This is a genomic window from Streptomyces sp. NBC_01537, assembly GCF_045040445.1.
In the GTDB taxonomy this organism is placed as follows: Bacteria; Actinomycetota; Actinomycetes; order Streptomycetales; family Streptomycetaceae; genus Actinacidiphila.
The window spans coordinates 225475-335174 of record NZ_CP109392.1 but is presented as its reverse complement, the minus strand read 5'-3'; the positions used below and the strand labels follow the sequence as shown (position 1 = coordinate 335174).

Below are 109700 nucleotides of genomic sequence, written 5' to 3'. Positions count from 1 at the left end.
CAATGAAGTGCCGCCGGCCCGGTCCGTGATGCGGGCCGGGCCGGTGGCGGGGCGGGGTGATGGGCCCGTCAGGTCTTCTTGCGGAAGCGGGCTTCCGGCTACGGGGGAGAGGCAGAGAGTCTTCCCCTTCCCCAAGGCCGCACTGCGTTGATCTACTCGAGCCTTGATCGCCCCAGGCGCGGAGCGCTGTCGTGCGGGAAACGGCCGCCCGTAGCGCGCAGATCGGTGATGGGTATTCGGTCTCTCGGATCGCGAAGTCCCTGATGGGCCTGGGGTAGTGGCTGTATCCCGTGGTGTTGTGAGGTATGGGGATGGGGGCGGGCTGACTGCTGCAGGACGGTCGGCGCCGGGAGACGGTACGGGCGGCCGAGCTGTTCGAGCACCGACCGATGCAGTCGCCGCCACCGGCCTGCCTTCGTCCAGGCGGTGAACCCGCGGCGCGTGCGCGGTGGCCGGCGAGACACCGAACGTCGGCGGCAGATGCCGCCACGCACGCACGCTGGTCAGCACATACACCACGGCGGTGAACACCGCCCGCTCGTCCACCGGCGCCGTACCACCACCCTGGCGGCGCGGCCTAAAGCGACGGCAGCAACGGCGCGACCAGATCCCATAACCCGTCAGGAACCGGCCGTCGACGTTCATGTTGCAGGGTTGAGCAGCTTCCAGTGCCCCTCGGAGACGACCTCGACGCCGCCGTCGGTCACCTTGATGGCGGTCTGAGCGTCGATGGCGTACGCCGGACCCTTTGTCCTGGCGGCCCACCGTTCCGCTTCGGCCATGGTGTTCTCCGGCCAATCCGGGCTGTCGAGGTGCGGGAAGATGGAGAAATCGACGACTCCCAGCGTGCTGTCGTCACCGGTGGGCGGCTTCCAGCCGACGAAGTCCTCCCCGATGCGGGGCGTCAGCACCATGCTCCCGGCACTGAGCCCTACGTAGACCGTGTCGCACAGCGACGGGAAGAGGTCGGCCAGTCCGGACTCCCGCATCCAGTGGCACAGGTACAGCGCGTCGCCGCCGCTCACCAGCAGGGCGTCTGCCTCTCGGACCCAGGAGCCCCAGCGTTCCTTGTCGATGCTGGGCAGTGCGGTGAGCTCCAGCACGCCCACCGACTTCCACCCCAACTCGGTCATGGGACTAGGGGACCGTCCGCTGATGAAACGCCATGGGCCGACCGGATCCCCGTACTGGCCCCGTACCCTGCGGTGGGGATGCAGAGGGCGCTGGCCTCGGCGATCGGTTTGCCCAGGAGATCGACCAGCGCCGCCAGCACGCTTGCGTTCCTGACACCGGAGTCGGTAAGGAGAAGCCTCATCACGCCCCCGCACTGATCGCATTATGAAAATAATTGAGCGACGTTAACACTACCGATTGACGTGGGAGACCCGGTGCGCCGGTCGGGTGCTGCGCGACGTGATGTTCGGCGACCGGCACTGCTTCCGTGAGCTGCTGGCCGGATCGCAGGAGGGGATCGCCTCCAATATCCCCGCCGACCGGCTGCGGCGGCTGGTCGCCAAACGGGCTGCTGTGGCGGAAGGATGACGAGCACCACCTGCTCGAGTAGTACCTCGGCATCCCCCGGCCGCTGGGGACACCGTCGGTCTTCACCCGAATTGCAGGCGGCATACGAGGCCGCGGTCGAGTGCGGCATCAACCGTTTCAAGAGACACAGGGCCGTCGCCACGAGGTAGGACAAACTTGCCGTCCGCTACGAGGCCACCGTTCGGATCGCGGTCATCAACGAGTGACTGTGACCGGGATTTCGGGAGCCCGACACTGACCTGCGTACTTGCCGTGCTCGAGGCGGCCGAATGCGGGACCTCTCGGCCGGCCGGGCGGTAGAGTCCGCACGTGCGTTGATCTTCCGGGCGGCGGCCAAGTGCCTCCGCATACGGTGCGGGCGACCCCGACGAGTTTGGGGCCGCCCGGCTGGCATACCTGTCATCACAACACCGGAGATCACGCAATGACTGCTCAGCAGCCCATCGCCTACGACGCGTTTGTCGAACTCGCCGCCGCTGATCCAGCTGTCGTCGGCCTTGTCCTCAAGGGTTCCCGAGCCCACGAGGGCATGACCACCGAGCACTCCGACCACGACCTGTACGTCGTCCTCGCCGATGGCGCAACGACGGCCCTCACCCGGTTTGCGGGGCAGCGCACCGCAGAACTCGACCTCGTCGTCCTCTCCCTCGACGAGTTCCGTGCCGCCGGAATGCCCGGCTTCGAGCGATACGCCCTCGCCCACGCCCGGATCGTGCTCGACATGCTCGACGGAGGCATCGGCCAGATCCTGGCCGGCAAGGCACGGCTCGACGCCGATGAAGCCTTCCGGGAGGCGGGCGAGTGGCTCGATGCCTACGCCAACTCCCTCTACCGGTCGGTCAAGAACGACCGCGACGGACATGCGCTCGCGGCCCGACTCGACGCCGCCGACAGCATCCGGTTTCTGCTGGAGTTGCTCTTCGCTCTCGACCGTCGCCCCCGCCCCTACAACAAGTACCTGGAATGGGAGCTTGCCCGATTCCCGCTGCCCTGCTGGGACTCCGGCATGTTGCTCGACGTTGCGGACCGCATCTCAGGAGTGGGCGACGTGTCCACACAACGTCGTCTCTTCGCCCAGGTCGAGGCAGTGGCCCGCCGGGCCGGGCACGGTGCGGTGCTGGACGCATGGGGTGAGGACTTGGACCTGATGCGACCGCAGTAGGAGCGCACCGCGGCAGTACTCGCCTGAGCCTGGCCGTGGACGTGTTCGTCATCGGAGCTGACGGTGAGATGTGCGTGATGGATGTTCCCGCCGGGTGCTCAGACCTGGCAGGCTTCGAGAGCTGGCGAACCTCGGTGTGGGGCTCGGAGAGCGTGCGCGCGCTGGGGGCCCGGTTCTTCCCGACCCTGGCCCGCGGCGACCTCAGCCAGTGCCCTGGTGAGTGGTGCGGGGGCGCAGCGCCGAGGCCGAGCGCGAGGGCTGGCTTGGTGAGATCGAAGGACTCCAGGTCAGCCTCGCCGGTGCCGAGGACAAGCTCGCCCAGCTGGACGCCGGGCAAGCACGTACCCGCAGGGCCGTCGACGTCGGCATGCCCGCCTCTCCTCGCACCACCGGCCGCAGCAACGCTGTTGCTAAGCCCTGATGTGCTGGGGGAGGGTACGGAGCTGATGTCAGGGAAGGTGGGGCGGCAACTGCCCGGCCATGGTCTTGACGCAACCGCACGTGGCACACGCAGGCTAGCGGTTCGTGCTGGAGGGCTCGCCGAGAGCTGCGCGCACCCAATCGTGAGCAGTACCGGGATCGAGGGCGGCGAGAAACTCGGTGAGTGAGCCGTCCCAGCTACGCCTTGCACGGTCGGCGACTGCCGCGACGACCGTCTGCCGCGTGTCCGGGTCCTTACAACGAACCAGCGCGATAGCCGCGTGCGGGCCGGCCTCCGCGAGGATCTCGTGGGCCCGGTGCGCATCCGACCCGACGTGCCTTTGACGCACTTCAACGACGTGGGCCTCGCCCTTTGCCCCTTTCCATATCGAGAGCAGTCCCATGAGCCCGACCGTCCAGGCGAGGGAGACAGAGATCAGGGCGTACACGAAGCCATTGGCCGTCAGCACGCGGGACTGTGTCAGCTTCAGTGACCCGTCGGTGGTGCCGGTGATCACGACAGCAGTCGTCCCGTCCTTGCGGGCCTTCCTGCGAAAACCCCGCCCGAGCGACGCCACCATGTGTTCGGCGCGACGGTAGCCATCGAAGCTGGCGATGACGACCGATTCCTGCCCGGATTCCGAGACCTGACAACCGGGCACGACCAGGCCTGCCCGGGTGCGGCCTATTGCTCCATACCAGCTCATATCTGGCGCTGGTGCAGCTGTAAAGTGCAGCAACAGCGTCGAACAGCATTGACCCCATTGAACCCGTCTGGGTCTTTGACCTGCATGGATGGTCTTCGTGAACCGCCGGGCATCCCCGCTCCTGGCCTGTTCCGCGCGGACGACACCGGCGCAGGCCGGCCATCTTGTCGAACGCACCGAAGGAGTCGCCGCGTGACCAGCCACGACGCCGACAGGCAGTCCGCCCCGGACGAGCACCGGCGATTCGCCCACTATCTGCAAGACCTGGCCGTCGTGCGCGACGAGGACGAAGCCGACCTGGTGGCCACCGTCCTGCGCGACCCGGACGCGACAATGGCGCAATCCGCGGTGGTCCGCCATGTGGACGACCGGGCAGCACAACTGCTTCCGCTTTCCGGCGGGCAATTCGAAGTCTGGGCCCGCGCCATGGCCACGGAGACAGGCCATCTGGACTTCCTCACCCGCCGCCTGCACGAATGGAACCTGCTGAGATCGATCACCATGGATAAACCGTGGGCGGCCAAGGAGGTCACCACCGCATCCGACTGGTTCCAGCGCAAAGCCGCCGAGACCGTGACCTCATCCGCCGTCCTCACTCTGCTCGCGGCTGCTGGAAGAACACGCCGCATCCGCGCTGCCGCCGGCCATCGGCTGCATCGGTGAGATCAACGGCTCGCCTGGCTTGATCCACAGGTTTGACGGACTGGTCCCGACCCCTCTCAGTCCTCCGCTGCTGTGCTCGGGGCAAGGAGCATGTGCGCACCGATCCGTACGGCGTCCCAGTCAGTACCCGGGTCGCGGTCCCGTGCACGCTGCAGCCAGGTCGCGCGGTCCCGGTGCTCACGGCGCAACTGCTCTACGTCCAACTCGACACCGGGTACTGGATCCGACGACTCTTCCAGCTCGCTGATGCGCTGGTCCATAGCGGCGAACAGCGCCCGGTCGAGTTCGATCACCGCCGCGAGGAACTCGTTCGTCGCCATGGTCACCTGACCCGACTGCGGACCGGCGAACTCGATCACGCCCTCCGGGTCCGCCTGATGCTCCCACGTGACGTTCACGGTGTCGTCCTCACCGATGACGGTGCGCCAGAAGCGGACGTGCGGGGCGATTCTCAGGTAACTGGTGTAAAGGTAGCCCGCGCTGTGCCAGGTCATTACGGCCTCGGCCTCTGGCGCATCCAGCCAGACCCAGTCCGGCGAGGTGTCGGCCGCAAGATCCACCAAGTCCTGTGGCACCGGTTCCATCGCGTCCGACACGAGCGCGATCATGTCCTCCCACAGGCGGACGACGTAGTAGTCCACATACGGGTGTGGTTGCCTACCGTCACTGTCGCTCCGTAGTTCCTGGACAGTGCGCTCCGAGTAGCGCAGCACTTCATGGCCGTCGAGGTCGATGCAGTACCAGCCGTCTGTCAGCGCGAACCAGTGCAATACAGGATGCCCGGCACCCCACGGTATGACCTTCTCCAACGGAGTCAGTCCGAAGCGGAAACGAATCGCTGGGTCAGTGTGGATCACTGATCCAGTGTCGCAGTTCGATCACCCGACCGTGATCCCAGGCGAAGTCCAGGGTGATGATCAGCAGTGCGGCGCGGGCGATTCTGACTGGCGTCGGTCCCGGGACTCCCACAGCCGGGTGAACTCTTCGTTTGCGTCGAGGAGCTCGGCTACCAGCTCGGCCACCTCCGGATCGACGGCGGCGCGCGGGCCTGACGTGAATCATGGTGGTCAGCCCGCCACGGGAGCGGCCGAGACCCTCGCCTGCCGCACCGCCTTCTCCAGCATGAGCCGCAGACTCAGGAGACGCGCCCTAGGGCCTGTCCGGGCGATCATGAACGGCCCCTCCGCCGCCTGGCACGGCACCTCGCCGCGTTGCCGAAACGCCCACAGGAAACCACCCTGCGGGCATTCCGGCGCCTTGCGATGCACCGCACCAGACGACGCCTGGACCGCCCATGATCGCCCGGACAGGCCCTAGTGGAGGCGCAGTCCATCGAGGAGGAGTTCGACCACGCGACGGGCGTCGTACCGGGGGTCCTTGTCCGCGCCGATGCAGAGGTTGCCGACGCCACGCATCAGTTCGAGGGCCCCGATGTCGGAGCGGATCTCGCCTGCCCTGGCGGAGGCGTCGAGCAGTTCGGCGCAGACGGGCATGAGGCGGTCGATGAAATAGGCGTGCAGGGTCGCGAAGGTGGCGTCGTCGGACTGCAGAGCCTCGGCGAGGCCGTGCTTGGTGACCAAGAAGTCGACGAAGAGATCGATCCACCGCGCCAGGGCGACGTGCGGTGAGTCGCTGTTCGCCAGCAAGGCCGGGCCCGCTTCGACGCATGCCTCGACCTGGTGCCGGTAGACGGCGACGATGAGATCGGCCCGCGTCGGGAAGTGGCGGTAGATCGTGCCGACGCCGACACCTGCTTTGGCGGCGATGTCGCGCACGGGCGCATCGACACCGGAAGCGATGAACGCCGCAGCGGCCGCTTCCAGCAGTGTCTGCTCGTTGCGCCGGGCGTCGGCCCGCTTCCGGGGAGCTGACGATTCTGATCCGCTGCCGATGCCGGCCACTGTGCCATTTCCTCCGTCATTCATCTTGCTAAACGGAACGCGGTTCCGTATCGTCGGTAACGGAACACGGATCCGCTTGTTCATAGTGCCAGAACTGGCGTCCTGGGACCAGGCCATGCCTCGCCGCTCACGTTACTTCTCAAGGAGAACCCGATGCGCCACGCCGATGGAGTCGCCGGCACGCCCATTCCTGTCATCTCGGTACGCCCGGTGGTGTTGCCCGCCCCGGGCCGCGGCGAGGACCTGCAGGTACGGGTGTCGGCCCCGGTGACCGGCGACGAACTGCCCGTCGTCGTCTTCTCGCACGGCTTCGGCGAGTCGATGGACGGCTACGCCCCGCTGGTCGACTGCTGGGCGGCCCGCGGTTTCGTGGTCGTTCAGCCCACCCACCTCGACTCGCGGACGCTGAACGTCACGCCCGACGATCCCCGTTACCCGGAGATATGGCGCTTCCGGGTCGAGGACCTGACGCGCATCGTCGACCAGCTGGACCTCATCGAAGCCGCCGTTCCCGGCCTCGCGGGGCGCCTCGACCGTAGCCGCATCGCCGCGGCCGGGCACTCCTGGGGTGGCCAGACGGCGAGCATGCTGCTGGGCGCGCGGGTCCTCGATGCCGAGGGCGTCCCGGGCGCGGACTTGTCCGACCCGCGGATCAAGGCCGGTGTGCTGTTTGCCGTGCCGGGCACGGGCGGCGCCGACCTGACGCCGTTCGCCGCCGAGCATTTCTCCTTCATGAGCCCGGGCTTCGCGGAGATGACGACGCCGGCCCTGGTGGTCGCGGGGGACAAGGACCAGTCCGCCCTGAGCGTCCGGGGGCCGGAGTGGTTCACGGATGCGTACTTCCTGAGCCCGGGGACCAAGAGCCTGCTGTCCCTGTTCGGGGCAGAGCACTCGCTGGGCGGGATCTCCGGATACACCAGCACGGAGACGACGGACGAGAGCCCCGAACGGGTCGCCCTGATCCAGCGGCTCACGTGGGCCTTCCTCCGCAGTGCGCTCCATCCCGCGGACACCGGCTGGTCGGCGGCGAGCGCCGGGCTGGCTGCGAGCACCGATCCGCTGGGCCGTATCGAATCCAAGTGACGCTCGGGAAGAAGCACGCTGCCCGCCCTTCAGGGGCGGTCTGCCGACCTCCGGCCACCAGAAAGGACCCACGGGCCCCATGCCAAGCTTCGGAATCATGACCGCCCCCATGCAGGTTGGCTACCACGACATCCTGCGGGTGTGGCAGGAAGCGGACGCCATTCCCGAGATCGAGCACGTGTGGCTGTTCGACCACCTCATGCCGATCGGCGGCGACCCGGACGGACCGGCCCACGAAGGCTGGACGCTGCTCTCGGCCCTCGCCGCCCAGACCCGAGGGCTGCGTGTCGGCCTGCTCGTGACCAGCAACCGCTTCCGGCCGCCCGCGATGCTGGCCAAGATCGCCGCGACCGTCGACGTCGTCTCCGGCGGGCGGCTCGACTTCGGTATAGGCGCAGGCTCACGTCCCGACCACCCGCTGGCCCGGCGCGAGTACGAGGCACACGGCCTGCCCTTCCACGACTTCGCCCACTCGGTGGGGAGCCTCGCCGAGGCGTGCACCGTCATCCGGCGGCTGTGGACCGAGACCGAGCCGTTCGACTTCGACGGCACCTACGTCCAGCTCACCAGGGCGTTCTGCAACCCCAAGCCGGTCCAGCGCCCCTGCCCGCCGATCCTGATCGGCGGACGCTCGTCTGTGACGCTGCGTGTGGTTGCCGAGCACGCCGACTTGTGGAACATCCCCGGCGGAGACATCGACGACGCCGTCCGCCGCAGCGCGCTGCTGGACCGGTACTGCGCCGAGATCGGTCGCGACCCCGCCTCGATCACCCGCTCGATACACCTGCCGGTCTCCTACGACCGGCCCCAGAACACCCGGGACGCGATCGGCAAGGCAGTCGCCGCCGGCTTCCAGCACATCGTCCTCGGGCTGTCGGAGCCCTACCCCGCCAACGTCGCGCGGTGGGTCGCAGACGAGCTCGTCACCGTGTCGGTCTAGGGCGCTCGCTGGAAGTTCCGGAGTGGCGCGAGGCCGTCGAACACGATGGCGAGCGTGGCAATGAGCAGGGCGTACACCTCGGGCAGTTCGACGTCATTCCGGACGGCGCCGGCGCGCTGGGCATGCCGAAGCAGAGCACCACGGCTCGACGCAGCCCGTCCGATGCACGAGCGGCGTCGCCCGCCCCGGCCGTGTTCCCGGCCGTCGTATACCAAAGCGACACCGCTCATGCGGGTGACCTGGGCACATTGGGCACCGTCATGACTTTGCCTGGCACGGTGATGCATGCCGCCCGTGCTCGTTGACACGGCAACGGCCGGACGTCTCCGCGCGCGGGCACGTCCGGGATCCACGACGAGAGTAGGTGCGCATGAACGTCAGTGCCCACATGGAGGCCGTCTACGCCGAGGTCTGCCGGCGCAATCCCGGCGAGGCGGAGTTCCACCAGGCGGTGGGAGAGGTGCTGCACACGCTGGTGCCGGCACTGCAGGCACATCCGGAGTACGCCGAGGCGTGCATCGCCGAGCGTGTGTGCGAGCCGGAGCGGCAGGTCATCTTCCGGGTGCCGTGGGTGGACGACGAGGGCCGGGTGCGCGTCAACCGGGGCTTCCGGGTGGAATTCAGCAGTGCGCTCGGCCCGTACAAGGGGGGCCTGCGGTTCCACCCGAGCGTCAATCTGGGCATCGTGAAGTTCCTCGGCTTCGAGCAGATCTTCAAGAACGCACTGACGGGCCAGGCCATCGGCGGCGGCAAGGGCGGCGCCGACTTCGACCCCAAGGGGCGCTCGCAGGGCGAGGTGATGCGGTTCTGCCAGTCCTTCATGACCGAGCTCCACCGCCACCTGGGCGAGCACACCGACGTACCGGCCGGCGACATCGGCGTCGGGGGCCGGGAGATCGGATACCTCTTCGGTCAGTACAAGAGGATCACCAACCGTTTCGAGGCGGGCGTGCTGACGGGCAAGGGCATCGGCTGGGGCGGCTCGCACGTCCGCACCGAGGCCACCGGCTACGGAGCCGTGTACTTCGCCGACCAGATGCTGGGCACCCGCGGCCAGGGCTTCGACGGCCGCAAGGTGGTGGTCTCCGGCTCCGGCAACGTCGCCGTCTACGCGATCGAGAAGGTCCACGCCCTCGGCGGCACGGTGGTCGCCTGCTCGGACTCGACCGGGTACGTCGTCGACGACAGCGGCATCGACCTGGAACTGCTGAAGACCGTCAAGGAGGTCCGCCGGGCACGGCTGTCGGCGTACGCCGAGGCCAGGCCCTCGGCACGGTACAGCGAACGGGGCTCGGTGTACGACGTGCCCTGCGACATCGCCCTGCCCTGCGCCACGCAGAACGAACTCGGCGGCCAGGAAGCCGGCACGCTGGTCAAGAACGGCGTCCTGGCCGTCGCCGAGGGCGCGAACATGCCCTGCACCCCGGAGGCCGTCGAGATCTTCCGCGAGGCCGGCGTCCTGTTCGGCCCGGGCAAGGCCGCCAACGCCGGCGGGGTCGCCACCTCCGCGCTGGAGATGCAGCAGAACGCCTCTCGCGCCAGGTGGACCTTCGAAGAGACCGAGGACCGCCTCGCCGCGGTCATGCGGGACGTCCATGCCCGGTGCCGCGCCACCGCCGAGACCTACGGCGGTACTCCGGACGACTACGTCCTGGGAGCCAACATCACCGGCTTCCTGCGCGTGGCGGAAGCGATGGAGGCACAGGGCGTCGTCTGAGCGGCGGGCGGGCCCACTGCCGTGGAGTGAGGCCGCCGGTGCGCGTCGCCGCGCACCGGCGGTCCCTGGCCCGGGTCGGCGTCGGGGCAGGTGAGGCCGGGCAGGCCGGTCCGTGGTCAGATGGAAGTCGGGACCGACCCCACAGGCCGAGGAGACCGACATGGCTCATCCGTTCCACGGTCTGCCGGGGGTGTCCGGCGGGCGGATCCGGAGGGCCGGAACATGAGCAGCGGCGCCTGGACCGGTGTGGCGGTGGCGGGTGTCGTTGCCGCGTACGCCCTGGGCTCGCGTCGGCTGTCCACGACGCCGCTGTCGTCCGGGATCGTGTTCGTCGGCTCCGGGATCCTCCTCGGGCCGGCCGTGCTCGACACCGTCGACCTGGAGCACGACGCCGGGCCGATCACCGCGCTTCTCGAAGCCACCCTGACGCTTGTCCTGTTCACCGATGCCATGACGGTCCGCAGACGGGACCTGCGGACCGGCGGCTTTCTGCCCGGCCGTCTACTGGGCATCGGACTGCTGCTGAGCATCGGGGCGGGCTGGCTGCTCGCCTGGCCCCTGCTGCCGGGGCTGACGCTCTGGGAGCTCGCGCTCGTCGGCGCCATCCTCGCCCCCACCGACGCCGCGCTCGGGAAGTCGGCCATCTCCGATCCCCGGGTCCCGGCGCTGGTACGTCATGGGCTGAATGTCGAAAGCGGCCTGAACGACGGCATGGTCCTGCCGTTCTTCGTCCTGTTCCTGGCAGCCATCCCGGGGACGCACTATGCGGACGAGGGCGCGGCGGGTGTCTTCTGGCGCGCACTCCTGCTGAGCACCGCGCTGGGTCTGCTGGTCGGTGGGCTCGGGGGCCGGCTGCTGCAGTGGTCCCGGGCCAGGGGATGGGTGACGGGTGAGTGGTGGCAGGTCTACCCGCTGGCCCTCGCGGCGGCTTCGTACGAACTCGCCGTCGTGACGGACGGCAGTGGCTTCATCGCCGCCTGGGTCGCCGGATTCGCCTTCGGGTTCGCTCTGCGCCGTTACCGTGCCGGCGGCGAGAAGGAGAGCCCGGATCGCACGGCCGACTTCACCGAGAACCTGGGAGGACTCCTGGCGTCCGTCAGCCTTCTGGTCTTCGGGGCGGTGCTGCTAGGCCCCGCGCTGGAGCACCTGAGCTGGCGGATCATCCTGTACGCGGTGCTCAGCCTCACCGTCGTCAGGATGCTGCCGGTGGCCCTCGCGCTCGCCGGGAGCAGGCTGCGACCGCCCACGGTGGCGTACATCGGGTGGTTCGGGCCGCGCGGTCTCGCGTCCGTCGTTCTGGCACTGCTCGTGGTGGAGGAACACGTCCAGGGGGTGGAACTGCTGGGCAGGGTGGTCGCGGTCACCGTCGGGCTCAGCGTCCTGCTGCACGGCGTCTCGGCCGTGTCCCTCGCCGGGCGGTACGGCCGCTGGCACGAGCGGGCCGCTGCCACCTCCCGTGACCTGCGCGAAGGTACGTCCGTACCCGAGAGGTGAGTCCGCGCCACGCGTACGGACCCGGCCCGCTCCCAGGAGGCGGGAGGCCTCCTGGGAGCGGGCGGACCGGACGCTCAGGAAATGGCTGCCCAGGCCAAGGGCTCCAGCTCGTCGAACTTGGTGCGCAGGACGGTGTGGGCGGCACCGTCCGAGGAGGCGATGGCCAGGATGATCTCAAGGACGTGCAGTGCGTGGCGGGCGGTCAGCCGTGGGCTCGTTCCATGGCGCACGGCGTCCGCCATGTCCGCGATGCCACGGGCGAAGTCCATGTCGTGCCCGTTGTAACGCTCGTAGCGGAAGGGGTAGTCCGCCGGGCGGGCCAGGGGGAGTGGGCGTGGTTCGGTCAGGTACTGGGGCGAGGCGGCGGTCATGGTGACCCGCTTGCGGAGGTCGACCTGCGCGCCGTAGTCCCAGCACTCCGAGACGGACAGCACTCCGTCGTCGCCCACGATCTGCAGTGAATGGTCGTGGGGAGCGATCGTGCTGCAGGTGAGCCGGGCGACGACACCGCAGTGGAAACGGATGCAGGCGCACGTGAAGTCCGTGGCGAACCCGGAGGAGGGCCCGGTCCCCGGGAGCTTGTCGGGCTGGATCAGGCGGCCGTACGACATGACTTCGGAGGCCGGGCCGAAGAAGGCCGTGAGCCAGGTCAGGTAGTAGCCGGCATGCTCCAGGGTGGGGCCGACCCGGAACTCGTCCTCGGAGGGCCAGGGCGCTCCGGATGCGCTGGCCCAGGCCCGGTGGTTCATCTGGTGGACCGCCCCGTCGTCGAGTTCGGCGTAGACGAGGCGCGGTTGCCCGATGGCGTCCTGCCGGAGGGCCTGCCAGAGGGTCTGCGCGGTTTCGCTCAGCAGGGAGCAGGGGGCGGAGGACAGGGTGAGGTTCCGGCGTTCGGCGAGTTCGACCAGTTCGGTGGCCTGCCGCAGGTCCTCGGCGAAGGGTTTCTCGGAGTAGACGTGCTTTCCCGCCTCCAGGCAGCGGCGGGAGATTTCGTAGTGACTGCGCGGGTTCGTCAGATTGACGGCGATGGTCACCGTGTCGTCCGCGAGAAGCTCGTCGAGGGTTGCGTACGTCCGGACGCCGTAGTGGGCCGAGAACCGCTCGGACCGGTCGCTGTCGCAGTCGTGGACACCGCGCAGGGACAGGTGCGGGTGGTTGGGGAGCGTTGCCATGTAGAAGTCGGCGACATAACCGCAGCCGATGAAGGCGATTCCGGTCGTTTCGGAGGCGAGATCGTCCATGCGTGCGCTACCTGTTCTGTGTGCCCGAGGGATGCGAGAGATGCGAGGGTGCGCCGTGGGCGGTCTTCTCCCACGTGTACGGGGCGCGGATGAGCTGGAGGAGCCCGCGCCACCCGGCGTAGGCGTGCAGCAGCCAGTACAGGGGCACCAGGGCAGCCGTCCACCACGAGATACGGCGCCGGTAGGCCGCAAGGAGCATGGCCGATGCCATGATCGCGGCGCTGGTCCACATGGCGGCTGACGCGAGGCCGGCGGTGCGCGCGGTGAGCCCGTCCACGTGGATGCCCGTCGTGCCGGCCAGCGCCAGCAGGAAGGCACAGGGCCAGAACATGAAGATGACGGGTGTGCCGAGGACGATGCCGAGCAGCGACACCATGCCGGCCACGCCGAACTGCCGGACCGCGGCGAGGGGCCGTCGGGTGTACACCAGCGCGGTGAGCAGATAGCCCTTCAGCCAGCGGGTGCGCTGCATGGTCCAGGCCCAGGGCTGTGAGGGGCACTCCTCCCAGGTCGTGGAGTCGGCTATCTCGACCCGGTGTCCGGTCGATGCCAGCCGCAGGCCGAGGTCGGCGTCCTCGGTGACGTTCCAGGCGTCCCAGCCGCCCACCCGACGCAGGATGGCGGTACGCAGGTGGTTGCTCGTACCGCCGAGCGGGATCGGCAGCTTCAGCCGCGCCATGCCGGGCAGCATCAGGTCGAACCAGAACGCGTACTCCAGGCTGAACAGGCGGGTCAGCGGATTGCGGGCCTCGTTGTAGTAGTTGAGCTTCGCCTGGACGCAGGCGAGCCGGTCGCCGCCGGCTGCGAACTGCCGCGCGACCTTGCGTAACTGGTCGCGCTCCGGCCGGTCCTCGGCGTCGAAGATCACCAGGAGTTCGCCCCGGGCCAGCATGAGCCCGAGGTTGCAGGACCGCGGTTTGGTCTGCGGCAGCCCGGGAGCCAGCGGGACGATGCGGATGAAGTCCGGGGGGTTCACCGCTCGTACGGCCCGGGCGGTCGCTTCGTCGCGCCGCTCCACCAGGACGAGGACTTCGAGCTTGTCCTTGGGGTAGTCCAGGTCCGCGAGCCAGCGGACGGTGTCCCCGATGACGGCTTCCTCCTGGTAGGCCGGGACCAGGATCGTGTAGGTGGGGAGTTCGTGGTCGGCCGGTTCGGGTGTCTGCGCGGCCTGCGGCGTCCTCTTGGAGGGCACCACGGCGAGGAACACCTTGAAGAGCAGGCCGAGGCAGAAGAGGAAGGAGACGGCGGTCATGACCAGGTTGAGGTCTCCCGCCAGGAGCGTGCCGGCGACCGCGAGGACGATGGCGTACGCCGCGCTCTTCTGCCACGTCCGGATGCCGGTGCGGGCGGCGAATGCGGGGGAGCGCCGGGTGAAGGCGTTGGCCATGTCGTCGGCGACCTCGTCCAGCCGCATGTCGAGGACGAGTTCCTGGATCTCGCGCCGGGCGGCCCGCAGGAACAGCAGTTCCTCACCCGGGAACCACTTCCTGGGAGCGGACGGGGCGATGGCTCCGTCCGGGGAACCGTCCGCGGTGGCGATCAGGACTCCGTCGGCGGTGCGGCGGATCGGAATCCAGTCCCCGGTGAGCATTTCCTCGGCCGGGATGTGGAGGGAACATGTGGGGTCGACGCCGTTGTCGCCCAGAGCGGTGGGATGACCGGAAGCTGGGCCGGCCACGATGGGCTTCATGAGTGCTGCCTCATCCGTTTCTGGGTAGGTTCCAGGGCCCGGAGGCCCGGGCGTCACACGGATTTCTGGTACGTGCGGAAGCACCGCAGGGACAGCAGGACCGCCAGCGCGGCGAGGGCCGCGAGACCGCCGCAGCGGGTGAGGACGGTCCACCGGTCGGGGGCGTCGCCGAGGGCCGTACGCCCCGCCGTCAGGGCCCAGTTGACCGGGTTGAACACCGCGATGTCGCACATCCAGCGCGGCATCAGGTTCCATGACATGAACGCCGACGACAGGAAGGTGAGCGGCAGCAGGAGGAAGGTGTTGAGCGCGATGATGGTCTCGCGCCGCCGGACCAGCAGCCCGAAGGTGTTGGACAGGGCGCTGAAGATCACACCGAGCAGCACCGCCGCCGTGATCAGGACAGCCAGCCCCGCGGCCCCTCCCGGGTACTGGGCACCGCCTGCCCGGCCCAGCGCCACGATGATGAGTGACTGGACGACGGTGCTGAGCGCGTACTCCACGACCGCGCAGTTCATGATGGCGCTGCGGCTGACCGGTGTGATCAGGAAGCGGTTGAAGGTCCCGCGTTCGATCTCCTCCAGCGCTCCCATGCCCGCCCAGGAGTTGAACGACAGGGCGTTCATCACCACGATGCCCGGCACGAGGTAGTCCAGATACGAGGAGGCCCCGAACCCCGGCAGCTCGACGATCTTCTTGAACAGGCTCCCGAACAGGAAGAGCCAGATGACCGGCTGGACCAGCGTGATGACGAGATATCCGGGCTGGTGGACCACCACCTTCAGCCGGCGGTGCGTCATCCACACCGTGTCCATGAGCAGGCCGTTCACCGCGCGGCCCCCACGGTCTCGAGGCCGCCGGCGGGTTCGGTGAGGAGGGACCGGCGGCCCACGTGGCGCAGGTACACGTCGTCCATCGAGGGCCGGGCGATGGTGACGGCGGCGACCTCCAGTCCGGCCCGGCCGAGGGCGGCCAGTGCCGGCGGAACGGCGGCCGCCCCCTCGTCGGCGCGGGCGCTCAGCCGCCGGCCGTCGACCGAGATCTCCCTCAGGCCCGGCAGGGTCGCGAGCGCGTGGCGCGCGAGCTGTTCCTCCCCGGCGTCGGGCGTGGACCGCAGTTCGATGCGTACGGCGTCACCGCGCAGCTCGCCCTTCAGCTCCTCCGGCGTGCCCGTGACGACGATCCGCCCCTGGTCGACGATGGCCAGCCGGTGGGCGAGCCGGTCGATCTCCTCCAGGTGGTGGGTGGTCAGCAGGATGGTCAGCGCGTGATCGCTGACGAGCCGTTCGATCTCGTCCCACATCGCGGCCCGCGACTCGGGATCCAGCCCGGTCGTCGGCTCGTCGAGGAACAGCACCTGGGGGGTGTGCACCATGCTGAGCGCGACGTCCAGCCGGCGCTGCATACCGCCCGAGTAGGTGCGCACCTCCCGTCCGGCGGCGCGTACGAGATCGAATCTGCCGAGCAGCGCCTCCACCCTGTCGCGCAGCGCGGCACCGCGCAGCCCGTAGAGCCGCCCCTGCAGGATGAGGTTGTCGCGTCCGGTCGTCATCGGGTCCGCGCCGGAACGCTGGGAGACCACGCCGATGGCACGGCGTACGCGGTCGGGATGGCGCAGTGCGTCATGGCCCGCGACCCGCACCGAACCGGAGTCCGGACGGGCCAGGGTGGTCAGGATCTTGATGGTGGTCGACTTGCCCGCGCCGTTGGGCCCGAGGAGCCCGAACACCGTGCCGTGCTCGACGCCGAACGACAGGCCGTCGAGCGCGCGGACACCTCCGGGATAGGTCTTGCGGACATTGTCCGCCTCGATGGCGCGGACCGGCTGTGCTGGGGATGTCATGAACCGCCTCCGTGGGATGGCCGTTACGTAAGTCCGTCACACACGGGCGGTTGCACGGCGCGTGACCGGCATTGGTTCAGACCACTGCGGAGTCGGTTGCACGCGGGAGGCGTGCTCTTCGTCACATCAAGACCCATGCTTGACGCGCCTTTTTGCGGCCAAGCCTCCCGGGGTCTTCGACTGAGAATGCTGTACTCGTTAAATGACAATGTCATTGACAGTTACGAAAACGTCACTCTAGAGTGCCACGGCGAACGGGGGTTGCCTCTTGACGAAAGGTGCACTACGTGATCACGCAATTCGTCAGAACGGCCCGCTGCCTCGTCAAAACGTCGTTAACGGCGGCGTTGGCACTCCTGATCAGCACCTCGACCGCAGAGGTCGCGCATGCCGACGCCGTACCGCGCTCGAACTCATCCGCGGCCAGCCCGACGGTCACCGGACCGGTCACGGGCGGCACCGGTGCGGTCCAACTCCAGGGAACGGCTTTCGATCTGAGCCGGCTCGGCTACGAACAGTCCGAGTACTTCCTGTCCGGGACCGCCGACAGCTACCAGCCGGTCAGCCCCCTGACCGCCGACGGCAAGTGGACAGTGGAGCCGGCGAGCACCGCCGCGTACACCACGCGAATCGTCGTGAACAGGCCGGAGGATCCCAGGCGCTTCAACGGGACCGTGGTGGTCGAATGGCTCAACGTGTCCGGCGGGACGGACGCGGCGGTGGCCTGGGTCCAGACCCACAACGAACTGATCCGTGAGGGCTACGCCTGGGTCGGCGTCTCCGCCCAGGCGGTCGGCGCCAACGCGACAAAGGCGGCGGACCCGGAGCGCTACGCCGCCCTGTCGCACCCCGGAGACAGCTATTCGTATGACATCTTCTCGCAGGCCGGGCAGGCGGTACGCGATTCGGCGCCCACCGTCCTCGGCGGCTTGCGGCCGCGCACCGTACTGGGCTTCGGCGAGTCGCAGTCGGCGTTCCGGCTCACCACGTACGCCGATGCCGTCCAGCCCATCGTGAACGTGTACGACGGCATCCTCCTGGAGAGCCGGGCAGGCTTCTCGGCGGCGCTGTCCCAGGCCCCCCAGGCCGATGTCCCGGTCCCGGACGGCCTCCTGGTGCGCACCGATCTGCGGATACCGGTGCTCACCTTCGAGACCGAGACCGACCTGCTGACGCTCGGCTACCTGGCGGCCCGTCAGCCGGACTCAGAGCACTTCCGCCTCTGGGAGGTCGCGGGAACCGCCCACGGTGACACCTACATCACCCCGGTCGGCCCCAAGGACACGGGTGACGGGCAAGGGGACATCCAGGCGTTCGACACCCTGCTCCACCCGCCCACCACCCCCAATCCCGACTATCCCGTTTTCACGTGCTCCACGCCGATCAACGCCGGCCAGGCGCACTATGTCCTGGAAGCCGCCGTCCACGCGCTGAACCGCTGGGCGACCACGGGAGTGGCGCCGGCGCCCGCGCCGAGGCTCGAGGTCACCTCGGACTCGCCCCCGTCGTTCGTCCTCGACGCCAACGGCAACGTCAAGGGCGGCATCCGCACCCCCTCCGTCGACGCCCCGGTGGCGACCCTGTCGGGCCTCGGCCAGGAAGGCTCCCAGTTCTGCTTCCTGTTCGGCACCACCGTGCCCTTCGACGCCGTGAAACTGGCAGCCCTGTATCCCACCCACCCGCAGTTCCTCTCCCGGTGGGCCACGGCCACCGCACGCGCCACGGCAGCCGGACACATCCGGCCCGCCGACGCCGCTGCCCTCATCGCCGCAGCCGCCGCCTCCACCGTCGGCGGCTGACGCCCGCCAACCGGCGCTCGCCCGGCCCATCCGTCGCGTACGACGATGGGCCGGGACCGGGAGGGCCTCTCGCCGATGAGCGTCCCCGGCCGCTGACGTTGGAAGGCACTCCCGCTCCGCCGTCCGGCACCAGGTGCCGGCAACAGCCGGCCAAGCCGCCAGTGCTGTGACCGTGAGGGCTGCCGGGTACAGGCGTAGTTCGGGCTGCTCGTGTCATGGCGCAATCCGGGGCCGGCCGGACCGTCAGCACCCGCGTGGGGCAGGCGGGCAGAAGAGCTGCTGTACGTACGGGCACTCGAAACGATGCCCCGGCGCGGAAGTGACCGGCACGTGCAGCGAGAATCCACAGACCACGACGACAACGACGACGAGGAAGAACCGTGAACAGACCGGCCCCGCGCTGCTCCACGGTCCTGTATGCGATATCCGTGCCCTGCGCCGTCATAGGCGCCCTGCTGTGGGTGCGCGGCCAGACCAGCGCGCCCCCCAGGACCTACGGGTCCTTCCTGGAGGCCCACAGCTACACCCCGTCGGCTTGGCGGGTGTGGTCCCCGGCAGTGCCCGAAGAACGTCTTGGCCTGTACCTCATCGCGGCCGGGCTGGTGCTGGCTGTGGTGGCGCGCCTGTTCTCTGTCCGGCGCGGCTGAGCAGCGCCAGGACCCAGGACGACGAGCACGGGGCCCTTTTGGGCTCACCTCGGCGATACCCGCTGTACGGCCGCGACGCCATCGTGATCGAGTTCGCCTGCTCCGACTGCGGCTCCTGCCTGTCCAGGGGTCAGTGCTGCCGGCTGCGGCGCGTGCCATCCCGGCAGTGACAGTCACTGCGGACGGTGATGAACGCGGCGGCACTAGCTCTGGTTGACGGCATGCTCTTTGAGGAAGGCGCCTGCGTAGGCGGCAGCCTCTTCCTTCGTATCGCAGGGGAGGGAGCCGTCGGCTTCGGTGCGCGCTCCGTCGGCTGCCTGCCCGGTCCACCGCCAGCCGCCCGATGACGGCTCCCAGAACAATGCGGCAGTCCCGCCGAACAGCTGGACGATGCTCGGCTCCAACTCCGCCCCTGCCGACCTGTTGATCGCGTCGGGCCACTTCTTGCGGGCGCCCTGCCGGGTGATCCCCCAAGCGGCTCCCATCTGCTCGTAGCTCGCACCGTAGGAGCCGGCGGTCCGTGCGGCTTGCGCTGTCAACCGCCCGACCGCCGTGTCCACGACCTTCCAGGCGGCGAGGATCGACAGAGCCACCTCGGTGGGATCCGCATTCCACATGCGGTTCTCGGGGAGCCCGGTCACCCGGGCGCGCATCGCCGAGGCGAGAGGGGTCAGGGCGTCGTACAGGTTCTTGTCGAGGTCGGTCAGTTCCGCGTTGATGGCTTCAGCGTCCGTCACGACGACAACTATAGTTACCCAACTGCGGTGTTGACAACAAAAGTTGCCGAGTGGCATATGCTAATGATGCCTGGCGGTGCGAACTCCTGTGTCCGGCCTGCTGGCAGACGGATCATCAGGGCCCGGATGTCCCGCTCGGCGGCCGCGATGGAGGTCATGGTCGGCAGGCGGCAGGGAATGTCGCTGCACGGGGCGCACGTCGCCGGTCCTACGCGGCCGCGTCCTGGCCGCATGACATCGCGGGCCGTTGACGAGATGTGGATCACATGCCGGAAGCGGATGTCACACTCCGGGCGCCCGGATCGCTCTCAGTCCGGAACGCATCCGCGACGGGAGGCCCTGCGATGTCCGACACCCCGCCAGATCCGGTGGCGAACACTGCGACACAGGTGTTCAACGACCACCGTGAGCTGCTGTTCTCCATCGTCTACAACATGCTCGGCGGCGTCGCCGACACCGAGGACGTGGTGCAGGAGACCTGGCTGTCGTGGACGGCCAGAATCCAGGCACCGAGTGCGGAGCCGATCGACAACCCGCGCGCCTACCTGGTGCGGATCGCGGTGAACCGGGCCCTCGCTCACCAGGCCGCCATCAGCCGCCGCCGTGTGACCTACGTCGGGCCGTGGCTGCCCGAACCGCTCGTCAGCCCCCTCACCGTCACTCCCGTCCCGGACGATGCCGCTGATGCGGCAGTGCGCGCCGAGACGGTGTCGATGGCGCTGCTGGTGGTCCTGGAAACCCTCACCCCACTGGAACGCGGGGTGTTCGTCCTGCACGAGGTGTTCGGCTACGCCCACACCGAGATCGCGGAGATCCTCGGCCGCAGTCCCTCGGCGATTCGCCAGCTCGCCCATCGCGCCCGCGAGCACGTCCACGCCCGACGCCCCCGCTACGAGCCCGCCCCGCACGTACGGCAGCAGGTGACCGAACGGTTCCTGGCCGCCGCGCTCGGCGGTGACCTGGACGCCCTCCTGCAGATCCTGGCACCGGAGGTGACCCTGTGGAGTGACGGCGGAGGCAAGGCCCATACAGCGGGGGGACTGCGGCCGCTCCACGGCCGGGACAAGGTCGCCCGCCTGTTCGCCGCTCTCGCTCCCCGCTCTGGCAAGGGCCTCGACGTCGTCTACCGACGCGTCAACGGCGACCCGTCGGCGCTGCTGTTCGCCGGCGACACCCCCTACGCCGTCCTCGTCCTGGACCTCACTGCGGACGGCAAGCAGGTGTGCGGGATCTACACCGTCGCCAATCCCGACAAGCTCTCTCACGTCAACTGAAGACCGAGGAATCCCCATGCTGCGGAAAATGGTGTCCTTGCCCAGTGGCAGAGTGGCGAAATGGGTCGTCCTCGCCCTTTGGACGGCCCTGCTGGTCCCGGCCCTCATGCTGGCCGGCAAGCTCGGCGACGTCGAGCAGAACGACAATTCGGCCTGGCTGCCCAGTAACGCGGAGTCGACCAGGATCGTCGACCGGGCTGAGAAATTCCAGCTTGCCGATACCCTGCCCGCGATCGTGATCTACGACCGGCCCGAGGGCGTCACCCCTGCCGACCTGGCCAAGGCCCGAGCCGACGCCGAAGCCTTTGCGGGCATCGAATACGTCGCCGGGCAGCCACAGGGCCCATTGAAGTCCCAGGACGGCAAGGCCATCCAGACCGTGGTCCAGGTTCACAAGGACAAGAAGGGCTGGGAAGGGATCGGCAGGGTCGTCGACGCGATGACCGAGGTCGGGGAACAGAACGCCAACGGCCTCGGGTTCCACGTCACCGGGCCGGCCGGCTACGCATCGGACTCGATCAAGGCCTTCAGCGGAGGAGGCGGCCTGACGGCGATCACCGCCTCGGTGGTGGTCGTCATCCTGCTGCTCACCTACCGCAGCCCGTTGCTGCCACTACTGCCGTTGCTGACCGTGGGCGGCGCCCTGGTCGCGTCGGAAGCGGTGATCTACCTGCTGGCGAGGAACGCCGGACTCACCGTCAACAAGCAGACCAGCTTCATCCTGACCGTGCTGGTGTTCGGCGCAGCCACCGACTACGCGCTCCTGCTCACCTCACGGTACCGAGAGGAGTTGCGGCGGCACGAGGACCGGCACGAGGCGATGGCGGAGGCCCTGCACCGCTCCAGTCCCGCGATCATCGCCAGCGCCGCGACCGTCGCGGTCAGCCTGATGCTGCTGATGCTGGCGACCCTCAACTCCACCCAAGGGCTCGGGCCGGCCTGCGCCGTCGGCATCCTCGTGGGGCTGCTCGCCATGGTCACCCTGATGCCGGCCCTGCTGGTCATCTGCGGCCGCTGGATCTTCTGGCCGGTGCCGCCGTCGTACGGATCCTACGGACCGGCCGGGGCGGCCAGGGCGGGCATCTGGACCCGGGTCGGCACCGCCGTCTCCGGCCGGCCGCGGATCGTGTGGATCGGCGCCGCGCTCGCCCTCGGCGTCATGGCGACCGGGGTGCTCGGGCTCAAGGCCGACGGGCTCTCCAACAAGGACCAGTTCACCCACAAGCCGCAGATGGCCGTCGGCGAGGAGATCCAGTCCAGGCACTTCCCGGCCGGGTCGGGCGACCCCGTCTACGTCGTGGCCAGCGCCGCCTCGGCGGAGCAGGTGAAGACCGCACTGTCCGGCGTCCCAGGACTCGTTGACGTCTCAACGCCGATGGTCAAGGACGGTGAGGCCATCATGCTCGGGGAGCTCAAGGACGATCCCAGCAGCACGGCCGCGATGCGCACCGTCGAGCAGGCCAGAACCGCGGTCCACAAGGTCGAGGGTGCGGATGCCCAGGTCGGCGGCAACACGGCGATCATTCTCGACACGCAGGAAGCGGCCGCCCGCGACTCCAAGGTGATCATCCCCATCGTGCTGGTCATGGTGTTCCTCGTCCTCGCGCTGCTGCTGCGGGCGATCGTCGCACCACTGCTGCTCATGGCGACGGTCGTGCTGTCGTTCGGAGCGGCCCTCGGCGTGAGCGGTCTGATGTTCAACCACGTGTTCCACTTCGCCGGAGCCGAAGCCTCCTTCCCGCTCCTGACGTTCGTGTTCCTGGTCGCCCTGGGCATCGACTACAACATCTTCCTGGTCACCCGGGTGCGCGAGGAGGCCCTGCTGCACGGCACCCGGCGCGGCGCGCTGACGGGCCTGTCAGCCACCGGGGCTGTGATCACCTCAGCCGGTCTGGTCCTGGCCGGTACCTTCGCGGCGATGGCCTCGCTGCCGCTGGTGTTCGCGGCCGAGCTCGGGTTCGCGGTGGCGTTCGGCGTGCTGCTGGACACCACGATCGTCCGCTCGGTGCTGGTCACCGCGCTGACCCTGGACGTGGGTCGATGGATGTGGTGGCCCGGCAAACTGTTCAGGCATCACGACGACGCCCACCCGCCGACGGGCACGTCCGACCCCGAACCCGCTCTCGCGGGCCCGGGCCAGGGCGAGGCGGCGTGACCGACCGGCTCACCAGCACATGATCGAGGCGTCTCCGGAACCCCACGCGGAATACAGCCGCGTACGGACCACATAGCGGCGGCCCTTCTGCAGCTTGACCTCCAGGCGGCCGTTGCGGTCCTCGCCGCTGTCGTCCTCACCGGCCAGGTAGCGCAGTTCGCCGCCGATGTCCTCGAAGAGGACGAGTACGACATCGGTCTGTCCGAAGGTGCCGAGCGTGTACTTGCGTGTCTCGGGCGGCTTGATCTCGAAGTCCGCCTGCCCGCCCGAAGCGAGGTCCAGGGGGGCCGAGGCGAACGGTGCCAGTTCGGGAATCTCGGCCTTCAGTGGCGGGTACCACGTGAGGACGAGTTCCCTGTCCACCTCGGAGAGCTTCAGCGGTGAGGGGATTCCGGAACGGAATTTCACCGGCTCCTTTATGAGACCTCCGGGGAATCCATACTCCATGATGGATTCCGGATCCCAGGACGAGCCCGTCACCTCACTGACCGAAAGCTTGCGCAACACATTGTGGAATGTGACGGCGCGGGGCCAGTTGTTGGGCGGGCCGCCGAGTTCGGAGTAGACCTTTTCCTCGTCCCAGACGATTCCCGCGAACGGATTCTGGTGCTCGTGGGCGAAACCGAGCGAGTGCCCGATCTCATGCCTGGCCGTGGCCTTTCCGTGCGGGCTGGTCAGATCCCAGCCGAAGTTCATCGTGGGCTCGCGGCTGCTGATCGTGAGGACGTCCGTACCGACGTACGACCACGAACCGTCGTCCCGGAACGAGATACGGATCTCCGCGTCCCCGGCGTCGTGGACCTCGCGGAACTCCAGCCCGATCCCTACATCCTTCCAGTCCTGGAAAGCCTGGTGAACCTCGTCCAGCTGGTTCTTTCCGGGACCTTCCCCTCCGTCGTCGAAGAAGCAGTACCGCAGCATCGTGCCGTTCACCCACTTGGAACGGACGATCTGTATCGCCCTCGCCCGCTGCGGACCGAGGTCCGGGCGGAGTACGGGCTGACTCTGCGGCGGCTGCGCACAGTACTGAGGAATTCCCTCGGGCGTTCCCATCTCACTTCCTTTCGCCGTGAATCGTCATGGTGACGGTTCGGCTTACGGGATCTCCAGCTCGAAAATGACCGGACAGCGGTCGGAGGCCTTGGGCTTGTCCTGGCCGACACCCGGGAAACGCGGACCCTTGTAGCGGACGTAGTCAAACGCAGAACGCTCATGGGATCCGCCCAGGGGGCAGAGGAGAAGGGTTCTGGCAGGTGCTCCCGCAGGGCGGCGCCGTCCACTCCGGCCGGGCAAACCGAATCCCGGGGCACATGGCCCGCGCATACAGCACGCGCATATCAGCAGTCTCTCCGGGGCGGGAACACCCCGCAACCTCAGGCCGACGGCGGCTGAGGCGCAGTTGACGTGCCTGGTTCTGAACGAGCTCTACGTTCATTCACCCGTTCGGCTCAGCCCCGCGGGTGACGGACGATCGCTGGCCGTAGCGTCACGGACAGGAGTGGAAGCCGAGAGGAGACCTCGCCATGGCCACAGGTCTGTCCATCCACATAGGGCTCAACGCAGTAGATCCCGAACGCTACAACGGCTGGGACGGCACGCTGCTCGCCTGCGAGAACGACGCCCGCGACATGGCCCAGCTCGCAGGGAAGGCGAACTTCACCGTGACGGAGCCGATCCTCACCCAGGACGCGACCGTCGAGAACGTCACCTCCACCCTGAGGGACGCGGCGGGGAGGCTGAAGAAGGGCGACATCCTGCTCCTGAGCTACTCCGGGCACGGAGGGCAGGTGGACGACCTCAACGGACCCGACGACGAGCCGGACCGGCTGGACGAGACCTGGGTGCTGTGGGACCGGCAGTTCGTCGATGACGAACTGTTCGCCCTGCTGGGCACCTTCGCCGCCGGGGTGCGTGTCCTGGCGCTGTCCGACAGCTGTCACAGCGGATCGGTCGTCCGCGCGGCGCCCGAACTGCTGAGCCCCCGCGCGCTGCGTGAGCAGTTCGGCACCGAGGACCCGGAGAAGATCGAGAAGCGGATCAGGGTGATGCCGCTGAGCACGCAGGCAGAGGTCAACAAGCGGGACGCCGCACTCTACGAGGGGATCCAGAAGGAGACCCAGGCCAAGGACTCAGGGCAGATCCCGGCGTCGATCCTGCTGCTGTCCGGCTGCCAGGACAACCAGACCTCGGCGGACGGGCTGCGCAACGGCCTGTTCACCGCGAACCTGCTGCAGACCTGGGACGAGTGGCAGAAGAGCGGGACCCACGGCGGATACCGGGCCTTCCACCGGCAGATCCTGAAGCGGATGCCGATGAACCAGAATCCCGACCTGTTCCGTACAGGGCATCTCGACGGCGGATTCCTCAAGCAGCGTCCGTTCACCGTCTAGACCGCTCCGGCCCGCCCCGGACCTCTCATGGCGAGGAGGCCAGCGATGTCCCCCATGGACCCGATGCAACGGGATCACACAGAGCACCAGGACTTCCCCTGGACGATCAACGTGGCCGACCACCCGCCACGTACGGAGTCCGCGCAGTACAAGGCGAGCCGGAAGCTGATGCGTACGCTCGTCGCCACGACCGACGGCGAGTGGCCGTTCGTCCCCGGTCCCGGCTCGGCCGGGTACGAGGACCATCACGGCGGAGGGGTCTGGGTCAGCGACCACGACGGATGGCTGTGCGTGCTGCTGCCGCTCGGCATCGAGTGGTCGGCGCAGTTCTGCGCGGCCCCGGAGAAGGTGGACCGCATCCGCCGGTGCGCGGCTCGGGTGGTCAGCGCCTTCCCGGACACGCTGCCCGGTTACGCCGCCCTCGGGTACGACGACGGCGAGCGCCTGCTGGGCACACCGATCCGGACGGCCGGCCAGGTCGCCGAGTGGACGGACTCCATCTTCAACGCCTCGGTGCCGTTGCCGCGCGGCCCGCACTCCGGGGTGCTGCCGAATGCGGCCGGGTACCACCACTACCCCAAGCCGATAGTGGACATCGACCACTTCCGCCGCGACGACTTCGAACTGTTCGTCACCGATGAGCGGGGTCTGCCGGTCGTCGTCGTCCCGCTGGCCCCCCGCGGCTCGGGCGACGGCCGGGTCCGCGTGCTGGCCGCCCATGCCGCCTCGTCCTACGCGGAGCGCCTGGTCAGCCCGATGGCACGGGCCCCCGAGCAGGAGTGGGACGGGGCAGTCCTGCAGCCCGACGACCCTCTGGCGCGGGAGGCGTTCCGACACCAGCAGGACTGAGCCGGCGATTGATTCAGAGCCGGGGGTGACCTCTGGCCGTACTGGCCCTGCGCAGCCCCGTCGAGAGCGACAGCAGCCGCATGGGGATCGTCGAACTGGCCGCCGCCAACAACGGCAGCGAGGAGATGCAGCCGAACTCTGTGATGCTTGCCCTTGCCCTTGCCCTTGCCCTTGCCCGCGTCCGTACCAGCCAGAGGGCGCGCGCCGGCGCCTCCGTCGTCGATGGTGGGTGGATGTCCCAGCAGAGGACCTCGCCGACGAGCTTGCACAGCGATGCACTTCGCTCCGGCCTCCCGACCCTACGAATGACCGGGACGCGACCCGTGCAGATGTACGCGATATGTTCGGTACTTAGTACGCAACATGTTCGTTACGCTGTGGGGCAGGAGGTGCTCATGTCCGAGTTGTTCGACGCGGTCGACGCCCTGATCGCCGGGCAGTCGCCACTGCCCCCGCCCGCGGAACGGGTCCGGCTGCGCAAGGCTCACGGACTGTCCCAGGAGCAGGTGGCCGCCGCGCTGGAGGTGCGCCGGCCGACCGTCGTGTCATGGGAGAGCGGCAGGACCGAACCGCGGCCGCCGCAGCGTGAGGCGTATGCCCGGCTGCTGGACAAGCTCGCGGAGCTCTATCCCGCCAACCCCGCGGCGCCCGGCCAGGACACGCCGGTGCCCGAGGTGCCCGACGCGCGCGAGGCCGCGCCCGTCGAAGCGGGTCCTGCGCTCACCGTCATGGCCACCGAGGCTGCGGCCATGACTGCCGACATGACTGCCGAACAGAACACCCCGCCCCGCCCGGCCTCCGGGCCGTCGACGACGTCGATGTCGCGGCGTCCGGCGGTGAAGAAGGCCACGGCGAAGCCCGCCCCGGCCGCCGTCGCCGCCGACCCGCGCTTCGCCCACGGGCCGCTCGCGGTCGTCGACGTCGAGGACGGGAAGGTCTTCGCGTACTGCGTCGGCGGCCTGGTCCTCGATGTCTCCGCCAGGTCCGTCCCGGCCCTGGTCGACTGGACGCTGTCGGAGGCCAGGCTCGGGCAGCCGAAGCTGAGCGGGCCGGGCAAGGACGCCGACCCGCTGATCGTGCTCACCGAGGCCGCGTGCGAGCGCTACGGCCTGCCGCTCCGCCTCACCGAGGAGGAGCGCCTGTCCGGGCGGCTGCCGGAGGGCCACAAGGTCATCAAGCAGCTCGCGCGGGCCGACTGGCAGCTGACGAAGCGTGGGTTCGGGCCGTGGGCGCGGATCTACCGCCCGGCGCAGGGCGGGCAGCGCATATGCGTGCAGCTGTGCATCCCGGGCTGGGACGCCCTCGACACCCGCCACTGGGACCAGGCCGGGCAGCTTCCGCCGGCGGAACTCGCCCGCCTGCTGGGCACCTACGCGACGCGGGTGATGACGCCGCGCGGCTCCACGGCCGTGACCGGTCTGGAGCTGATGACCGCCCTGCACCCGCCCACGCGCGCCAGCGAGCCGGACGCGGGCGGCAAGCGGCACAGCGAGCACAACCCCGGCTCGCTGGGCAAGGACCCGGTCGACTGCGCGCCGTGCGAGGCCCCCGACGGGCACCCGCTGCTCGCCGATCTGCCGCGCTTCCACCGGCGCACCCAGGCCGAGGTGCTGATGGAGGAGGCGTACGACTGGTCGCGCCCGATCACCGATGACGAATGCCTCAAGCGCTACCTGGTGGGCATCGACGTGAACATGGCCTTCGCCGCCGGAGCGAACGGCACGATCGTCGGCCTCGGTGCGCCGACCCGGGTCGGGAACCCGGTCTTCGAACCGAAGCTGCCCGGCTCCTGGCTGGTCGACCTCTCCCACGTCGACCTGTCCCGCGTGCGGGTCGGCAAGGAGTGGCAGCGACTCGAAGGGGATCTGCTGCCCAGCCCGTTCACGCGCAAGGGCGAGCGGCCCGAGGGGCCGGCCTGGTACGCCACGCCGACCGTGGCGTACGCGGTCGAACTGGGTTACGACGTCGCCCCGGTGGAGGCATGGGTGCGGTACGAGAACGGCCGGTTCCTGGACGGCTGGTACAACCGGCTGCGCGACGCGTACGTGGCGACGATGGCCGACCTGGGCGTCACCGCCGACCTGTCGCCGCAGGACTTCCTGGCCGCGATGGCCGAGCACAAGCAGGCCGACCCGCAGCTGGCGATCGTGCTGTCCGCGGTGAAGGCCACGGTCAAAGGCGGCATCGGCAAGCTGCGCGAACGCCCCCGCGGCGAAGGCTGGAAGCCCGGCGAGCCGTGGCGGGCCCTGGCCCGCCCGACCTGGCGCCCCGACATCCGCGCCGCCGTCATCTCCAGAACCCGCGTCAACATGCACCGCAAGATGGTCAAGCACGCGGCCGCCACCGGCCAGTACCCGGTCGCGGTCCTGTCCGACTGCGCCGTGTACCCGTCCGACGGACCCAGCCCGCTGGACTTCCTGCCCTACACCGACGGCAAGCCCCTGCCGGGCGGCTTCCGGCTCGGCGTCTCGCCGGGGATGGTCAAGCACGAGGGCACCCAGACCACCCTGTGGGCCGAGGGCGTGCGGGAGCAGTACGGCCAGGAGCTCAACCTGGCCCGCTACATCAAGGACGGCAGCATCACCACCGAGGACGACGGGGAGTAGACCGCGATGAGCATGTTCGGGGACGGCCTGGACAAGGCGGTACAGAAGGCGTTCACCCGCCCCATCCCGAAATCGGCCGGCGCCCAGATGCGGTACCTGGTCAAGCAGCTCAAGGGCACCAAAGCGGTCGCCCAGATGCTGCGGATCTCCCAGCGCACCGTCGAGCGGTACGTGAAGGACCAGATCAAGAAGCCCCGCCGGGACCTCGCCGCCCGCATGGAGACCGAGGTCAAGAAGCGGTGGCAGCCGCACATCAGGGACAAGGCCAAGAAGACGGCGGCCACCACCGGCGGCATCGTCATCGACACCCGCGCCCGCCTCGGCTACACCGCCCCGATCGGCACCACCGACCAGGACCGGATCCGCCACCTCACCGTGGCCCTCCCGCCGCAGTACGCCGCCCGCCTCTTCGACGCCCACGAGCAGGGAGCCGCCGACCAGCAGCTCCAGCAGATCGCCGCCGAAGCGCTCAAGGAGGTGTACTTCCAGGACGGCGGTCGCCGCGCCGGAAGCCTGGAGGAGGTCCGCTTCACCGACGTGCAGCACATCGACTTCGACCTGTAGCACCCCGAACAGCCGTGAGGGCCCGAACCATCGTGGGAGTGATTCCCAATCGCACGGCTGCCGCCACAGCCTCCTGCGCCGTGGTGGCCTGTGCGATGAGGCCACTTCCCGTGAAGCCTTCGCTGACCGTGGACCGGTCGACGTCATGCGCGAGCAGGCACGGCCCGACGATGGACAGGCCCGGGCGGGTAGTGGTCGAGAAGCGGAGCGCCCAGTGGCTGGTGAACGGGTAAAGCCCCCGCAGCGCCGGCTCGCCATATGCCGCCTCGACCAGCGCACGATAGGCATACCCGGGCCGCTCCTGTGCGCTCGCCCCCGTGCGCAGGCCCTGCCACTCGCCAAACCCCGTCGTGCCACGCCCGCGCGACTGTGGCGACCTGCGCCAGATCCTCGGGGTCGCACTCAATCAGTGGCATGCCCTGGAACCACTCCTCACCACGGATCGACCACCGCCGCTTGATCGCCCACGATCTGACGAGCAGAGCTGTGCGGTGCGGCAGCGTGCTCTCGACATCGGCATAGCGCAATGGATCAGAGGTCGAGGCCGTAACGCCGGGCCGTCCCGACTCCTGGCCCGGGTCCCAGCAGCAGGACATGCGCGCACACCTGTGGGGGTGCGATCGCCTCACGTGGTCCGAACAATCGTGTGCGGGGCCACCGGAGCCAGCGAGTTCACGCTGGCTGTGACGTTGTTCAGCGGCCCCGGGGGAGTGGTTTGAGCCGGGACCACCTGGCGATGAGGATCTCCGAATTCTCCACCGCTGCTCGGTTGATCCCCCAGACTTGCTCGTGTTTCCCAACGGAGAAGGGACGGCAAGCATGGCGAACAGCGCACTTCTGGTGATGGACGTCCAACGGGACGTAGTGGCCATCGCCGACGACGGTTCCGGATATCTGCCGCGCTTGCGCGGGGCGATCGACGGTGCCCGGGCTGCCGGCATCGCCGTGATCTACGTGGTGATGGGGTTACGGCCGGGCGATCCGGAAGTCAGCCCTCGCAACAGGGTGATGACAAACGTCGTGCGGGCCGGCCTGTTCACCGAGGGGGCCCCTGGCACCGCGATTCATGACGAGGTCGCGCCTCTGGAGGGCGACGTGGTGGTCACCAAGAGGCGGGGGAGCGCGTTCTCGGGCAGCGACCTCGACTTGGTACTCAGGGCTCGCGATATCGACAGTCTTGTTCTCACCGGCATCGCCACCAGCGCTGTGGTGCTGTCCACCCTGTGGCACGCCATCGACCTGGACTTCGGCCTCACCGTCCTGGCGGATGCCTGCCTTGACACCGACCCCGAGGTGCACCGGATGCTCACCGAAAAGCTGTTCCCGCAGTGGGCAGATGTCGTCGCCGTCGAAGACTGGCTCAAAGCCATCGCACCGCAATAAGGGGAGACATCGGGACCCCGCGCGCGGGCATCCAGGCTGTCCACCCGCGGCACCTTTCCTGGAACGTGACGTGACCACGCCGAGGTCTTGGTTGACCTCAGCAACCGCGCCGGATGGGCATGTCGCTGTGGGCACTTCAACGCGCCCACAACGTCACGTGGAGGACGGTCCGCGGGCTCTGGACGGGCAGCGGCCGCAGCCGCGGAGCAAGCAGCGGCGTGGTGTCTGTGTTCAGCGGGAGGACAGGACAGCGACTTCCTGGCCGAAGCCGACCACCAGTCGGCTGTCAGGTGCGATCGCGACTGCGTCGGCCCACCCCGGGAACGCCAATTCCTCGCCGATCTGCCGACGGGTGGCCACATCCCACACGAGCAGTCTGCCCAGTGCGCCGGTGACCGCGAGAGGTCGGCCATCGATCACGGCGGCCGCCACCAGGCGCACCGCTCCGTGGTGGCGGGCCAGCGGATCGCCTACCTGCTAGCCGGCAGTCAGGTCCCATACCCGGACCGTCCCGTCTCCGCCGCCTGTGACGGCGTGGGCGCGGCCTTCGATGACGACCGTCGTCACCGCCCACACCCGCCCGCCGTGGCCCGTCATAGGCTCGCCGACCGGTCGGCCGGTGATGAGGTCCCACACCCGGACCCTTCCGTACTGGCCGCCGGTGACCGCGTGGGGGGACCCGTCAATGACAAGCGTGGCCATACGACTTGTCTTGCGTCCCTGGCCGGTCACGGGCTCGCCCACCTGCTGTCCGGTGGCGAGGTTCCGCACTCGTACGGTTCCGTCCCGGCCGCCGACAGCAACGTGGAGCCGACCGTCGATCACCACGGTCGTCAGCGCAGTCACCCAGCCGTCGTGCCCGGCCAGGGGGTCGCCGACCATCTGACGGCTGGTCAGGTCCCATACCCGTAGCCGCCCGTCACGACCGCTGGTGACCGCGTGGGCGCGGCCGTCGATCACGGCCGTCGTTACGGCTGTCACCCAGCCCCGGTGGCCGGTCAGGGGCTCGCCGACCTGATCGCCGGTGGCCAGGTCCCACAGCCGTACCGTCCCGGCCCGGCCGCCCGTTACGGCGCAGGGACGACCCTCGACCACTGCCGTCGCCATCGCACACACCTAGTCGGGTTCACCGCTGCGGTGCGTGCCAAGTTCCGAGCCGGTGGCCCACTGCACGCCCCACTGGGCAGTGGGCTCGCCCGTCACCGAGGCCGCGGTGATACGCGCCGCCAATTCGCTGTCCCCGTAACGCGCCGCGTTCACCGCCAGCAGTTGCCGCCGTACCCCCGCGTTCCGGTCCCAGTGCCGACGAAACGTTGCCCGGTACACCGCCGCCGCTCGTCGCGCTGCCGGGCTCGATGCCTCACCCAGCAGCATCAGCACCTTTTCCGGATCCACGGTCACCAAGAACCGCGGATCGGTCAGCCGCTCGTCCGCACTGGTGCGCAACGGTTCTCGGGCCCTTGAACCGCCTTCACGCACATCGTCACTCATGATGGGCACTGTAGACACCCACCCGCCCCTCCCGCACACGCGTTGTGATGCCCGCGGCCGCGCCAGGCAGCGGGTACCGCGGGCCGAGGGGTGGGCCGGGGGAGCTATTCGAACCGCGAGGTGTCGCCCGCCCCTCGGCGTACGATCTCCGCCTCACCGCTGGAGAAGTCGATGACCGTCGTGGGCTCCGTACCGCAGTCGCCGGAGTCGACCACGGCGTCGAGGACATGGTCGAGCCGTTCCTTGATCTCCCAGCCCTGTGTCATGGGCTCCTTCTCGTCGGGCAGGATCAGCGTGCTGGACAGCAGCGGCTCACCGAGTTCGGCGAGCAGCGCCTGCGCGACGACGTGGTCGGGGATGCGTACTCCGACGGTCCGTTTCTTCGGATGCAGCAGTTTGCGCGGCACTTCCCGCGTCGCGGGGAGAATGAATGTGTAGCTGCCCGGTGTCGATGCCTTCACGGCACGGAACACGTCGTTGTCGATGTGCACGAACTGGCCGAGCTGCGCGAAGTTCTGGCACACGAGGGTGAAGTGGTGACGGTCGTCGAGGTGGCGGATCGACCGGATCCGGTCCATGCCGTCAGGGTTGCCCAACTGGCACCCCAGGGCGAAACAGGAATCCGTCGGATATGCGACGAGTCCACCAGAGCGGACGCTGTCGGCCACCTGGCCGATCGTCCGCGGCTGGGGGTTGTCGGGATGCACGTCGAAGTACCTTGCCATTCGCCGAGCTTAAGCGGTCGCACAGGGGAACCGGAGCAGGCCGCCGGGACGCGCCCGGTTGACGAACCGCCACCGGGGCCGTTTCCTCCTCGCTCCCTGAAGTCACCTCTGTCGCCGTACACCCTCTGGGCGACATCGGGAGTCTCGTTTACGAGGAATTCGTCTTACCGGGGGGTTGCGCGACATGGTCTCGAAACTGACCGCACTGGGGCTGGCAGCCGTCGCCACACTGGCGGCGTCGGCCTGGGCCGCCGCGGCCGAGACACCGCGCGCCGCGGCGGCTGCGCCGACCGCGCCCCAGGCCGACTTCGACCACGACGGCAAGGCCGACATCGCCATCGGCGCCGCCGGCGCGACGGTCGGGGGCGGGGCGGGAGCCGGATACGTCTCCATCGTCTACGGCGACGGCGCGACCGCCACGTTCAGCCAGAACACCGCCGGTGTCCCGGGCGCGGCCGAGGCCAACGACCACTTCGGCGGAACGGTGGTGCCCGTCGACCTGGACGGCGACTCGTACACCGACCTGGTCGTCGGGTCGCCCGGGGAGCACATCGGCCAGGTGCAGGCCGGAATGCTCATCGTGCTGTGGGGCGGGCCGGACGGGCTCGGCAAGGCCACCGCCGTCGACACCGGCGCGAAGTCCGGCGGGTCCGTGGGCTCGGTGGTCACGGCCGGTGACTTCGACGGCGACGGCCGGCCCGGCCTCGCTCTGTCGGGCCCCTGGGCTGTGCGCTTCCTCAACGGCATCGGCCGGGACGGCAAGCCCGCCAAGGACTCCCTGATGCCGGTATTCGACGACGAGGGAGCGGTGAACGTCCGCGACCTGTCCTCCGGAGACGTCAACGGGGACGGGATCACCGACCTGGTCCTGACCGTCACCGACCAGGAAGAGTCGGACTCCTGGCGCAGCGCCCTGTACGTGGGCGGCAAAGCCGGGCTCACCCGGGTGGGCAGTCTCATCGGCGCGAACGGCAAGCGTCTCAACGGGCAGCACACCGCCATCGGCGACGTGAACCACGACGGCTATGGCGACATCGTCGTCGGCCACGGAGAGTTCTCGGACAGCGACTGGAGCCGCCCGGAGGTCAAGGGCGGCGGCGTCGGCGTCGCCTATGGCGGCCCGCAGGGCCTCAGCAGCACTCTCACCCCGGTCTGGATCAACCAGGACTCCGCCGGTGTGCCCGGCGTCTCCGAGCAGGCTGACGGCATGGGAACCGGTCTGGCGGTGGCGGACACCGACGGCGACGGATACGCGGACGTGCTGGCGGGCGTGCCGGGGGAGGACTTCGACGGCCTCACCGACGCGGGCGCCGTCCTGCTGCTCAAGGGCGGCCCCAAGGGCCTGACCGGCAGCGGGGCCAAGGTGTTCAGCCAGAACTCCGCGGGTGTGCCGGGCGTGGCGGAGAAGGGTGACGCCCTCGGCGAGAGCACCGCCCTGGGCGGCCGGCTGGTCGTCGGTGCCCCGGCCGAGAACGCCGGTGACGGCTCGGCCTGGGCCCTCAACCTCTCGGGAAACTCAGCCGCGTACAGTCCCGGCTCGTTCGGCGCCCCGGCCACCAAGGCCGGATTCGGCGGTGCGGTGGCCGGTGGCTGAAGGGGCGGCACCGCGCAGGCGGCGCCGGGCGACAACCCGGGTGCGCTCCGTTCACTGACCCGCGCAGCGCCTTGGTGGCGATGCTTCCCCCGGCGGACGCGGCGGGCCGGGGATGCATGTGAGGTACCGGAATCCGGGACCTCGGGGCAGCTGGGAACGGGGCCGTACGCGGCCCTCAGCGCGCCCCGGCCGCACTCTGGCATCGCTTCGCGCCCCCTGGGCCGACCGTCTCCGGGCAGGCGTTCACCCGCCCGTCCGTGCCCTCGGTAAACCGGCTCTGACCTGGTGTTTTCCGGGAATCAGTCTAGGCTGGGGAGGTCTGCTGGACACCATCGGAGGGGGACTTCGTGAGTGAGGAAGCCATCGGCTACGACGCCAGCCACATCCAGGTGCTGGAGGGGTGGGAAGCCATTCGGAAGCGGCCCGGGATGTACGTCGGCTCGACCGGCGAACGCGGCCTGCACCAGCTGGTGTTCGAGGTCGCCGGCCGGGCGGTGAACGAGGTCCTGGCCGGCCGCGCCGGCTCCGTCGACGTCGCCTTCACGCCCGACGGCGGCATGCGCGTCGCCGACGACGGCCCGGGCGTCCCTGTCGAGGCCGCCGCCGGGGACACCGGCAGTCCCGGCCTCGAAGCCCTGCTGACCCGCACGTACGCTGGGGCCGGGCCTGGCGGCCGCCACGACGCGGCCATGAGCCTCTTCGGCATGGGACCCTGCGTCACCAACGCCCTCTCGAGCCGCCTGACGGCCGAGGTGCGGCGCGATGGGGTGCGCTGGGTCCAGGAGTACGCCCGCGGCGTCGCGCTCACCCCACCCACCGCCGCGGGGCCGGCGACCGGAAGCGGGACCACCATCGCCTTCTGGCCCGACGCCGAAATCTTCGGGACGGTGCAGTGCTCGTTCGCCGTGCTGGCGGAGCGCTTCAGGGAACTGGCTTTCCTGAACCAGGGCCTGAGCATCTCTCTGACCGACGAACGCACCCTGGGCGGGTCCCGGCCGGTGCGGTTCCGGTCCCCGGGCGGGCCGCAGGACTTCGTCGCCTTCCTCGACGCGCGGGCCGGGGCCCCCGTCCACCCGGACGTCATCGGCTTCGAGCAGGAGGACCCGCGGATGGCAGGCACGGTGGAGGTGGCCCTGCGGTGGTGCGGCTCCCGCGAGGAGCGGGTCCGGAGCTTCGCCAACAGCGTGCTCACCCCCGACGGCGGCACGCACGCGTCGGGCTTCCGCGACGGGGTGGCTGCCGCGGTCACCGAGTACGCGCGGGAGCGGCGGCTGCTGACGGCCTCCGACCCCGACCTCGGCTCCGACCTGATTGGCGAGGGCCTGACGGCGGTCGTGTCGGTGAAGCTGGACCGTCCCGAGTTCCTCGGCGCCACGCACGGCCTGCTGGGCGGCGACGCAGTGCGCGCCTGCGTCGGGGAGGCCGTCCGGGAACACCTCGGCACGTGGCTGGAGAGGCACCCGGAGCAGGCCGCGGCCGTCGTCGGCCGGATCGTCCGGAGCGCCCGCCGGGCCTGAGCAGCAGCGGACCGCCAGCCCCCCTCGTGGGCATCCAAGCCGTGCGCATGTGACTACCGGGGGAGTCGGTCAGCGACGGACAGCCTGTGCCGCTCATCGAGAGGGTGAGGCCGGCGATCTTGCTCAGTGTGCCGCCGGCATGGAGCCGGAGATCCGAGCCCGGTCGGCATTGGGTGTAGCGGGTTACACCCCTGGTTGGGGAGAGCACTCTCTCGTGGCGGCCGGGCGATTTCGGGATCGTTGATCTCGCAAGGTCAACGGCTCCCCCCGGGGAGGTCCACCGCTCTCCCCGAAAGGCAACCCCCATGAAGGCGCTGCTGTCCTCCCGGCCCGTCCTGTGGTTCCTGTTCCTGTTCAACCTCACTGTCGCCCTGGCCGCCCCCCTCATCGACGACAGCGCGCAGGGCATCGCGACCAGCCTAGGTATGGCGGTTGTCTCGGTCGGCGCCGGCCTCGGCCTCCTCAAGGGCCGCAAGTAGCGCGCCTGACCGCATCGCCCTTCAGGTCCGCACACCGACCCGAAACTCGGCGACCGACAGGCCGCACCCCTTCTTCGGTTTCTTCGACTCGCAGGAGCGTCTCCCATGCCTGACACCAGCGTTGCAGCGGCCAAGCAAGCCCGTACCGGTCAGCCGGCATCCGCCGCCGGCCTGACACGGCGGACCCCGCGCACCACCGCACCGGTCATGCCCCTCTGGCAGGGCCTGGCCCTGCTCTTCGCCCCGGCGAAAGGCAACGCATGACCGTGACCTCCACAAGACCCGGGCTTTCGCCGCGGCGGGTCGTGGGCGGGTCAACCGAAGCTCGCCCCGGAGGCGCAGACCGAGTGTTCGTAGCCATCAGGCCCGCACCAGGTGCGTCGGCGCGCGCCTGGGAGGTTGCTCGGCGTTGAAGGCAGTCCAGCGTCACCGGTGTCATGGCCGACCGGTACACCAGAGACCCCGGCAGGTCCGACGCGGTCACCGCCGACCAAGTGAGGATGATCGTCCGCTGCACCACCGTGGCCTTTGCCGTCGGGTCGGGCGGCGGCGTGGTGTCCAGCACTGTGCGGCGGCGGATGCCGGGGCGGCGGCCACTGCCTCGCATGCGCCGGCCAGGGCGTCCTGCCGCCGGTCGGCAGGACGCCCTGGCCGGCGACGAGGGCGAAGACAACGGGCCGTCAGCGTGCGGCAGGCCTTCGTGATTGCGCATCGCGCGGCCGCCCCGGACCTCGTTGTCCGGTGACGCTGTCATCGGTAAGGGCGGCCTCCTTCGGACGGCCAGTGCATTGCCAGGTGGGTGTGATGACCGGCGGGCCCGAACCGGCAGCGTGCAGGCCGGATTCAGTCGGCGCGAGCAGCGGCGGGGCCGGTGAGGTGGGCGTCTCGGACGCGGTGCAGCCATGCTTCGGCGGCCGCCTCGTCGGGTGCGTCGGGCAATGGGCTCTTCGTGGTGTTGAAGGCGTGCTCGTAGTGGGCGAGAAGTGACGATGCGGCGGTCGGGTCTTCGGTGATCTCCTCGCCGAACCGGTGGTAGGCGTCGGGGTCCTCGACGCGGATGGGGAGGTTGCCGGTGGCGTAGAGCTCGTAGCCCTGGGTGCACAGACGGCGCAGGTGGCGGGCGTGCTTGGCGGTGCGTTTGCGGGTGTCGGCGGAGAAGGATCCGTCGCCTCGGTCGGTCAGGCGCCGGAACTGGCTGGTCGCGTAGCCGAGGTAGGCGTCGCGGACTCGGTGGGAGCTGAGCAGGCGGGAGCGGATGTCGATGAGTTCGTCGCCGAGGGGCGTGCGGGTTTCATAGAGCTCGTCGGGGAGCCAGACGAGTTCCATGGCGGTCGGGTTGCTGCCGAGCGCGAGGCGCAGCCACTTCGCGGCCTCGTGCATCGTGCGGTCCGGTGCTTTGGAGACGCGGGACTCCGCGGGCCGGTGGAGGCCGTGGAAGGCGCGGGTCGGTGCTGCGAACAGCCCGAGGCGGTCGATGTCGGACCCGGGCCGGGCCAGGCCGTACGCCGTCGAGCCGACGATCCCGGACAGCAGGACCGTCTCGCCGGCCTGGACTCCGCAGTCGTGTTGATCGGACATGGGGCACCCCGCTGCCAGGCGGGACGGCGAACTGGATGCGTGGCGAGGCGTCCCACCGCGCGGCCCCGCCCACACCGGGAATGTGCACTATCGGGCGCTCCCGGGGCGAATGGTTTTGGCCCAGGAAGAACTCTCGACGAAGCGGACGGACCATCCCGCCGGGCAGCCACCGCACAGGCGGTCCGGACCGACGAGGTCAAGTGCGACCCGGGCTGCAGGGCCCCAGCCCCTACCCTGCCGGCCGCGCCCTGGCTGACTCCGGTCCTCGATCTCGTTGCCCTGACGTGGAATCCGCCCCATCACCCGATGCGTACTGCCACCGCCTTGGGGACGGACGCACGTCGCCGGCGGCGGGGTGACAGGGCGGGCCGTGGACGCCGCGGAGACGAGCCTGAGACAGGCCGCGAGCCGCCCTTGAGGCGCGGGCCCGGACGCGCCACGCTCACCGGGCCTCCAAAGTCTTCTGCGGAGCATCCCGCTGGACCGCCCGGCCGTCATCACCCACAGAAACGAATCCCCGACCGCCGACCGGAGAGGGCTGTCCCGCTGGCCGCACACCGTGTCCTGCGGTTGGGCCATGAGGCGATGCGGGGACGGAGAAGAAGACCGACCCTGTCTTCAGTCGTAATCATGGTGGCGGGCGGGCGGCCAGGTTGCATACGGTCCTCCCTATACCTGAGCTGCAGCTGCTTCGTCCGGACCATGCCCCGGGGATCCTCGCCTTCGAGCGGGAGACTCGGGCCTACTTCGCAGCGTCAATCCCGGATCGTGGCGAGGACTACTTCGCCCGGTTCGACGAGCGGCACTGTGGCCTGCTGGCCGAGCAGGAGGCGGGGGTCTGCTATTTCCACGTGCTGGTCGGCGCTGCGGGCGAGGTGCTGGGGCGGATCAACCTGGTGGACGTGGCGGATGGCGCTGCCGAGCTCGGGTATCGGATCGCAGAGCGAGCCGCAGGTCAGGGGCTGGCCACCTCGGCCGTGCGGGAGATGTGCGGCGGGACGAGAACGGCTTCCTCGCGCCAACGACGGCAGGCGAAGCGCCGTGGTCTCCATGTCCGAGGCACGGGGCGACACCGTGGAGCACATCCTGGACCAGGAGAACGCGGCCAGCGCCCTGATCGACCACGCATTATGCGCCGGGGGCCCCAGTACGGGGTGAGCGGAGGCGTCGTCGCGGTGGTCGGTGAGCTCGGCGAAGGGCGTGAGTGCGAGCCTGCTGCCTGACGCCGATCCCGAGGAAGCGTCGCGCGCGGGGACGAGCTGTTCGAGTTGGTGGACGCGTCGCTTTGGGTCGACGCGCCGGTGATAGTGCCGGTGAATCTGACGCTGGTGGCCGAGCGCCGGCGCGGGCACGGCGCGATGTGCGACGCGCTCAACCGCGGGAACATCGACGTGCCCCGGCTGCAGCAGTCGCTGGCGGGCCTGCCCGTGCCGTGGGCCGCCGACGGGGCGCCTGGTCCTCGCGGTCGACACCAGCCACTGGCTCCGCCCCGGAGCCCCGGGGCGACTCGCCCGGCCGGCGAAGAGCAGGCCGAGGGTTTCTCGCATGGGAACTCGCGACGCGTGCCACAAAGTCGTGCGCCATGGGTCGGGCGTGTTGCCGCCCGGTCTGCGTTCCCCCGTCGATTGGTCAAGACCTCTTTAATCCTCCCGGGCACCTCTGGTGACGACACCGGACGGGTGGGTTCACTGCGCTGCATGGAACATCTGACGACCCTCGGCCGACTGCGCCGGATGGCTCTGGCCCTGGCCGCTGCGGCCGCCTCGCTCGGCCTGACCCTGGGCGCGGTCTCGCCCGCCGGGGCCGTGGCGGTGCCGGCCGAGTTCGGTACCGACTATCACGACCCGCTCACCGCTGCCCCGGCCATCGCCACGCCGCACACCAGGTCCTGTTCGGTCACGGTCGCCGAGGCTGAGTTCAAGGACTTCACCCCCTACACCGGCACCTACACCCCGCCGACGGGCTGCGGCACCCCGGGCCGCTGGTCGAAGGTCGTGCTGCGCATGGACGGCAGCGTGGCCGGGCGGCAGTACGACCGACTGGGGTACCTCGACATCGGCGGGGTCCAGGTCTTCCGCACGTCGACGCCGGAACCGTCGCAGGACGGCATCGACTGGTCCGTCGAGAAGGACGTGACACGGTACGAGAAGACGCTGAGCGGCGAGCAGTCCGTCGACATGCTCATCGGCAACGTTGTCAACGACACCTACACCGGTGTCCTCGACGTCAAGGTCACGCTCACCTTCTACGCCCCCGAGCCGGGCCGCACCCCGTCGGCCACTTCGTCCACGTCGGCCCCCGACCAGGTCATCCCGCTCAGCGACGCCGACAGCGTGACAACCGGCGCCTCGCTGACCACGCCCCGCAACTCCGAGCGGATCCTCGCCGAGGTGTACGCGACCGGATCGGGCGGCGGCTGCGAGGAGTTCTGGTACTCGGCGGTCACCCCGTCGGCGTCGTACTCCTGCCAGGGCGGGGACGACGGCCCGTACCGCGAGGTCGAGGTCAGCATCGACGGGAAGGTGGCCGGGATCGCCTCGCCCTACCCGAACGTGTGGACCGGCGGCTGGTCGCCGTACCTGTGGTCGGTGCTCCCGTCGCCGACCACTTTCGACGTACGACCGCTGGAGTTCGACCTGACCCCCTTTGCCGGCGAGCTGAACGACGGCAAGGCGCACACGGTCGACGTGTCGGTGCTCGGGGTTCCGAGCGGACAGACCGGGTGGAGTGCGCCGACCAACATCCTGGTGTGGCAGGACGCCCACAAGTCGGTGGTGACGGGGGCGGTGACCTCGTACAGGACGTCCGCGCCGCAGGTGACCAACACGTACGCGGACGGCTCCCTGCGCAGCCTCGTGACGGAGGGCGCGCACAGCCTGAAGGTCTCCGGCTACCTTGACACCTCCCACGGCCGGGTCACCACCACGGTCGACCGGTCCCTGACCACGGCGATCACCCACCACTGGACCCCGGACGAGAACACCGACAACCAGACCGGCCGCTGGACCGACGCCCAGAAGGTCACCGTCAACGGCCGCACCTCCCGCACCGACCGCACGTACACCCTGGACGGCCGCGCGACGATCGACACGGACAACCGGCTCCGCGTGATCATGGCTGTCGACGACCACACCCGCACGGACGGAGTCCTGCGCGACGACAAGTACGCCGGTGACGCAACGTTCACGCTTGGCGTGGCCCGTGAGGACCGGCACGCCGTGGCGACAACGAGCGAGCGGTACCGGCTCCGGGAGGCCGGGGTGTGCTACGACCACACGCTCGCGACGCAACAGGGTGTCCTGACGAAGGACGTACGACGCTGTTGAAGGTGGGGAACGGAACGCACCTGTGGGCGTGATGCGCCGCCGCCGTCAATAAGACGGCGGCGGCGCATCACCGTTCGGGCTCCGGCACGAGCCGTACGGCTGCAGCCTGCGACCTCGTGACCCGGCGACGCGGGCGATGGGAACCGCGACGCGTGGGGCCCGCCGACAGGAGCAGGGCGGCAGGGATGCGCAGTCCAGTGCCCGAGACAGCCCCCGGTGGCCAGGCCCGCCACCACCTCACCACGACGAAAGGTCGGAATCGAGCAGGCGGTGGCGGTGACCATGACGCCCTTTTCCTTGGCGAAGAACGGAGCACGACCGGGTTGACCCGTTTTCGTCACTACTTCGCTACACTTAGTAATCGATGGATGCCGGAAGCAGGGGGAGATGGTGAGTTCTGCCCTGAATGCGGTGATAGCCGTCCGTGTACGTGAGGGGTACCCATGCACCACCGCACCATCCGCCGGGCCATGACGGCAACGGCCCTGGTTCCGGCCGCCGCCGTGCTCATCGGCTGCACTGCGACCGCCACCGACGTTTCCGGCGCCCCGGCCGCTCCCGCCGCCACCACAGACGCACACCGCGCCGCCGCGGTGCACCCCTGCACCGCGGCCGTGCTGAAGGTTTCGCCGGCCCACCAGGCCGCCCACCGTCCCGCGGGCACCGGCACCGGGGCGGCGATCGTGGCCTTCACCAACACCGGCAGGGCCGCCTGCACTCTGAAGGGATTCCCCACCGTCGCCGGAGCGGGCAACGGCTCCCCTCAGCTCAACGTCCCGCTGAAGGTACGGCACAGCGGCACCGCCTCCACGGTCCGGCTGGCGCACGGCGGCCGGGCCTGGATCAAGCTCACCTTCGTGCAGGTCCAGGGCGAGGGCGACGGATACTGCGTCTCCGGTTCGGCACCAGTGGTGTACCCCACCCTGGTGATCGGGCTGCCTGGGGCAGGAAAGCACCAGACTGCGCTGGACGATGGGGAGTTCGCCGAGTGCGACGACGTGGTTACCGTCACCGCCCTGACCGCCAGGAAGCCCATCTGACCGCCGCGCGACGGCCCGGGAGATGCTGTGCGCGGAGGGGGCGAGCTGCACCAGCATGGCGCTTGCCCCGCCGACGCCGACGCCGGTCAGGAAGGCGTTGAGTTGCTGTTCGTCTCGCCAGCCGCCGTCCAGTCGCAAGTCCAGTCTGAGCTGTTCGAGGGCTTCGGGATGGGAGGCCAGTTCGTTGTGGCCGACTTCGCCGATGAACGCCGCAGAGTCCTGACAGTGGGTCATGCCACGTCATCGAGGCCGTCGCCGGACAGGAAGGATGCCTCGAATCTGTCGGCGGCGCTGCCATCGGCGATGCACCAGCGGCACACCCGTCCCCGGACATCCTGCGCTGTGCAGAAGGTGGCGGGTTCACAGCTGCCAGGCACATGGGGACCGTGATGTTCCGCGCGCTCGGCATCCGCGACTTCCGGCTGTAGCCACCGGACAGTTGCTCTCGGGGATCGGTGACTGGTTGCGGCCGATGGCAACGCCCTGCTTTGTGCTGAGGCTGACCGGTTCCACGCTGGCCACCGGCCTGTCGCTGCCGGCCGGGACGGTTCCCCCGCTGCTGATCGGGCAGATCGCCGGTGCGCTCGCGGACCGTCGGGACCGGTGGCGCACGATGATCGCCACGGCCTGGCGCGTATGGCGGCGGTCGGTCTCATGCTGCTGGTTCACCACCCGGGCCAGGTGGGACTGATCTACATCGCGCTGGTCGTGGAGTCCTGCTTCAGCCAGTTGTTCGGCCCGGCCGCCGACGCCCTGATCCCTGCGGTGGCCGGGCGCGGCCCGCAGCTCGCGGCGGCGAACTCGCTGGACGCCTTGGTCACCGGCCTTGTCAGGCTCGTCGGCGGCCCGCTCGGCGGCGCCCTGTACGCGCTGTTCGGCTTCGCCACCGTCGTCTGCCTCGACGCGGTCAGCTACGCCGCGTCGGCCGTGCTCGTGACGCTGGTGCGTTACCGACCCGATCCGATCGGCGCCACTGCCCCGCCTTCCCCTGGCCACCCGAACTGCTTCAGGCCCGGGTCGACTACTTCGGCGGGTTCGCCGAGCTGGAGGCGCTGGAGCGCATCAAAGCTCCCGTGGGTCCGGTCCGACCTCCCAAGCCGTCCCGGACTTGCAGGGCTTCGGCGTGCCGCCGCCTGCGGGGTCAGGGCAGGCGTACGACCTCGCCGGTGGCGGCGCTGGTGCGCGCGGCGTCCAGTACGGTCGCCGTGGTCACGGCGTCCCAGGGGTCTACGGGCAGCGGACGGGTGCCACGGAGCGCGGCGGCGAAGGCCGGGTAGAAGAGGTCCCACTCGCCGCGGGCGGACGGTGCGGGCTCGGCGAGGTCGCCGCGCAGCACCTGGCCCCAGCGCTGCTCGGGCTCGATGCCCCAGCGCTCGCCCTCCGAGGCCGGGGAGGCACCCGCGATCAGCAGGGCTTCCTGGCCGTCCACGCCGTCGACCACGTACGTCCCAGTGGTCCCGGTGGCGCGGAAGCGCGGGCCGGGTGCGCCCTGCCGCCAACTGCCGGACAGGTGCGACCGGGCGCCGCTGCGGTGGGTCAGCGCGACGAAGACGTCCTCGTCGAGCCCGTCTTCGAACCTCTCGCCGCCGTCGCGGCTCCGCATCTCCGCATACACCCGCTCGACCGGCCCGGACAGTACGAGTGCCTGGTCGACCAGATGACTGCCGAAGTCGAGCAGGGTGCCGCCGCCCGCGGCCGGCGGGCCGGGCTCGGGCTGGAACCGCTCGAAACGCGACTCGAAGCGGGTCAGGGTACCGAGCGCGCCCTCCGCCACGAGCCGGCGCAGAGTGAGGAAGTCGGAGTCCCAGCGGCGGTTCTGATAGACCGTCAGCGGAATCCCCAACCGCTCCGCCAGCTCCGTCGTCTCCCGCGCCGAAGCGGCGTCGAGCGCGAAAGGCTTGTCGCAGACCACCGCAAGGCCCAGTCTCAGCGCCTCCTGGACCAGCGGGATGTGTGTGGCCGCCGGGGTGGAGATCGCGACCGCCTCGGCTCCGGCCCGGGCCAGTTCATCCAACGAGTCGTACACTGGCCGGCTGAGCTCGCCGGCGATCTGCTTGCGGCGCTCGGGGGAGGTGGTGACCACTCCGAGGAACTCGCAGTCCGGGGTGGAGGCGAGCAGCGGCGCGTGGAAGTACCTGCCGCCGAAGCCGTAGCCGGCCAGTCCGATCCGTACGGGCGCGTCCGTCATGTGTGGTCCTTGCCGTCGTTCTCGTGAAGCCGGTCCCAGCAAAGCTTCGGCAGACCTTGGAGTCCGCGATGGTGTTGTTGTAACTGCAGGAGTCGACCTTAGCGCCGCCGACCTTGCGCAGGGTGGCGCCGGATCCGGCGAGTGCCCAGCCCGCCAGCCTGTGTACGGATGAGTGTGCGGCAGGATGGACAGGGAGTCTCTTGGCCCGGGCGACCGGCATCATTTGAGTGTCAGTGGCGCCGGTTATGTTGCTGAGCATGACAAGTTGGATCGACTGCGGCGTCATGGCGTGGATGGAAGAAGACCGGTACGGGGAAGACGAAACCGTCCTGGTCTACTTCAAGGAGGCCGGCTTGGCCGCCATGGCCGAAGGACTGTCCGCGCAGCACCGGCCGCCGTTCGCCTACGGCAACGACACTGCACCCGGCGAGTGGGGCGTGATCGTGCACCACATGTTCAATCCTTCCCGCGACGACTACGACGACGTCGACTACCGCGAGCTGTGCCCCCAGGGCGCTGAGCTGATGGTGTTCGTTCCCAACCCATGCATCGCCAAGGCCCACGGACCCAAGGCGTACCACTACAAGGACGGCCAGATATCGTCCTGCATCGACTATGAGGATCCCGACTGCGTCGGGGAATACTGGCCCAACAAGATGGCCCCCCTCATCACGGCGGCCGGACTGGACCATAAGAACGGGACCTACGAGGAGCAGCTGACCCAGCTGATCTGTGACCACCTGGGGCTGCCCGCGCTGGACCGCGACACCATCACGGTGGACCGCGACCTGATGGCCTCCTACTGCTAGACCGCACGGACTCGGCGACGCACCCGCCGGACCTGCCCAACCCCGCTCTCCTGACAATGGCAACCGAGGCGGTCGGCTCGATGCAGGGCGGCTCTGGAATCGACCAGCCGAACGCGCTGGAGCACCCGGTCAACAGGCCACGGGAGGCGGGGATGATGCGCCGATCCGCGTCCGCGTCGCGCGGTCGTCCCCTCGCATCCGTGTTCCCTTTGACCCCTCATTGCTCACCACCTGACTTACGTTACTATGCGCGCGTCTCGTATTAAGTGTGCACATGACAGGGGACCCACAGTGGCGAGCAAGGAAGAACTCAAGAAGGCGATCCACGCGGCTTTCGACGCGGCGGTTCCGGGTGGCGCCGACTACGTCAAGGTCTATGCCTCGGACATGAAGCAGAAGAACTTCATCGTCTACCGCAGCACCACCGTCTACAACTACGCCGTGGGCTTCAAAGCGGGCAGCACCGAGCTGGTCATACTTCCGGTCGACGAGAACAAGGGCACGATCACCGCGGGCACGCCCGTCACCATCACGGACGCCAACCGGGGCTCGGTCAAGAAGCGAGACCTCCAAGGCCGGTTCCAGATCTCGACCACCGACGGCCAGAAGTTCCGCCTCCTCGTCATCCCTTCCATTCCCAAGATCGCCGCTGGCTTCTACCAGCTCCCGGTCGATCAGAAGGACGAGTACGAGGCGTTCCAGGCCGTCAAGAGCCTGATCTGCGGCTAGTGCTCGAGCTGACCGGCGGCTCGCGAAGACTCGTGACAGCGCGGGTGCCGTTGCGGCTGTTTCCGCCGTTTCTGCCCGCCGGGTCGTTCCGGTCATAGCCGAGGTGGTCGGTGATCTCGCCTTCCAGGGCGGACTGCAGCAGCAGCCGTTTGGTCAGCTGCTGCAGTCCGTCCTCGCCTGTCAGCTGGCAGGGGCCGGCCTCGATATCGATGTCCTCCGCGCCGGACTGACCCTCAGCTGCAACTCCGGCGTCAACGAGGTCCGCGTGAGAGACGTGAAACTGATCAAGCGTCAGATGGGTGGCCGGGCCCGCGTCCCCCTCCTGCGCAAACGCGTCGTCCACAGCCAGCCGCCCTTTGTGCTCCGAGCAGCGTCGGATAACGGCCCATGGAGCTCGGTCTCCCATGCCTCGAACGGCGGATCCACGGTGTAGGAGGGGGCGCAGGAGCGGCGAATCCACTGGGCCGCGCGGTACTGCGCATCGCTGTCGTTCGTCGTCCGGCAGGAGTCGTCGACCTGCAGGACATTCGCGAAGACAGCGAAGACCATCTCCAGATCGGATCCGGACTCAAGCAGATGCGTGCGGTAGTCGATCCCTTCCAGCGGCTCCACGTCCAGGGTGCCGTTGCCGAGGTAGAACGCGAAAAGCCGCAGGGCCGCTCGTACATCGGTCGAAAGATGCGCCACGCCCTCCATCGTCCTCCAAGTCGGCGGGTCGCCGCCGAGGTGAACGCAGCAGTGCCCCCGGATCGCCGGTGGCGGTGGCGGCCCGTCAGGTGCGGCCTGGTGCCGGCTCCGGCTCGCAGAGAAGCGCTGCCGCTCGGCGGGGGAGCAGTAGCGGGGTCGCGAGCAGGAGGACGCCGGCCAGGCCGATGGCGGTACGCGGGCCGAGCAGGCTGCCCAGTACGCCCCACAGGGCCGTCAGGAGGGCGGTCGAGGCCTTGGTCGTCACCGCCCAGGCGGACAGTGTGCGGGCGGCCCGGTCGGTTGCGGTGCGCTGGAGGCGGTAGGTGGCGTGGACGGGGTTGAAGACCCCGCAGCAGAAGATGAGCCCGAGCTCGACGCCCATCACCAGCAGCAGCCCTCCGGTGCCCGGCCCCAGGAAGGCCAGGCCGACGGGCCAGAGCGCGCGCAGCGTCCCGGCCACGACCAGGACCTGGTGCGGCCCGAACCGGGTGACGAGCGGTCGGGCCAGCCGCGAACCGAGCAGCCCGCCGATCGAGGGCGCGGCGAAGGCGAGGCCGTACTGCCACGGTGCGAACCCGAGTCGGCCGAGCATCAGGACGGCCAGCAGCGGCTGGGCGGCCATCACCAGGCCGTTGAACAAGACGGTGTTGAAGAACAGCGGACGCAGTGTCGCGTCGGCGAGGATGTACCGCCAGCCGTCGAGCAGGTCCCCGGCCCGCATGCGTGCGGCCTCCCGGTGCTCGGGCCGCTGCTCGTGCCCGCCCGTCGCGCGGATGCCCAGGGCCGAGAGCAGGTAGCTGACCGCGTCGGCCACCACCGTCGCCACCGGACCGAGGAGCCCGATCGCCGCGCCGCCCAGCGGCGGTCCGATGATCGTGGTCGTCCAGGCTGTGGACTCGAACCGGGAGTTGGCGACGAGCAGGTCCTCGGCCGGCAGCAGCGTCTTCAGGTACGCGCCGGAGGCGGCGCGGAAGGTGATGTCGGCCGCCGCGACGACGACCGAGACCAGCAGTAGCTGAAGGAAGGTGAGCACGCCGAGCGCGAACGCGGCGGGGATCGTCAGCAGCGCCGCGAACCGCACCAGGTCCATCGTGATCAGAACCGGCCGCTTGCGGCGGAACTCCACCCACGGGCCCAGCGGCACCGCCACGGCCGCGCCCACCGCAGCCCCCACGGAGGAGAGCGAGGCGACCTCGGCCGGTCCGGCGTGCAGCACTTGGATGGCGATCAGCGGGAACGCGCCGAAGGCGAGCCATGTGCCGAGCGCGCTGGTCCCGTACGCCGCCCAGAGCCACCCGAACTGCCGCCCCAGCCGATGTCCCAGCCGATGTCCCAGCCGATGTCCCAGCCGATGTCCCAGCCGATGTCCGAGCAGATGTCCCAGCCGGTGCCCGCTCCTCATGCCCGATGTCCCTGTCCGCTCAGCCGCACAACCGATCCGCGATCGGAAGCATCAAAGCGAGCACCGCACCCGGAGATCAAACAACCGCAGGGCCGCCCAGCCACAACCAACGGTTGTGCCCGTAGGGTGTGGGCGTGGACCTCGACACCGTCCGGACCTTCGTCGCCGCCGCCGACGCGGGGCAGTTCCAAGAGGCCGCCGCCGAGCTGGCGGTCACCCAGCAGGCCGTCTCCAAGCGCATCGCCGCGCTGGAGCGCAGCCTCGGCGTGCGGCTGTTCACCCGCACCGCGCGCGGTGCCGAACTCACCATCGACGGGCAGGCGTTCCTGCCCCACGCGCGCGAGCTGCTGCGCGTTGCCGAGCGCGCGGTCGTGTCCGTGCGCACCGGCCGCCGTCCGCTGCGCGTCGACGTGATCGCCTCGCGCGGCGCGGCGTCGGGCCTGATGCGCGGCTTCCACCGCGCGCACCCCGGGATCGAGCTCGACGTGGTGTGGCTGTTCGACATCGAGACGGCCGTCGCCGCCATCCGGTCCGGTGCGATCGACGCGTCCTTCCGCGCCGTCGCCGTGCCCGGCCGGCCCCTTCCCGAGGACATCGAGTCCGTCCGGGTGCTCGACGAGCCGCTCCAGCTCCTCACCGGCCCCGCCCACGCGCTGGCGGGCGCCCGGTCGGTGACCGTCGCTCAGCTCGCCGGGCACCGGATCTGGATGCCCGGCATCGTCCCCGGTACCGAGTGGGCCGCCTACTACGACGACCTCGTCGCCGAGTTCGGCCTCACCATCGAGGCGACCGGCCCCAACTTCGGCTCCGACGCGCTCCTGGACACCGTCGCCGACACCCCGGCCCTGGCCACCTTCATGGGCGGGCAGACCCGCCTGGTCTGGCCCGCCGGCCATGGTCTGCGCCGCATCCCGGTGACCGATCCGACGCCCGTCTACCCGCACTCGCTCCTGTGGCACCGCGACAACCCCCACCCGGCCCTGGCCACCCTCCGCGCCCACCTCGCCGCCACGGCGGCCGGTCACGGCGCCGCCGGGACCTGGGTGCCGGGCTGGGTGACTGCGCGCTGAACGCCGCCGCGTCTGTGATCACCGTGGCCGGATCGACGGACCCTGGCCCGGGGGCAGGCGAGGGCCACCGGGGGATCGTTCGAGGCACCGCCCACGGCGAAGGCGGGTAGCTCCGTGCACCGCACCTGTTGCATCCGCTGCAGTGCTCGGGACCGCTCCTGAGCTGGGGAAACTCCAATCGCCCGCGCGCAGTGGGACGACGGTGGGCCCACGGTCGGCGGCGGGGGAGCGGTTGAGGGCGCCCTGCACGCGCAGCCAGTAGCGGCGGACTGCGGGGGCCGTTTGGTCTGGGCGGCTGGTATGCGGTGACGCTGATGGAGAGGTGGCTCAGCCCGCTATCACCTGGCCGAGTGTGAAGATGCCTGTGACGGGCAGCTGCTTGTGTTCGGTGCTGCGGAAGTGCCGGACTGCGGACAGGACGAGCCCGCCGGGAGCGCCGGGGAAGAGCCAGAGCGTGCCGTGTCCGTCGTCCTGGTACGGCGCACCGGCGGTCAGGTCGGCGTGGCCGTCGCCGCTGGTGTCGGCGAGGAGGAGTCCGGCGCCGTAGAAATCCTGCGATCCCTGCTGCGCCGGGGTGCCGCGCGCTGCGCCGGTGAGCTCCTGCACCCCGCGGGTGGAGGTGCCCGCGGCGGTGCCGTGGAACACCGCGATCATGCCGGTGCCGCCGTCCTGCGGGGCGCCGACCGCGACCTCGGCACGGCCGTCGCCGTCGACGTCGCCGACCGCGACCGCGGCGCCGAACATTTCGTCGCCGAGACCCTGCCCGGGTACGCCTGGGGTGAGTTCGCTGACCCGGGTGATGTCTGCGCGGAAGCCGTGGCGGCCGCCGTACCGGACGGTGATCCGGCCGCTGCCGTTCGGGCCGGCGGCGTCGTCGCCGAGGACCAGATCGGCGCGGCCGTCCCCGTCGATGTCCCCGGTGGCGGGCTGGTAGCCGTCCTGGAACCGGGCGATGCGGTCCATACGCCCGGCGGTGTTCTCGCCGACGACCCAGGTGCCGGGGACCGATTCGTCGTCCGCGTGGTAGACGCGGTAGCCGCCGATCACGAGTTCGGCGCGGCGGTCGCCGACCAGGTCGGCGGCGGCGAGGTTGCTGCCGGCCAGATAGTCGTGGGGGTCGGCCTGGAGGTCGCGGGTGCGGACCGGGCCGGTCGTTCCGCCGCGGTGGAACGGGCCGTGGACGACGGTGAGGGTGCTGTGGCCCGTGTCCGGTAGGGGGGAGCTGCTGCCCAGGGCGGCGAGGTCGGCGGACCCGTCGCCGTCGAAGTCGGCGACGGCGAACGCCGAGGCGATCTTTGCGTCCAGTGCCTTCAGCGCCGTGCCGCCGGACAGTCCCTTCGGGCCGCCCCACAGCACTACCGGGCGCCCATAGGCCTGCTCCCACCCCATCGCGGAGACGACCAGATCGGTGTACCCGTCGCGGTCCAGGTCCCCCGGCGCCAGCGCCTCACCGAAGGCGTCAACCTCCCGTACCTCGCCCGGCACCCCGGCCGACGCCCTGGTCACCGTCTGCGGCCGGGCACGGTCCAGGCCCTGCGCGGATCCGTAGAGCACGATCACTGCGCCGGCCTGGTCCTTGCCCCGCACGGCTCCGGCGGAAGCGCCGAGCGCGATGTCGCCGTAGCCGTCGCCGTTGAAGTCGGCGGTCGGGTGGCCGACCGGCTGAGCCGGGGCGGAACTGGCGGTGCCGGTCTCCTTCGGTGCCGTCGCGGATGCGGCCGGTGCCGCCGGGGCCGAGCAGGCCGCAAGCCCCATCAGCGCGGCCGCCGCCATCACCCCTGCTCGTGCTGTCATCACATCGCACCGCCCTCTCCCTGTGTAAGACGCCTGCCACGGCCGGAGGTTGCACCGTTCGGGCCGCTGCTGCGCTGCTCCGCCACTGCACCGTGAAGGCCGCCACCCTCCCGTGCTGGGACGGTGGAGGTGCCGGAGGCGCAGTCGTACGCGGCCTTTGTGACGGCGTCGTCGGAGCCGGCGGGTCTTGCCGGCCAGGCTGGTGATCCGTTGGTCCTGGGCATCCGCGGTGGCGTTGAAGGCGATGAGGGGCTTGCCGGGCCTCATGGTGGTGACGCCCGGCGTCTCTCCGTTGCCGGATGATCGCCAGGACAGGCCCTAGGTGGCGAGCTGAGCATTGCGGCTGGTGAGCGAGTTGGTCTCTGTTTGGCGACGGGTTCCTGCGGATGTCGATGCAGAGCGGTGCATAGGATCGCCGGTGTGGTACTGCGACCTGTTCTGGTGAACATAAAGGCTCTTGATGACTCGGCGGTCGGCCGGTTCTGGGCGGAGGCGCTCGGCTGGCGTGTTTCCAGCGCGGAACCCGGCGCGACCGCTGCTCAGCCCGTCGGCTTCGATTGGCTGGACCCGGTCGGCGTATGCGTCGACGTCATTGCCGTTCCGGAACCCAAGACGGCGACAAAGAACCGTGTGCACCTCGATCTCGCCACCACCTCTGCGGCCCATCAGGCGGAGTTGGTCGCGCGCCTTGAGGCTCTCGGTGCGACGCCCGCCCACGTGGGGCAGGGCGACGTGCCGTGGACGGTTCTGGCCGACCCGGAGGGCAACGAGTTCTGTGTGCTGGAGCCTCGGGAGATCTACCGGGATACCGGGCCGATCGCCCGGGTGGTGGTCGACTGCGCGGATCCGCGGGCCATGGCCCGGTTCTGGGGCGAGGCGGTGGACTGGACCCTGCACGAGGTGACCGACGATCATGCGATGTGGCGCTCCGCCAAGGGTGTCGGCCCGTATCTGGAGTTCCTCCGCACGCCCGGCGTGAAGACCGTGCCGGACCGCGTCCATCTTGACCTGGTGCCGGACCCCGGTGACGACAAAGCAGCGGAGGTGGCCCGGCTGCGGGCTCTGGGCGCCACCGATCTCGACGTCGGCCAGGGCGACGTCCCGTGGACGTGCCTGTCCGACCCGGAGGGCCACGAGTTCTGCGTCCTCGCCCGGTCCTGACGCGGAGCGTGGTGTCTCGGTCGATTCGGGCGGCGAGAGCTCAGGCTGGAGACGGGATGGGTGGCCGGGTGCGGCGGTTCGGTCGATTCCGGGGGCTTGGCGGTGACGGCGGCGGCACAATGGCGACCGGCCGGCATGGCGTACGGCGGCCGCGAGCGCCCGGCGCCGTCCGACGCGCTGGGTCCCCGGGAGAGGAACGCGTGAGCGAGAACCGAGAAGCCGATGCATCGCAACGAGTCGATTCGGGGACGGCGCACAATGCCCGTGTCTGGAACTACTGGCAGGGTGGCAAGGACTTCTACGAAGTGGACCGGCAAGTGGGTGATCACGTCGCGGGCATGATCCCGGTGATCCGTGACATCGCCCGCGCCGACCGGGAGTTCGTGGGTCGAGCGGTGCGCTTCCTGGCAGGCGAGCGCGGGATACGTCAGTTCCTCGACATCGGCGCCGGTCTGCCGGCCGTGGAGAACACCCATGAGATCGCTCAGCGGATCGCGCCTGAGTCGCGGGTCGTGTACGTCGACAATGACCCTCTGGTGCTCGCTCACGCACGCGCGTTGCTGACCAGTGCCCCTGAAGGTGCCACCGACTACATCGACGCCGACGTCCACGACCCGGACACCATCCTGCGCATCGCCGGCCGGACGCTCGACTTCACCGAGCCGGTCGCTCTGATGCTGCTCGGCATCCTCAACTTCGTCCTCGACGGTGGTGAGGCGCAGGCCATCGCGCGCCGGCTCGTGGCGGCGCTTCCCTGCGGGAGCTTCCTGGTCCTGACCCATCCCACCACGCAGCCCGAGCTCGGTGGCGATCTCCAGCTCGAGGCGATGGCATTCTGGAACAACAACGCCAAGCCGCCGGTCACCGCGCGTAGCAGCGAGGAGATCGCCCGGTACTTCGACGGGCTCACGTTCCTGGAGCCGGGGCTCGTTCCGTGCTCGCAGTGGCGTGCCGGGCCCGGGGAAGAGCCCGCGGTCGTACCGCAGCTCGGCGCCGTGGCGCAGAAGTCCTGACGTCGCCGCAGGACGTCGCGGTGAGACTGGGCGGCGCGCTGCGACAGGCCGGTGGAACGCCGCGACGAGACCACTGATGGCGCGAGAGCGGGGGACACCTGGGCGGATTCCGGAGGTCGTCGCAACACGTGATCATTGACATGTGGTGGTGAGGAGTTCAGACAGCCGCTCGGCTGGGGTTTCCCAGCCGAGCGGCTGGCGTCTGCGGCTGTTGAGTTCGGCGCCGAGGTGGCCGCGGGTGTGGCCGACGGAGGTCTGTGCCCTTGGGACGTACTGACGTACCGCCACAGCAGTCCGCTTGTATTGTCCTTCGATCCGCGCCGCCAGGGGCTGGCCGGGTCGCAGAATTGGAAGGGATGTCCGTGGCGAGGGATCGCGCCGCGCCAAGAGCCAGGAAGAGCACCGAGGACAGGGAGCCGGCAAGAAGAGCATGCTGATTCCCAAAGCTCCGAAGGCTCCCCTGGGGCCAATCGATCACGGTCAACCCCGCAAGGACGACCACAAGCCCGCCACTGACGACGGCCCACGACGATGTCGGCGACATCCGCCTTCGCATGGCCCCCGCCCCCCTGGCCGAGATCACCATCCGAACACCACACGGCACAGCACGCTACGCGCACTCGGACTACGGGTTCCCCAACGCCAAAGCCCCGTGTCAGCGGTCACGCACTTCGGCTCTGGCGAAGATCTTGTGACGAACGGGGTGCTCGAAAAGGGGTGGACGCCCCCGGGATACTGGTTGCCATGGCCGTCACCCAGCAGCTTGCCCGAGTCTCTGCGGAGTATCTCGCCGCCTGCCGGACACGCGCCGAGGAGTCATTTGATGGTGATCACCAGTGGGACCCGCCGACGGCTGACTGCCTTGACCTCGACTGGGTCCCAGCCATGTTGGAACGTGCGTGCGAGATCGCCGGAGTCGGAGAATTGCACCTCGCCGCGCTCAGGCAGGCCACCGACGGCGGTGTGGCGATGGATGTCGGTTTCCTCAACGCTCACCCTCATGCCATCGGGCCCTTCGGGCGTGCACCGGCCGCCCTTGAACCGTTGGCAGTCAGGCGAGTCTCCGGTCTGCTCGGGGAGATCGACCTCCAGGCCGTTCTGGCGGTGCTGCCATTCGACGTCCGTGAGGCAGGAGCGTTGATCGGCCACGGAGCCGAAGGCCTCGTCGACGGGCCCAGAACGTATCTGATGGACCATTTCGATGCTCTTCGCGAGTTCTATGCAGGAGCCTCGAAGCGGGGCCTTGCTGTCCTCTCATGGTGGGACTGACTTCCCGAGGTGGGCTGTTGGTCGATTGCCTGTCTGTCCGACGGGCACGGGCAGCGCGGGCAGGTCGTCGGCGTGGACGCGGTCCATGCGCGACGGCGTCGAGGTGTGGGAGGCGGCCCTGATCTCTTTGAGTTCTGCCGCGTCGGTGTCGGCGAGGTCCCGGGGGTCGTCATGATCCAGCGCACGATTCGGCGGGGCTTCGGTGCCGGCCGCGGTTCGGGAGGAGGTGCCGGCGGCTGCCTCGGCCTGGGGCTATGAGGTTTCTTGAAGGGGCGGAAGTAACGGCGGACGCACTGGATGTCGCCGCTGAAGCCCTGCTCGCGCAGTTCGCCGTGGAGTTGGGGAATGTCGTGGCAGCCCTCGTTCCACCGTCGGTGCAGGTAGGGCTTGTCGGCGTCCAGAATCGATTTCCGGTTGACCGCCTTGACCAGGAGTTCGTTGAGGCTCTGGGCGCGGGGCGAAGCGCCGTACGGTCGAGTGGTCGAGCCGCCGTTCGCGGCGGATCGCGGCCAGCGACATCCCCGCGGACAGGCTCTGCTGGATCGCCAAGGCGAACGCGGCCCGGATGCAGGCATGGTGGGCGCTAACCGTTTTCTCCACGGCCTCGGCGAGGTTGCGCCAGAGATGCCGGCCGTCCGCGTCGAAGCTTCCCAACGGAAGTTATCAGCCCAGCTCGACACCGTTCGGTCAACTGCCGAACAAGTCAGAGCGGACACCCGTGTCCGCTCTCGGGCATGGTGAAAAGGCGTGAGCCTTCAGGCCACAGGATCGTTAGCCTGCGTCGCATGAACCTCGATGATCTTCCTACGGCGGAGTTCGCGTTCCCCGGGCCGCTGCGGGACCAACTGGTCGCCGCGATCCTGTCCGGCGCCAAGACCACTACCTCCGGGCTGGTGCTGGAATACGAGCGAGAGAACGAGCCGTTGCCCAAAGTCGGCCGGCAGTCGGCCGTGGTCGACTCCGACGGGCGGCGGATCGCGGTGATCGAACTGACCGAGGTCCGGGTGATCCGACTTGCCGACGTCGACCTGCAGCATGCCCTCGACGAGGGCGAAGGCGACAAGTCGGTGGCCGAGTGGCGGGCTGGACACGAAAGGTTCTGGCACAGCGCGGAGGTGCGCGAGGAACTGGGCGACCCCGATTTCACCGTCGACGACGACACCCAGGTGCTAGCGCAGCGCTTCCGGCTGGTGCACACGGCCTAACGAGCTCCAACAATCATCGGAACCACTGAGAACGATCATCCTCATAGCGTCTCAGTGGAAGTGATCAGCCCAGCTCATCACAGTTCGACCGACCATCGAACAAGTCAGAACGGACAGCCGTGCACGGCGACGCCGCCCACGCGCTCATCCGGTCCGCGATCGACGCCCTGGGGGAGTGAACCTGCGCAACCATCCGCAACTTCGTTGAGTGCCGCACCGCGCTGTCCGTAGCGTCGAAGTCACCGACGCCACCACCAGCCGGAGGAGGCGGGACCTCATGCCCGCACATACGAACACCACCACTTCCCACCCCGAGCCGGTGGGCGCCCACGGCCTCCAGCCTGGTGTCGGCGGGGGTCTTGCCGGTCTTCTTCCCGCCGGTCACGTACAGGTCGACGATGGTGTCGTCGACAGTGCCAGCTTGGTGTCGCGGACCGTTGCACGTCGGCGCTGAGGATGCCCGGGCAGTCGTTGCTGTCCTTGGCGACAGGCATTGGGCATGACTGCGAGTCGCATTTACGCGTGGTGAAGGGCCTGCGGATCTCGGGGCGGGGCCGGACGGGTGAAGCCGTCGGTGGGAGGCAACCGGCAGGCCGCCGGGGGCTGTCCTGCACGGCAAGTCCGGTCGACATCGTCCGAGATCCGAGAGGTAAACCTGATGAGCCTTCTCTACACTCCGCAGCAGTCGGTCAGCGGTGACTATTTCCTTGCCCCGCCGGCCGCCGCCCCGAGCGCGGCCTGTGCTCTGTCCGCCACCGACGCGCGCTGGGTCGAGCTCCATGCCGCGCTCATTTCGGCGGGCGTGCCCCCGCAGCCGGGGGACGGCTCCGCGGTGCACACCATGGCGCGCCGGCTCGACGACGCCACGGTCAGCGCGGTCGTCGCCTGGATCGACAGTGCGGCCAGCCTGGCTCAACCTCACTGAGCCGGGCACGTTTCCTGCGTCATCATCTGCTGCCTGCCAAAGATGTCCGTGCCGCCGACCTACGTCGAACGTCTTGTGTCGCAGGTCCGGCAGCGGCAGCTATACGAGAACCGGGCCTCTGGGCTGTCCCGTAAAAGATCTCCAGTAGGCGTGCCCGGTTCTGGCGTACGCGCCCGTCGTGCACTTTGCTCGTGGCCGTGCTGCCTTAGGCTCGCCGCGGGAAGTCAGGATGATGGGCGTGTGGCGAGGCGAGGTCGAATATGTCGTCGCATGGCCAGTGGTCGCCGTCGAACTGGCAGCTATGGCGGTTGTCCCACGGTAGTTCCGGGTCGCCCACGGCCGGACTGACGACGTGACGGGCCAGAATGCGTCGCTTGGCCAACCGCCTCAAGCGCGTCCGCGGCGGTGAGTTGCGGATACCGCCCTGCTCCTCGCCCCGGCGTCGCGCTCCACCTGTGCGAGGTGCGCCGCGGCACCAGCTGACGGGCGCAGCCCGGCGGGCTACGAACCCGTCGGCAAAAGCGGCCCCTCTACTGCGCCTCCTCCGCCGCCTTACGACGTTCGGCCTGGGACTTCGGGCACATCTCAGACCGAGGAATACCGCCGGACTGCCCACGGCCGGGGGCGCCTTAGTGGACGCGGTGCTGACCGGCGGGGGCGGGCGGCCCCTGCCGGTCAGCGGGGTCGGCGGGGTCAGACGGTGGCGCAGGTGGACCCGCTGAGGGTGAACGCGGCCGGGGCGGTGTTGGTGCTGCCCTTGGCGCCGATGAAACCGACGACGACCGAGCCGCCGGCGGTGATGGTGGAGGTGTAGGAGGCGGGGGCGACGCTCACCGTGCCGCCGGTCTGGGTGGGGGTCCCGCCCCACATGTTGGAGACGGTCTGGCCGTCGGCGAAGGTGAAGCCCAAGGTCCAGCCGCTGATGGTGGTGGTGCCGGTGTTGTGGATGGTGATCTCGCCCTGGAAACCGCCCGGCCACTCGTTGACGACGCGGTAGCCGACGGAGCAGTTCAGGCTGGGCGTGGTGTCCTCACCGGTGGTGACGCTCACCGTCGCCGAGCGGGACGAGCGGTTCCCGGCCGCGTCGCGGGCGTAGACGGCGAAGCTGTACGCGGTGCTGGCGGTGAGGCCGGTCACGGTGGCGGTGTTGGTGACGGAGGCGGCGACCGTGGTCTCGGTGCCGCCGCTGACGCGGACGATGTCGTAGGCGGTGACACCGACGTTGTCGGTGGCGGCGGTCCAGGTCAGGGTGACGGAGGTGGCCGCCACGGCGGAGGCGGTCGGGGTGCCGGGGGTGGTCGGGGCCTGGGTGTCGCCCGAACCGCCGCTGTAGACGGTGGCTTCCCGGGAGGTCTGGGCGATGCCGTTGACGCCGTTGAAGATGCGCTGGCCCCAGGAGCTGAGCTGGTTGGGGTCGAAGCCGATCGCCAGGTCGAGGATCGGGTCGGTGTTGCCGCTCCAGGACCAGGCCAGATAGCCGAGTCTGAGCTGTACTGCCGTGGCCATCATGGTGTCCTCGTCAGGGTCGCCCCACTGGTCGGCGGGCCCTCCGAACTCGCCGATGAGGATGGGCAGTCCGGCGTCGACGAAGGCGTTCAGGTAGTCGGTGATCTCCTGGGCGGTGTCGAAGACGCTGTACATGTGGATCGAGAAGATCAGGTTGCCGGTGGTGTCGGCGTCGTAGACGGCCTGGGCGTTGGCGCGCATGACGCCTTGCCAGTCCTGGCCCCAGTTGGGCGCGTCCACCATGATGGTGTGCTCGAACCCGGTGTCGCGCAGCTTCTTGACGGCGGCGATCGTGGGCGCGGTCCAGCCGGCGGGGTCGGTGTTGCCCCAGGGTTCGTTGCCGATGTTGATGATGACGTAGTTCTCCTGGCCGGCCAGTACGTCCTTGAGGCTGATCCAGTAGTCGGCCGCCTCGTCGAGTGTGCCGGCCGCCGCGTCCTCGCCGTAACCGGTGGTGTCGTGCACCTCCAGTACGCAGATCAGCCGGTTGGCCTTGCACTGGGAGATGACGCCGGTCACTTCCGCGGCGCTGTTCCTGGTCCAGCGGTGGCCGTCGGCGAGGACGACGCGGACGCTGTTGGCGCCCAGTGCCTTGATGTCGGCCAGCGACTGGGTCTGGCCCGGGTACCAGGTATAGGCGTGGTTGACGCCGCGCATGACGAAGTCGTTGCCGTTGCCTTCGAGCAGGCGGCCGTCGCTGATGTGGAGGCCTGCGGCGAGGGTGTCGGCCGGCTGGGCCTGCGCTTGGGTCCGGGCCTGGGCGGTGGTCGGGCAGAGGGCCCCGAGAACGACCAGCCCGAGAAGGGCCGCCAGTGCGGTCAGCAGCGTAGTGACGGGGCTCTTTCGTGTCGTGCTTCTTGTTGTTCTCACTGCGACTCCAGAGAGTGAACCAAGAAACCTGAGGTGTCGGAAGAAGCTTGGGAGCGCTCCCATCAAGTCACCATGTCAAGGACGCGTCAAGACATTGCGCGTGCTCCGTCGACCGCGGGTGACCGGCCTGGGGGCCGGGTCTGCGAGGCGGGACCCCGCGCGGAGCGCTGCGGGAGGCGCGTGTCTGACCGGCTCCGTCGCGCGTACGACGCCGTGCGGCAGAGACATACGTGGGCGGTTTCGTGCTGTTCTACCACCTGGCCGGACCGGGCGCGGTCGTGCCCACGTACACCACCAACCAGCAGTTCGAGAGGCGAAGGACGTGGCACCGGCGCCCCCTGGCGTACCGCCGGCACCCATGCCGTCGTCAGTCCAGCGGCTGACCGGCCGGGGCCGCCCTGCGCGGCCGGTGGCAGTCACGTACGGCGTCGTCGTCACCGTCGACCTGCACAAGAAAGCCGATCCGCGGGGTGAGTTCGTCGACACCTACCACCTGAGGACGCTGTCGCAGAGCCCGCACGACGTCTACGTCTCCGACACGCAGTTCTACCCCGTGCCCGAGGTGCGAACCCGCCCCTACCCGGGCCTGGGCGACCTGGCGTTCCTCACCGGCGGCGTCAACCACCAGACCTTCGGTGTCCTGTACGGCGGGGCCGCGCTGTCCCTGTCCCTCTACGCCGTCGACGTCTGGGGCGGCCTGGGCGAGATACCCAAGGACGCCGACGGAACGCCGAGTTCCCCCCCGGTCGTGGACAGCACCGCCCTGATCCTGGTGATGGCGAGGACGCTGGGCCACCTGATGAGGGTGATGCAAACGGCTCCGCGTCATCCGGCGGTTCAGTAGCCTGGACGGGTGATCACGGAACCGTCGGAGCCATCGGCCCAACTCGGGCTACTCGACCTCTCGGTCGACCTCTCCGTCCCGCAGGTGTACTCAGGTACTGACTTCACTGTCTACTTGCACGTCAAGAACCCTTTTGCAGTGCCCGTCTGGATCGATGCGGTGGAACTGAGCCTGCCGACCCAACTGTTCTGGCGGGTGCCCGAGTCACCAGAGGACGGGGACTCTGGAGCCCAGTCCGCGGAAGAAGCGGATGCCTTGCGGGAAGCGATCAGGCAGAGGCGGGCCCGCAAGAATGCGCTACTGCGCGATTTGGAAGGCCTCGAACTCACCAATCATGCCGCGCGGGAGCGTATCGACGAGGAAGTCCAGCAACTGGACGACGAGAACGAGATTGACCTGGGGCGGCTGCATGGAGGCACGGGGCGACTCCACCTCGATGCCCACGGCGAATCGATAGTCAACCTCCACGGCAGCGTCCGGCAACTACACATCGATGCCCGTGGCTCCTCGATCGTCAACGTGTACGACCCTGTCGCGCACGATCGCGAGCGGGTCCCGCTGACGGGCTCGCTGCCGGCCGGCGCGGCACTGGAACCCGGCTGCACCGATGTCCGGACCATCCGCCTCGGCACCAGTCGCAGCCCGTTCTTCATCCCTGCCAGCTACCGCTTGCAGATCACCGTCATCTATGGGCTGACACCGGCTCTCCGCTCAGTCGGCCCGGACGCGCAGCCGAACGGGCAGGGCGACGCCTCTGCCCGGCGGCGGGTCTTCTCCAACACCACCTCCCTCACAGTGCCTCTCAAAGCGGCCCTGTGGAACGTGATGTCCGGGGGCGCGCTCGGCGGTGCGGTGGGAAGCGCGGGCCGCTCACTCCAGGACGCCCACAGCCTGAGCACCCTGTTCCACCAGCATCTCGGGACGGCCATCGGTTCACTCGTGCTCGCCGTCATCCTCAGCAGCGCCGCGATCGTCTTCGCGGCGCGGAAGTCCGAGGCGCAGTCCTTCATCACCGTGGAGGACTTCTGGGGTGGAGTCCTCATCGGCTTCCTGATCGGCTACTCGGGAACGGCTGCGTTCACAGAGCTCACCGGTGTGAGCAGCTAGGACTTGTCCGGGCGATCATGCCGCGGACAAGGCCTACAGCAACGGCCCGTACCGCCGGTACCTGCGCAGCCGGGCATCCGGCGCACCATCCCGGAGAAGGCCGACAGCCAGGCCGCCCGCCGGCGCAAGGGCTCACGTGGCGGGCGGCCTCCGGGCTTCGACGAGGAGCGGCACGAGAAGCGCAACAAGCTGAAGCAGGCCCGGGCCGTGGTCACTCGCTACGACAAACGCCGCTATGTCTACCTCGGCACCGCTACCGTCGCAGCCCTGATCATCTGGCTCCGCACATGATGGGTCTGGGCAAGTCCTAGGCGACGCCTTCGGCTGCCAGGACAACACGGGTCCGTTCGAGGTCGACGGCGACTATCCGCACCGATGTGTCCTGGCCCTCGCGGAGACTTTTCGCAAGGTCCGCGACCGGCTCGGTGAGCGGAACGAGCCCTTCGACGCAGTCGGCGATGCGCACGAAGAATCCGATCGGCGCGATCTTCGTGACACGTCGGTTGACAACTTGACCGACACGCTCCACGAACCGAGGGAGCAGGTCCTCGTGCTCAACCCACTCGCGGAGCACGATGCCCACCTGGTGATTGTGCTCGGCATGCCAGACCACCTCGCCGGTAATGAGCTGTCCCACGGTCGGCAGTTCCATACACCTGGGCATCCTGTCGACTCTGGCCAGGCCAACGGCTTCAGGGTGGCCGTCAATGGAGAGGAAGACGCCGAAGGGCTGTCTACCGATGACCTCACCGGCAATCGAGGTACCGACAGGCAGAGAGCGAACCGTCTCAGGCCAGGCCGCGGTGGCACCGGCTGCTTGGCACCTGCCGTTTTCGTAAGAAGCCGTTGTCTTTCCGAGCGTGATCGCTGCGTTTCTGCTGGTCAGGTATGGGATTGATGCTTCGGAGGCAGGGATGACGTGTCGTGTCGTCTCTGCGGTGGAGGTGCCGGGTGCCGTCGGTGATGGGGCTGTTGGAGGAGCGGGAGCGCGCTGCTCGGCAGCGGGTGGAGGCTCTTCAGGTCGAGCTGCGGGAGGCGGAGACCGTCTGGGAGCGGTTCGTGATCGCCCGTGAGACGGTCGGAGAGGTCCTGGCGGAGCCGCACGGGCGCGTGGATGTGCCGGTGACCTTGCCCGATGGGCCCGCGGTGCCGGTGGCGGGTGCGGTGCCCGGTTCGGTGGTGCCGGTGTGGCGCGATGGGCTCGACAATGCAGTGCTGGCGCCGGACTACCGGCGGATCATGGAGATCGTGACCGGCCACGGGCTGTCCGGTGCTGGGGCGATGGAGTGCCGGCAGCTCGCCGCCGGGCTGGGTCTGGAGCCGGTGCCCGCGAAGGTGGAGGGCGTGCGGTCGAAGGCGAAGCGTCTGGCCGCGCGGGGCTGGCTGGCCGAGCGCAGTCCCGGGATGTTCAGTGCCACCGGGCGAGCCGGCGGCTCATGACCATGCTCATCGACCACCGGATCATCGCTTCGGCGCTGTCGGTGCGGGCCTCGTAGTCGCGGGCCAGGCGGCGTGAGCGCATCAGCCACGCGAACGTGCGCTCCACCAGCCACCTCTTCGGCAGGACGACGAAGCCCGTGGTGTCGTCACTGCGTTTGACCACCGTCAGCGCGATCCGCAGGGCGTCGCGGGCGAGGTCGACCAGACGTCCGGCGTAGCCGCCGTCGGCCCACACCAGCGTGATGCGCCAGTGCCGTTCGCGCAGCCGGGCCAGCAGCGTCTGTCCCGCGTCCCGGTCGGTGACCGAGGCCGCGGTGACCATCACCGTCAGCAGCAGCCCAAGAGTGTCCACCACGATGTGGCGCTTGCGGCCGTTGACCTTTTTGCCGCCGTCGAAGCCCCGTGTGGAGGCCGGCACCGATGCGGCTCCTTTCACCGACTGGGTGTCGATGATGCCCGCCGTCGGCTCCCGGTCGCGGCCGGCGGCCTCGCGGACCCGGTCGCGCAGCCGGTCGTGGAACTCGGCGACCAGGCCCTTGTTCCGCCAGCGTCGGAAGAAGGCGTAGACGCGGTCCCAGGCGGGGAAGTCCGCGGGCATCGCCCGCCAGGTGATGCTGCCCGCGACCAGGTAGCGCACCGCGTCCAGCATCTGCCGGTGGCAGTAGCCCTCCGGCTGCCCGCCCCGGCCCTCCAGCCAGCCCGGAACCGGCATTGCGTCGCGCACGACCGCCCACTCCGCGTCGCTCATGTCGGACGGATACCTCGGTCGCCTGTGCGGCCGGTCCCCGGCGTTCCCGAACCGGTGAGCGAGGCAATCACACGTAAGGGCAGGCGAAATGGACGACACCGACACTGGCACGGAAGACTGCAGCGCCAGGGGCCTCCTGTTGCTCGGTTGGATTCGACACCCACGAGATGTTCGGGAGGCCCCACTTTCATTCTCAGCCAGCCAGAAGATCACCCGACCGAGTCGACGACCTCGAACTCACGCTCACGAAGATCGATAGAGCAACGGCTGCTTACTTCGGAGTGGCCGGCGGCGTTCGCCGCCGAGGCGATAGGCAGGCGGATGCCGCTCGTGATGCTGTCGAGCGTCAACTCCGCGCTGGCGGCGCATCCGCAGTTTGAGAGAAGCGTCGAGACGCTGCGCGGGGCGTGCTGTACGGGGAAGGCGAGTTCGTGCCGAAGGCGCCGAAGGAAAGCGATCGGGCGGCGTACCCGTGGGAGGTGGCACTGGGGGCGGTGGAGCAGGCCTGGGTGGTGGAGTCGGGCTATAGTGCAGGCGTTTTGGGGACAGTCGGTAAGGCCGTGCCCCGACCGCATCGCCGAGGAGGCCGTCCGATGGGACCCGTCACGCTGATCACCGGGGGCTCGACCGGCATTGGTGCCGCCACCGCCCGAGCCCTGCTCAAGGAGGGTCACCGGGTGGCTGTCACCGGACGGGACGCGGACAAGCTGGCCGCCTTCGCCGCCACGGCCGGAGCGGGCGAGCGGCTGCTGACGATCACCGGGGACACCAGCGACGAGCACGACGTCGCCGCCGCCGTGCGCCGCGTGGTGGACACCTGGGGCCGGCTGGACAACGTCATTGCCAACGCCGGGTTCTCGCTGCCCGGGAATCTGGAGAGCCACGCCCCCGAGGACATGCGGGCCATGGTCCTCACCAACGTCCTGGGCCCGGTGCTGCTGGTGCGGGAGACCCTGCCGCAGCTCAGGGAGTCCAAGGGCCGGATCGTGCTGATGGGTTCGGTCGCGGGAGTGCGCCACACGCCCGGCAACCTGTACTCGGTCACCAAATGGGCCGTGCACGCGCTGGCCGAGAACACACGGCTGCTGGTCGGCCAGGACGGGGTCGGCGTGACCGTCGTCGCTCCCGGCGTGGTGGACACCCCGTTCTGGGACGAGCGCGGCGGCAGCCCCGAGACGGCGCTGACCGCCGAGCAGATCGCGAACACGATCGTCTTCGCCCTCAACCAGCCTGCGGGCGTGGACATCAACCACATCACCATGCGGCCGACCGGGCAGCTCGGCTGAGCAGGCTGTTAGAAGCGTCCCAACCTGGCACCCGAGTTGTGCGGGAGGCCCCACTTCCATGCCCAGCCGACCAGAGGATCACCCGACCGAGTCGTCAGACTCGAACTCACGATCACCAAGCTCGATTGAACAACGGCTACTAAGGCCAGGAGTACTCGCTGATGCGCTGATCATGGCACGCGACAGCTGCTCCTGGACGTGTTCCGAGGTGATGATCATGATCGGCCGGACAGCTCCTAGGGCCTGTCCTGGCGATCATCCGCCAGGGCGCCTCGATGGTACTTTGACCGGAATCGTGGGAGGGGCGGGCGAGTGAGTGGACAGTGACCTGCGGCGTGCTGCTGTCGTGGCGCTGGCCGAACTCGGGCGAAGCCGTGACTGGCGTGACCGGGCGGATGCCGGTCACGGCCTGGCAGGGTTCGCCGAGATGCAGGAGGCCCTCGAGCCGCTGCTGGCGCTTGTGCTCGATGCAGGTGACACGTTCGTCACCCGGCGGACTGCTGAGGGTTTGCTTCGGCGAAAGGACAGGGTCGGACTGACGATCGTCGCCTCCGCACTGGCAGTCGCCGACTCGAATCACGGGGATTGGATCCACACCGCAATCGTCGATGTGTTCAGCATGTTTTCCGACGACCTGGACGAGGCGCTACGGCTTTGCGAGGAGATATCGCGGGACGCCGACGATCGTGTTGCCCTGGGGGCCCGTCAGCTGCACGAGATCCTGGCAGAGATCGATCCCGTTCTTCGCCCCGCATAGCGCGGAACCGATCGCTGTTGTGAAGGCGCAGGTGCACGACGACAGGAGCAGCGAGGAGCTCGCGGCCGTCTGGGGGCGGCGGTCAGGACTTCCGCACGTACTCTGACGGTTCTGCGTCCGCGTTCATGCTGAACAGCAGCAGATGGCCGTCGCGGGCGGCAGTGAAGAAGAACGAGTCGGGCTGGCGGCAGCCCTTGCCAGACTCCGCGGTGTATGTCGCCGGACTGAGCGCCAGCACCGGGTACACAGCGCCGATGACGAAGGTGCTGTCGCAGTACTGCTCCGTGCCGTCATCCATGGCCGCCGTGACCGACATCCGCACCAGGCGGCCACCGACCGGGCCCTGGGTGATCCGGACCAACTCCTTCTCCCGATAGGCCTTGTTGGCCGGCACCCAGGTGCCGACGTACTCGTCCGGCACCGCGTCCCGTCCGCCGGCCGACCGGTAGAAGTCGGCCGTCAGGCCGCCGGACTTCCACACCAGCACGTCCTGCGACCGCACCTTGAGGGTCTGCTGGGAGAGCGGCGTGCAGCGTCCCTGCGGCACCCCCGCGGTCACCTGGCCCGTGCCGACGACCAGTGTGTCGGCATCGGCGGAGACCAGCTTGCTGCGCCCTGTGCACTGCAGATCGCCGTCGGTGTCGATGTACGCGGCGACCTTGTCGCCCGGCCCGCCCGGTGAGATTTCCAGCCGCAGTACCCGTTTCGGCAGCTCGGAATTGCCCTCGAGTACGCCTTCCCAGGCGCCGACGAACTCGTCCGGGATGCCCGGATCGGCGCTCGGCGACGCCGATTCCGAGGCCGACGCGGTCGCCGAGGGTGCGCCGCCCGCCGCGGGGTCCTTCTCACCGCCGTCACGCAGCGCCAGCGCCGTACCGGTGGCCACCGCGGCGAGCGCCACCACTGCGGCGAGGACTGGCCGCCACCGCCGCTTGGACCGCGTCGGCGCCGGCGAGCCCTGCGGCGGTGTCTCCGCGGTGAGCATCCGGGCGGCGAGCCGGCCGAGTTCAGCCAGCAGCTCTGCGGGCAGCCAAGGGCCGTCCGTGTCGGTGCCGGTGTGGACGGCGAGCTGCTCGGCTGTGGGCCGCCGCTGCGGGTCCTTGGCGAGGCAGGCGGTAACCAGACCGGTCAGCGTCTGCGGCACCCCGGTGAGGTCCGGCTCCTCCTCGGCGATACGGAACATCACCGTGTGCAGCCCCAGCTCGGCGGAGCCGAACGGCAGCCGCCCCGTCGCCGCATACACCAGCACGCAGCCGAGGCTGAACATGTCCGCGGCAGGCGTCACCCGCTGTCCGCGCACCTGTTCCGGCGACATGAAACCGGGCGAGCCGAGCACGACCCCGGTGGAGGTACGCAGGCTGCCCGCCACGGTGTCGAGCGCCCGCGCGATGCCGAAATCGATAATGCGCGGGCCGTCGACGGTCAGCAGGATGTTCGCCGGTTTGAGGTCGCGGTGCACCAGGCCCGCGCCGTGGATGGCGCACAGCGCACGGGCGAGCCGCCCGGCCAGGGAATGCAGTGTCGCCTCGGGCAGCGGCCCGTAGCCCGACTCGACGACCTCGTGCAGTGAAGGTCCAGGCACGTACTCGGTGGCCACCCAGGGCACCGCGGCCTCGGTGTCGGCCCCCAGCACCGGCGCCGTCCACTCACCGCCCACCCGGTGCAGCGCGGCGACCTCCTGGCGGAACCTGGCCCGGAACTCAGGCACTTCGGCCAGCGCCGCCTTGACCACCTTCACCGCCGCGGCCCGCCCACCCGCGGAACGTCCCAGGAAGACCTGGCCCATAGCGCCGGCACCTAGCCTGCCGATCAGCGTGAAGTCCCCCATCCGCCGCGGATCCCCCGGCTCCAGGACGTGCATCCGTGCCCCGCTCTCCCCGTGTGCGTCAGCTCGCTCTGCGCTTCGGCGACATTACCGGGTCGAACAGAAGCCGGCCCGCGGTGGCTGCGCCGCCCCAGGACCGACCCCGTACGGAACCACACCGGCGAACTCCCAGGTGAGCGACCCAGCTCGAGACGCCGTTCGAGGCCGGAAGATGAAGAACAAGCCAAGAGGCAGTGCCTGGCCCGGGGACCGCGAACGACGCGACCGCAGCAACAGCCTCGCCCCCAGCTCACCGATCAGCACCTAGCGGCCTTCGCAACCAACCCCACGCCCACCACGCGAGCGCCAACGAAGCACCGCCAGCCTGCCCAAACACCTGAAGGATCGCGTCCCGGAGGTTCATTCCTCGTCCGGCCAGCCACCCAGGGCAACCGCCAAGCGATCACATAGGGACGAGCCCGCCATCTCCACAGCCAAGCGGTAGGCCAATGGCCCAACCCGCCATCCCGAGTCATGATCGAAGGGCGGCCGCTGCCCCGAGGAGTTGTGCGCGAGCTTCGCCACAAGTTCCGCAAGCCGGAAGAACAGTTCCTCCTCCGAGGTGAGGGGCTTGTCCTCCTCCAGGCTCCGCCGGCGGAGCCGGTCGAAGACCAACCGTGCCTGCGGCCACTGGTCCGGCTGCTCGGCGAGCGCCAAGACCGCCTCGATCTCCGGCGGCCGCCCCATGGTCAGTGCGGCAGCCCCGACCACACGTCCCGCCCACTCCACCGGGTCCGGCTGACGTTCACACAGCGATCGTCCCCAGGCTGAGCTACGGCTCACGCTTGCACTCATCGTGCGATCTTGCCGATACCGCGGACTGGGAACAAGCGGTGCCGAATAGCGGTGCCGCGGGGGTGTCTCTTTGATCAGTTGGTTCTCGGGTTGATCGGCTTCCCTCTGAGGGATGACGGTGGCGCACATGGAAGCCTGTCGGCATGGATACGTTCACGGCCCGGCTGGAGGGCGCATGGGAGTGGTGGTCCGCCGCCATCGAGGAAGCGCAGGAGGGGCGCTGGGTGCGTGATGCGGTGGAACGGCAGGTGATTGCGGACATCGGGGCTGCTACCAACGCCCTGCATGGCGGCCGACTGGCGCCGTTCACCGAGGACTCGTGGCATGTACGTATCGGGCGGATCGCCAACTGGGCCGGAGTGCTCCGGCTGGCCGCTCGGGCAGGCGAGTGGGAACTCCAGCCCGTCGTCGGGCACAGCCCGACGCACCCTGCGGGCATGGCCGAACTGCTGTCCGGGATCTATGCGATCGGCGAGCAGGGCGAGATATGGATGACACAGCTCCGAGAGCGCAGATGGCCACCAGAGAATGAGATCGCCCAGGCAGAGAGTTTCCTGACCGGGCCAGGGTCCATCGAGGATCTTGAGCAGTTCTTCTGCGACTGATTGCCGGCTCTCCTTGGGTCGGCGTCGCGTCGTTCGACGGCGTTGCGCTGCAGGTATGCCTCGGCATCGAAACCTGGCGGGCGACCTCCGGCGCGGCCGCGAAGCCGGCGGTGTTCGATCTGGTCGGCTGGCTGCGGGATGACGGCCCGAATGCCTCGGCGGCGGAGATGCTGACGGATCGCGCGGGAGGAGTAGGCGCGGTCCGCGAGGACGGCCTCAAGTCGGGTTACCCGCCTGGCTCGCGGTGACGTGGAGGGCAAGGGGCCGTGCCCTGCTGTCACCGACCAGGTTCACCTTCGTGCTCAGGCCGCCGCGGGAGCGGCCGAGTGCATGATCGTCGGGTTCGTACCGACCGGGTGCCCCCTTTTCCTGGCTCCGGCGGCGTGCTGGTGAGCCCGGCAGACGGTGGAGTCCACCGACACGGTCCAGCCCGCGTCGTCACCAGCGTCGGCTGCGGCTCGACCGCAGCGAGGATCCTTTCCCACGTGCCATCGACGGCCCACCTGGTCGGACGTTTGTGGGCGGTCTTGAAGGAGTCCAGCACTTCGTGGCGAACCGGATCGGCCGGCATCAACGGCTCGAGCCGGTCCCACATCGGGGTCGACCGGGCGCCGGCCCTGCCGCGGCACGGCACCGTCGGCGAGGCCTCTGTCGAAGCGGACCAGGTCGTGGACGATGGACCCGCTGGCGTCGGCACCGTGCCCGCACCGGTTCCCCGGCCGTACGTGCAGCCGAGGGTCGCGGCCGTGGCTACCGGCGCCGGCTTCCGTGCCGGGGCCGTCCGGGCCCGCGTAGGTGACGACAGCGAAGCTGCGCGCAACCATGCCAGAACTCGGTGCCGAGCACTCCCGAGCCCGAGCCCGAGTCCGAGCCCCGGCGTGTCACCGTGTCCGTGCAGCGCGGATTCGACGCTGGGCCAGCGAGCGCGGAGGAACAGGATGAGGCCGAGGACTTGGCCATAGCCGCTCCCGGAGCAACTGCCCCGCGGCCAGCTGGGGCGCCCCTCACGTCCGTCGACCGGTACTTCCGGGCCTGGGCGGAGTGCGTCCGGTCGTTCGGCACCGATCCCAACGGCGACCAGCTGTCGGAGTTCCTCACGCAGTGCGGCTTCACCGGACGTGGGGGAGGGGCCGTCAGCCCGCGACGCTGCGCCGGTACCTGCCGGAATTCCGCGTCTACGCCGCCTGGCAGCACATCCTCGAAGAGCAGGGCCAGGCAGCGGCAGCCGAGGAACTCGCCATGGTGCTCGCCGAACGCGGCAACATCGGCCCCGCGTACGCCGTGGCCAAGCTCTACCTGCTCCTGGACGACTTCCCACGCCGCCGCGAAGCGCTTGCCGGCGACTGGGCCGACAGCACACCCGGCATCGTCGCCTCACACAGCGGCCCATCCGAGGCGTCAGGCCCTACCTGACGAGGCGAAACAGCCAAGGTGATATCACTGCGATACCAGAGCAGCTACCCTCTAAATCACGGCCCGTGAATTCACCGGAGGACCTATGAGCGCGCAGCCCGCCGAAGCCGGCCAGCCAGCACGCCCCGAGCCGACCATCCGCATGGTCCGCGCTGCCCTTCCGGAAGCACACCGCGATGCGTTCCAGGCCGAGATCGAACGCACCCCCCTGCACCTCATCGGCAGGACACTCGCGGCCTGGGACCTGCGCGCCCGTGCCCTCGCCAACCCCGCCATGATCGCGATGGCCCGGCGTATCGGTGACGAACACGCCGGACGTGCCGCACAGCCTTCGACGCTGTCCGATGACGAGGTTCGGGCCTTCGCCCCTTCCCTGCGCCCGTAGTCTGATCGGATGCCCCACCAGATCGACTTTGCTGCTGAAGGCGTCGCCGACGTCTACCGGCAGCTCCAGCCCTGGGTGCAACGCTCCCTCGAAGAAACGCTCATCGTTGCCGCGGCGGACCCCCAGGCGCTGCCCTGCCTTCCCGAGGAATCCGAGTACGCCCGGATCCTCGACTTCGCTGACGGCCGCGGACTGGCCCTCCTCGACATCGACGAAGACGACAAGCGGATCACCGTGCGGATGATCCAGCCGCCCCGGTAGCCAGACGTACGGAACGGGCTCCTTGCGCGCAGACGAGATAGGCCGGGCGCCCACCCGGGACCTGTTCCAGCAGGCCGCGACCCGCACGGCGGAGACTGATCAGGTGGTCGTACTCGCCGTCGCGCATGTTGCCGGTGTAACCGTAGGACTTGGCGTTGGCGGCCTTCTCCTTGCCGGTGACGTACGACGACGGCCGGATCCCGGAGGTATAGCCGCCTGTGCGACAGATCGTGGAGCCGATGGTCGCCAGGGTGACCTTCGGATTGAGCGCCCCGGGCGTACACACCGGATCCGGCAGCGGTTCCTTGTGCTCGCACCGGCAGTGGTACGCCCCAGGCGCCGGCTGCGCCTGCACGGTGTAGTGCGATTGGGGGCCGGCACCGACCGGCATGGCATGCACTGAAGCGGTGGCGGAAGCCGTCGTCAGCCCGAGCAGCGGCAGCAGGAGAACGACGGGGCGTGTCCGGCGGCACGGGGCAGCATCGGAATTCTCCGTACTTACGGTGATGAGGTGGGTACATGCTGCGCCGCCCGGTACCGCACCCGTCCATCACCCGGATGGTCGGCGATGGATGGCAGGCACGGAGGGGGCCAACCTAGGGTTGCGTCGAGTGTTCGATTCATCGCACACCGTAACCTTCTCATGGAGGTCAACCATGAACTCGCTTCGTACCCTCGCTCTCGCGGCCGCTCCCACCGCTCTGCTGATCGGCCTGGCGGGGCCCGCATCGGCCGCACACGCCCCCGCGCCGAAGGCGTCTGCCGCGTGCAAGGCGCCGGCTGCTGACGCAGTGCTCACGGCGAAGCAGGGGATCGAGCTGTACAAGGGATGTAAGTCCGTGAAGGCCCCCCGCAAGACGTGGCACTGGATGGGCAATTACGGGTCGGTATACGACGTCGTACGTGTCGCGAACAGCAGGAATGTCGGCGCCGGCGGCCTCGTCACGCAGGCGAACGCCAGCGGCGGCGGCCTCATCCCGACGTTCATGTACTACTAGGCCAAGGCGACTTGGCGGTCCTGACGACCAGCTGAGCCTGCGAGCCAGGACCGTGCGGAGGGCGGGGCGCGAGCCCCGCCCTCCGCGCATCGAACCCGACTGCTCGGTAACCTCCCATGGGTGTTCACCTCGAACATCGCCGTCGCATACCGAGAGTTGACCCACCGCGCCTGCCGCGCCCCCAGATCAGTGCGCCGCACTCACCGGCTCCGCCGCCCGTGACACCGAGGACCGGTGGTCCGGCGTGGACCTTTTCCTGGGCGTCGCCTACAGAGTCGCCCTCGCCGACTGGCCCGCGTACCTCTATGCCGAACTGGGCCCTGGGCGCGCTTCACCACTTCGACCTGCGGGCGGGCCCGGCGACGTCCCTGGCCTTCCTCCTCGCGGATCTGCTAGCCCCTAATCTTGTGGGGCGAACTGCCGACCTCGTCCCATGGGACCCTGCCACACAGCTGGCTGGGCAGAGACGGTGCCCGCCGGACGGGAACGGAAGTCGCGGCCGGCGCTGCGAAGGTGCAGCCAGGGAATGCCTGGCGTTATTACCTGCGGGGTGTGGCGGTGGGCGACGGCCGTCGTCCGGCCCGCAAGCCGCTCAGGGCCGCCCAGGAGGAATGGGGCGGGCCCTGCCCGCGCTCGGGCTCGCCGCCGGTGCGGTGGTGACGGAGCGGCAGGCGGAGTTGCTGTTCGGTGAGGGCCGGCACTCGGACGCGGACCGTATCGAGCGCGAGCTCCTGGACGACGGCGCCGCCCCGGACACGGCACGGCTCGCCACCGTCCTCGGGCTGTCGATCGAAGAGATCGAGAAGCGGAGGCAGGTCGCGCTGCTCGCCCTCGACTTCGTGTTCAGGCCGCATGCGTCCCTGATCGTCAGGCCCTCCCGCCAGTGCGGCACCACCGCCCCGGCCACCGGGACCTTCACCACGTCCGGAACCAGCACGGGCTGCGGCGGCACCTCGGTCTCCGCCTCCGGCGCCGCCAGGGCTTCCGCCAGCTCCGCCAAAGCCACGACCCGCCGATCCAGCACAACCTCGGCATCCCGCAGCTCGCCCAGAACCCGTGGACCGACCGCGTCCCCGCTCTGAGGCTTCAGGGGCGCTGCGCCTGGAGGGCCGCGTCGGCGGGGCTGGACGCGACGGCGCAGGTCTTGGTGGATCCCTCGGCGCGCCAGGTGCCGGAGCCCCCCAGGGAGCCCGTCACGGTCACGCTCACCAGTCCGATGCCCGGGTCCTCGACCTGGCGGGCATGGGCAACCGTGCAGATCAGTTGCTGGAGACCGGCGCCCTTCAGCGGCCGTGAACCGGGGTAGAACACGACCGACACCTTGGCGCCTTCGACCCCGACCTTCGGGTCGGCCTTCATCGGCGGTATCAGGGTGCTCAGGCCCTCTTTCCGCTCCACGGGGTCCGGGCCCTTGAGCAGGAGCGCCATGGCCGTGCTGAGGTCGAACCGCTTTGCGCTGGTACGGGGGACCGGGACCAGCGCGCCGTCCCTGACGAAGTAGACCAGGGCGGGCGACTGGGCACCGGTGGCGGGTTCCCCCGACTCCACCACACCGGTGGAGGGGATGCCGCAGCCGGAGAGCAGCAGCGCGGCGGGGACCAGCAGCGCGGTCCTGAGACGGCCCGGGGCCTGTCCGGGGGCGTGCCTCATGGCCGGCTCTCCTTCGGCGGTTCGGGCTGTGACCCGCCGGGCTGTGACCCGCCGGGCTGCGCCCCGTCCGGCTGGAGCGGAAGTTCGACGGTGAAGACGGCGCCGCCGTGCGGGTTGTTGGCCACGCGGACGGTGCCGCCGTGCAGTTGGACGTTCTCCGCGGTGATGGCGAGTCCGAGGCCGCTGCCCGCGGTGCGGGTGCGGGCGGTGTCCGACTTGTAGAACCGCTCGAAAACATGCGGCAGGACGCTCTCCGGGATGCCGGGCCCGCTGTCCTGCACCTCGATGACCGCCCACCATTGCGCGTCCGGGTCCTGCCATGCGTACAGCTGGAGCCGTACCGGGAAACCGCCGTGGCGGATGGCGTTGCCGACCAGATTGGCCACGACCACGTCGAGGCGGCGCGGGTCGACCTGGCAGCGCAGTTCGCCGGGGCCCGGCAGATGGGTCTCCACCTTCTCCAGCCAGGCGCGGGCGGTGAGCGTGCGGCGGATCGATTCGGCGAGGTCGATCTCGTCCAGGTGCAGGACGACGGCGCCCGCGTCGAAGCGGGAGATCTCCATCAGGTCGTCCACCAGGCGGGCCAGCTTGACGGTCTCCTCGCTGATGAGCCGTACGGCGGTGGCGGTGTCCGGGTCGAGGTGGGCCGCGTCCTCGTCGAGGATGTCGGTGACCGCCGACATCGCGGCCAGCGGGGTGCGCAGCTCATGCGACACGTCGGCGGCGAAGCGGCGGGCACGCGCCTCCATGCGGCGCAGCTCGGCCACGGACTCCTCCAGGGCCGCCGCGGTCTCGTTGAAGGTGTGCGACAGGTCGGCGAGTTCGTCGGAGCCGTTGACGGCCAGCCGGGTGTCGAGGTGGCCCTCGGCGATGCTGCGGGTGGCGCGGCGCAGTTCGCGTACCGGCCGGAGCACTCCGCGGGCGGCCAGCAGGGCGAGCAGTACGGCCAGGACCAGCGCGGGCACGGTGGCCCGTTCGACGGCCGGGACCAGGGCTTGGACGTACGCCGCCTCGCTGGTCTGAGGAACCGTCAGAAATACGGCCAGGCCGGACAGTTCGGAGGTGCGGTCCTGTGAGGTGCCGTAGGTGACCGGCAGTCCGACGACCAGCGAGGGACGGCCCTGGGTGGTCACCCGCTGGAAGACGGTGGCCGGACGGTCGTGTACCGCCTTGCGCATGGCGGGCGTCAGCTCGGGGAACGGGTCCACCGTCCGGGAGGTGGAGGTCAGGCGGCCGTAGGTGGCCAGCACCCGCCAGTCGCCCGATGGTTCGGAGCGGGCGACACGGAAGGCGAACCCGTCGAGGGCGTCCTGGGTCAGCGGAAAGGTGAGCGTGGCGGAGAGGGTGTTGACGTGATCGCGGAACTGCCCGATCACGTTGTCCTGGCTCTGCTGGAGCACCCCGGTGCGCGCCTCCCGGAAGGTCAGCGCGCCGGTGGTGAGGGCTGCGACGGCGGCGACCAGCGAGAAGGCGATCACCAGCCGGCCCCGCAGGCCGCGCAGCGGCGGGGGCGCCTTCACCGGGGCTTGAACTGGTAGCCGAAACCGCGCACGGTCTGGATGTAGCGCGGCTGCCCCGGGGGTTCGCCCATCTTGGTGCGCAGCCGCTTGACGCAGGCGTCCACCAGCCGTGAGTCGCCGTGGTAGCTGTGTTCCCAGACCGCTTCGAGCAGTTGCTGCCGGCTGAACACCTGGCCGGGGGAGGCGGACAGGGTGAGCAGCAGCCGGAGTTCGGACGGGGCGAGCGCGACCGGCACGCCCTGCCGGGAGACGGTCAGTCCTGCCCGGTCGATGGCCAGTTCGCCATGGTTCTCGACCTTCGGCGCGGCGCCGTCGGCGGGTGTGGAGCCGACGCGCCGCAGGACGGCCCGGATGCGGGCTTCGAGCACCCGGGCCTGCACGGGTTTGACAACGTAGTCGTCGGCTCCCGCTTCCAGGCCGACCACGATGTCGATGTCGTCGCCGCGGGCGGTCGCCATGATGATCGGCACCTGGTTCTCGGCCGCGCGTATCCGGCAGCACACCTCAAGGCCCGACATGCCGGGCAGCATCAGATCGAGCACCACGACGTCCGGCCGGAACGACCGCAGCTGTTCGAGCCCGTCCTCGCCGGTCCCCGCGGAGGCGACGTCGTGTCCCTGGCGGCGCAGGGCGAGCTGGACGCCTTCGCGGACTGCAGGGTCGTCTTCGATGAGCAGGACACGTGGCATGTGCTCAGTATCCGTACGACGCTGGGCCGGTCGGAGCCTGTTACCGGATGATCACATACTCGCGGGCCGACCGGCTGTTGCCGTTTCATCACACTCAGGGCCAGCTCCGGTCACACCCCCGGCCCAGGCTCATCCCCATGACCGAACGCAGTGCGACAGCGTCGGTCTCCCGGTCCCGTCGCCGCCGAGGAATGGCATGAGCATGACTAAGAATATTCGTATATCCGTGGCCACGGCCCTGGCGGTCGGCCTGCTGCCGGTACTTGCCGCCTGCGGCGGTTCGAGCGGCAAGTCCGGCTCGGACGCCTCCACTTCCGCGACGACCGGCGGTGCGAACGCGGCGAACAGCAGCACGAAGAACGCCGACGGGGCGGTGCAGCTCAACATCCCGGACGGCACGAACGACGAGACCAAGAAGCTGTACATCATGGAGAACGGCATCGCGGCCTGCATGAAGAAGCAGGGCTTCAGCTACACGCCGCACGTGGGGACGGGTACCCCCGACGCAGTAAACGCGCTCGACGGGGCGGACTACGCCCTGGCGAAGAAGTACCGGCAGAAGTACGGATTCGGCACCTACGCGGCCGCCGTCTACCCCAGCGACCCGGAGGCCCCCGGCGGCAGCGCAGGCGGAAGGATGCGAGGAAAAACGCTCACCCCCACCGACGACGACGAGAAGGGGTTCACCGCCGCCCAGCTGAAGGCATACGACCTCGCGCTGAACGGCCCCCCGGCCAAGACCAAGGCCGAGGAGAAGGAAGGCGGCTGCACCGCCGTGGGAAGGGCCGCGGCGTACGGACCCGCGTTGAGCCAGGAGGCCGAGAAGAAGGCGTGGAACGCCAGGGTCCAGACGAACAAGGACAACGGGCTGGTGCTCAACGGAGACGTCCAACTGGTGCAGCTCGCCCAGTCGTACGCCAACTGCCTGCGCGCCGGAGGCATTCAGGTCACCAGCACCCAGCCGACCGGCATGGTCGACATGGTGCGGCTCGACCTCTCCGAGAAGCTGCCGGAGCAGCACAACTGGACCAAGGAGGCCGCGCTGCCGCTGCTCACCAAGGACATCCAGATCTCCCTGAAGGACCTGGAGTGCGGCAAGAAGTTCCGCGCCGCGTACTTCCCCAAGCTCAAGGCCCACCCGTACTGGGGCGACAGCGCATGAGCCGACTCAGCAGCCGAAAGCAACTGGGCGCCCTGGTCGGGGTCGTGGTCCTGGTCGGTGCGGGTGGCTGGTTCGCCGGCACACAGGTGCACTCCCCAGCCGATGCCGCCGCCGCACACACCGCGCCCAAGGCCGGTCCTGTGACGGTCGGCGTCGAGCGGCAGTCGCTGACGGCGACGGTGGTGGCGACGGGCTCGGTGGAGTTCGGCTCCCCGAAGCCGCTGTCACTGGCCGGTTCCGTCGGCACCGGTACGGCGGCGGGCGCGGCCGGCGAGGGCGTCGAGCAGCGCGTCACCAAGGCGCCGGTCGCCGGAACCAAGATCAAGGAGGGCGACGTACTGATGGCGGTCAACGGCCGCCCGGTACTTGCCCTCCAGGGTGCCGTACCGATGTACCGCGCCATGATCCCCGGCGAGACCGGAGACGATGTGAAGCAGCTCCAGAAGGCCTTGCGACGCCTCGGTTTCGACCCCGGAGGGACCACCGGCACCTTCGGCAAGGGCACCGCGACGGCCGTCACCAACTGGTACACCCACAAGGGCTACCAGGCCCAGCAGCCCAGTTCGGACGAGCAGCAGCAACTGGGTCAGCTGCAGCAGGCGGTCTCCTCCGCCCAGCAGTCGCTGCTCACCACGACCGCCGAGACGTCCACGTCCGCGGGCGGCGACACCGGCGGATCGCAGACGGGCGGCGCGAGCAGCTCCGCCACGCCGAACCCGCAGTCCAGCACCGACGCGCAGGTCCACCAGCTCCAGCTCGAATCCGCGAAGAAGTCCCTGAACATGGCGAACGCCGCGCTGGCCACCTTCCAGTCCTCGTACGGTACGAAGGTCCCTGCGGGCGAGGTCGTCTTCTTCCCGAAGCTGCCCGTGCGGCTGGACAAGGTGAGCGTCAAGACCGGCGACGTCCCGACCGGCCAGATCGGCACCGTCACCAGCTCCGAACTGGTCGTACAGGCCGTCGTACCCGGCACCGACGCCCAACTGCTGCGTACCGGCATGGCCGTCGAGGTGACGACGTCGGACAACAAGAAGGCGGACGGCAAGGTCGACGCGATCGGCGCCGACGCCGCGGCGCCCGCCGCGACGGGCACCGGCGGCGAGTCCACCGGGGGGTCGTCCGAAAGCACGGGCGGCTCGGAAAGCGACGCCTCCGCCAACGATGCCCCGGGCACCTCCGACACCTCGGCCCCGGTCCAGCTGCGGATCTCCATACCCGACTCCAGCCAGCTGGCCGGTGAGGCGGATGGGTCGGTGAAGGTGACGATCAAGGTGGGTGCGTCGGACGGCAAGGTCCTGACCGTGCCGGTCGCCGCGGTCCGTACCTCCGCCGACGGCCAGGCCCGGGTCCGCGTCCAGCGCGACGGCAAACTCACCGACATACACGTCAAGGTCGGCCTCTCGGCGGCCGGACTGGTCGAGGTGAAGCCGACCGACGGCACTGCCAGCCTCAAGCGGGGCGATCAGGTGGTGGTCGGCCAGTGACCGCCACCGCCACCACCGTCTCCGGGCCGACCGCCCCGGAGGACGGCAGCGCCCCCGACGCCGTCATCGAACTCGCCGACGTCCGGCGGACCTTCGACTCCGAGCCACCGGTGCACGCGCTGCGCAGCGTCAACCTCACCGTCCGCCGCGGCGAACACCTCTCCATCGTCGGACCGTCAGGCTCCGGGAAGTCGACGCTCCTGAACACCCTGGGCCTGCTCGACCGGCCCACCACCGGCACCTACCGGCTCGACGGCACCGAGACCACCGAACTCGCCGACCTGGAACGTACGGCTCTGCGCGGCAGTCGTATCGGTTTCGTCTTCCAGTCCTTCCACCTGCTGCCCTACCGGACGGTGGACGAGAACGTCATGCTCGCCGAGACCTACCGCAAGCCGCGCACCGGCCGCGGGCGCAGCACCCGCCAGGCCCGCGCCCGCGAGTGCCTGGAACGCGTCGGGCTCGGGCACCGCACCGGCTTCCGCCCCGACCGGCTCTCCGGGGGCGAGCGCCAACGCGTCGCCATCGCCCGGGCGTTGATGAGCAACCCGGCACTGCTGCTGTGCGACGAACCCACCGGCAACCTCGACAGCGAGAACACCCTGTCCGTTCTGGAGCTCTTCGATGACCTCTGCAACGACGGCATGACCCTCGTCCTCATCACCCACGACGAGACGGTCAGCGCCCGCGCCGGCCACCGTGTCCGCATCACCGACGGCCGCCTCACCCAGGAGGCGGCCGGGTGAGGACCGCACGCAGGACACGCATCGAACGCCCCTGGATGGACCCCAGGGACCTGTGGACCGAGGCCCTCGCAGGCGTCATGGCCCGCCCGGTACGGTCCGCACTCACCACCCTCGGCACCATCCTGGGCATCACCACACTCGTCATCACCATCGGGATCTCCACCACCGCGGGCAACCAGATCGTGGGCCGTTTCGACGCCCTCACCGCCACCTCGGTCACGGTGGTCGTGCCTCCATCGGAACCCGGCTCGAACGACCCCGCGCTCGTGCCCTGGACAGGGACCGACGCGGTCCGGCGGCTCGCCGGAGTGGAATCGGCAGCCGCCCTCGCCGACTCCACCACCACCAACAGCATCCAGGTTCGTGCCAACGACATCGTCTCGCCCACGGACGCCTCCGCCCAGACCCTCGCCATCGTCGCCGCCTCGGCCGCACTGCCCACCGCCGTACACGGGACCATGACCACAGGACGCTTCTACGACACCGGCAACATCGCACGCCGCGACCAGGTCGCCGTCCTCGGCGACCAAGCGGCCCGCCTCCTCGGCATCAGCCACATCGAAGACGCCCCGGCAATCTTCTTCCAGGGCCAGTCCTACACCGTCATCGGAATCCTCGGCGGCATAGCACGCGAACAACGCCTGTCCACCGCCGTCATCCTCCCGCCCACCACCGCAGCCGACCGCCTCGGCCTCACCAACGTCACCCGCGTCCTGATCAACACCGCACTCGGCGCCGCCAAGCAGGTGGCCCGCCAAGCCCCCATCGCCCTCGCCCCAGGACACCAGGACGCCCTCACCGTCATCGCGCCCCCCGACCTCACCAAAACCCGCAACGGCATCCAGAACGACGTCAACGGCCTCTTCCTCGTCCTCGGCCTCGTCTCCCTCGTCGTCGGCGCCATCGGCATCGCCAACGTCACCCTCGTCACCGTCATGGAACGCACCGGCGAAATCGGACTACGCCGCGCCCTGGGCGCCTCACGACGCCAGATCGCCGGACAATTCCTCCTCGAATCGACCACCATCGGACTCCTCGGCGGCATCGTCGGCGCAGCCCTCGGCATCGCCATCGTGGTGTGCGTCGCCGTCCTCAAGGAGTGGACCCCGGTACTCGACATGCGCCTGGCGCTCGGCGCACCCGTCGCCGGAGCCCTCGTCGGACTACTCGCCGGCCTCTACCCCTCGCTCCGCGCCGCCCGCATGGAACCCGTCGACGCCCTCCGCGCACCGTCATAACCCAGAGCCAACCGGCCGACACAAATTCCCGGTGGCGCGGTCCCCCTCCGCGTCACCGGGGCAACACCCCGCGGACCCGCCCTCCGGCCGTGCCCTGTACTCAATCGCCGGTCGACCTGGCCGACTTCCGAAGAACGACGGCCAGCGACGGAGAGAGCTGGTTGCGCGACTGCGCGCGGGGCGGCGTGTGTGGTGAGAAGGTGTGGCACTGTCCGGCGCGCTTCGGGGCGCCGCCGCGATCCCGGTGCCCAGGAAGCGAACGGGCAGCGGGCCGCGACCAGCGACCGGGCCGCCGACATCAGCCACCCAAACAACCCGCGTCCGGTGATCTCCCGGTGTAGACAGAGGATGGTTACGCGGCCCTCGGTCTCGGCCCAGCGATGTTCCGGATAGGGCTCGCAGGGGGCTGAGACTGGTAGGCCCGCATGTCCAGGAGTCGCGTATTCGCCTTGGCGCCGGTCGATCGTCACCCTCTGTCAGTGCTCTGCGGCATGATGACCGCCATGGACACCGAGATACTGATAGACCTCTGGCAGCGGCTTCTCGCCGACCCTCGCAAGTCGTGGGTGCTGTTCGAGCATGGCACTTGTGTCGTCCGAACCGCTCCTGGTGGAGAGCTGGTTGAACAGGCCACCGAAATCCTGAAGGAGTTCGGCCCGGCGCATGCCGGGTCTTCAGCAGGAGACTTTGGAGTGATCGACCTCAAGGATGTCGAGGGATGGGTCGTCACCGGGCACCACAACGATGTCCTTACCTATGTCGGCCCTGATGAGCCTCAGGATCAGTCGGAGATCGCTGTCGGGCTGTTCGGACGTTCCAAGCGCCACCGGGACGGCACTGAACTTCACGTTGTCCACGTTGAAGACAAGCGAGGCTCAGCGGACCCAGCGTGAGTACCCGCGCTTCACCGCCGGTGCTCCAGCACCGCGGCGTTTGGACCAGCGCAGTGCCGCCGCTGGACGTCACCGCGTTGCTGGGGCCGCATCGCGGCCCCAGCGATCTCGGAAGAGAAAGCAGTTGTCCTCCCATCTGGAATCCCTGAACGATGTGGGTGTGACCACGTTGTTCCTGACGGTCGGCCTGCCAGGGGCCGGAAAGACCACGAGAGCCCGGCAGTTGGCCAAGGAGCACAGAGCGCTGCGGCTGACACCTGATGAGTGGATGATTCCGCTGTTCGGCGAGCCGGAGGCGAACGGGAAGCGAGATGTGCTGGAAGGCCGGCTGCTCTGGCTTGCTCTGGAAACGCTGAAGCTTGGAACCAACGTGATCCTGGATTTCGGGTGCTGGTCTCGCGACGAGAGATCCGCGATCCGCTGGTTGGTGGAGTCTGTGGGCGAGACCTGTCGCCTCGTATATGTGCCGGTGGACTTTGAGACCCAACGTGCTCGGATCGCCCACCGCGAGTCGACCACCCCGGACCAGACCTTCCCAATGAGCGAGGCGGATCTCGTGCGCTGGAGGACGCTCTTCGAGGAGCCCGGCGAGGCGGAACTCGATGGGCATGAGATTGCCGGTCCACCTCCTGGATGGCAGGGCTGGCCCGCATGGGCCGCCGATCGGTGGCCGTCGCTCGCGTGACTACCCAGCCCACCTCTGGTGCAAGTCACGTGAGCGATTTGTCCGCCCGGATACCTTCCAAGGAACGTTGACCCATCCGGCTCATGGCCGGGTTGCTTTCGACGTAGTACCAGACCAGCCCCATCCCAGGCAGCTCTCCTCCAGGAAAGACTGGAGGCCCTGGCCAACGTCACAGCCACCCTCTACCGCCAGAGCCGGCTGCTGCGCGGCCGCCAGCCTCCGCCCACCGGACAGGCCCTCCCCTCTTGACCTAGAGAGCCGGGCCGATCAGTTCGCAGGCCCGCACTGCGGCCACCAGCGCGCCGGTGCTACCGGTGGTGGCGGCTACGTCCAGCGCGGTGTCGGCGAACTTCACCACGTGCTCGTCGCCGTGCTCGGCCGCGCGTGCGAAGACTTCCTGTGCGGCGTCCGCCACCGATCCGGCAGGGGCCTTCGGTAGTTCGGACGCCGGCGCCGGGGTGGCTGATGAGTACAGGGCGGTCACCGCGGCGCTCGCCGTCCAGGCGGCGTTCAGACTCGGTGCCCACAGCGCGGGCGGCAGCGCCGGCAGGGTGCGCAGCACGGCGTTGGGCGCGGTGGCGGCGTGCACCAGCATGACCGGGCTGAGGTGGCCGTGTGTGGCGTAGCGGTACGCGGCTGCCCGGACGAGTTCGGCCAGCACGTCGCGGGACTCCTCAGGCGTCGCTGCCGGGCGGAGCGCGGCGGTCGCCGCCGTCCAGCCGGGCGTTCCGGTCAGCTGCGCGAGGCCGTCACGGAAGCCCCCGTCCCGGTCCGCGATCGACGGGATGCCGTCCAGTGCCTTACCCGGGCCGGCGGTGCCGCCGGGCGCAGCGACGCCGGGCGTCGGCAGGCTGCGGGCCGCCCAGTAGGCGAGGCCATGGGCGAGCTCTGCGGTACGCGGGTCGCTCGACCCGGCACCCGCGTCGTTGCCGTGGTCGTCGTCCAGGAGGGTGCGGACGGCATGGCCGACACGGATCACCGGGTGGGTGGCACCGGCGGCGATGCCCGGCAGCAGGCGTGGCCACCACTCCACCAGCACCTCGCGCCACGGCCGGCTGGCGGTCTGGCCAACGAAGTGCGCCGTCCAGTCGCCGATCCGGCGGGGATCGCCCAACGCGTCCTGCCATCCGTCCTCGGTGATCGGGTCAGTGGCGCGGGGCAGGTTCTCCAGCTTGTCGCGGTAGTGGTCCAGCCAGCGGTGCACGGTGGCCGCGTGACCGTTGCGGACCAACGCCTCCACCGCCATCGGACCGTGGTTGGACAACCAACCGTCGCGTTCAGGGCCGTAATCATGCAGTCGCTGGAGAGCTTCGTCGAGGGCCCCGGTGGTGTCCATGACCCCGACGCTAGCGACCGCAACGACCGGACGTAACAGGCGTGAGACTTACGCCTGCAGACGTAGGGTCGATCCACAACCTGCGCAGCGTAAGCATGCGGTTTGTACGAGGAAGCCGAGCGCGAAGGCCAGCAGCTGCCCGAGTGGCTCGACGCCGTCCGCAACGACGCACTGCCCGGCCTCCACAGCCTCGCAGCCGGTATCTACCGAGACCGCGACGCTGTCATCGCCGGTCTCACCCTGCCCTGGAACTCAGGCGTCGTAGAAGGGCACGTCAACCGGATCAAGATTCTCAAACGGCAGATGTTCGGCCGAGCCGGATTCCAACTCCTCCGAAAACGAGTCCTGCTCTACAGGTGACCGGCGCGTCAGGACGCCTGTCCCGCCGGCTCGTACTCCTCATCGATCCGGCAAGGAGCCACGCCGAGAACCAAGTTCTCCATGGCCTGAGGCATCGGTCCGAAGCTGGCAACCCACCCTCGACGAGATAGATCACACCCATCTCATCGATGACCAGGAAGAACCGGCCGCGAATCGGTCATCTTCGCCCCGGGCCAGCTCGGGGTCCAGCTCGAACGGGGTGCGTGCACAGCTGATCCCTGGTCCGCTGACGTTCACAGTCAATCCGCCGAACTCTTGCAGGAAGGCTTCCGCAGCGTCGTGCATGGCAAGGCCGACTGCATCGAACATGGATCGCCAGCGGGCTGTGTCCACCTTCCGTCCAAGCCGGCCTTCGTTCACAGGGCCGTCCACGTGGTGGCGATGTCCTCGGCGACGTCGCGCAGAAGGGTCAGGAAGATGTCCACCAAGGGGGTGAGGGAGGTTTCGGTCGCGGTGACCGCGTGGAGTCGGCGGTGGAGTTGCGGGTGGGCGAGTTCCCGGTGGGTGGTGCCGGGGGCGTGGATCAGGGCCAGGCGGGAGACCAGGGCGACACCAATGCCGGTGCCGACCAGGGCCTGCGCGACGGCGTAGGAGGCGGTCTGGAACCGGATCTTGGGGGTGAAGCCGGCGTCGGCCGTGGCCCCGTCGAACTGCTCCCGGGCGGCGTGACCGGCCAGGATGGTCACCCACGATTCACCGCGGAGTTCTTCCAGGTGCAGTGGGGTGTCCCGGGGGTGTCGGGCGGCCAGCGGGTGGTCGTCGGGGAGGACGACGACCATGGGGTCGATCAGCAGCGGGTGGACGGTGACCTCGGGCCGCGGATCGGGGAGCGCGGCCCAGGAGGCGATGACCGCCAAGTCGAGTCGGCCCGCTGCGATTTCCTCCATGCCCCGCTCGGACAGCAGGTCCTCCACGGATACGTCGGCATCCGGATGCTGGTGCCGCAGGGCCGTCAGGGCCGGCGGGAGCAGGTGGAGAGCGGCGGCTTGGAATGCTCCGACTCTCAGGCGCAGCGACAGATGGCCCAGCAGCGCGGCCAGCCCTGCGGTTGCCTGGTCCAGCTGCTGGTCGATGACGCGTCCGTGTCGGGCGAGGAGGGCACCGGCGGCGGTGAGTGTGGCTCCGCGTGGTCCGCGCAGGACCAGCGGGACTCCCCAGTGGCGCTCCGCCCGGGTCACCTGCTGGGTCACAGCTGCCGGGCTGAGCCCGAGGGCGTGGGCGGCCCCTGTGAGGGAGCCATGGCGTTCGATCAGCGCGAGCAGGCGGAGCTGTCCCGGATCCAGCATTCAATAATCTTAATACTGAGCCGATGACCTAGGGCTTCTGTGAAACATTCGGGCACGTCAGTCTGGGTGGGCAAGGCGCTACCTGCGGAAAGGCTGATCGGCATGCCCACCCACCTGCCCGTTTTCGTGATCACCACGTGGTTGCTGGCAATGCTTCCCGGCGCGGGACAAGCGCTCATGATCCGGCAGACCCTGGAGGGCGGTCCTCGCTTGGCGAGGGCGACTATCGCAGGCAACGCCACCGGACTGGTGATCTGGTCCACTGCGGCCGCGGCGGGGCTGTCAGCCGTCCTCCTGGCCAATCCCGCGGCCTATGCGGTCGTGCGCGTGGCGGGAGGGCTTGTCCTGATCGTGCTCGGCATCACCACGCTCCGGGCGGCCCGCAGAGAAGCTGCCCCGTCCTTGGTGAGCGCGGAGAACGGGCTCATGGGCTGGTGGAGCGCCTACACGACGGGACTCGGTACGAACCTCGGCAATCCCAAGGCGGGGGTATTCGCGGTCTCGGTGTTGCCCCAGTTCGTCACGGCCGACGGGCCTGTCCTGATCTCGAGCATCGTCCTGGGGGTGATGTGGGCTCTGGTCAACGCCTGCTGGTACCTGCTCTTCACCTGGGCCGTCGGCAGGGGGCGCGCGCTGGTGTCCAGGCCGACGGTACGCCGACTGCTGAGCATGGTCACCGGGGTGGTGCTGCTGATACTTGGTGCGGCCGTCGCAAGTGGCGTCTGACAGGCGCGGCCCAATGGGTCCGACTGGCAGAAGGCGACGCACCGGTTGTCCTGGAGGGGGGTGTCACGACTCGTGAACAGTTCGACCCGCCCACACGACTACTACTTGCCTCCCCATCTCATGTGCAGGTGCTGTTGTATCAGGGGTTCTGGCTCGCTTTCCGTGAACCGGTCACGATTAGTGACCAGTGGGCGTTTCGAGTGCCTGGAGGATCTGTCGCACTTCCTGGCGCCATTGGTCGGCGTCGGCGCTGTCCACCCAGCCGGTCGCCATTTCTGATCCGTCCTGGAGCACCCGGTTCAGTGCGAGCCTGGCCGACGCGCGGAGCGATGCCGGTAGTTCGGGCAGCGGTTCTCTGGGGCCGCCATCGGGGTCGATCACGATGCGGCTGTCCGGGAGGGTGCTGGCGACGAGAGCGCCGGCGGCAACGGCTTCGGCGCCGTCTCCACCATCGACGCGTGCTCCCGAGTTGGTGACTCGCTGGAATGCCCGGTCGAGCACGTCCATGACCTGCTGGCAGGTGAGTCCCTCAAGTTCATCGACGAAGTCTGCGGCGAGGTCGCTGTCGAACGGGCCGGTTCCCCACGTTCCCATGCATGGCTCCTGGTAAGAGATCGTCTCAACTGGCTTGATCACTAACAGCGGCTAACACAATGAGGCGCGTCCTACCGGTCTGGTCTCTTCGCCTGCCGGTCTGGCGTTCGTAGAGCAGCTGCATCGGCGCTTGCCTCCAGGCCGCTGCTCACCTCCCGCAACGGGCGGCGGATGGACGCGGAGAACACGCCGAGGCGGATCGTGGGGGTGGTCGCTGAGCGGCACGCCGGGCTGACGGGGCTGGCGGGCGAGCTGACCGCCGACGGGGTGGCGCTGTCGCCGTTGGAGGACGACGAGCAGGAGCAGGCCGCCGCCAACACGGAGAAAGTGCACGTCACACGACTGGCCCCCTGCTGTGGCGCGGACGGTCCCGCGCATCGAGCGTGGTCTGGGCGGGGCAACGACGCCCCGGCCGAGCTCATAGAACGGATCCTCATGCCCGTCACCGTGGAAGACCACCGGGTACCCCACAAGTCCACCGTTCCCGCGAATAGGGGCGAGGACGTCGAACTCTTCGTGCGGGAGCGCGACGGCACGCCCCCCGGCCACCTCGACGAGCGCACGGCCGTCCTGATGCTCCACGGCCGGAGCGTTCCGGTGCTCGCGGGCTTTGATCTCGATTTCAAGTCGTACAGCTGGGCCGATGCGCTGGCGAAGGCCGGTTACGACGTCTTCATGATGGACCTCCAGGGCTCGGGGCTGTCGCCGCGGCCGAAGATGGACGACCCTCGCAACGTCAACCCCGCCCAGCAGAACCTTCTGAAGCCGAGACCTCCAGGTTTCACGCCGGGCCCGCCGAACTATCCGTTCCAGCTGACCAACTCGAACAGCGACCGGGACGAGCTGAACACCGTCGTGGAGTGGATCATCCGCGAGCGCGGGGTGAAGAAGGTCGCCTTCATCGGTTGGTCCGCGGCCGCGTTCACGATGGGGCCGTACGCGGTCAAGAACCCGGGCAAGGTGTCGAGCCTGTTCCTGCTGGCGCCGATCTTCCCGCCCGAGGGCACGTCGAACGCCCCCGACCCGCTGCCGCAGCCCGGCTTCCCGACGTTCCTGAGCACGAAAGACGGAACCTGGAACGGGTGGAGCAACGAGGTGCACTGCGAGGGCCAGCGCGAAGAAGAGATGCGCGACAAGGTGTGGAACGCGATCATGAAAAGCGATCCGGTGGGCAGCACGTGGGGGCCGGAAGGTGAAGGGCGCAATCGCATCAGAAACTTCGTCCGGTGGGGCTGGAACAAGACCACCGCGGCGCAGGGCGGCGTCCTCGGCGGCAGCGTGCCGGTCCTCATCGCGTACGGGGAGCACGACAGGCAGGTGAACACGTCGAGCGAAGATCCGGAATTCAACTTCTCGGTCCCCGCGCTCTACAACGCCATCGCCGGCGACCACAAGCTGATGGTCAAGCTGGACTGCGCCGGGCATTCGGTGGTGTGGGAGATGCAGCACAAGAACGTGCACAACCTCTCGAAGCACTGGCTCAAGCACCTGAAGGTCGACGGCAAGACCCAGGGCATCTTCGACATGAACACCAACGGCGACATCAGCCCGGCTCCCTAGAACAGCCGAGCCCTCGACCGAGAACCGTGGGGGCCCAGGGTCCGAACGTCAGCCTTGCGCCGTCGTCAGGGCCGCCACAGGCACCGGCGAGGTGGAGTCCGCCGTCTGCGCGCCCTCGCCCGAACGGCGGGCCACGGCATCGTCCGCGGCAGCGCCGGCGCCTTGGGCGCGAGCGTGACCGGGTGGATCATCTGGTGGATCCAGCAACGCTGACCCGGCGCTGATCCCGTCGTCCACCCGGATCTGGTGGTCCCGGTCGTCCAAGACCGGGACCACCAGATCCGCCAGTACTCCCCGATGACCGGTGAAGTGCGGGCTCGATCAAGGGGCCTCGATGAACGGCAGCCCGACCGCGGCGAGCTTCGTCTGGAGGTTGATGTCCCTGGTAGCCCCGTAGATCGCGGAGCCGGGATGTCGGGACTGCAGCAGCAGCGTGGAGGCCACGAAACGGTCGTCGGGCACATCCAGGTCGAGCCAGTTCGGCAGCCTGTCGCCCTTGGGCTCGATGTGCTCAAGGACGGCGTGCACGTCGCCGGCCACCTTACGCCGTGCAACACGTTGCCGTTGGTCCGCAGCCCCTTCAGACGACGGTCCGCCTTCGATGGTCACGGAGCCGACGGGAAGCGCGGTGACGGGTTCGACGGTGCCCCGGCGGGAGACGGGCATGGCGGCGACAGCCCTCGCGCCGGACTACCAGCGGATCTTGTCGGTGCTGGAATCTGAAGCGGGCCGGGAGGGCATGCGCTGCCGGCAACTGGCCGTCGTGCTGGTACTGGAGGCCATCCCGGCGAAGGTCGAGGGACTGCGATCGAAGGCGAAACGCCTGGTGGAGCGAGGGCGCGCACTCCAGGTGCGGCCGGGAGTGTTCATCGCGCTCGCGGTGCCGGCCGTCTGAAGCCGGCCGGGCGGCGTCCGGCCAGGCGACCGCTCATGAGCATGGTCATCGACCACAGCACCACGGTTTGTTCCTGTCCTTGCGGCCTCAACGCGGCCTCAATCAGGCCCCACGAAGCCAGGCAAGCGCCGCGCGGGAGGGTCTCGTCGGCTCGTGAGCGGGGCTCGTACTCGCCCGCGGCGGATTCCCCTTCCAACGCCCAGGGGCTCCGCCGGGGCAAGGTCCGGGGAGAGTCACGTTCGCCCGGTTTGATCTCGGAATGCGGTGGGAGGTCAGGACAGCCTCGCCGGCATGAGCCATACGACCCGGACGCGGAAGACGTTCGGCTTCGCCGCGTCAGCGGGGCGGAGCGCGGATCGTTCCAGGACCGGGCGGCCCGTTCCGGTGTTGCCGATCGGGTTCACGCGTATTGGTGTGCACCCGCGCCCCTGGCCGGCCTCACACCGAGAACTCGCGTATCACCGTGTTGCGGAACACCGCGCTGCCGCCGATCGTGAACAGTGCGAGCCGGGTGTCCAGCAGGTACGGGAACACCTGGCTGGTGTGCACGTAGCGGCCGTCGTCGACGAACATCTCCACCGACGTGCGGTCCACCAGGATGCGCAGCTTCACCGTGCCGGCGGACGGGTCGAACGGGGTGTGGCTCTCCTGCCACTTGCCGGACGTGTCGGCGTTCACCGTGTTGCGTCGGTTGAGGAAGGCGTAGTTGGCGTAGATCCCGGCATCGATGTGCCGACCGCCGTCGGGTGAGCGCCTCAGCTGGAGGCCGGCGCCGGTGAGTTGGGACCAGGTGATCTCGGTCGTCACCTCGTAGGAGATACCGGTGTAGTCGAGCACCTTCGTGCCGTCCACGGTCACGTCGCCCAGGTTCACGGTGCGGGAGACATGCGAGTCGAGGCCGGCGACGGGCTGGGAGGCGAGGTAGTAGGTGTTGTCGGATGCCTTCTTCAGGGTGATCTCGCGGACGATGGAGTCGGTGCCGTTGAAGCCGTCGCAGTCGATGGTGGGGGTGGTGCCGGCGTAGTCCCAGTCGTTGACCCATCCGATCGCGTACCGGGCAGCCGCGTCCACCGCGCCGCTCGCGTCCCGCTTCTCGAAGGTGACGGCGGCGTACCAGTCCCAGCCGTGGTCGAGCCACTGCGGGTCGCTCGCCTCAGCGGTGAACGCGCTGCCGTCGAAGGAACCCGTCCAGTAGGCGTACGTGTTGGGCAGCCCCGAGCTCTTCCCGTTGGCGCTCGCGCCGAGCACCCATTTCACGGTGCCGTCGCCGGCGGTGATGCGGAACAGGTCGGGGCACTCCAGGACGCCGATGCCGTCGTGGACGAAACCGTTCACGTACGTCCAGGACTTGAGGTCGTCGGAGTGGTAGAAACCGATCTTGTCGTTCTCGGCGAGTGCCATCACCCAGCGGCCCCGGTCCTCGTCGCGGATCACCTTGGGGTCGCGGAAGTCGGCGACGCCGGGGTTGGGCAGGACGGGGTCGGTCCCGTAGTTGTTGAAGGTGAGACCGCCGTCGGTCGAGTAGTACAGGAACTGCGCCTGGCGGTCGGTGCCGCCGCCGGGGGACATGGTGACGATGACGACGACCGCGCCCGCGCCGAATCCGGCCGTGTTGCCGGTGTCGACCACCGCCGAACCCGACCAGAGATCGCCGTTGGGCGTGGTGTCCTTGGGCACGGCGACCCCGCGGTCGGTGAAGGAGACCAGGTCCTCGGTGGTGGCCAGGCGCCAGGCGGTGCCGACGGCGCCGGTGAAGTAGTCGGCGTTGTAGAGGTAGTAGTAGTGGTACTCGCCGTCGATCCAGACGGGCCGCTGCGGGTCGTTCTTCCACTGGTCGGGGACCGTGAAGTGGTACGCGGCGCGGTAACTCGCCCCGCTCGCCGCGGACGTGGTCACGCTCTCGGCCGTGGCCCCGGGCTTGGGCCTCGGGGCGGCCGTGGCCGCTGCGGTGGGCAGCAGCGCGGCGGCGGTGCCCGCCGCCGATCCCGCGAACAGTGATCTCCTGGAAATCCCCGATGTTCCGGGCATGACACATCGTTCCTCTCGTGGCGGCCCATGAGGGCCCGTGGCGGCTCGTCACGCACGTGAGTGCGGCTCACAACGCGGAGGGCGTGAAAATCGGCTCCTGCGAACGAGGACTGTAGACCTAACTCGTTAAAGGTCAAGCGTTCCCGACCCTTGACAGGTCTGCTGCCCGGTTCACATCATCTTGGGCATCACCCCTGAACTAACACGAGTTAGGCCCGTTGATGACTGACTCGCACCTCCCCCGCCGCACGCTACTGCGGTACGGCGCATACGGGGCCGGAGCAGCCGCCCTGGCCGCGACCGCCGCGAGCTGGGACCGGCTCACGGGAGCCGACATCCCCGGCCGTGACGACGGCTCCCTCGTCGTCGCCACCCTCGGCTCCGCCTTCGACCCGGCCACCGTCGACGCCCTCACCAAGGGCTTCCACCGGCTCCACCCCGACATCCCGCTGCGGGTGAACGCCGTGCAGGCCGTCGACTGGTCGGATTTCTTCGCGAAGATCCTCACCCAGATCGCCGCGGGCACCGCCCCCGACCTGGTGTATGTGGCCACCGAGGGCGTGCAGTTGTTCGCCCGGCGGCTCGGCGTGCCCCTGGACCGCTGGGTGCGGCGGGACGCGGCGGAGTTACGTGAGTACTTCGCCGACGTCCACCCCTCGCTGGTGGAGTCGATGATGTACGAGGGGAACCTCTACCAGCTGCCGATGGAGTTCAACGCCGCCGACATGTACCTCAACAAGCAGGTGCTGAAACGGGCAGGCGCGGGTTTCCCGGCGGCCGACTGGAGCCGCGACGACTTCACCGCGCTGCTGCGGGAGATGAAACGTGCCGGCGATGCGCACTTCACGCCGTACTTCTGGACCAACCGGCTGTGGGGCGGCGTGGTGCCCTGGCTCTTCGCGGGCGGCACGAACCTGCTGAAGGAGTCGAAGGCGCCCGGCGGCTCCTGGCTGTGGGACACCTTCTACCCGGCCGCCGACCGGCAGGGGCGCGGCGGGGGCTTCCGCTGGACGACCCCGCAGGCCACCGCCGACCGGGTCGAGGAGGCGTACGACTATCTCGCTTCCCTCGTCCAGGAGAACCTGTGCACCCGGCCCGAGGGCGGCAACGGCAGCAATCTGGTCGGCGTGTTCTCCACCGGCCGCGTCGGCGTCACACCGGCGGGCGGCTTCTGGGCGGGCGGCCTGCATCTGGCCGGCATGCGGGCCGCCGACTACGACGTGCAGTACTTCCCGCGCTGGCGTACCCAGCGCCACCAGTTCGGCGCGGCGGGCTACGCGCTGCTGCGCACCTCGAAGAAGCAGGAAGCCGCCTGGGAGTTCATCAAATACGCGGCCCGCAAGGACACCATGACCCGGCTGTTCCAGAGCAACCAGACCACCCCGGCCCGGCGTTCGATGCTGAACGCCGCACGCTACGCCGCGAGCGGCCCGGCACACTGGCAGGTCTTCTACGACACCCTCGACCGGTTCCCCGACACCGGCCCGATCCCCGCGCCGCCGCAGGTCGCCGAGGTGACCGACGTCCTGCTCAAGTACACCGGCACCGCGCTGGCCTCGCCGCGTGCGGTGGGTCCCGCGCTGCGCCGGATGCAGGGCGCTCTGGAGCAGGCCATGGAGCGTGAGGTATGACGAACACCCAGGTCCCGGCCGTACGTCCGCGGCCCGCCACGCCACCCGCCGTCGCCGTGCGGCCGTCTGTCCGCGACCGCGGCGCCCGGCTGCTGGCCGCGCTGTTCCTGGCGCCCACGGTCGTCGGCATCGTCGTCTTCACGGTCGTGCCGATCATCGGGTCCATCGTGCTGAGCCTGTTCCACTGGAACGTGATCGACCCGCCCCGTTTCGCCGGCGGCGCCAACTACCGCACGACCTTCACGGACTCGACCGTCCTGGTCTCCTTCCGCAACACGCTCCTCTTCATGGTCCTCGCGGTCGCGCTGCAACTGCTGATCGCGCTGGCGCTGGCGCTCGCGCTGAACGGGCGGATGCCGGTGTGGCTGCGGTCGGTGTTCCGTTCGGCGTTCTTCTTCCCGCTGGTGCTGTCCGCCGCTTCGATCTCGGTGGTGATGAAGTACCTGTTCAACCAGGACTTCGGGGTGGTGAACTGGCTGATCGGCCTGGTCGGCGTCGCGCCCGTGCCCTGGCTGACCTCGGAGCACGCGGCGATGGCCACGGTGATCCTGGTCTACGTCTGGCAGCAGTTCGGTTTCTCGTTCCTGCTGTTCGTCGGCGGTCTGAACAACATCCCCAAGGAGATCCACGAGGCCGCCGCTCTCGACGGCGCGACCGGCCTGCGCAAGCACCTCGGCATCACGCTGCCGCTGCTGTCGCCGACGCTGCTCGTCGCGTCGGTGATGGGCATCATCAACGCCCTGCAGGTCTTCGAACAGCCCTACGTCCTCACCGACGGCGGACCCGGCGACGCCACCCGCACCGTGGTGATGGTGATCTACGAGAGGGCTTTCGAGCAGCTCGACTTCGGCGAGGCATCCGCGGTGGGCGTGCTGCTCTTCGTGCTGATCATGGCGGTCACCGCCCTCCAGTTCCGGCTCAGCCGGCGTTTCGTCCACTACCAGTGAGCCGGTGAGCCGCATGAGCCAAGCAACCCCGACCCTGAGTCGCGTACGTCACTCACTCACCCCCTGGGCCCGGATCGCCGGACTGACCGTGTGCGCCCTGCTGACGCTGGGCCCGGTCATCTGGACCGTCGCCACCTCACTGCGCACTCCGGCCCAGTCCTTCGACCTGCCCCCGCAGATCATCCCGACGCACCCGACGACCGCGGCCTACCGCGGGGTCTTCCAGCAGATCGACGTGTGGCTGCTCGCCCTGAACTCCACGCTGGTGACGGCACTGATCGCCGTCGGCCAGATGATCACGGCGGGCCTGGCCGGATACGCCTTCGCGCGCCTGGAGTTCCGTCTCAAGAAGCCCCTCTTCGGCCTGGTCCTGGCGACCATGATGGTGCCGTTGCAGGTCACCATCGTGCCGGTATTCCTGGTGCTGAAGTCGATGGGCCTCACCGACACGCTCCTCGGCCTGATCATCCCGGCCTTCCCGACGGCCTTCGGCACTTTCCTGATGCGCCAGTACTTCCTCGGTATGCCGAAGGACCTGGGCGAGGCGGCCATGCTGGACGGCGCGGGGCACTGGCGGATCTTCCGCTCGGTGTACGCGCCGCTGGCCACACCCGGCCTGGCGATCGTCGGCGTGCTGGCCTTCAACTACCACTGGAACGAGTTCTTCCGCCCGCTGATCCTGGAGACCTCCAGCCAGAACTACACGCTTCCGCTGGGTCTGGTCTCCCTGCAGGGCAACCTCGGCACCGGGTCGATCTCAGTGGTCCTGGCCGGGGTCGTGCTCTCGATGCTCCCCGCCCTCGCCGTGTTCGTCGTCGGCCAGCGCCCTCTGCGCGAGGGCATCACCTCGGCAGGAGTCAACCGGTGAGCCACGACCCCCACGCACCCCGGTTCCGGATCAGTCCGGCCGCGGGCTGGATCAACGACCCCAACGGCCCGTTCCGTTGGCGCGGCCGCCGGCACCTCTTCTACCAGTACAACCCGCACGCCCCGGTCCACGCCGACATCCACTGGGGCCACGCCTCCAGCCGCGACCTCGTCCACTGGGAACACCACCCGGTCGCCCTCACGCCGACGCCGGGCGGCCCCGACGAGGCCGGCTGCTGGTCGGGCTGCGTGATCGACGACAACGGCACACCGACCGCCGTATACACGGGAGTCGACCGTGCCCACGCCGGACTCGGCACCATCTGCCTGGCGCGGGCGGCGGACCCGGACGACGAGCGGCTGACCGAGTGGAAGCCGCTGCCGACGCCGGTGGTGGCAGGGCCGCCGCCGGGACTGGACGTGGTGATGTTCCGCGACCCGTTCGTCTTCCGCTGCGCGGACAGGCGCTGGGCCCTCGTCGGGGCCGGGCACGCCGACGGCACGCCGTCGGTCCTGCTCTACGACTGCGACGACCTGACCGACTGGCGGTTCGCCGGTGTGCTGCTGGACGGCAAGGACCCGGTGGCCGTGGGCGTGTTCGGCGACAAGTCGGTGGGCTGGGAGTGCCCGCACCTGTACCGGACAGCAGGCGGCGACCACGTGCTTCTGGTGTCCCTGTGGGACGGAGATCCCTGCTCCACCGGATACCTGACCGGCCGTCTGCACGCCGATGGCCAGCGCGCGTTGAGGTTTGTGCCGCGCGCCGGCGGCCGGCTCGACCAGGGGCGGGACTTCTACGCTCCCGCCGTGCTCCAGGAGCCGGACCGCGCACTGCTGTGGGGCTGGTCGTGGGAGGCCCGCCCGCAAGAGGAGATGCACCGGGCCGGATGGGCAGGCGTACTCACCGCGCCACGGGTCGTCGACATCCACCCCGACGGTTCGCTGCGGGTGAGTCCGGCCCCGGAACTCGACTTGCTGCGCCCGGCCGAGCCGTTCGTCACCGCGCCGGGCCGGGTTCCGCTTCCACACACGTACGACCTGACGGTCACCGCATGTGAACCGACCACGGTAAGCCTGCTCCGGGGCGCGGCGGGCCGGGAACTGACTGTCCGGGCGGACCCTGCCTCGGGGACCGTCGTCCTCGACCGCAGCGCCTGGCCCCGGACCGGCAGGGAAGGCTCCGCCCCGATCACCGTGCACGTGCCGAAGGGGCCGGAACTCGCGCTCCGGCTGCTCGTCGACGGCTCGCTCCTCGAACTCTTCGTCGCGGAACGGGCCATGGTCACCGAGCGCGTCTACCGGCGCCCCGGCGACATCGCCGAGCTGGTCGTCGACGGGCCGGGTGCCCGGGTCACCGGGTGGGCGCCGGACCCACGGAGGCGCGGCTGACCACAGGGCAGGCCAGGCGCCGGACGGTCGCGGGCGGCGTACGGCCGGCTTCGATGGCGTCCAGGAGCAGCCGGGCCGCCGCCTCGCCCATCGCCCGGTGCGGCAGCGCGACCGAGGTGAGCGGCGGTGTGAGGAACGCGGCCATGTGCTCCTGGTCGTCGTAACCGACCACAGACAGATCGGCGGGCACGTCGATCCCGAGCCGGGTCGCGGCGTGCAGGACACCCGCCGCGACCCGGTCGTTGTAGCACAGGACGCCAGTGGGGCGACGGACCGGCTCCACCCCGTCGAGCAGGCGCAGCGCCCCCGCGTATCCCGCGGAGATCTCCCCGCCGCTGCGCACGATCCACTCCTCGGGCACGGTGACGCCCTCGGCGCGCAGCGCTTCCCGGAAGCCGCGGGTACGTTCCACCGAGGCGATGTCGTCCAGACCGCCGATCACGGCGAGCCGGCGGTGGCCCGCACCGAGCAGCAGCCGGGCCGCGGTACGGCCACCGGCGCGCTCGGCAGGGACCACGGCCGGCAGGGAGTCGTCCTCGGGCAGGCAGTTGGCCAGCACGGAGTGGGTGCGGTGCAGGCCCTCGGGGACGCGGACCCGGCGCAGTGACATGGCCGCGTAGATGATGCCGTCCACGCGCCGGTCGAGCAGTTCCGCGACGGCCGCGTCCTCCTTGACCGGGTCACCGCCGGAGTCGACGGTAAGGACGAGATGGTCCCTGTCCCAGGCGGTCTCCATGGCGCCGCGCAGCAGCCGACCGGCGAACGGCGAGGACGCGATCTCATCGGTGACCAGCCCGATCACGGCCGTACGGCGACGGCGCAGACCGCGGGCCACCGGGTCGGGGCGGTAGCCCAGCCGGGCCGCGGCCTGCCGGATGCGTTCCTGGGTGGCGGGCGAGAGGTTGCCCTCGGCTCGGCCGTTGAACACGAAGGACACCGCGGTGTGCGACACGCCGGCGAGCCGGGCGACGTCCCGTGACGTCGGGCGCCCGGTGCCCGTGCTCCTGCTCTCCTCGGCACCGCCCACGCCGTCCGCCGCCCTCGCCCAGCCCGTCCCTGTCGATCACCGTCCACCCTATCCGCGGGGAGCGCCACGGCACACGGGAGATCCTCAGGGCGCCGCGGCGTGGGCGTCCGATTTGATCACCGGATTCCCCGGAGGGCGGGGACCGCTTCGGACTGGGCGTAAGCACGTCATCCGCCGGCGATGCTGACCCACCGGCCCGGTGGAGGGTAGCGCGGGCCAGACCGCGCAAGCCGCTCACGACGACCGGGCTGTGGTGGCGGACCTGACCGGCGCCCTCGCTGAAGGTGACGTCCTTGATCCGGTGGACGGTGTTCTCGATGACCCAGTGCGCGCGTGCCCGGGCCGCGATCTTCTTCGCGGTGGCCTGCTCGGCGCGCAGACCCGTGACAGCGTAGGCGGTCTCGGCCTGCCGCTCTTTCTCGCCGATGCGGCGGCGCTTGCGGCGGATGCGCACCACTTGGCGTGCATGCAGGAAGCGCAGTCTGCTGACGGTGACGATCTTGACTTCGCGGATCTCTTCCCAGCCCTCCCGCGTTCGCGGGAACAGTCCAGCAGCGACAATGTCCGCTGCCGCGCATCCAGGCCGACACGGAGGCCGACCGGCATCGGCAGATTCGGGGCGGCATGTCCGAACTCGACGTTACCCAGGACTGGGATGTCACGGTCGGCGAGGACGTCGAGGACGATCTCGCGGAGGGTCGGGGACGCGTCAGGCTCCCCGAGCCCGTCGATCGCGTACGGTACGCCCACGACCATGCCGGAGATCCGATCGAGGATGCCACAGTGCCGCAGCACCTGTAGGTAGCTCCACACATACGATGCCTGGCCGCCCGTCTCCTCCCAGAACAGCACCGCGCCGTCGAACCATTCGAGCGGAAGCGCGTAAGGCGTCGCCTGCGCCAGCACGATGCGGTTGATCACCCCGCCGATCAGCCGGCCTTCGGTGCGACCGGCACGCCAGCACTCCCACGACGGGGTGGCCGGCAGTGCACCGATCGGCTCTGTACCGGTCAGCAGCTTCGAGTAGAGCTTCTCCAGCACCGTTTGGCGCGCTGCGGGCGCGGCCTGCCAGTGGCCGCCGAGTCCAGGGGTGGCCAAGTCGGCATGGAAGCCGACCAGACCCGTGCGCGCATAGAGCACCAGGTGCAGCAGCGAGATGTCGCTGTAGCCGAGGATCGGCTTGGGGTCGGCAGTGATCGCCTCGATGTCGATCAGGTCGAGGTAACCGAGCACCGTCTGGCCGCCGTCATGCGCGATGATCGCGCGCACTTCCGGATCACGCAGCAGTCCATTGAACTCCTCGGCGATCTCCGCCGGCCGAGCCGCGCTCCACCAACGGTGCCGCCCTGCTTCGAGGAGCGGCGCCCGACGCACACGGAATCCCATCCGCTCGAGCACGACCGTCATTCGGATCGCGGTTCGGAGTACACTGGTGAGGCATTCGGGAAGCTGTGTCGCAGGTGGGGCGTGGTGCAGTCGATGGGGTGTGTCGGATCGGCGCTGGACAACGCCGCCGCGGAGTCGTTCCGCTCAGTCCTCAAGGTCGAGTACATCCACCGGCACGTCTTCGCCACCCGTGCGGAGGCCAGGCCGAAGATCGGCACCTGGATCGCCGACTTCTACAACACGCGCCGGCGGCACAGCGCCGCCGGCGGGAAACCTCCTGCCGAGTTCGAGCAAGCCGCGTAACCAAAGTCTCTACGTTTTCGGGGGATTGACACCCTCGACCCCATGGAGGGCACCGGATGAACCCACCGGAACGAAACCCAGCGGCGGGCACGGACCCGCTGGGCGCACCATCGTGCCCGAAACACCACCCACCTGTGGTTATTTACACGTCGGAGTCGAGCTCAGCGAGGCACCGGCTTCGAAGGCGGGCAGCGGTTCTGCGGTCCTCGGAGCCAGCGCGCGGATGGAGGGGGTGGCGACCATGGCGAGGGTGGCGAGGAGAATGAGCGCGGCGGCCGCGTAGAGGGTGGCATGGAGGCCGAGGAGGAGTACGGCGGGTCCGGCGGCGAACTGGGCGAGCGGGAGCGCGAGGTAGGAGCCGAGGTCGTCGTAGGCGTAGACGCGGGCAAGGCGGTCCTGGGGGATCTGCTCGTTGAGGGTCGAGTACCAGGCGACGCCGGCCTGCTCGACTCCCACTCCCGCCACGAAGTTGGCCACGACCAGCACCCAGGTGTACGGGGCGAGCGCGAGCAGCAGCGGGGTCATCGCCGTCAGGCCCATCAGCGCGCAGCCGACCAGGATCGCGCGCCGGGGCCGCCAGCTCAGCGACAGTACGCCGCCGGCGACCGCGCCGAGCGAGCCCGCGGCGACGGCCAGGCCCCAGCCGGTGCGGCCGATCCCGGTGGTGTCGGCGACGGCCGGGCCGAGGACGGTGAACGAGGCGGTGATGCCGGCGTTGAGGAAGCAGAAGGCCACCACGATCACCCACACCCAGGTGCGGGAGGTGAACTCCTGCCAGCCGACGCGCAGTTCATGCACCAGGCCGGGGCTGGGCGCGGGCGGCGCGACCGGGACGCGGACCAGTGCGAAGGACGCGGCGGCGAGCGCAAAGCTGAGCGCGTCGACGGCCAGGCCCCAGCCGGGGCCGACCGCGGCGACCAGTACGCCGCCCAGCGAGGCGCCCACGATCATCGCGCTGCTGCCCGCGATCCGGGAGAGCGCGAGGGCGGCGCGGCGGGACTCGGCCGGCACGGCCTGGGGCAGCAGGGCCTGGGCGGCGGGCTGGTAGCAGGAACTTGACGCCCCGTTGACCGCGGCGAGCACCATGAGCAGGGGGATGGCGGCGCTGTCGGTGAGGACCAGGGCGGCGACCACCGCCTGGCTCGCGGCGCTGGCCACGCTGCTGCCAACCAGCAGCGGGCCGCGCGGCAGCCGGTCCGCCAACACCCCGCCGTACAGCAGGAAGAGGATGCTGGTGAGGGAGTGGGCGCCGACCACCAACCCGAGCGAGCCGACCGAGCCAGTGGCGTCGAGCACGGCGAAGGCCAGGGCGATCGGCGCCACCCCGTTGCCGAGCAGGTTGGCCGTCGTACCGATGAAGAGGTGACGGAACGGGCGGTGGCGCAGAGGCGCCAGGGCGGCAGACACGCGCCTGATCGTCGGAGGTGGGCGGCGCGCCCGTCAACGGGTTTTAGGACTGGCACCGGGCCAGGTGTGCGGCTGCCCACTCATTGAGCTTCTTCAGAGTGGCCACTGACCGGGTGACGGACTGTCCTAAAGATTGTGTATGACCCGGTGTGACCCGGATGGCATGAGGTGTGACCTCTGCCGGGAAGGATCACGCATGGGGATCAAGGACGAGCGCCCCCGCAAGAGCGCGAACATCGTACGGACGGGGGCGGAGTTGGCGAGAGCGGCCCAGCTGGACCGGGATCTGGCCGAGCAGTTGATCGAGCGGGCCCGCCGCGAGGGGGTGAATCTGGTCGGCGAGGGCGGGCTGCTGTCCGGGCTGGTGAAACTGGTTCTGGAGGGCGCGCTGGAGGCTGAGATGACTGAGCATCTCGGCTACGAGAAGGGCGATGCGGCCGGTGCCGGATCGGGCAACTCCCGCAATGGAACGTCCCGCAAGACGGTGCTGACGGACGTGGGGCCGGTGGAGCTGGACATTCCCCGGGACCGGGCCGGGTCCTTCACCCCGGCCGTGGTGCCCAAGCACACGCGGCGGGTGCAGGGCTTCGACGCGGCGATTCTGTCGCTGTATGCCAAGGGGCTGACGACCGGGGAGATCCAGGCCCACTTGGCGGAGATCTACGACGTGGACGTCTCCCGGGACCTGATCTCGAGGGCCACCGACAAGGTCAGCGAGGAGCTGGACGCCTGGCGCAATCGTCCGCTGGACTCCGTGTACGCGGTCGTCATGATCGACGCCATCGTGGTGAAGATCCGCGACGGCGCCGTTGCCAACCGCCCGGTCTACGTCGCCGTCGGGATCAACCTCGACGGCGAGCGGGATGTGCTGGGGATGTGGGTCGGCACTGGCGGTGAGGGCGCCAAGACCTGGATGACCTGGCTGGCAGAGCTGAAGAACCGCGGCGTCCAGGACGTCCTGATCGCCTGCTGCGACGGGTTGAAAGGCCTGCCGGAGTCCATCGGCAACATCTGGCCCATGGCCGACATCCAGCTCTGCGTCGTCCACATGGTCCGCGCCAGCCTGAAATACGCATCCACCAAGCACTGGGCCCAGATCGCCAAGGAACTGCGCACCGTCTACACCGCCCCGACCGCCGACGCCGCCGACGCCGCCGAGGCGAGGTTCGCCGAGTTCGAGGACGTCTGGGGCGCCAAATACCCGGCCCTGATCGCGGTCTGGCGGCGCAGCTGGGAGCACTTCGTGATGTTCCTGCGGTTCCCGCCCGAGATCAGAAAGATCGTCTACACGACCAACATGATCGAGTCGCTGAACTCCCGGTTCCGCCAGGCCACCCGCCGGCGCGGCCACTTCCCCGACGAGAACTCGGCCTGAAGGTGCTCTACCTGGTCATCCGTGACCGGCAGCCCAACCGGCCCAACGCCACCGGCAGAACCCGCAACTGGAAGGAAGCCATCAACACCCTCGCCGGCTACTACGGCGACCGCGTCACCGACCACCAGTAAGACAGCCGAGCACCGGGCTTACACAAAGAAAAAGACACTCCCGGTCGTGGATGATCACGCGTCGTGGGGCGTGGAGATCTGACGAACGGCCAGTGGGCCCGGCTGGAGCCGTTGTTGCCGGCGGGCAAGAAGCCGGGCCGGCCGCAGACGTGGACGCGGCGGCAGTTGATCGACGGCATACGGTGGCGGACCAGGGCTGGTGCGCCGTGGCGCGACGTGCCGGAGCGGTACGGGCCGTGGGAACGGGCCTACGACCTGTTCCGGCGCTGGCTGCGCGACGGCACCTGGAAGCAGATCTTCGTACAGCTGCAGGCCGAGGCCGACGCGAAGGGGCTGATCACCTGGGACGTCAGCGTGGACTCCACGATCGCGCGGGCCCACCAGCATGCTGCCGGAGCCCGTAAAAAGGGGCCGAGCAGAAGGAGCCTCCCGGCGGCGTCGACACCGAGCCCGACGACCATGGCCTGGGGCGCTCGCGCGGCGGTCTGACCACGAAGCTGCACTTGGCGGTTGAGCAGGGGCAGAAGCCGTTGTCGCTGCTGGTCACGGCAGGCCAACGGCACGACAGCCCGCAGTTCCAGCCGGTCCTGGAGGCCATCCGGGTGCCCCGCCTCGGCCTGGGCCGGCCGCGCACCCGGCCGGACAAGGTCCGCGCTGACAAGGCGTACGGGTCACGCGCGAACCGCGCCTACCTGCGCAGGCGTGGCGTCCGCTGCACGATCCCGGAGAAAGCCGACCAGGTCCGCAACCGTAAGAAGCGTGGCTCCCGCGGCGGCCGGCCGCCGAAGTTCGACAAGGCCGACTACAAGGAGCGCCACGCGGTGGAGTGCGGGATCAATCGCCTCAAGCGCCACCGGGCCGTGGCTACGAGATACGACAAGCTCGCCGTCCGATACGAGGCAACCGTGCTGGTCGCAGCCATCAACGAGTGGCTGTGACCCCTCACACGGCACGCTCCATGCACACCAGTTGATCCCGTTCCTCCCACGATTCGGCGACGGTGAAACCGAGCCGCTCGTACAGGGCGATGGCACCTTCCCGCCACTTCCACACGGACAGTCGTACCGTGCTGACACCGCTTTCCGTGGAGTGCGCAAGCGCGGCGCTGACCAGGCCGGACGCGATGCCCCGGCTCCGGAATGCAGGGTCTGTCCAAAGCCTCTTGACCTCTGACCGCCCGCCGACGGGGGCGGTCACCACCAGGCAGCCCACGGCCGTGTCGCCGCTCAGAGCCATCAGCACGACATCGTCGGCGAACGCGGCCCGCGGGTCCAAGATTTCTCCCCGGTAGCGGTCCGGCAACCTCTCCACATCGACAACGGCCTCGCCCTTCTCGGCCTCCGTCCGCAGATGGTAGGCCGCCAACAACTCGGCCAACCGATCCACGGAAGGGCCCTGACCTGGCCAGCGGACGATGACAACCTCGCGTTGATCAGTCATTGGGCCAGCATCACACGACCCGTACCAGACACCGAACGAGCCCCTTGATCCACTTTCGCAACACGCCCTAGTGCTGTGACCGGGAAGGTTCACCGGGTGGGATGTGTCTCCTGGTGGCTGGTCATGGAGGATCTGCGGTATGGGCGAAATTGGATTTTCGTTGCGGGCAGCCACCGGTGACGATGCGGAGTTCCTCGTGGACATGCTGGTGGCTGCTGTGAACTGGGACCCTGCTCGGGAGGCGGCCGGCCGTGATCAGGTTCTCGTGGACCGTCGGACAGCGCACTATGTCGAGGGGTGGCCCCAGCCGGGTGATCTCGGAGTGGTTGCGGTCGACACAGGTGGACACCCGGTCGGCGCGGTGTGGCTGCGCCTGTTCAGTGCTGCCGATCCCGGCTACGGCTTCGTGGCCGCGGACGTTCCGGAACTGTCGCTGGGAGTCGTCCCGTCGTGGCGGGGCAAGGGAGTGGGACACGCCTTGCTGACCGAGATGGCCAGGCGAGCGGCCGGAAGCGGCTTCACCCGGATCTGTCTGAGCGTCGAGCGGGCGAATCGGGCACGTCGTCTGTATGTCGACGAAGGTTTCACGACCGTGGAATCGGGGCCGGACTCCGACACCATGGTCAAGGTTGTCTCCCGGCAGTGATGCAGGGGGTCATGCCGCCTCGGCCATGGGCTTGCCACCCAGCGTCTGCCCTTCTCGCTGTGGACGCGGGCACGTTCGCGGCGTTGGGCGGCCAGCGCATCCGGGTGTCGGGCGTTCGCGTTGCGCTGCACGCGCCCGGTTCCCCACCACGCAGACAATGATCAAGGATCACGGGGTCGGCGCATCACGCCAACCATGCACGGCTCGCTCGTGCGCGTCTCCCTGGACCAGGTCCAGTCCTACCTGGGCACCCGCCTACTCGGCTGCTGATCTTTCCGCTGATTTTGCCCTTGGGTGGGCTGCTCACCGCGGCCCGTCCGGCGGACAATGATCAAAAGGAACTCACGGGGGAGTACGTCATGTTCACCGTTACCACCAGCCGCATCACGGCGACGGACGCGCAGGGACAGCAGCACACCGTGCGCGTGACACGCCGGGGCCAGTGGCGTCATGTCGAATGCGACACCTGCGACTGGCGTCAGCGCGCCCAACTCCTGCCGCGTCCCAAGGCCGAGCGCCACCTGGCCGAGGCGCACGGCGCAGCAGCGGCCTGACGAGTTCTCATCAATCGGTTGGTTGATGAGCGCCGGTGGCTGTGGGGGCTGTCCACGCGAGCAGCATGCGGAGGGCGTCGTGGGATGAGGTGTCAGGCTGGGCCGCGTACGTGATCAGTGCCTGGTCGGGGTCGTCGGCTGCGCGCAGGGTCTCGTAGGTCAGTTCCAGGTCGCCGACCAGCGGGTGGTGGAACCTCTTGATGCCCGAGGTCTTGTCCTGGACCGGGTGTTCTGCCCACCAGCGGCGGAAGTCCTCGCTCTTCATCGACAGCTCCCCGATCAGCTGTGCCAGTCGTGGGTCGCCGGGGTGGTTCCGTCCTGCCTCCAGGTGGAGGTAGGCCATGTTCTCGCGGGCGCAGGAGAGCCAGTCCGCGTAGAGCTCTCGGGACGCCGGGTCGAGGAAGGTGATCCGGGCGATGTTGCGCTCGGCCGGGTCCAGGGCGGCGTAGTCGCCGAAGAGGGCGCACGCTGCCGGGTTCCAGGCCAGGATGTCCATGCGCCGGCCCATCACCATGGCCGGCACGTCCTTCAGCTCGTCCAGCAGCCGCTGGAGCATCGGCCGCACGCGCTGCTGGCGGATGCTGCGCCGGCGCATCCGCACTACCGCCGCCAAACTCGGCCTGCCCCACCTCGCCACAGAGCTGGACTCCTTCGCCCGGCGGGCCGACGCGACCACGCTGGGCTACCTGGACTTCCTCGACCTGGTGCTCGGCGAGGAACTCGCCGTCCGTGACGAACGCCGATTCCGGCAGGGGCTGCGGCTGTCCAAGCTGCCGCGCCACAAGACTCTGGACGATTACGACTTCGCGTTCCAGCCTGAACTCGACCCGCGCAAGGTCAAGGACCTGGCCACCCTGTCGTTCGTCGAGGCCAAGGCGAACGCGGCCCTGCTCGGCCCGCCCGGGGTCGGCAAGACCCACATCGCCGTCGCCCTGGCCGTCGCGGCCTGCCGGGCCGGCTTCTCCGTCTACTTCACCACCCTCGAGGACATGGTCCGCCACCTGAAGACCGCCGACGCGATCGGCAGCCTGGCCCGCAAGATGCCCACCTACCTGCGGCCGGGCGTCCTCGTGGTCGACGAGGTCGACTACCAGCCGCTCGAACGCGCCGAGGCCAACCTGGTCTTCCAGGTGATCTCCAAGCGTTACGAGAAGGGCTCGATCATCCTGACCTCGAACAAGACCTTCAGCGAGTGGGGTCAGGTGTTCGGTGACGAGGTCCTGGCGACCGCGATCCTTGATCGGCTCCTCCATCATTGCGACGTCCTCGCGATCAACGGCCCGAGCTACCGGCTGAAGAACCGGCTCGCCGCCATCGACGACGCCGACGTCGCATGACCGTGGGCTTCAGGCCCGCCGGCACAGTCCCATTCGGCGCAATTCCCGCGCCGATATCCTCCGGGGATGCCCCTTCGTCAGTACGCCTACTTCGCCTTGTTCAGCGAGGTCATCTCCGCAGAGGAGATGACCTCGCAACTGGGCATCAGCCCTGACGAGGTATCCGTCCGGGGCAGCCGCTTCACCGAGCCGACAGAGATTCCGGTCAGCCACTCCTGGAAGATCGTCTGTCGGGAGCCGGACCTTCCCGTCGACGAGCAGATCGCCCGCATCCTCGACAGACTCCGACCACATACAAGCCGCCTAGTGCTGTGACCGGGAAGGTTCACCGGGTCTGATGCTGTGCTGGCAGGATCGTTTCGTGGATCTTTCTGAGCGGTTGGCCGAGTGGACGGACTGGGATGGTGCCGCGTTCCTGGTGGGGTCTTCGCTAGGGATCTTCGGTGAGTCCGAGACGTTCACGAAGGTCAAGGCGGTGTTCTGGACGGACAACCCGTTGGGCAATGCCCTCCACGAGGTGCTTCTCCAGCTGGTCGCGGCGGGCGTGCTGGAGCGGCGGGAGGAGCCGGACGAGCAGTTTCGGTGGGCTAACCGGTGACCTCAGGCTGCTTCAGCGTGGGGGCGTCCGCCCCAGCGGATGCCCTTCTCGCTGCGGATGCGGGCGCGTTCGCGTCGCTGTGCTGCGAGGACGTCGGGGTGGCGGGCGTTCTTGTTGCGCCAGCGCAGGTAGGCGTGGAGGGCCCGGGTCTGGGCGGTGTGGTTGGGGTGGTGAGAGTTGGCCAGGGTGAACTGCCGCAATGGTCCGAAGTGGGCTTCAATGGGGTTGGCCCAGGAGGCGTAGGTCGGGGTGAAGCACAGCTCGACCTTGTTCTTCACTGCCCACCGTTTCATCCGCCAGTTCGTGTGGGCGGAGAGGTTGTCGAGGATCACGTAGATCGGGGCGCCGTCCGGGCGGGCGGCCCGGATCGTTCTCAGGGCCGCCCAGGTGTGGTCGCTGCCCTTGCGGCGCCGGTTGACGCCCCACATCTGGTCGTCACCGACCGAGTAGCAGCCGTGGAAGTAGGTGATGCCGTGGGTGCGCCGGTAGGTCGCCGGCAGCCGGTCGGGGCGGCCCTGTTCGGCCCAGCAGGAGCCGGCTGTCGGGCGGATGCCCAGCGGGCCGAACTCGTCGAAGGCGAACGTGCGGGTGGGCCGTTCGTTGATCGCGTACTCGATCCGCTCCAGCTTGGCGTCGAAGTCCGGGTCAGGGGACTCCTTCCAGGTCTTCGTGCGTTGGAAGGAGATTCCGCGGCGGGCGAGTAAGCACCTCAGTGCCTCGCGGCCGATCCGGACGGGCCTGGCTATGTTGCGCCGTAGGTGATCGGCGAGCTTGCGGATCGACCAGCGGGTGAAGGGCTTGCCGACCTGGGTCGGGCGGGTGGTGGCCGTCTTGATGACGAAGTCCTCGTCGTCAGGGCTGAGCAGGCGGGGACGGCCTCCCGCCCATTGAGGGTTAAGGCATGCGAGACCGATCTCGTTGAACTTGTGGATCACGTCGCGGACGGTGTCCTCGTCCGCCTGGACCAGGCGGGCTATGACCGGGACCGTGCTGCCGCCGGCCGAGGCCAGCAGCATCATCGCCCGCCGGAACCGCACCGAACTGGTACTGCCCCGCCGCACGATGTGCTGGAGTTTCTGCCCCTCCTGTTCGGTCAGCCCGCGAACCCGAACCGGTTGCGCCATCCTGCCTCCCCACGCTGGTTGGAAAAGTCATTTCCAACCAGCACAACGAGCAAGCCGGCGAACCTTCCCGGTCACAGCACTAGCCGAACTCGCCACCTGTCTGGCCGCCGACAGCGGCGGAGCGGTGCTGCAGGTCGTGCGCCACTTCAACGACACCGCCCAGAACCGGCTGGACGCTTCGGGCACCGCCGACCTCTTCGGCTGGCACCTGGACCGCAATGTCCTGGACTTCCTCACCGCCGTCGGCGCCGAGCTCGACGTCGACGAGTACGACATGGCCCCCGACGAGGACACCAAGTGAGCACGTGATCTCGTACTCACTTGGGCACAGGAGTCAGTACCCCGGCATCCGCCTCCGCGAGCACGGCCCGCCATCGTCCCGAGTGAGCCAGGGCACCGACGAGGAGATGTGCGTTGGCACCGACGCCCCACTCCGCGGGCGGGTCGGGGAGCTCGACCCAGTCTGACTGGATCTCATCACCCGGAGGATGCGCGATGATCGCCACGTCGCGGCCGCTCGAAGCCTTGCATGGTTCGCAGTGCGGACGTGCTTTGTATCGCCGCAGGGCCCGCGTGAAGGTGGAGTAACCGCCCAAATAGCCGAGTTCCACCACCTCATCGAAGAGCGTCGAGGCCCACAAATAGGGGTCACCGGTCGCCCGGTCATCGCTCACCACCGCCGGGCACCTGACGGAGCCGGACAGACCATCCGGGACACCGGACACGTCATCGCCCTCGAACGGGCCGTACTCGCCTCGTTCTCCGACAAAGCCCCTTGCCGCACGAAGGTCTGCCGGCCTCCATCGGCCGCAGCCCAGGTGGAAGCCGAAAAGCTCCGAGGCCGACCTGAATCGGACGTCGAGAACCGGGTCGTGATCGACCTGTCCCACTACGCCGCCGTCGCCGACCGGCTGCGGCAGGCCCCCACCGACGAAGACCAGGAGCGCGAGAGTGAGTGACACCATGCCGATGAGCGAGGCCCGCCGCTACCAGTAACTGCGAGGACACCTGTCCTTTCTGAAACTCAACGACGCAGCCGAAGCCCTTCCCCGCGTCCTGGACCAGGCCCCGAGCGGATGACCCTCACTACCGCCCTGGAGAAACTCCTCGAGATCGAAGTCGAAGCGACCGAAGCCCGCAAACTCTCCTCCCGCCTGAGGTTCGCCTGCCTGCCAGAACCATGGACCCTCAACGACTTCGACTTCGCCGCCCAGCCCGGCGTCGACGAGAAACTCATCCGCGACCTGGCCACCCTGCGGTTCCTCGACAACGCCTCCAACGTCCTGCTGGTCGGCCCGCCCGGCGTCGGCAAGACGATGCCGGCCGTCGCACTCGCCCGCTCCGCGGTCGATGCCGGCCACCGCGTCTACTTCACTACCGCCGCCGAACTCGCCGCTAAGTGCCACAAGGCGGCCCTCGAAGGCCGTTGGTCGAGCATCATGAGGTTCTTCGCCCGGCCCCGCCTGCTCGTAATCGACGAGCTCGGCTATCTTCCGCTGCCGGGGGACCAGGTGTGATGCGTGCTCGGTGCGAATGCGAGGACGCGGGTTCAGTCCTTGCCCGAAAGCTGGGCACCGCTCCAGGCGGCCTGTTTCGTTTAGCCACTCAGTCCGGTGCGGCCGCCGGGGACCCCGCCTGGCGAAAACCTGGCAGGATCAGGCACAGCACGGCCGCGACGGCAGTCGTGGCGGCGAAGACGCCTACCGCCCAGGCGCCGGACGCGTGCTGGATGATCAGGCTGGCGATCAGTGGCGCCAGCGCTGCCAGCGCGGTGGCCGCCATCATCACGGTGCTGATGACTCGGCCGCGCGTTTCCTCCGGCGCGCTGCGAAGCACCACGGCAACCAGCGCGGCGTTCGCGGCCGGCGCGAGCAGCAGTGCCAGGGCGACCGGCGCCGCCAACAGTGGTGACGGGATGAGCAAGGCCGCAGCGCCGAACAGCAGGGCCCCGGCCATGGTGATCGTGGTGGCCAGGGTTGCCAGGCGCATGCGCCGTTGCAGCCGGGGTGCGACTACCGCGCCGAGAAGCCCGCCGGCTGCGATGGCTGCTTGCACCAGGCCGATCACCGCGGTGGAGGTACCGCCCTGTCGCATCGCGAGGGTGATGCTGAAGATCACGCCGCTGAAGGCGAAGTTCAGCAGGGGCGTCTGGATCACCGCCGCTCGCAGAATTGGCACCTGCCAGACGACCTGCAGGCCATCGGTCACCTCGCGCCACAACGCCTTGCGCCCGGCCGCGGTCTCTGGGCGGAACCGCCCGCGGATCCGGCTCACTGTGCCGAACGAGACCACGAAGGAGACGGCGTCGGCCAGGAACGGAACGGCCCGGCCCACCCCGAACAGCACCCCGCCGAGCGCCGGGCCGGCCAGGCTGGCACCGTACGTCCGGGCTTCGGTGGCCGACCACGCCTGCTCGAGCTGGGCGTCCGGCACGATTCCCGGCAGCGCGGCGGCGGCGGACGGGTCGAAGATGGCACCGGCAGCCCCCTCGATCAGGCTCACGGCCAGGACCACCGGCCAGGATGCGAGATCCAGCACGATCAGGATGCCGAGCAGAGCCAGCAGGACGGCGCGCACGACGTCACAGATGATCATCGTCAGCCGCCGGTCGAACCGGTCCGACAGCGCCCCGGCGGGCAGCTGCAGGCATAGCAGGGTAATGGCCCGCACCGTGCCCACCACCCCGGCGAGCACCACCGAGTGGGTCAGGGCCAAGATGAGTAGCGGGTAGGCGATCCCGCTGATCTGCGTGCCGGTATCGGACAGCAGTTGGCCGATCCACAGCATCCGGAAGCCCGTGTTGCGCCGGAGCGGAACCTGTCGTGGCACATCGGTGGCTATCTTGATTCCGCTGGCATCGCTCACCCTCAACACGATAGGCGCCGAGGTCGTCGCCCAGGTGTCGGATCTTGGACAGGGAGCCGGGTGAACGTCGAAGGGTGCGACCGTCCATGATCACGTTGATTCCACTCAGCAT

The 109700-nt window shown here is 69.3% G+C and carries 113 protein-coding genes and 12 pseudogenes; 72 read left to right on the top strand and 53 right to left on the bottom strand.

The window, feature by feature from the left end; all coding sequences use genetic code 11:
- Window positions 1-641: 641 nt before the first annotated feature.
- The gene (locus OG607_RS01770) at window positions 642-1133 is read right to left on the bottom strand and encodes a Type 1 glutamine amidotransferase-like domain-containing protein (RefSeq protein WP_405717801.1); all 492 of its coding nucleotides are present in this window, start codon (window positions 1131-1133) and stop codon (window positions 642-644) included.
- Between the two features lie 238 nt (window positions 1134-1371).
- On the opposite strand from OG607_RS01770, the gene OG607_RS01765 reads away from it, so the two are divergent.
- The 3 genes from OG607_RS01765 to OG607_RS01755 all read left to right on the top strand — a co-directional run bounded on the left by OG607_RS01765 (window position 1372) and on the right by OG607_RS01755 (window position 3125).
- Entirely contained in the window at window positions 1372-1542 is a 171-nt protein-coding gene (locus OG607_RS01765; protein ID WP_405717800.1) for a hypothetical protein, read from the top strand.
- 424 nt (window positions 1543-1966) lie between these two features.
- The gene (locus OG607_RS01760; RefSeq protein WP_405717797.1) at window positions 1967-2704 is read left to right on the top strand and encodes a hypothetical protein; all 738 of its coding nucleotides are present in this window, start codon (window positions 1967-1969) and stop codon (window positions 2702-2704) included.
- A 223-nt stretch (window positions 2705-2927) separates the two neighbouring features.
- Window positions 2928-3125, top strand: coding sequence for a hypothetical protein (locus tag OG607_RS01755; protein WP_405717795.1), 198 nt, complete (start codon window positions 2928-2930; stop codon window positions 3123-3125).
- Between the two features lie 94 nt (window positions 3126-3219).
- On the opposite strand, the gene OG607_RS01750 is transcribed toward OG607_RS01755, so the two are convergent.
- The gene (locus OG607_RS01750; protein ID WP_405717793.1) at window positions 3220-3831 is read right to left on the bottom strand and encodes a hypothetical protein; all 612 of its coding nucleotides are present in this window, start codon (window positions 3829-3831) and stop codon (window positions 3220-3222) included.
- 192 nt (window positions 3832-4023) lie between these two features.
- Here OG607_RS01750 and OG607_RS01745 point away from each other — a divergent pair, with 192 nt between their 5' ends.
- Window positions 4024-4494, top strand: coding sequence for a hypothetical protein (locus OG607_RS01745; protein ID WP_405717791.1), 471 nt, complete (start codon window positions 4024-4026; stop codon window positions 4492-4494).
- A 56-nt stretch (window positions 4495-4550) separates the two neighbouring features.
- Here OG607_RS01745 and OG607_RS01740 read toward each other — a convergent pair whose 3' ends face one another.
- The 3 genes and pseudogenes from OG607_RS01740 to OG607_RS01730 form a co-directional block, all read right to left on the bottom strand.
- Window positions 4551-5351 carry a DUF5984 family protein gene (locus tag OG607_RS01740; RefSeq protein WP_405717788.1) on the bottom strand — a complete coding sequence of 267 codons (801 nt, stop codon included), beginning with the start codon at window positions 5349-5351 and terminating at the stop codon, window positions 4551-4553.
- A gap of 163 nt (window positions 5352-5514) precedes the next feature.
- A pseudogene (locus OG607_RS01735) lies at window positions 5515-5622 on the bottom strand (IS5/IS1182 family transposase); the annotation flags it as partial.
- A gap of 185 nt (window positions 5623-5807) precedes the next feature.
- Window positions 5808-6419, bottom strand: coding sequence for a TetR/AcrR family transcriptional regulator (locus OG607_RS01730; protein WP_405717785.1), 612 nt, complete (start codon window positions 6417-6419; stop codon window positions 5808-5810).
- Window positions 6420-6548: 129 nt separating this feature from the next.
- Here OG607_RS01730 and OG607_RS01725 point away from each other — a divergent pair, with 129 nt between their 5' ends.
- Window positions 6549-7478 carry an alpha/beta hydrolase family protein gene (locus OG607_RS01725; RefSeq protein ID WP_405717782.1) on the top strand — a complete coding sequence of 310 codons (930 nt, stop codon included), beginning with the start codon at window positions 6549-6551 and terminating at the stop codon, window positions 7476-7478.
- A 79-nt stretch (window positions 7479-7557) separates the two neighbouring features.
- Window positions 7558-8418, top strand: coding sequence for an LLM class flavin-dependent oxidoreductase (locus OG607_RS01720; protein ID WP_405717780.1), 861 nt, complete (start codon window positions 7558-7560; stop codon window positions 8416-8418).
- Here the strand turns inward: OG607_RS01720 and OG607_RS01715 are convergent.
- The gene (locus tag OG607_RS01715) at window positions 8415-8648 is read right to left on the bottom strand and encodes a hypothetical protein (protein ID WP_405717777.1); all 234 of its coding nucleotides are present in this window, start codon (window positions 8646-8648) and stop codon (window positions 8415-8417) included. The two genes, OG607_RS01720 and OG607_RS01715, sit on opposite strands and share 4 nt — an antisense overlap.
- Window positions 8649-8788: 140 nt before the next feature.
- Between OG607_RS01715 and gdhA the strand changes: the two genes are divergently transcribed.
- Together gdhA and OG607_RS01705 are read left to right on the top strand one after the other, a co-directional pair.
- Window positions 8789-10135: an NADP-specific glutamate dehydrogenase gene (gene gdhA, locus OG607_RS01710; RefSeq protein WP_405717775.1), complete on the top strand. Its 1347-nt coding sequence runs from the start codon at window positions 8789-8791 to the stop codon at window positions 10133-10135.
- Between the two features lie 222 nt (window positions 10136-10357).
- Window positions 10358-11629, top strand: coding sequence for a cation:proton antiporter (locus OG607_RS01705; protein WP_405717773.1), 1272 nt, complete (start codon window positions 10358-10360; stop codon window positions 11627-11629).
- A gap of 74 nt (window positions 11630-11703) precedes the next feature.
- On the opposite strand, the gene OG607_RS01700 is transcribed toward OG607_RS01705, so the two are convergent.
- From OG607_RS01700 to OG607_RS01685, 4 genes are read right to left on the bottom strand one after another with little or no spacing between them, the layout of a single operon-like run.
- Window positions 11704-12870 (bottom strand): Gfo/Idh/MocA family protein, encoded by a 1167-nt coding sequence (locus OG607_RS01700; RefSeq protein ID WP_405717770.1) that lies wholly within the window; start codon window positions 12868-12870, stop codon window positions 11704-11706.
- A 7-nt stretch (window positions 12871-12877) separates the two neighbouring features.
- The gene (locus OG607_RS01695; RefSeq protein WP_405717767.1) at window positions 12878-14560 is read right to left on the bottom strand and encodes a glycosyltransferase; all 1683 of its coding nucleotides are present in this window, start codon (window positions 14558-14560) and stop codon (window positions 12878-12880) included.
- A 53-nt stretch (window positions 14561-14613) separates the two neighbouring features.
- Complete coding sequence (locus OG607_RS01690) at window positions 14614-15390, bottom strand: ABC transporter permease (RefSeq protein ID WP_405717764.1); 777 nt, start codon at window positions 15388-15390, stop codon at window positions 14614-14616.
- Window positions 15387-16403 carry an ATP-binding cassette domain-containing protein gene (locus tag OG607_RS01685; protein ID WP_405717761.1) on the bottom strand — a complete coding sequence of 339 codons (1017 nt, stop codon included), beginning with the start codon at window positions 16401-16403 and terminating at the stop codon, window positions 15387-15389. The genes OG607_RS01690 and OG607_RS01685 overlap by 4 nt, the downstream gene beginning before the upstream one ends.
- Window positions 16404-16690: 287 nt before the next feature.
- On the opposite strand from OG607_RS01685, the gene OG607_RS01680 reads away from it, so the two are divergent.
- Both OG607_RS01680 and OG607_RS01675 read left to right on the top strand, forming a co-directional pair.
- The gene (locus OG607_RS01680; protein WP_405717758.1) at window positions 16691-18202 is read left to right on the top strand and encodes an alpha/beta hydrolase domain-containing protein; all 1512 of its coding nucleotides are present in this window, start codon (window positions 16691-16693) and stop codon (window positions 18200-18202) included.
- Window positions 18203-18582: 380 nt separating this feature from the next.
- Window positions 18583-18849 carry a hypothetical protein gene (locus OG607_RS01675; RefSeq protein ID WP_405717755.1) on the top strand — a complete coding sequence of 89 codons (267 nt, stop codon included), beginning with the start codon at window positions 18583-18585 and terminating at the stop codon, window positions 18847-18849.
- Between the two features lie 203 nt (window positions 18850-19052).
- Here the strand turns inward: OG607_RS01675 and OG607_RS01670 are convergent, their stop codons facing one another.
- On the bottom strand, window positions 19053-19586 hold the full coding sequence (locus OG607_RS01670) for a hypothetical protein (RefSeq protein WP_405717753.1): 534 nt from the start codon (window positions 19584-19586) through the stop codon (window positions 19053-19055).
- 344 nt (window positions 19587-19930) lie between these two features.
- On the opposite strand from OG607_RS01670, the gene sigJ reads away from it, so the two are divergent.
- Together sigJ and OG607_RS01660 are read left to right on the top strand one after the other, a co-directional pair.
- Window positions 19931-20860: an RNA polymerase sigma factor SigJ gene (sigJ, locus tag OG607_RS01665; RefSeq protein ID WP_405717751.1), complete on the top strand. Its 930-nt coding sequence runs from the start codon at window positions 19931-19933 to the stop codon at window positions 20858-20860.
- A 16-nt stretch (window positions 20861-20876) separates the two neighbouring features.
- Complete coding sequence (locus OG607_RS01660; RefSeq protein ID WP_405717749.1) at window positions 20877-23015, top strand: MMPL family transporter; 2139 nt, start codon at window positions 20877-20879, stop codon at window positions 23013-23015.
- Between the two features lie 9 nt (window positions 23016-23024).
- On the opposite strand, the gene OG607_RS01655 is transcribed toward OG607_RS01660, so the two are convergent.
- The gene (locus OG607_RS01655) at window positions 23025-24068 is read right to left on the bottom strand and encodes a M12 family metallopeptidase (RefSeq protein ID WP_405717746.1); all 1044 of its coding nucleotides are present in this window, start codon (window positions 24066-24068) and stop codon (window positions 23025-23027) included.
- Between the two features lie 470 nt (window positions 24069-24538).
- Between OG607_RS01655 and OG607_RS01650 the strand changes: the two genes are divergently transcribed.
- From OG607_RS01650 to tpg, 4 genes are all read left to right on the top strand, one after another.
- Entirely contained in the window at window positions 24539-25405 is an 867-nt protein-coding gene (locus OG607_RS01650) for a caspase family protein (protein WP_405717743.1), read from the top strand.
- A gap of 45 nt (window positions 25406-25450) precedes the next feature.
- Complete coding sequence (locus tag OG607_RS01645; protein WP_405717741.1) at window positions 25451-26254, top strand: DUF6424 family protein; 804 nt, start codon at window positions 25451-25453, stop codon at window positions 26252-26254.
- Window positions 26255-26649: 395 nt separating this feature from the next.
- Window positions 26650-28860 carry a telomere-associated protein Tap gene (gene tap, locus OG607_RS01640; RefSeq protein WP_405717738.1) on the top strand — a complete coding sequence of 737 codons (2211 nt, stop codon included), beginning with the start codon at window positions 26650-26652 and terminating at the stop codon, window positions 28858-28860.
- 6 nt (window positions 28861-28866) lie between these two features.
- Entirely contained in the window at window positions 28867-29424 is a 558-nt protein-coding gene (gene tpg, locus OG607_RS01635; protein WP_405717735.1) for a telomere-protecting terminal protein Tpg, read from the top strand.
- On the opposite strand, the gene OG607_RS01630 is transcribed toward tpg, so the two are convergent.
- Window positions 29390-29830 (bottom strand): DUF6193 family natural product biosynthesis protein, encoded by a 441-nt coding sequence (locus OG607_RS01630; RefSeq protein ID WP_405717732.1) that lies wholly within the window; start codon window positions 29828-29830, stop codon window positions 29390-29392. The genes tpg and OG607_RS01630 overlap by 35 nt on opposite strands.
- Window positions 29831-30243: 413 nt before the next feature.
- On the opposite strand from OG607_RS01630, the gene OG607_RS01625 reads away from it, so the two are divergent.
- Window positions 30244-30807, top strand: coding sequence for a cysteine hydrolase family protein (locus OG607_RS01625; RefSeq protein ID WP_405717729.1), 564 nt, complete (start codon window positions 30244-30246; stop codon window positions 30805-30807).
- A gap of 231 nt (window positions 30808-31038) precedes the next feature.
- Here OG607_RS01625 and OG607_RS01620 read toward each other — a convergent pair whose 3' ends face one another.
- The 4 genes from OG607_RS01620 to OG607_RS01605 all read right to left on the bottom strand — a co-directional run bounded on the left by OG607_RS01620 (window position 31039) and on the right by OG607_RS01605 (window position 33023).
- Window positions 31039-31239, bottom strand: coding sequence for a hypothetical protein (locus tag OG607_RS01620; RefSeq protein WP_405717728.1), 201 nt, complete (start codon window positions 31237-31239; stop codon window positions 31039-31041).
- Between the two features lie 45 nt (window positions 31240-31284).
- The gene (locus tag OG607_RS01615) at window positions 31285-31914 is read right to left on the bottom strand and encodes a hypothetical protein (protein WP_405717725.1); all 630 of its coding nucleotides are present in this window, start codon (window positions 31912-31914) and stop codon (window positions 31285-31287) included.
- A gap of 9 nt (window positions 31915-31923) precedes the next feature.
- Window positions 31924-32298, bottom strand: coding sequence for a hypothetical protein (locus OG607_RS01610; protein ID WP_405717722.1), 375 nt, complete (start codon window positions 32296-32298; stop codon window positions 31924-31926).
- A 104-nt stretch (window positions 32299-32402) separates the two neighbouring features.
- A complete protein-coding gene (locus OG607_RS01605; RefSeq protein ID WP_405717720.1) occupies window positions 32403-33023 on the bottom strand; it encodes an L-threonylcarbamoyladenylate synthase in 621 nt (206 codons plus the stop codon).
- Between the two features lie 184 nt (window positions 33024-33207).
- Here OG607_RS01605 and OG607_RS01600 point away from each other — a divergent pair, with 184 nt between their 5' ends.
- The 4 genes from OG607_RS01600 (at window position 33208) to OG607_RS01585 (ending at window position 36877) form a co-directional block, all read left to right on the top strand.
- Entirely contained in the window at window positions 33208-34617 is a 1410-nt protein-coding gene (locus OG607_RS01600) for an FG-GAP and VCBS repeat-containing protein (protein ID WP_405717717.1), read from the top strand.
- Window positions 34618-34964: 347 nt separating this feature from the next.
- Window positions 34965-36134 carry a DNA gyrase subunit B gene (locus OG607_RS01595; RefSeq protein ID WP_405717715.1) on the top strand — a complete coding sequence of 390 codons (1170 nt, stop codon included), beginning with the start codon at window positions 34965-34967 and terminating at the stop codon, window positions 36132-36134.
- 305 nt (window positions 36135-36439) lie between these two features.
- Entirely contained in the window at window positions 36440-36613 is a 174-nt protein-coding gene (locus OG607_RS01590) for a hypothetical protein (protein WP_405717713.1), read from the top strand.
- A 105-nt stretch (window positions 36614-36718) separates the two neighbouring features.
- Window positions 36719-36877, top strand: coding sequence for a hypothetical protein (locus OG607_RS01585; RefSeq protein ID WP_405717711.1), 159 nt, complete (start codon window positions 36719-36721; stop codon window positions 36875-36877).
- Window positions 36878-37456: 579 nt separating this feature from the next.
- Here OG607_RS01585 and OG607_RS01580 read toward each other — a convergent pair.
- Window positions 37457-38191: a DNA polymerase beta superfamily protein gene (locus OG607_RS01580; RefSeq protein WP_405717709.1), complete on the bottom strand. Its 735-nt coding sequence runs from the start codon at window positions 38189-38191 to the stop codon at window positions 37457-37459.
- A gap of 671 nt (window positions 38192-38862) precedes the next feature.
- On the opposite strand from OG607_RS01580, the gene OG607_RS01575 reads away from it, so the two are divergent.
- The 4 genes and pseudogenes from OG607_RS01575 (at window position 38863) to OG607_RS01560 (ending at window position 42557) form a co-directional block, all read left to right on the top strand.
- Window positions 38863-39414, top strand: a complete 552-nt coding sequence (locus OG607_RS01575; protein ID WP_405736473.1) for a GNAT family N-acetyltransferase — start codon at window positions 38863-38865, stop codon at window positions 39412-39414.
- Window positions 39415-39450: 36 nt separating this feature from the next.
- Window positions 39451-39691 (top strand): annotated as a pseudogene (locus OG607_RS01570) (transposase); the annotation flags it as partial.
- 197 nt (window positions 39692-39888) lie between these two features.
- Window positions 39889-41517 (top strand): peptide-N4-asparagine amidase, encoded by a 1629-nt coding sequence (locus OG607_RS01565; protein ID WP_405717706.1) that lies wholly within the window; start codon window positions 39889-39891, stop codon window positions 41515-41517.
- 443 nt (window positions 41518-41960) lie between these two features.
- The gene (locus OG607_RS01560) at window positions 41961-42557 is read left to right on the top strand and encodes a DUF4232 domain-containing protein (protein WP_405717703.1); all 597 of its coding nucleotides are present in this window, start codon (window positions 41961-41963) and stop codon (window positions 42555-42557) included.
- Between the two features lie 230 nt (window positions 42558-42787).
- Here the strand turns inward: OG607_RS01560 and OG607_RS01555 are convergent, their stop codons facing one another.
- On the bottom strand, window positions 42788-42877 hold the full coding sequence (locus tag OG607_RS01555) for a CbrC family protein (RefSeq protein WP_405736471.1): 90 nt from the start codon (window positions 42875-42877) through the stop codon (window positions 42788-42790).
- A 152-nt stretch (window positions 42878-43029) separates the two neighbouring features.
- On the opposite strand from OG607_RS01555, the gene OG607_RS01550 reads away from it, so the two are divergent.
- Entirely contained in the window at window positions 43030-43248 is a 219-nt protein-coding gene (locus OG607_RS01550) for a hypothetical protein (protein ID WP_405717700.1), read from the top strand.
- Window positions 43194-43532 (top strand): annotated as a pseudogene (locus OG607_RS01545) (MFS transporter); the annotation flags it as partial. The gene OG607_RS01550 and the pseudogene OG607_RS01545, both read left to right, overlap by 55 nt.
- A 166-nt stretch (window positions 43533-43698) precedes the next feature.
- Here OG607_RS01545 and OG607_RS01540 read toward each other — a convergent pair.
- On the bottom strand, window positions 43699-44745 hold the full coding sequence (locus OG607_RS01540; protein WP_405717697.1) for a Gfo/Idh/MocA family protein: 1047 nt from the start codon (window positions 44743-44745) through the stop codon (window positions 43699-43701).
- A gap of 257 nt (window positions 44746-45002) precedes the next feature.
- Between OG607_RS01540 and OG607_RS01535 the strand changes: the two genes are divergently transcribed.
- Entirely contained in the window at window positions 45003-45554 is a 552-nt protein-coding gene (locus OG607_RS01535; protein ID WP_405717694.1) for a hypothetical protein, read from the top strand.
- A 291-nt stretch (window positions 45555-45845) separates the two neighbouring features.
- A complete protein-coding gene (locus OG607_RS01530) occupies window positions 45846-46283 on the top strand; it encodes a hypothetical protein (RefSeq protein WP_405717692.1) in 438 nt (145 codons plus the stop codon).
- 19 nt (window positions 46284-46302) lie between these two features.
- Here OG607_RS01530 and OG607_RS01525 read toward each other — a convergent pair.
- The 3 genes and pseudogenes from OG607_RS01525 to OG607_RS01515 all read right to left on the bottom strand — a co-directional run.
- Window positions 46303-46470, bottom strand: a pseudogene (locus OG607_RS01525) (transposase); the annotation flags it as partial.
- Window positions 46471-46574: 104 nt separating this feature from the next.
- On the bottom strand, window positions 46575-46970 hold the full coding sequence (locus OG607_RS01520) for a hypothetical protein (protein ID WP_405717690.1): 396 nt from the start codon (window positions 46968-46970) through the stop codon (window positions 46575-46577).
- An 85-nt stretch (window positions 46971-47055) separates the two neighbouring features.
- Complete coding sequence (locus OG607_RS01515) at window positions 47056-48372, bottom strand: MFS transporter (protein WP_405717688.1); 1317 nt, start codon at window positions 48370-48372, stop codon at window positions 47056-47058.
- Between the two features lie 134 nt (window positions 48373-48506).
- Between OG607_RS01515 and OG607_RS01510 the strand changes: the two genes are divergently transcribed.
- On the top strand, window positions 48507-49442 hold the full coding sequence (locus OG607_RS01510; protein WP_405717685.1) for a LysR family transcriptional regulator: 936 nt from the start codon (window positions 48507-48509) through the stop codon (window positions 49440-49442).
- Between the two features lie 327 nt (window positions 49443-49769).
- Here OG607_RS01510 and OG607_RS01505 read toward each other — a convergent pair whose 3' ends face one another.
- Window positions 49770-51236, bottom strand: a complete 1467-nt coding sequence (locus OG607_RS01505) for a VCBS repeat-containing protein (RefSeq protein WP_405717683.1) — start codon at window positions 51234-51236, stop codon at window positions 49770-49772.
- A 420-nt stretch (window positions 51237-51656) separates the two neighbouring features.
- On the opposite strand from OG607_RS01505, the gene OG607_RS01500 reads away from it, so the two are divergent.
- Both OG607_RS01500 and OG607_RS01495 read left to right on the top strand, forming a co-directional pair.
- A complete protein-coding gene (locus OG607_RS01500; protein WP_405717681.1) occupies window positions 51657-52397 on the top strand; it encodes a VOC family protein in 741 nt (246 codons plus the stop codon).
- Between the two features lie 200 nt (window positions 52398-52597).
- Window positions 52598-53410 carry an SAM-dependent methyltransferase gene (locus OG607_RS01495; RefSeq protein ID WP_405717679.1) on the top strand — a complete coding sequence of 271 codons (813 nt, stop codon included), beginning with the start codon at window positions 52598-52600 and terminating at the stop codon, window positions 53408-53410.
- Between the two features lie 132 nt (window positions 53411-53542).
- Here the strand turns inward: OG607_RS01495 and OG607_RS01490 are convergent.
- Window positions 53543-53766 (bottom strand): annotated as a pseudogene (locus tag OG607_RS01490) (IS30 family transposase); the annotation flags it as partial.
- Between the two features lie 388 nt (window positions 53767-54154).
- On the opposite strand from OG607_RS01490, the gene OG607_RS01485 reads away from it, so the two are divergent.
- The 3 genes from OG607_RS01485 to OG607_RS01475 all read left to right on the top strand — a co-directional run bounded on the left by OG607_RS01485 (window position 54155) and on the right by OG607_RS01475 (window position 56809).
- Complete coding sequence (locus tag OG607_RS01485; protein WP_405717677.1) at window positions 54155-54679, top strand: DUF1877 domain-containing protein; 525 nt, start codon at window positions 54155-54157, stop codon at window positions 54677-54679.
- Window positions 54680-55464: 785 nt separating this feature from the next.
- Entirely contained in the window at window positions 55465-55884 is a 420-nt protein-coding gene (locus OG607_RS01480; RefSeq protein ID WP_405717675.1) for an ASCH domain-containing protein, read from the top strand.
- Window positions 55885-56542: 658 nt separating this feature from the next.
- On the top strand, window positions 56543-56809 hold the full coding sequence (locus tag OG607_RS01475) for a hypothetical protein (RefSeq protein ID WP_405717672.1): 267 nt from the start codon (window positions 56543-56545) through the stop codon (window positions 56807-56809).
- A 205-nt stretch (window positions 56810-57014) separates the two neighbouring features.
- Here the strand turns inward: OG607_RS01475 and OG607_RS01470 are convergent, their stop codons facing one another.
- The gene (locus tag OG607_RS01470; RefSeq protein WP_405717669.1) at window positions 57015-57425 is read right to left on the bottom strand and encodes a DUF6221 family protein; all 411 of its coding nucleotides are present in this window, start codon (window positions 57423-57425) and stop codon (window positions 57015-57017) included.
- A 77-nt stretch (window positions 57426-57502) separates the two neighbouring features.
- Complete coding sequence (locus OG607_RS01465; RefSeq protein WP_405717667.1) at window positions 57503-59185, bottom strand: cellulase family glycosylhydrolase; 1683 nt, start codon at window positions 59183-59185, stop codon at window positions 57503-57505.
- Window positions 59186-59543: 358 nt separating this feature from the next.
- Here OG607_RS01465 and OG607_RS01460 point away from each other — a divergent pair, with 358 nt between their 5' ends.
- Genes OG607_RS01460 through OG607_RS01450 form a run of 3 tightly spaced genes read left to right on the top strand, consistent with a single transcriptional unit; the run spans window position 59544 to window position 61427 of the window.
- Window positions 59544-60029, top strand: coding sequence for a hypothetical protein (locus OG607_RS01460; protein WP_405717665.1), 486 nt, complete (start codon window positions 59544-59546; stop codon window positions 60027-60029).
- 9 nt (window positions 60030-60038) lie between these two features.
- On the top strand, window positions 60039-61136 hold the full coding sequence (locus OG607_RS01455; protein WP_405717663.1) for a hypothetical protein: 1098 nt from the start codon (window positions 60039-60041) through the stop codon (window positions 61134-61136).
- Window positions 61137-61139: 3 nt separating this feature from the next.
- Window positions 61140-61427 carry a hypothetical protein gene (locus OG607_RS01450; RefSeq protein ID WP_405717661.1) on the top strand — a complete coding sequence of 96 codons (288 nt, stop codon included), beginning with the start codon at window positions 61140-61142 and terminating at the stop codon, window positions 61425-61427.
- Between the two features lie 16 nt (window positions 61428-61443).
- Here OG607_RS01450 and OG607_RS01445 read toward each other — a convergent pair whose 3' ends face one another.
- Window positions 61444-61788, bottom strand: coding sequence for a S1 RNA-binding domain-containing protein (locus tag OG607_RS01445; protein WP_405717659.1), 345 nt, complete (start codon window positions 61786-61788; stop codon window positions 61444-61446).
- Between the two features lie 299 nt (window positions 61789-62087).
- On the opposite strand from OG607_RS01445, the gene OG607_RS01440 reads away from it, so the two are divergent.
- Window positions 62088-62576: a hypothetical protein gene (locus OG607_RS01440; protein ID WP_405717656.1), complete on the top strand. Its 489-nt coding sequence runs from the start codon at window positions 62088-62090 to the stop codon at window positions 62574-62576.
- Here OG607_RS01440 and OG607_RS01435 read toward each other — a convergent pair.
- Window positions 62545-63324 carry an IS5 family transposase gene (locus OG607_RS01435; protein WP_405717653.1) on the bottom strand — a complete coding sequence of 260 codons (780 nt, stop codon included), beginning with the start codon at window positions 63322-63324 and terminating at the stop codon, window positions 62545-62547. The two genes, OG607_RS01440 and OG607_RS01435, sit on opposite strands and share 32 nt — an antisense overlap.
- 593 nt (window positions 63325-63917) lie before the next feature.
- Between OG607_RS01435 and OG607_RS01430 the strand changes: the two genes are divergently transcribed.
- Together OG607_RS01430 and OG607_RS01425 are read left to right on the top strand one after the other, a co-directional pair.
- On the top strand, window positions 63918-64610 hold the full coding sequence (locus OG607_RS01430; protein ID WP_405717651.1) for an SDR family oxidoreductase: 693 nt from the start codon (window positions 63918-63920) through the stop codon (window positions 64608-64610).
- Between the two features lie 316 nt (window positions 64611-64926).
- A complete protein-coding gene (locus tag OG607_RS01425; RefSeq protein WP_405717649.1) occupies window positions 64927-65367 on the top strand; it encodes a hypothetical protein in 441 nt (146 codons plus the stop codon).
- Window positions 65368-65449: 82 nt separating this feature from the next.
- Here the strand turns inward: OG607_RS01425 and OG607_RS01420 are convergent, their stop codons facing one another.
- Window positions 65450-67153, bottom strand: a complete 1704-nt coding sequence (locus OG607_RS01420) for a serine/threonine-protein kinase (RefSeq protein WP_405717647.1) — start codon at window positions 67151-67153, stop codon at window positions 65450-65452.
- A gap of 438 nt (window positions 67154-67591) precedes the next feature.
- Window positions 67592-68026 carry a hypothetical protein gene (locus tag OG607_RS01415; protein WP_405717645.1) on the bottom strand — a complete coding sequence of 145 codons (435 nt, stop codon included), beginning with the start codon at window positions 68024-68026 and terminating at the stop codon, window positions 67592-67594.
- Between the two features lie 143 nt (window positions 68027-68169).
- Here OG607_RS01415 and OG607_RS01410 point away from each other — a divergent pair, with 143 nt between their 5' ends.
- Entirely contained in the window at window positions 68170-68631 is a 462-nt protein-coding gene (locus OG607_RS01410; RefSeq protein ID WP_405717642.1) for a hypothetical protein, read from the top strand.
- A 29-nt stretch (window positions 68632-68660) separates the two neighbouring features.
- Here OG607_RS01410 and OG607_RS01405 read toward each other — a convergent pair.
- Window positions 68661-69226: pseudogene (locus tag OG607_RS01405) on the bottom strand (transposase); the annotation flags it as partial.
- 506 nt (window positions 69227-69732) lie between these two features.
- Between OG607_RS01405 and OG607_RS01400 the strand changes: the two are divergent.
- From OG607_RS01400 to OG607_RS01390, 3 genes are all read left to right on the top strand, one after another.
- Complete coding sequence (locus OG607_RS01400) at window positions 69733-70044, top strand: hypothetical protein (RefSeq protein ID WP_405717639.1); 312 nt, start codon at window positions 69733-69735, stop codon at window positions 70042-70044.
- A gap of 85 nt (window positions 70045-70129) precedes the next feature.
- A complete protein-coding gene (locus OG607_RS01395) occupies window positions 70130-70429 on the top strand; it encodes a hypothetical protein (protein ID WP_405717636.1) in 300 nt (99 codons plus the stop codon).
- A gap of 9 nt (window positions 70430-70438) precedes the next feature.
- Window positions 70439-70690: a hypothetical protein gene (locus tag OG607_RS01390; protein WP_405717634.1), complete on the top strand. Its 252-nt coding sequence runs from the start codon at window positions 70439-70441 to the stop codon at window positions 70688-70690.
- Here OG607_RS01390 and OG607_RS01385 read toward each other — a convergent pair.
- A complete protein-coding gene (locus OG607_RS01385; RefSeq protein ID WP_405717632.1) occupies window positions 70659-71081 on the bottom strand; it encodes a hypothetical protein in 423 nt (140 codons plus the stop codon). The two genes, OG607_RS01390 and OG607_RS01385, sit on opposite strands and share 32 nt — an antisense overlap.
- 265 nt (window positions 71082-71346) lie before the next feature.
- Between OG607_RS01385 and OG607_RS01380 the strand changes: the two genes are divergently transcribed.
- Together OG607_RS01380 and OG607_RS01375 are read left to right on the top strand one after the other, a co-directional pair.
- Window positions 71347-71688 (top strand): hypothetical protein, encoded by a 342-nt coding sequence (locus tag OG607_RS01380; RefSeq protein WP_405717630.1) that lies wholly within the window; start codon window positions 71347-71349, stop codon window positions 71686-71688.
- A 611-nt stretch (window positions 71689-72299) separates the two neighbouring features.
- On the top strand, window positions 72300-72770 hold the full coding sequence (locus OG607_RS01375; RefSeq protein WP_405717627.1) for a hypothetical protein: 471 nt from the start codon (window positions 72300-72302) through the stop codon (window positions 72768-72770).
- 4 nt (window positions 72771-72774) lie between these two features.
- Here OG607_RS01375 and OG607_RS01370 read toward each other — a convergent pair whose 3' ends face one another.
- The 3 genes from OG607_RS01370 to OG607_RS01360 are packed head-to-tail and all read right to left on the bottom strand — an operon-like array spanning window position 72775 to window position 75547.
- Entirely contained in the window at window positions 72775-73338 is a 564-nt protein-coding gene (locus OG607_RS01370; RefSeq protein ID WP_405717625.1) for a hypothetical protein, read from the bottom strand.
- The gene (locus tag OG607_RS01365; RefSeq protein ID WP_405717623.1) at window positions 73335-74858 is read right to left on the bottom strand and encodes a sensor histidine kinase; all 1524 of its coding nucleotides are present in this window, start codon (window positions 74856-74858) and stop codon (window positions 73335-73337) included. The genes OG607_RS01370 and OG607_RS01365 overlap by 4 nt, the downstream gene beginning before the upstream one ends.
- A complete protein-coding gene (locus OG607_RS01360; RefSeq protein WP_405717620.1) occupies window positions 74855-75547 on the bottom strand; it encodes a response regulator in 693 nt (230 codons plus the stop codon). The genes OG607_RS01365 and OG607_RS01360 overlap by 4 nt, the downstream gene beginning before the upstream one ends.
- A 196-nt stretch (window positions 75548-75743) precedes the next feature.
- Between OG607_RS01360 and OG607_RS01355 the strand changes: the two genes are divergently transcribed.
- The 6 genes from OG607_RS01355 (at window position 75744) to OG607_RS01330 (ending at window position 81755) form a co-directional block, all read left to right on the top strand.
- Window positions 75744-76709: a hypothetical protein gene (locus OG607_RS01355; protein ID WP_405717617.1), complete on the top strand. Its 966-nt coding sequence runs from the start codon at window positions 75744-75746 to the stop codon at window positions 76707-76709.
- Window positions 76706-78193, top strand: a complete 1488-nt coding sequence (locus tag OG607_RS01350; RefSeq protein ID WP_405717615.1) for a peptidoglycan-binding protein — start codon at window positions 76706-76708, stop codon at window positions 78191-78193. The genes OG607_RS01355 and OG607_RS01350 overlap by 4 nt, the downstream gene beginning before the upstream one ends.
- On the top strand, window positions 78190-78939 hold the full coding sequence (locus OG607_RS01345) for an ABC transporter ATP-binding protein (RefSeq protein ID WP_405717612.1): 750 nt from the start codon (window positions 78190-78192) through the stop codon (window positions 78937-78939). Before OG607_RS01350 ends, OG607_RS01345 begins: the two co-directional genes overlap by 4 nt.
- Window positions 78936-80177 (top strand): ABC transporter permease, encoded by a 1242-nt coding sequence (locus OG607_RS01340; RefSeq protein WP_405717609.1) that lies wholly within the window; start codon window positions 78936-78938, stop codon window positions 80175-80177. Before OG607_RS01345 ends, OG607_RS01340 begins: the two co-directional genes overlap by 4 nt.
- A 503-nt stretch (window positions 80178-80680) precedes the next feature.
- On the top strand, window positions 80681-81070 hold the full coding sequence (locus tag OG607_RS01335) for a hypothetical protein (protein WP_405717606.1): 390 nt from the start codon (window positions 80681-80683) through the stop codon (window positions 81068-81070).
- A 160-nt stretch (window positions 81071-81230) separates the two neighbouring features.
- Window positions 81231-81755: an AAA family ATPase gene (locus OG607_RS01330; RefSeq protein WP_405717604.1), complete on the top strand. Its 525-nt coding sequence runs from the start codon at window positions 81231-81233 to the stop codon at window positions 81753-81755.
- A gap of 250 nt (window positions 81756-82005) precedes the next feature.
- On the opposite strand, the gene OG607_RS01325 is transcribed toward OG607_RS01330, so the two are convergent.
- Window positions 82006-83091: a questin oxidase family protein gene (locus OG607_RS01325; RefSeq protein ID WP_405717601.1), complete on the bottom strand. Its 1086-nt coding sequence runs from the start codon at window positions 83089-83091 to the stop codon at window positions 82006-82008.
- Between the two features lie 126 nt (window positions 83092-83217).
- Between OG607_RS01325 and OG607_RS01320 the strand changes: the two are divergent.
- Window positions 83218-83451: pseudogene (locus OG607_RS01320) on the top strand (transposase); the annotation flags it as partial.
- A 132-nt stretch (window positions 83452-83583) separates the two neighbouring features.
- On the opposite strand, the gene OG607_RS01315 reads toward OG607_RS01320, so the two are convergent.
- Window positions 83584-83805, bottom strand: coding sequence for an SUKH-3 domain-containing protein (locus tag OG607_RS01315; protein WP_405736468.1), 222 nt, complete (start codon window positions 83803-83805; stop codon window positions 83584-83586).
- Between the two features lie 23 nt (window positions 83806-83828).
- Window positions 83829-84758, bottom strand: a complete 930-nt coding sequence (locus OG607_RS01310; protein WP_405717599.1) for a LysR substrate-binding domain-containing protein — start codon at window positions 84756-84758, stop codon at window positions 83829-83831.
- A 102-nt stretch (window positions 84759-84860) separates the two neighbouring features.
- Between OG607_RS01310 and OG607_RS01305 the strand changes: the two genes are divergently transcribed.
- Window positions 84861-85484, top strand: coding sequence for a LysE family translocator (locus OG607_RS01305; protein WP_405717596.1), 624 nt, complete (start codon window positions 84861-84863; stop codon window positions 85482-85484).
- A 177-nt stretch (window positions 85485-85661) separates the two neighbouring features.
- On the opposite strand, the gene OG607_RS01300 is transcribed toward OG607_RS01305, so the two are convergent.
- Entirely contained in the window at window positions 85662-86078 is a 417-nt protein-coding gene (locus tag OG607_RS01300) for a DUF4259 domain-containing protein (RefSeq protein WP_405717593.1), read from the bottom strand.
- 171 nt (window positions 86079-86249) lie between these two features.
- On the opposite strand from OG607_RS01300, the gene OG607_RS01295 reads away from it, so the two are divergent.
- Complete coding sequence (locus OG607_RS01295; RefSeq protein WP_405717591.1) at window positions 86250-87638, top strand: alpha/beta fold hydrolase; 1389 nt, start codon at window positions 86250-86252, stop codon at window positions 87636-87638.
- 321 nt (window positions 87639-87959) lie between these two features.
- Here the strand turns inward: OG607_RS01295 and OG607_RS01290 are convergent, their stop codons facing one another.
- Window positions 87960-88166 (bottom strand): hypothetical protein, encoded by a 207-nt coding sequence (locus tag OG607_RS01290; RefSeq protein WP_405717588.1) that lies wholly within the window; start codon window positions 88164-88166, stop codon window positions 87960-87962.
- A 136-nt stretch (window positions 88167-88302) separates the two neighbouring features.
- Between OG607_RS01290 and OG607_RS01285 the strand changes: the two genes are divergently transcribed.
- Window positions 88303-88533: a hypothetical protein gene (locus tag OG607_RS01285; protein WP_405717586.1), complete on the top strand. Its 231-nt coding sequence runs from the start codon at window positions 88303-88305 to the stop codon at window positions 88531-88533.
- Window positions 88534-88805: 272 nt separating this feature from the next.
- Here the strand turns inward: OG607_RS01285 and OG607_RS01280 are convergent, their stop codons facing one another.
- Together OG607_RS01280 and OG607_RS01275 are read right to left on the bottom strand one after the other, a co-directional pair.
- The gene (locus tag OG607_RS01280) at window positions 88806-88937 is read right to left on the bottom strand and encodes a hypothetical protein (RefSeq protein ID WP_405717584.1); all 132 of its coding nucleotides are present in this window, start codon (window positions 88935-88937) and stop codon (window positions 88806-88808) included.
- A 34-nt stretch (window positions 88938-88971) separates the two neighbouring features.
- A complete protein-coding gene (locus tag OG607_RS01275) occupies window positions 88972-90561 on the bottom strand; it encodes a glycoside hydrolase family 32 protein (RefSeq protein ID WP_405717582.1) in 1590 nt (529 codons plus the stop codon).
- A gap of 221 nt (window positions 90562-90782) precedes the next feature.
- Between OG607_RS01275 and OG607_RS01270 the strand changes: the two genes are divergently transcribed.
- From OG607_RS01270 to OG607_RS01255, 4 genes are read left to right on the top strand one after another with little or no spacing between them, the layout of a single operon-like run.
- Window positions 90783-92192 carry an extracellular solute-binding protein gene (locus OG607_RS01270; RefSeq protein WP_405717580.1) on the top strand — a complete coding sequence of 470 codons (1410 nt, stop codon included), beginning with the start codon at window positions 90783-90785 and terminating at the stop codon, window positions 92190-92192.
- Window positions 92189-93139, top strand: coding sequence for a carbohydrate ABC transporter permease (locus OG607_RS01265; protein WP_405717578.1), 951 nt, complete (start codon window positions 92189-92191; stop codon window positions 93137-93139). The genes OG607_RS01270 and OG607_RS01265 overlap by 4 nt, the downstream gene beginning before the upstream one ends.
- A 13-nt stretch (window positions 93140-93152) precedes the next feature.
- A complete protein-coding gene (locus OG607_RS01260; RefSeq protein ID WP_405717575.1) occupies window positions 93153-94007 on the top strand; it encodes a carbohydrate ABC transporter permease in 855 nt (284 codons plus the stop codon).
- The gene (locus OG607_RS01255) at window positions 94004-95395 is read left to right on the top strand and encodes a glycoside hydrolase family 32 protein (RefSeq protein ID WP_405717573.1); all 1392 of its coding nucleotides are present in this window, start codon (window positions 94004-94006) and stop codon (window positions 95393-95395) included. Before OG607_RS01260 ends, OG607_RS01255 begins: the two co-directional genes overlap by 4 nt.
- Here the strand turns inward: OG607_RS01255 and OG607_RS01250 are convergent.
- The 3 genes and pseudogenes from OG607_RS01250 to OG607_RS01240 form a co-directional block, all read right to left on the bottom strand.
- Entirely contained in the window at window positions 95358-96422 is a 1065-nt protein-coding gene (locus tag OG607_RS01250) for a LacI family DNA-binding transcriptional regulator (protein ID WP_405717570.1), read from the bottom strand. The genes OG607_RS01255 and OG607_RS01250 overlap by 38 nt on opposite strands.
- Before the next feature lie 331 nt (window positions 96423-96753).
- A pseudogene (locus tag OG607_RS01245) lies at window positions 96754-96876 on the bottom strand (hypothetical protein); the annotation flags it as partial.
- Window positions 96877-97016: 140 nt separating this feature from the next.
- Window positions 97017-97808, bottom strand: a pseudogene (locus tag OG607_RS01240) (LD-carboxypeptidase); the annotation flags it as partial.
- Window positions 97809-97889: 81 nt separating this feature from the next.
- On the opposite strand from OG607_RS01240, the gene OG607_RS01235 reads away from it, so the two are divergent.
- Window positions 97890-98111 (top strand): integrase core domain-containing protein, encoded by a 222-nt coding sequence (locus OG607_RS01235; RefSeq protein WP_405717567.1) that lies wholly within the window; start codon window positions 97890-97892, stop codon window positions 98109-98111.
- A 138-nt stretch (window positions 98112-98249) separates the two neighbouring features.
- On the opposite strand, the gene OG607_RS01230 is transcribed toward OG607_RS01235, so the two are convergent.
- Window positions 98250-99518, bottom strand: coding sequence for an MFS transporter (locus OG607_RS01230; RefSeq protein WP_405717564.1), 1269 nt, complete (start codon window positions 99516-99518; stop codon window positions 98250-98252).
- Between the two features lie 196 nt (window positions 99519-99714).
- On the opposite strand from OG607_RS01230, the pseudogene OG607_RS01225 reads away from it, so the two are divergent.
- Both OG607_RS01225 and OG607_RS01220 read left to right on the top strand, forming a co-directional pair.
- Window positions 99715-101024 (top strand): annotated as a pseudogene (locus tag OG607_RS01225) (IS256 family transposase).
- Window positions 101025-101087: 63 nt separating this feature from the next.
- Window positions 101088-101962, top strand: a protein-coding gene (locus OG607_RS01220; protein WP_405717562.1) for an IS5 family transposase whose coding sequence is annotated in 2 segments (ribosomal slippage) — window positions 101088-101477 and window positions 101480-101962 — 873 coding nt in all. Because the reading frame shifts where the segments join, the coding sequence is not laid out codon by codon here.
- Between the two features lie 4 nt (window positions 101963-101966).
- Here the strand turns inward: OG607_RS01220 and OG607_RS01215 are convergent.
- Entirely contained in the window at window positions 101967-102464 is a 498-nt protein-coding gene (locus OG607_RS01215) for a GNAT family N-acetyltransferase (protein WP_405717560.1), read from the bottom strand.
- Between the two features lie 139 nt (window positions 102465-102603).
- Between OG607_RS01215 and OG607_RS01210 the strand changes: the two genes are divergently transcribed.
- Complete coding sequence (locus tag OG607_RS01210; protein WP_405717557.1) at window positions 102604-103110, top strand: GNAT family N-acetyltransferase; 507 nt, start codon at window positions 102604-102606, stop codon at window positions 103108-103110.
- A 38-nt stretch (window positions 103111-103148) separates the two neighbouring features.
- Here OG607_RS01210 and OG607_RS01205 read toward each other — a convergent pair.
- Window positions 103149-103235: pseudogene (locus OG607_RS01205) on the bottom strand (IS630 family transposase); the annotation flags it as partial.
- Between the two features lie 234 nt (window positions 103236-103469).
- On the opposite strand from OG607_RS01205, the gene OG607_RS01200 reads away from it, so the two are divergent.
- Window positions 103470-103664 carry a hypothetical protein gene (locus OG607_RS01200; RefSeq protein ID WP_405717554.1) on the top strand — a complete coding sequence of 65 codons (195 nt, stop codon included), beginning with the start codon at window positions 103470-103472 and terminating at the stop codon, window positions 103662-103664.
- Window positions 103665-103674: 10 nt separating this feature from the next.
- Here OG607_RS01200 and OG607_RS01195 read toward each other — a convergent pair whose 3' ends face one another.
- A complete protein-coding gene (locus OG607_RS01195; protein WP_405717552.1) occupies window positions 103675-104178 on the bottom strand; it encodes a hypothetical protein in 504 nt (167 codons plus the stop codon).
- A 64-nt stretch (window positions 104179-104242) separates the two neighbouring features.
- Between OG607_RS01195 and istB the strand changes: the two genes are divergently transcribed.
- The 3 genes and pseudogenes from istB (at window position 104243) to OG607_RS01180 (ending at window position 105599) form a co-directional block, all read left to right on the top strand.
- On the top strand, window positions 104243-105001 hold the full coding sequence (gene istB / locus OG607_RS01190; protein ID WP_405736466.1) for an IS21-like element helper ATPase IstB: 759 nt from the start codon (window positions 104243-104245) through the stop codon (window positions 104999-105001).
- Window positions 105002-105067: 66 nt separating this feature from the next.
- Window positions 105068-105307, top strand: a pseudogene (locus OG607_RS01185) (DUF4279 domain-containing protein); the annotation flags it as partial.
- Between the two features lie 31 nt (window positions 105308-105338).
- Window positions 105339-105599, top strand: a complete 261-nt coding sequence (locus OG607_RS01180) for a hypothetical protein (protein ID WP_405717550.1) — start codon at window positions 105339-105341, stop codon at window positions 105597-105599.
- Window positions 105600-105601: 2 nt separating this feature from the next.
- On the opposite strand, the gene OG607_RS01175 is transcribed toward OG607_RS01180, so the two are convergent.
- On the bottom strand, window positions 105602-106723 hold the full coding sequence (locus tag OG607_RS01175; protein ID WP_405717548.1) for an IS630 family transposase: 1122 nt from the start codon (window positions 106721-106723) through the stop codon (window positions 105602-105604).
- 124 nt (window positions 106724-106847) lie between these two features.
- Between OG607_RS01175 and OG607_RS01170 the strand changes: the two genes are divergently transcribed.
- Window positions 106848-107024, top strand: coding sequence for a hypothetical protein (locus OG607_RS01170; RefSeq protein ID WP_405717546.1), 177 nt, complete (start codon window positions 106848-106850; stop codon window positions 107022-107024).
- Between the two features lie 16 nt (window positions 107025-107040).
- On the opposite strand, the gene OG607_RS01165 is transcribed toward OG607_RS01170, so the two are convergent.
- Entirely contained in the window at window positions 107041-107397 is a 357-nt protein-coding gene (locus tag OG607_RS01165) for a hypothetical protein (RefSeq protein ID WP_405717544.1), read from the bottom strand.
- Between the two features lie 144 nt (window positions 107398-107541).
- Here OG607_RS01165 and OG607_RS01160 point away from each other — a divergent pair, with 144 nt between their 5' ends.
- Together OG607_RS01160 and OG607_RS01155 are read left to right on the top strand one after the other, a co-directional pair.
- The gene (locus OG607_RS01160) at window positions 107542-107682 is read left to right on the top strand and encodes a hypothetical protein (protein ID WP_405717542.1); all 141 of its coding nucleotides are present in this window, start codon (window positions 107542-107544) and stop codon (window positions 107680-107682) included.
- Between the two features lie 117 nt (window positions 107683-107799).
- The gene (locus OG607_RS01155; protein WP_405717539.1) at window positions 107800-108240 is read left to right on the top strand and encodes an ATP-binding protein; all 441 of its coding nucleotides are present in this window, start codon (window positions 107800-107802) and stop codon (window positions 108238-108240) included.
- An 88-nt stretch (window positions 108241-108328) separates the two neighbouring features.
- Here the strand turns inward: OG607_RS01155 and OG607_RS01150 are convergent, their stop codons facing one another.
- Window positions 108329-109588 carry an MFS transporter gene (locus tag OG607_RS01150; protein ID WP_405717536.1) on the bottom strand — a complete coding sequence of 420 codons (1260 nt, stop codon included), beginning with the start codon at window positions 109586-109588 and terminating at the stop codon, window positions 108329-108331.
- Window positions 109589-109700: the final 112 nt, after the last annotated feature.

Bases quoted from the DNA above. Each gene is read 5' to 3' on its own strand.
- OG607_RS01590 (WP_405717713.1), top strand. From the start codon at position 36,440: ATGAAGGCGCTGCTGTCCTCCCGGCCCGTCCTGTGGTTCCTGTTCCTG.
- OG607_RS01155 (WP_405717539.1), top strand. From the start codon at position 107,800: ATGACCCTCACTACCGCCCTGGAGAAACTCCTCGAGATCGAAGTCGAA.
- OG607_RS01505 (WP_405717683.1), bottom strand. From the start codon at position 51,236: ATGACAGCACGAGCAGGGGTGATGGCGGCGGCCGCGCTGATGGGGCTT.
- OG607_RS01610 (WP_405717722.1), bottom strand. From the start codon at position 32,298: ATGAGTGACGATGTGCGTGAAGGCGGTTCAAGGGCCCGAGAACCGTTG.
- OG607_RS01650 (WP_405717743.1), top strand. From the start codon at position 24,539: ATGGCCACAGGTCTGTCCATCCACATAGGGCTCAACGCAGTAGATCCC.
- OG607_RS01355 (WP_405717617.1), top strand. From the start codon at position 75,744: ATGAGCATGACTAAGAATATTCGTATATCCGTGGCCACGGCCCTGGCG.
- OG607_RS01475 (WP_405717672.1), top strand. From the start codon at position 56,543: ATGAGCCTTCTCTACACTCCGCAGCAGTCGGTCAGCGGTGACTATTTC.
- OG607_RS01725 (WP_405717782.1), top strand. From the start codon at position 6,549: ATGCGCCACGCCGATGGAGTCGCCGGCACGCCCATTCCTGTCATCTCG.
- OG607_RS01660 (WP_405717749.1), top strand. From the start codon at position 20,877: ATGCTGCGGAAAATGGTGTCCTTGCCCAGTGGCAGAGTGGCGAAATGG.
- OG607_RS01540 (WP_405717697.1), bottom strand. From the start codon at position 44,745: ATGACGGACGCGCCCGTACGGATCGGACTGGCCGGCTACGGCTTCGGC.
- OG607_RS01270 (WP_405717580.1), top strand. From the start codon at position 90,783: ATGACTGACTCGCACCTCCCCCGCCGCACGCTACTGCGGTACGGCGCA.
- OG607_RS01295 (WP_405717591.1), top strand. From the start codon at position 86,250: ATGGACGCGGAGAACACGCCGAGGCGGATCGTGGGGGTGGTCGCTGAG.
- OG607_RS01350 (WP_405717615.1), top strand. From the start codon at position 76,706: ATGAGCCGACTCAGCAGCCGAAAGCAACTGGGCGCCCTGGTCGGGGTC.
- OG607_RS01700 (WP_405717770.1), bottom strand. From the start codon at position 12,870: ATGGACGATCTCGCCTCCGAAACGACCGGAATCGCCTTCATCGGCTGC.
- OG607_RS01720 (WP_405717780.1), top strand. From the start codon at position 7,558: ATGCCAAGCTTCGGAATCATGACCGCCCCCATGCAGGTTGGCTACCAC.
- OG607_RS01385 (WP_405717632.1), bottom strand. From the start codon at position 71,081: ATGCCGGTCGGTGCCGGCCCCCAATCGCACTACACCGTGCAGGCGCAG.
- OG607_RS01265 (WP_405717578.1), top strand. From the start codon at position 92,189: ATGACGAACACCCAGGTCCCGGCCGTACGTCCGCGGCCCGCCACGCCA.
- OG607_RS01215 (WP_405717560.1), bottom strand. From the start codon at position 102,464: ATGACTGATCAACGCGAGGTTGTCATCGTCCGCTGGCCAGGTCAGGGC.
- OG607_RS01705 (WP_405717773.1), top strand. From the start codon at position 10,358: ATGAGCAGCGGCGCCTGGACCGGTGTGGCGGTGGCGGGTGTCGTTGCC.
- OG607_RS01410 (WP_405717642.1), top strand. From the start codon at position 68,170: ATGGATACGTTCACGGCCCGGCTGGAGGGCGCATGGGAGTGGTGGTCC.
- OG607_RS01550 (WP_405717700.1), top strand. From the start codon at position 43,030: ATGGCAACGCCCTGCTTTGTGCTGAGGCTGACCGGTTCCACGCTGGCC.
- OG607_RS01435 (WP_405717653.1), bottom strand. From the start codon at position 63,324: ATGAGCGACGCGGAGTGGGCGGTCGTGCGCGACGCAATGCCGGTTCCG.
- OG607_RS01395 (WP_405717636.1), top strand. From the start codon at position 70,130: ATGAGCGCGCAGCCCGCCGAAGCCGGCCAGCCAGCACGCCCCGAGCCG.
- OG607_RS01200 (WP_405717554.1), top strand. From the start codon at position 103,470: ATGTTCACCGTTACCACCAGCCGCATCACGGCGACGGACGCGCAGGGA.
- OG607_RS01565 (WP_405717706.1), top strand. From the start codon at position 39,889: ATGGAACATCTGACGACCCTCGGCCGACTGCGCCGGATGGCTCTGGCC.
- OG607_RS01760 (WP_405717797.1), top strand. From the start codon at position 1,967: ATGACTGCTCAGCAGCCCATCGCCTACGACGCGTTTGTCGAACTCGCC.
- OG607_RS01485 (WP_405717677.1), top strand. From the start codon at position 54,155: ATGGCCGTCACCCAGCAGCTTGCCCGAGTCTCTGCGGAGTATCTCGCC.
- sigJ (WP_405717751.1), top strand. From the start codon at position 19,931: ATGTCCGACACCCCGCCAGATCCGGTGGCGAACACTGCGACACAGGTG.
- OG607_RS01515 (WP_405717688.1), bottom strand. From the start codon at position 48,372: ATGAGGAGCGGGCACCGGCTGGGACATCTGCTCGGACATCGGCTGGGA.
- OG607_RS01560 (WP_405717703.1), top strand. From the start codon at position 41,961: ATGCACCACCGCACCATCCGCCGGGCCATGACGGCAACGGCCCTGGTT.
- OG607_RS01310 (WP_405717599.1), bottom strand. From the start codon at position 84,758: ATGCTGGATCCGGGACAGCTCCGCCTGCTCGCGCTGATCGAACGCCAT.
- OG607_RS01335 (WP_405717606.1), top strand. From the start codon at position 80,681: ATGGACACCGAGATACTGATAGACCTCTGGCAGCGGCTTCTCGCCGAC.
- OG607_RS01600 (WP_405717717.1), top strand. From the start codon at position 33,208: ATGGTCTCGAAACTGACCGCACTGGGGCTGGCAGCCGTCGCCACACTG.
- OG607_RS01585 (WP_405717711.1), top strand. From the start codon at position 36,719: ATGCCTGACACCAGCGTTGCAGCGGCCAAGCAAGCCCGTACCGGTCAG.
- OG607_RS01430 (WP_405717651.1), top strand. From the start codon at position 63,918: ATGGGACCCGTCACGCTGATCACCGGGGGCTCGACCGGCATTGGTGCC.
- OG607_RS01415 (WP_405717645.1), bottom strand. From the start codon at position 68,026: ATGAGTGCAAGCGTGAGCCGTAGCTCAGCCTGGGGACGATCGCTGTGT.
- OG607_RS01210 (WP_405717557.1), top strand. From the start codon at position 102,604: ATGGGCGAAATTGGATTTTCGTTGCGGGCAGCCACCGGTGACGATGCG.
- OG607_RS01375 (WP_405717627.1), top strand. From the start codon at position 72,300: ATGGGGCGGGCCCTGCCCGCGCTCGGGCTCGCCGCCGGTGCGGTGGTG.
- OG607_RS01180 (WP_405717550.1), top strand. From the start codon at position 105,339: ATGCTGTGCTGGCAGGATCGTTTCGTGGATCTTTCTGAGCGGTTGGCC.
- tpg (WP_405717735.1), top strand. From the start codon at position 28,867: ATGAGCATGTTCGGGGACGGCCTGGACAAGGCGGTACAGAAGGCGTTC.
- istB (WP_405736466.1), top strand. From the start codon at position 104,243: ATGCTGCGCCGGCGCATCCGCACTACCGCCGCCAAACTCGGCCTGCCC.
- OG607_RS01460 (WP_405717665.1), top strand. From the start codon at position 59,544: ATGCCGTCGTCAGTCCAGCGGCTGACCGGCCGGGGCCGCCCTGCGCGG.
- OG607_RS01750 (WP_405717793.1), bottom strand. From the start codon at position 3,831: ATGAGCTGGTATGGAGCAATAGGCCGCACCCGGGCAGGCCTGGTCGTG.
- OG607_RS01325 (WP_405717601.1), bottom strand. From the start codon at position 83,091: ATGGACACCACCGGGGCCCTCGACGAAGCTCTCCAGCGACTGCATGAT.
- OG607_RS01195 (WP_405717552.1), bottom strand. From the start codon at position 104,178: ATGGTGATGGGCCGGCGCATGGACATCCTGGCCTGGAACCCGGCAGCG.
- OG607_RS01770 (WP_405717801.1), bottom strand. From the start codon at position 1,133: ATGACCGAGTTGGGGTGGAAGTCGGTGGGCGTGCTGGAGCTCACCGCA.
- OG607_RS01715 (WP_405717777.1), bottom strand. From the start codon at position 8,648: ATGAGCGGTGTCGCTTTGGTATACGACGGCCGGGAACACGGCCGGGGC.
- OG607_RS01655 (WP_405717746.1), bottom strand. From the start codon at position 24,068: ATGGGAACGCCCGAGGGAATTCCTCAGTACTGTGCGCAGCCGCCGCAG.
- OG607_RS01535 (WP_405717694.1), top strand. From the start codon at position 45,003: ATGACAAGTTGGATCGACTGCGGCGTCATGGCGTGGATGGAAGAAGAC.
- OG607_RS01625 (WP_405717729.1), top strand. From the start codon at position 30,244: ATGGCGAACAGCGCACTTCTGGTGATGGACGTCCAACGGGACGTAGTG.
- OG607_RS01370 (WP_405717625.1), bottom strand. From the start codon at position 73,338: ATGAGGCACGCCCCCGGACAGGCCCCGGGCCGTCTCAGGACCGCGCTG.
- OG607_RS01605 (WP_405717720.1), bottom strand. From the start codon at position 33,023: ATGGCAAGGTACTTCGACGTGCATCCCGACAACCCCCAGCCGCGGACG.
- gdhA (WP_405717775.1), top strand. From the start codon at position 8,789: ATGAACGTCAGTGCCCACATGGAGGCCGTCTACGCCGAGGTCTGCCGG.
- OG607_RS01685 (WP_405717761.1), bottom strand. From the start codon at position 16,403: ATGACATCCCCAGCACAGCCGGTCCGCGCCATCGAGGCGGACAATGTC.
- OG607_RS01360 (WP_405717620.1), bottom strand. From the start codon at position 75,547: ATGCCACGTGTCCTGCTCATCGAAGACGACCCTGCAGTCCGCGAAGGC.
- OG607_RS01380 (WP_405717630.1), top strand. From the start codon at position 71,347: ATGAACTCGCTTCGTACCCTCGCTCTCGCGGCCGCTCCCACCGCTCTG.
- OG607_RS01730 (WP_405717785.1), bottom strand. From the start codon at position 6,419: ATGAATGACGGAGGAAATGGCACAGTGGCCGGCATCGGCAGCGGATCA.
- OG607_RS01175 (WP_405717548.1), bottom strand. From the start codon at position 106,723: ATGGCGCAACCGGTTCGGGTTCGCGGGCTGACCGAACAGGAGGGGCAG.
- OG607_RS01615 (WP_405717725.1), bottom strand. From the start codon at position 31,914: ATGGCGACGGCAGTGGTCGAGGGTCGTCCCTGCGCCGTAACGGGCGGC.
- OG607_RS01275 (WP_405717582.1), bottom strand. From the start codon at position 90,561: ATGCCCGGAACATCGGGGATTTCCAGGAGATCACTGTTCGCGGGATCG.
- OG607_RS01420 (WP_405717647.1), bottom strand. From the start codon at position 67,153: ATGGGCCAGGTCTTCCTGGGACGTTCCGCGGGTGGGCGGGCCGCGGCG.
- OG607_RS01580 (WP_405717709.1), bottom strand. From the start codon at position 38,191: ATGTCCGATCAACACGACTGCGGAGTCCAGGCCGGCGAGACGGTCCTG.
- OG607_RS01305 (WP_405717596.1), top strand. From the start codon at position 84,861: ATGCCCACCCACCTGCCCGTTTTCGTGATCACCACGTGGTTGCTGGCA.
- tap (WP_405717738.1), top strand. From the start codon at position 26,650: ATGTCCGAGTTGTTCGACGCGGTCGACGCCCTGATCGCCGGGCAGTCG.
- OG607_RS01645 (WP_405717741.1), top strand. From the start codon at position 25,451: ATGTCCCCCATGGACCCGATGCAACGGGATCACACAGAGCACCAGGAC.
- OG607_RS01285 (WP_405717586.1), top strand. From the start codon at position 88,303: ATGGCGGCGACAGCCCTCGCGCCGGACTACCAGCGGATCTTGTCGGTG.
- OG607_RS01445 (WP_405717659.1), bottom strand. From the start codon at position 61,788: ATGGAACTGCCGACCGTGGGACAGCTCATTACCGGCGAGGTGGTCTGG.
- OG607_RS01390 (WP_405717634.1), top strand. From the start codon at position 70,439: ATGCCCCACCAGATCGACTTTGCTGCTGAAGGCGTCGCCGACGTCTAC.
- OG607_RS01695 (WP_405717767.1), bottom strand. From the start codon at position 14,560: ATGAAGCCCATCGTGGCCGGCCCAGCTTCCGGTCATCCCACCGCTCTG.
- OG607_RS01300 (WP_405717593.1), bottom strand. From the start codon at position 86,078: ATGGGAACGTGGGGAACCGGCCCGTTCGACAGCGACCTCGCCGCAGAC.
- OG607_RS01480 (WP_405717675.1), top strand. From the start codon at position 55,465: ATGAACCTCGATGATCTTCCTACGGCGGAGTTCGCGTTCCCCGGGCCG.
- OG607_RS01260 (WP_405717575.1), top strand. From the start codon at position 93,153: ATGAGCCAAGCAACCCCGACCCTGAGTCGCGTACGTCACTCACTCACC.